Annotated in this window: 86 protein-coding genes (2 of these 86 only partly in view); 56 read left to right on the top strand and 30 right to left on the bottom strand. The window is 73.4% G+C overall.

Translation table 11 applies throughout. The features are described 5' to 3' along the window. Positions 1–101 carry the beginning of a hypothetical protein gene (locus ACXET9_RS03690; protein ID WP_457884918.1) on the bottom strand. 1,141 nt of this gene lie to the left of the window's left edge, so the window shows 101 of its 1,242 coding nt (coding positions 1–101); it begins with the start codon at positions 99–101; its stop codon lies beyond the left edge, outside the window. A gap of 206 nt (positions 102–307) precedes the next feature. Between ACXET9_RS03690 and ACXET9_RS03685 the strand changes: the two genes are divergently transcribed. From ACXET9_RS03685 to ACXET9_RS03595, 19 genes are all read left to right on the top strand, one after another. Then, positions 308–2,248: a family 43 glycosylhydrolase gene (locus ACXET9_RS03685; RefSeq protein WP_457884916.1), complete on the top strand. Its 1,941-nt coding sequence runs from the start codon at positions 308–310 to the stop codon at positions 2,246–2,248. A gap of 245 nt (positions 2,249–2,493) precedes the next feature. Next, entirely contained in the window at positions 2,494–3,768 is a 1,275-nt protein-coding gene (locus ACXET9_RS03680; RefSeq protein ID WP_457884914.1) for an ABC transporter substrate-binding protein, read from the top strand. Further along, on the top strand, positions 3,765–4,727 hold the full coding sequence (locus ACXET9_RS03675) for a carbohydrate ABC transporter permease (RefSeq protein WP_457884912.1): 963 nt from the start codon (positions 3,765–3,767) through the stop codon (positions 4,725–4,727). The genes ACXET9_RS03680 and ACXET9_RS03675 overlap by 4 nt, the downstream gene beginning before the upstream one ends. A gap of 5 nt (positions 4,728–4,732) precedes the next feature. Next, positions 4,733–5,599: a carbohydrate ABC transporter permease gene (locus ACXET9_RS03670; RefSeq protein WP_457884911.1), complete on the top strand. Its 867-nt coding sequence runs from the start codon at positions 4,733–4,735 to the stop codon at positions 5,597–5,599. Between the two features lie 4 nt (positions 5,600–5,603). After that, positions 5,604–6,119: a hypothetical protein gene (locus tag ACXET9_RS03665; protein WP_457884909.1), complete on the top strand. Its 516-nt coding sequence runs from the start codon at positions 5,604–5,606 to the stop codon at positions 6,117–6,119. A 51-nt stretch (positions 6,120–6,170) separates the two neighbouring features. Next, complete coding sequence (locus tag ACXET9_RS03660) at positions 6,171–7,295, top strand: LacI family DNA-binding transcriptional regulator (RefSeq protein WP_457884907.1); 1,125 nt, start codon at positions 6,171–6,173, stop codon at positions 7,293–7,295. A 51-nt stretch (positions 7,296–7,346) separates the two neighbouring features. After that, entirely contained in the window at positions 7,347–7,913 is a 567-nt protein-coding gene (locus ACXET9_RS03655; RefSeq protein ID WP_457884906.1) for a type IV toxin-antitoxin system AbiEi family antitoxin domain-containing protein, read from the top strand. Between the two features lie 106 nt (positions 7,914–8,019). Next, positions 8,020–11,394, top strand: a complete 3,375-nt coding sequence (locus ACXET9_RS03650) for a DEAD/DEAH box helicase (protein ID WP_457884904.1) — start codon at positions 8,020–8,022, stop codon at positions 11,392–11,394. A gap of 25 nt (positions 11,395–11,419) precedes the next feature. Beyond that, positions 11,420–11,914 carry a fluoride efflux transporter FluC gene (locus tag ACXET9_RS03645; protein WP_457884903.1) on the top strand — a complete coding sequence of 165 codons (495 nt, stop codon included), beginning with the start codon at positions 11,420–11,422 and terminating at the stop codon, positions 11,912–11,914. 1 nt (position 11,915) lies between these two features. Beyond that, positions 11,916–12,293 carry a fluoride efflux transporter CrcB gene (gene crcB, locus ACXET9_RS03640; RefSeq protein WP_457884901.1) on the top strand — a complete coding sequence of 126 codons (378 nt, stop codon included), beginning with the start codon at positions 11,916–11,918 and terminating at the stop codon, positions 12,291–12,293. A gap of 88 nt (positions 12,294–12,381) precedes the next feature. Continuing rightward, entirely contained in the window at positions 12,382–12,813 is a 432-nt protein-coding gene (locus tag ACXET9_RS03635; protein WP_457884900.1) for a hypothetical protein, read from the top strand. Between the two features lie 139 nt (positions 12,814–12,952). Beyond that, positions 12,953–14,587: a homing endonuclease associated repeat-containing protein gene (locus ACXET9_RS03630; RefSeq protein WP_457884898.1), complete on the top strand. Its 1,635-nt coding sequence runs from the start codon at positions 12,953–12,955 to the stop codon at positions 14,585–14,587. 359 nt (positions 14,588–14,946) lie between these two features. Further along, positions 14,947–18,120: an alpha-mannosidase gene (locus tag ACXET9_RS03625; RefSeq protein WP_457884897.1), complete on the top strand. Its 3,174-nt coding sequence runs from the start codon at positions 14,947–14,949 to the stop codon at positions 18,118–18,120. A gap of 100 nt (positions 18,121–18,220) precedes the next feature. Next, on the top strand, positions 18,221–19,522 hold the full coding sequence (locus ACXET9_RS03620; RefSeq protein ID WP_457884895.1) for an extracellular solute-binding protein: 1,302 nt from the start codon (positions 18,221–18,223) through the stop codon (positions 19,520–19,522). A gap of 81 nt (positions 19,523–19,603) precedes the next feature. Further along, a complete protein-coding gene (locus ACXET9_RS03615) occupies positions 19,604–20,542 on the top strand; it encodes a carbohydrate ABC transporter permease (RefSeq protein ID WP_457884894.1) in 939 nt (312 codons plus the stop codon). Then, positions 20,539–21,477, top strand: coding sequence for a carbohydrate ABC transporter permease (locus ACXET9_RS03610; protein ID WP_457884892.1), 939 nt, complete (start codon positions 20,539–20,541; stop codon positions 21,475–21,477). The genes ACXET9_RS03615 and ACXET9_RS03610 overlap by 4 nt, the downstream gene beginning before the upstream one ends. Then, the gene (locus tag ACXET9_RS03605) at positions 21,474–22,799 is read left to right on the top strand and encodes a glycoside hydrolase 5 family protein (RefSeq protein WP_457884890.1); all 1,326 of its coding nucleotides are present in this window, start codon (positions 21,474–21,476) and stop codon (positions 22,797–22,799) included. Before ACXET9_RS03610 ends, ACXET9_RS03605 begins: the two co-directional genes overlap by 4 nt. Continuing rightward, complete coding sequence (locus ACXET9_RS03600; protein WP_457884889.1) at positions 22,796–25,252, top strand: glycoside hydrolase family 3 protein; 2,457 nt, start codon at positions 22,796–22,798, stop codon at positions 25,250–25,252. Before ACXET9_RS03605 ends, ACXET9_RS03600 begins: the two co-directional genes overlap by 4 nt. A 169-nt stretch (positions 25,253–25,421) precedes the next feature. After that, positions 25,422–28,328, top strand: a complete 2,907-nt coding sequence (locus ACXET9_RS03595; RefSeq protein ID WP_457884887.1) for an endo-beta-N-acetylglucosaminidase — start codon at positions 25,422–25,424, stop codon at positions 28,326–28,328. A 60-nt stretch (positions 28,329–28,388) separates the two neighbouring features. Here the strand turns inward: ACXET9_RS03595 and ACXET9_RS03590 are convergent, their stop codons facing one another. From ACXET9_RS03590 to ACXET9_RS03575, 4 genes are all read right to left on the bottom strand, one after another. Then, positions 28,389–28,967, bottom strand: a complete 579-nt coding sequence (locus tag ACXET9_RS03590) for a hypothetical protein (RefSeq protein ID WP_457884885.1) — start codon at positions 28,965–28,967, stop codon at positions 28,389–28,391. A gap of 71 nt (positions 28,968–29,038) precedes the next feature. Further along, a complete protein-coding gene (locus tag ACXET9_RS03585) occupies positions 29,039–30,625 on the bottom strand; it encodes an ABC transporter substrate-binding protein (protein ID WP_457884884.1) in 1,587 nt (528 codons plus the stop codon). A gap of 324 nt (positions 30,626–30,949) precedes the next feature. Continuing rightward, positions 30,950–31,543 carry a hypothetical protein gene (locus ACXET9_RS03580; RefSeq protein ID WP_457884882.1) on the bottom strand — a complete coding sequence of 198 codons (594 nt, stop codon included), beginning with the start codon at positions 31,541–31,543 and terminating at the stop codon, positions 30,950–30,952. Then, the gene (locus tag ACXET9_RS03575; RefSeq protein WP_457884880.1) at positions 31,540–32,169 is read right to left on the bottom strand and encodes a hypothetical protein; all 630 of its coding nucleotides are present in this window, start codon (positions 32,167–32,169) and stop codon (positions 31,540–31,542) included. The genes ACXET9_RS03580 and ACXET9_RS03575 overlap by 4 nt, the downstream gene beginning before the upstream one ends. A 386-nt stretch (positions 32,170–32,555) precedes the next feature. Here ACXET9_RS03575 and ACXET9_RS03570 point away from each other — a divergent pair, with 386 nt between their 5' ends. After that, complete coding sequence (locus ACXET9_RS03570) at positions 32,556–33,671, top strand: 3-deoxy-7-phosphoheptulonate synthase (protein WP_457884878.1); 1,116 nt, start codon at positions 32,556–32,558, stop codon at positions 33,669–33,671. 10 nt (positions 33,672–33,681) lie between these two features. Here the strand turns inward: ACXET9_RS03570 and ACXET9_RS03565 are convergent, their stop codons facing one another. Beyond that, positions 33,682–34,134: a hypothetical protein gene (locus ACXET9_RS03565; protein WP_457884876.1), complete on the bottom strand. Its 453-nt coding sequence runs from the start codon at positions 34,132–34,134 to the stop codon at positions 33,682–33,684. A 277-nt stretch (positions 34,135–34,411) separates the two neighbouring features. Here ACXET9_RS03565 and ACXET9_RS03560 point away from each other — a divergent pair, with 277 nt between their 5' ends. Then, positions 34,412–35,455, top strand: a complete 1,044-nt coding sequence (locus ACXET9_RS03560; RefSeq protein WP_457884874.1) for a CorA family divalent cation transporter — start codon at positions 34,412–34,414, stop codon at positions 35,453–35,455. On the opposite strand, the gene ACXET9_RS03555 is transcribed toward ACXET9_RS03560, so the two are convergent. Further along, the gene (locus ACXET9_RS03555; RefSeq protein WP_457884873.1) at positions 35,439–36,245 is read right to left on the bottom strand and encodes an SDR family oxidoreductase; all 807 of its coding nucleotides are present in this window, start codon (positions 36,243–36,245) and stop codon (positions 35,439–35,441) included. The genes ACXET9_RS03560 and ACXET9_RS03555 overlap by 17 nt on opposite strands. A gap of 196 nt (positions 36,246–36,441) precedes the next feature. On the opposite strand from ACXET9_RS03555, the gene ACXET9_RS03550 reads away from it, so the two are divergent. After that, positions 36,442–37,542 (top strand): DUF6226 family protein, encoded by a 1,101-nt coding sequence (locus ACXET9_RS03550; protein ID WP_457884871.1) that lies wholly within the window; start codon positions 36,442–36,444, stop codon positions 37,540–37,542. A 19-nt stretch (positions 37,543–37,561) separates the two neighbouring features. Here the strand turns inward: ACXET9_RS03550 and ACXET9_RS03545 are convergent, their stop codons facing one another. Beyond that, a complete protein-coding gene (locus ACXET9_RS03545) occupies positions 37,562–38,341 on the bottom strand; it encodes a response regulator (protein WP_457884869.1) in 780 nt (259 codons plus the stop codon). Further along, positions 38,338–39,699 carry a sensor histidine kinase gene (locus tag ACXET9_RS03540; protein ID WP_457884867.1) on the bottom strand — a complete coding sequence of 454 codons (1,362 nt, stop codon included), beginning with the start codon at positions 39,697–39,699 and terminating at the stop codon, positions 38,338–38,340. Before ACXET9_RS03540 ends, ACXET9_RS03545 begins: the two co-directional genes overlap by 4 nt. Before the next feature lie 177 nt (positions 39,700–39,876). Here ACXET9_RS03540 and ACXET9_RS03535 point away from each other — a divergent pair, with 177 nt between their 5' ends. The 3 genes from ACXET9_RS03535 to ACXET9_RS03525 all read left to right on the top strand — a co-directional run bounded on the left by ACXET9_RS03535 (position 39,877) and on the right by ACXET9_RS03525 (position 44,385). Beyond that, the gene (locus ACXET9_RS03535) at positions 39,877–40,620 is read left to right on the top strand and encodes a GAP family protein (protein ID WP_457884866.1); all 744 of its coding nucleotides are present in this window, start codon (positions 39,877–39,879) and stop codon (positions 40,618–40,620) included. Between the two features lie 88 nt (positions 40,621–40,708). Continuing rightward, the gene (locus tag ACXET9_RS03530) at positions 40,709–42,931 is read left to right on the top strand and encodes a potassium transporter Kup (protein WP_457884864.1); all 2,223 of its coding nucleotides are present in this window, start codon (positions 40,709–40,711) and stop codon (positions 42,929–42,931) included. 44 nt (positions 42,932–42,975) lie between these two features. Beyond that, positions 42,976–44,385 carry an alpha/beta fold hydrolase gene (locus ACXET9_RS03525; RefSeq protein WP_457884862.1) on the top strand — a complete coding sequence of 470 codons (1,410 nt, stop codon included), beginning with the start codon at positions 42,976–42,978 and terminating at the stop codon, positions 44,383–44,385. A gap of 75 nt (positions 44,386–44,460) precedes the next feature. On the opposite strand, the gene ACXET9_RS03520 is transcribed toward ACXET9_RS03525, so the two are convergent. Further along, the gene (locus ACXET9_RS03520; RefSeq protein ID WP_457884860.1) at positions 44,461–45,735 is read right to left on the bottom strand and encodes an ATP-binding protein; all 1,275 of its coding nucleotides are present in this window, start codon (positions 45,733–45,735) and stop codon (positions 44,461–44,463) included. Positions 45,736–45,902: 167 nt separating this feature from the next. Next, positions 45,903–46,991 carry a formylglycine-generating enzyme family protein gene (locus tag ACXET9_RS03515; RefSeq protein ID WP_457884858.1) on the bottom strand — a complete coding sequence of 363 codons (1,089 nt, stop codon included), beginning with the start codon at positions 46,989–46,991 and terminating at the stop codon, positions 45,903–45,905. Between the two features lie 485 nt (positions 46,992–47,476). On the opposite strand from ACXET9_RS03515, the gene ACXET9_RS03510 reads away from it, so the two are divergent. Together ACXET9_RS03510 and ACXET9_RS03505 are read left to right on the top strand one after the other, a co-directional pair. Next, a complete protein-coding gene (locus tag ACXET9_RS03510; protein ID WP_457884857.1) occupies positions 47,477–48,364 on the top strand; it encodes an aldo/keto reductase in 888 nt (295 codons plus the stop codon). Positions 48,365–48,825: 461 nt separating this feature from the next. After that, on the top strand, positions 48,826–49,317 hold the full coding sequence (locus ACXET9_RS03505) for an FBP domain-containing protein (protein WP_457884856.1): 492 nt from the start codon (positions 48,826–48,828) through the stop codon (positions 49,315–49,317). Between the two features lie 135 nt (positions 49,318–49,452). Here the strand turns inward: ACXET9_RS03505 and ACXET9_RS03500 are convergent, their stop codons facing one another. From ACXET9_RS03500 to ACXET9_RS03465, 8 genes are all read right to left on the bottom strand, one after another. Continuing rightward, positions 49,453–50,109 carry a nucleoside/nucleotide kinase family protein gene (locus tag ACXET9_RS03500; protein WP_457884854.1) on the bottom strand — a complete coding sequence of 219 codons (657 nt, stop codon included), beginning with the start codon at positions 50,107–50,109 and terminating at the stop codon, positions 49,453–49,455. Continuing rightward, positions 50,102–53,572, bottom strand: a complete 3,471-nt coding sequence (locus ACXET9_RS03495) for a UvrD-helicase domain-containing protein (protein ID WP_457884852.1) — start codon at positions 53,570–53,572, stop codon at positions 50,102–50,104. The genes ACXET9_RS03500 and ACXET9_RS03495 overlap by 8 nt, the downstream gene beginning before the upstream one ends. Then, complete coding sequence (locus tag ACXET9_RS03490) at positions 53,569–56,793, bottom strand: PD-(D/E)XK nuclease family protein (protein WP_457884850.1); 3,225 nt, start codon at positions 56,791–56,793, stop codon at positions 53,569–53,571. The genes ACXET9_RS03495 and ACXET9_RS03490 overlap by 4 nt, the downstream gene beginning before the upstream one ends. Positions 56,794–57,533: 740 nt before the next feature. After that, on the bottom strand, positions 57,534–59,258 hold the full coding sequence (locus ACXET9_RS03485) for a CotH kinase family protein (RefSeq protein ID WP_457884848.1): 1,725 nt from the start codon (positions 59,256–59,258) through the stop codon (positions 57,534–57,536). A gap of 209 nt (positions 59,259–59,467) precedes the next feature. Further along, positions 59,468–60,070 (bottom strand): nitroreductase family protein, encoded by a 603-nt coding sequence (locus ACXET9_RS03480; protein WP_457884846.1) that lies wholly within the window; start codon positions 60,068–60,070, stop codon positions 59,468–59,470. Positions 60,071–60,510: 440 nt separating this feature from the next. Continuing rightward, a complete protein-coding gene (locus ACXET9_RS03475) occupies positions 60,511–61,647 on the bottom strand; it encodes an SPFH domain-containing protein (protein ID WP_457884845.1) in 1,137 nt (378 codons plus the stop codon). Between the two features lie 112 nt (positions 61,648–61,759). After that, positions 61,760–62,302, bottom strand: coding sequence for a glutathione peroxidase (locus ACXET9_RS03470; RefSeq protein WP_457884844.1), 543 nt, complete (start codon positions 62,300–62,302; stop codon positions 61,760–61,762). 289 nt (positions 62,303–62,591) lie between these two features. Further along, positions 62,592–63,503: a PfkB family carbohydrate kinase gene (locus ACXET9_RS03465; protein ID WP_457884842.1), complete on the bottom strand. Its 912-nt coding sequence runs from the start codon at positions 63,501–63,503 to the stop codon at positions 62,592–62,594. A gap of 136 nt (positions 63,504–63,639) precedes the next feature. Here ACXET9_RS03465 and ACXET9_RS03460 point away from each other — a divergent pair, with 136 nt between their 5' ends. Continuing rightward, positions 63,640–65,811 (top strand): penicillin-binding transpeptidase domain-containing protein, encoded by a 2,172-nt coding sequence (locus tag ACXET9_RS03460; protein WP_457884840.1) that lies wholly within the window; start codon positions 63,640–63,642, stop codon positions 65,809–65,811. Positions 65,812–66,348: 537 nt separating this feature from the next. On the opposite strand, the gene ACXET9_RS03455 is transcribed toward ACXET9_RS03460, so the two are convergent. After that, complete coding sequence (locus ACXET9_RS03455; protein ID WP_457884839.1) at positions 66,349–68,577, bottom strand: oxidoreductase; 2,229 nt, start codon at positions 68,575–68,577, stop codon at positions 66,349–66,351. A gap of 205 nt (positions 68,578–68,782) precedes the next feature. Here ACXET9_RS03455 and ACXET9_RS03450 point away from each other — a divergent pair, with 205 nt between their 5' ends. The 4 genes from ACXET9_RS03450 to ACXET9_RS03435 all read left to right on the top strand — a co-directional run bounded on the left by ACXET9_RS03450 (position 68,783) and on the right by ACXET9_RS03435 (position 73,088). Then, on the top strand, positions 68,783–69,604 hold the full coding sequence (locus tag ACXET9_RS03450; protein ID WP_457884837.1) for an isochorismatase family protein: 822 nt from the start codon (positions 68,783–68,785) through the stop codon (positions 69,602–69,604). A 130-nt stretch (positions 69,605–69,734) separates the two neighbouring features. Next, positions 69,735–70,937, top strand: a complete 1,203-nt coding sequence (locus ACXET9_RS03445; protein ID WP_457884835.1) for an AAA family ATPase — start codon at positions 69,735–69,737, stop codon at positions 70,935–70,937. A gap of 68 nt (positions 70,938–71,005) precedes the next feature. Then, positions 71,006–72,574, top strand: a complete 1,569-nt coding sequence (locus ACXET9_RS03440) for a GNAT family N-acetyltransferase (RefSeq protein WP_457884834.1) — start codon at positions 71,006–71,008, stop codon at positions 72,572–72,574. A 16-nt stretch (positions 72,575–72,590) separates the two neighbouring features. Then, complete coding sequence (locus ACXET9_RS03435; RefSeq protein ID WP_457884832.1) at positions 72,591–73,088, top strand: DnaJ family domain-containing protein; 498 nt, start codon at positions 72,591–72,593, stop codon at positions 73,086–73,088. A gap of 30 nt (positions 73,089–73,118) precedes the next feature. Here the strand turns inward: ACXET9_RS03435 and ACXET9_RS03430 are convergent, their stop codons facing one another. Then, complete coding sequence (locus ACXET9_RS03430; protein WP_457884992.1) at positions 73,119–74,582, bottom strand: MFS transporter; 1,464 nt, start codon at positions 74,580–74,582, stop codon at positions 73,119–73,121. Between the two features lie 286 nt (positions 74,583–74,868). Here ACXET9_RS03430 and ACXET9_RS03425 point away from each other — a divergent pair, with 286 nt between their 5' ends. Together ACXET9_RS03425 and ACXET9_RS03420 are read left to right on the top strand one after the other, a co-directional pair. After that, positions 74,869–75,405 (top strand): TetR/AcrR family transcriptional regulator, encoded by a 537-nt coding sequence (locus ACXET9_RS03425; protein WP_457884831.1) that lies wholly within the window; start codon positions 74,869–74,871, stop codon positions 75,403–75,405. A 60-nt stretch (positions 75,406–75,465) separates the two neighbouring features. After that, positions 75,466–76,212, top strand: a complete 747-nt coding sequence (locus ACXET9_RS03420; RefSeq protein WP_457884829.1) for a VOC family protein — start codon at positions 75,466–75,468, stop codon at positions 76,210–76,212. A gap of 88 nt (positions 76,213–76,300) precedes the next feature. Here ACXET9_RS03420 and ACXET9_RS03415 read toward each other — a convergent pair whose 3' ends face one another. The 4 genes from ACXET9_RS03415 to ACXET9_RS03400 form a co-directional block, all read right to left on the bottom strand. Beyond that, a complete protein-coding gene (locus ACXET9_RS03415; RefSeq protein ID WP_457884827.1) occupies positions 76,301–78,310 on the bottom strand; it encodes a heavy metal translocating P-type ATPase in 2,010 nt (669 codons plus the stop codon). After that, positions 78,307–78,780, bottom strand: coding sequence for an ArsR/SmtB family transcription factor (locus ACXET9_RS03410; protein ID WP_457884825.1), 474 nt, complete (start codon positions 78,778–78,780; stop codon positions 78,307–78,309). Before ACXET9_RS03410 ends, ACXET9_RS03415 begins: the two co-directional genes overlap by 4 nt. A 91-nt stretch (positions 78,781–78,871) precedes the next feature. After that, positions 78,872–79,846: a serine protein kinase RIO gene (locus tag ACXET9_RS03405; protein WP_457884824.1), complete on the bottom strand. Its 975-nt coding sequence runs from the start codon at positions 79,844–79,846 to the stop codon at positions 78,872–78,874. A gap of 795 nt (positions 79,847–80,641) precedes the next feature. Continuing rightward, entirely contained in the window at positions 80,642–82,360 is a 1,719-nt protein-coding gene (locus ACXET9_RS03400) for an amidohydrolase (RefSeq protein WP_457884822.1), read from the bottom strand. 199 nt (positions 82,361–82,559) lie between these two features. Between ACXET9_RS03400 and ACXET9_RS03395 the strand changes: the two genes are divergently transcribed. From ACXET9_RS03395 to ACXET9_RS03350, 10 genes are all read left to right on the top strand, one after another. Further along, positions 82,560–83,576 (top strand): ATP-binding cassette domain-containing protein, encoded by a 1,017-nt coding sequence (locus ACXET9_RS03395; RefSeq protein WP_457884821.1) that lies wholly within the window; start codon positions 82,560–82,562, stop codon positions 83,574–83,576. An 89-nt stretch (positions 83,577–83,665) separates the two neighbouring features. After that, positions 83,666–84,511, top strand: coding sequence for an ABC transporter permease (locus tag ACXET9_RS03390; RefSeq protein ID WP_457884820.1), 846 nt, complete (start codon positions 83,666–83,668; stop codon positions 84,509–84,511). 240 nt (positions 84,512–84,751) lie between these two features. Beyond that, on the top strand, positions 84,752–85,987 hold the full coding sequence (locus tag ACXET9_RS03385) for a sensor histidine kinase (RefSeq protein WP_457884818.1): 1,236 nt from the start codon (positions 84,752–84,754) through the stop codon (positions 85,985–85,987). Beyond that, positions 85,984–86,628, top strand: a complete 645-nt coding sequence (locus ACXET9_RS03380) for a response regulator (RefSeq protein WP_457884816.1) — start codon at positions 85,984–85,986, stop codon at positions 86,626–86,628. The genes ACXET9_RS03385 and ACXET9_RS03380 overlap by 4 nt, the downstream gene beginning before the upstream one ends. Positions 86,629–86,707: 79 nt before the next feature. Next, a complete protein-coding gene (locus ACXET9_RS03375; RefSeq protein WP_457884814.1) occupies positions 86,708–87,634 on the top strand; it encodes a Na+-dependent transporter in 927 nt (308 codons plus the stop codon). A gap of 160 nt (positions 87,635–87,794) precedes the next feature. Continuing rightward, the gene (locus ACXET9_RS03370) at positions 87,795–88,184 is read left to right on the top strand and encodes an Imm10 family immunity protein (protein ID WP_457884812.1); all 390 of its coding nucleotides are present in this window, start codon (positions 87,795–87,797) and stop codon (positions 88,182–88,184) included. A gap of 108 nt (positions 88,185–88,292) precedes the next feature. Further along, positions 88,293–90,758 carry a heavy metal translocating P-type ATPase gene (locus tag ACXET9_RS03365; RefSeq protein ID WP_457884990.1) on the top strand — a complete coding sequence of 822 codons (2,466 nt, stop codon included), beginning with the start codon at positions 88,293–88,295 and terminating at the stop codon, positions 90,756–90,758. A 191-nt stretch (positions 90,759–90,949) separates the two neighbouring features. Then, complete coding sequence (locus tag ACXET9_RS03360; RefSeq protein WP_457884811.1) at positions 90,950–92,164, top strand: SHOCT domain-containing protein; 1,215 nt, start codon at positions 90,950–90,952, stop codon at positions 92,162–92,164. Positions 92,165–92,239: 75 nt separating this feature from the next. Further along, positions 92,240–93,658: a TFIIB-type zinc ribbon-containing protein gene (locus ACXET9_RS03355; protein WP_457884809.1), complete on the top strand. Its 1,419-nt coding sequence runs from the start codon at positions 92,240–92,242 to the stop codon at positions 93,656–93,658. 30 nt (positions 93,659–93,688) lie between these two features. Continuing rightward, on the top strand, positions 93,689–94,009 hold the full coding sequence (locus ACXET9_RS03350; protein WP_457884807.1) for a hypothetical protein: 321 nt from the start codon (positions 93,689–93,691) through the stop codon (positions 94,007–94,009). Between the two features lie 74 nt (positions 94,010–94,083). Here the strand turns inward: ACXET9_RS03350 and ACXET9_RS03345 are convergent, their stop codons facing one another. Beyond that, complete coding sequence (locus ACXET9_RS03345; RefSeq protein WP_457884805.1) at positions 94,084–94,704, bottom strand: M23 family metallopeptidase; 621 nt, start codon at positions 94,702–94,704, stop codon at positions 94,084–94,086. A 168-nt stretch (positions 94,705–94,872) separates the two neighbouring features. On the opposite strand from ACXET9_RS03345, the gene ACXET9_RS03340 reads away from it, so the two are divergent. Both ACXET9_RS03340 and ACXET9_RS03335 read left to right on the top strand, forming a co-directional pair. Continuing rightward, on the top strand, positions 94,873–96,102 hold the full coding sequence (locus ACXET9_RS03340) for an endonuclease/exonuclease/phosphatase family protein (RefSeq protein WP_457884803.1): 1,230 nt from the start codon (positions 94,873–94,875) through the stop codon (positions 96,100–96,102). A 126-nt stretch (positions 96,103–96,228) separates the two neighbouring features. Then, positions 96,229–97,248, top strand: coding sequence for a sulfurtransferase (locus tag ACXET9_RS03335; protein ID WP_457884801.1), 1,020 nt, complete (start codon positions 96,229–96,231; stop codon positions 97,246–97,248). Positions 97,249–97,850: 602 nt separating this feature from the next. On the opposite strand, the gene ACXET9_RS03330 is transcribed toward ACXET9_RS03335, so the two are convergent. Continuing rightward, the gene (locus tag ACXET9_RS03330; RefSeq protein WP_457884800.1) at positions 97,851–99,653 is read right to left on the bottom strand and encodes an alpha/beta hydrolase; all 1,803 of its coding nucleotides are present in this window, start codon (positions 99,651–99,653) and stop codon (positions 97,851–97,853) included. A gap of 149 nt (positions 99,654–99,802) precedes the next feature. Between ACXET9_RS03330 and ACXET9_RS03325 the strand changes: the two genes are divergently transcribed. Beyond that, on the top strand, positions 99,803–100,744 hold the full coding sequence (locus ACXET9_RS03325) for a phosphoglycerate dehydrogenase (protein WP_457884798.1): 942 nt from the start codon (positions 99,803–99,805) through the stop codon (positions 100,742–100,744). 47 nt (positions 100,745–100,791) lie between these two features. Here the strand turns inward: ACXET9_RS03325 and ACXET9_RS03320 are convergent, their stop codons facing one another. Beyond that, positions 100,792–101,589: a 5'-methylthioadenosine/S-adenosylhomocysteine nucleosidase family protein gene (locus ACXET9_RS03320; protein ID WP_457884796.1), complete on the bottom strand. Its 798-nt coding sequence runs from the start codon at positions 101,587–101,589 to the stop codon at positions 100,792–100,794. Between the two features lie 126 nt (positions 101,590–101,715). On the opposite strand from ACXET9_RS03320, the gene ACXET9_RS03315 reads away from it, so the two are divergent. Then, positions 101,716–102,570 (top strand): alpha/beta hydrolase fold domain-containing protein, encoded by an 855-nt coding sequence (locus ACXET9_RS03315; protein ID WP_457884794.1) that lies wholly within the window; start codon positions 101,716–101,718, stop codon positions 102,568–102,570. A gap of 33 nt (positions 102,571–102,603) precedes the next feature. Here the strand turns inward: ACXET9_RS03315 and ACXET9_RS03310 are convergent, their stop codons facing one another. Further along, a complete protein-coding gene (locus tag ACXET9_RS03310) occupies positions 102,604–103,314 on the bottom strand; it encodes a lysoplasmalogenase family protein (RefSeq protein ID WP_457884793.1) in 711 nt (236 codons plus the stop codon). Positions 103,315–103,582: 268 nt separating this feature from the next. Beyond that, positions 103,583–105,355, bottom strand: coding sequence for an arginine--tRNA ligase (argS, locus tag ACXET9_RS03305; RefSeq protein WP_457884791.1), 1,773 nt, complete (start codon positions 105,353–105,355; stop codon positions 103,583–103,585). A gap of 178 nt (positions 105,356–105,533) precedes the next feature. On the opposite strand from argS, the gene ACXET9_RS03300 reads away from it, so the two are divergent. The 8 genes from ACXET9_RS03300 to ACXET9_RS03265 form a co-directional block, all read left to right on the top strand. Continuing rightward, positions 105,534–105,953: a YccF domain-containing protein gene (locus tag ACXET9_RS03300; protein WP_457884789.1), complete on the top strand. Its 420-nt coding sequence runs from the start codon at positions 105,534–105,536 to the stop codon at positions 105,951–105,953. Positions 105,954–106,063: 110 nt separating this feature from the next. Further along, a complete protein-coding gene (locus ACXET9_RS03295) occupies positions 106,064–106,996 on the top strand; it encodes an alpha/beta hydrolase (protein WP_457884787.1) in 933 nt (310 codons plus the stop codon). Continuing rightward, a complete protein-coding gene (locus tag ACXET9_RS03290) occupies positions 106,996–109,377 on the top strand; it encodes a DUF6320 domain-containing protein (protein ID WP_457884785.1) in 2,382 nt (793 codons plus the stop codon). Before ACXET9_RS03295 ends, ACXET9_RS03290 begins: the two co-directional genes overlap by 1 nt. A gap of 219 nt (positions 109,378–109,596) precedes the next feature. After that, positions 109,597–111,546, top strand: coding sequence for a DUF7937 domain-containing protein (locus tag ACXET9_RS03285; protein WP_457884784.1), 1,950 nt, complete (start codon positions 109,597–109,599; stop codon positions 111,544–111,546). A 207-nt stretch (positions 111,547–111,753) separates the two neighbouring features. Next, positions 111,754–113,061, top strand: coding sequence for a uracil-xanthine permease family protein (locus ACXET9_RS03280; protein WP_457884782.1), 1,308 nt, complete (start codon positions 111,754–111,756; stop codon positions 113,059–113,061). Positions 113,062–113,197: 136 nt separating this feature from the next. Continuing rightward, positions 113,198–113,641: a hypothetical protein gene (locus ACXET9_RS03275; protein WP_457884780.1), complete on the top strand. Its 444-nt coding sequence runs from the start codon at positions 113,198–113,200 to the stop codon at positions 113,639–113,641. A gap of 130 nt (positions 113,642–113,771) precedes the next feature. Next, positions 113,772–114,743 carry an ABC transporter ATP-binding protein gene (locus ACXET9_RS03270; RefSeq protein WP_457884988.1) on the top strand — a complete coding sequence of 324 codons (972 nt, stop codon included), beginning with the start codon at positions 113,772–113,774 and terminating at the stop codon, positions 114,741–114,743. A gap of 102 nt (positions 114,744–114,845) precedes the next feature. Continuing rightward, positions 114,846–115,343, top strand: the start of a protein-coding gene (locus ACXET9_RS03265) for an iron-siderophore ABC transporter substrate-binding protein (protein ID WP_457884778.1). 564 nt of this gene lie beyond the right edge of the window; the window shows 498 of its 1,062 coding nt (coding positions 1–498); it begins with the start codon at positions 114,846–114,848; its stop codon lies off the right edge, out of view.

Below are 115,343 nucleotides of genomic sequence, written 5' to 3'. Positions count from 1 at the left end.
TCATCCGGTCCGTAGTACGCGCGCGGCCAGTTCACACGAATGAGTTGGTAGAGTCCGATCGTGAGCAATGCTCCGATGGCTCCGTGGATGAGCATCACCATGATGAGAACCTCCGGTTCGTCAGACCTGTTTTGAGTAGTGCAAGCCCTGTGACCATTGTGCCGTTCAGGTGTGTCAGTCAGATGAGCGGGGGAGCGGTCACGGCGCATGAAGATGCAGCGCCCGCCCCCTCGATCTCGGAGAGCTCGACTGCTACCGTGCGCACCGAGTACAACGTTGTTCCCTTCGCACCCTTCCGAGGATCCCGATGACCCGCATCCTGGCCTACACGGTCCACGGCGCCGAGCACTACACGAATCCCGCGATCACGCACACCCGCGGGCTCCTCACGGACCTCGACGAGTCCGTCCACTTCGCCCTCAGCACCGACGGCGGACCCTTCGAGCCCCTCCGTCACGGCACCGGCGTCGTCTTCGCGACCGCGGACTTCACGAGCGACCGGCCCGACGGCACCACCCGCACCGTCGTCGACCCGTGGCTGCTCGAGGACGGAGACGGCGGCTATGCGCTGCTCGCCGTCCGTCGGCCGCACGGCACCCCCGGCCGGCCCGACGGCGGCGAGCTCGTCGTCTACCGCTCGAGCGACCTCGTCACGTGGAGCGACGAGACCGTGGTCGAGGTCCCGCTGCAGGCGGGGGAGGGGATCCGCCGCCCGCGCGCCCGCTGGTCCGCGAGCGTGGGCGCCTTCCTCTGCACCTGGGACGTCGTCCCCGTCGGCGGCGGCGCGACCGGCGACTCGCCCGGCGCCGAGCCCGGCGACGCGGCCGCGAGCATCGCGCCCCGCCGGATGCATTGCGTCAGCCGCACCCTCGCGACGTGCGCGGACGCCGCTGCGGCCGTCGGCCCGGATCTCATCGGCTCCGACCTCCTGGACCCGGAGCTCGTCGACCCGGCGATCCCCGGCGCCGTCCCCGGCAACGCGCTCGCGATCACCGCCGCGCAGGCGCGGCTCCTGCGCGACCGGCTCGGCACGATCGTGCACACCGGCCACGTGGCCCCGCAGCTCGCCGTCCACCACGGCGCGCGCCTCACCGCGACCGACCTCCCCGCGCACGTGACCTGCACCTACAGCGACGGGTCGACGCACGAGAAGCGCGTGGACTGGGACGCCGCCGCGCTCGCCGCGGTCGACACGAGCATCCCCGGCGCGCACCGGGTCGAGGGTCGGATCCGTCGGCAGGACTACCCCTTCCCGTTCCGCGAGGAGCCGCTGTCGGACCCGTGCATCGCCGAGGTCGGCGGACGCCTGCTGCTCACGGGGAGCGACGACACGGGCGTGCGGATCCGCGCGGCCCGCACCCTCGAGGGGCTGCGCGACGCCGAGGCGGTCGAGGTGCTGCGGGTCGCGCGCGAGGGCGAGACCCACGTGAACATCTGGGCGCAGGAGATCCACGTCGTCGGCGGCTCGCCCTGGGTGTTCACGACGGTCGGCCGCGAGGGCTGGACGAGCGTGCAGTGCGTCGTCGCCCGCTGCACCGGCGACCCGCTCGACCCGGCCGCCTGGGAGGAGCCGCACCGCGTGGTCCGCGCCGACGGCAGTGCGCTCTCGCCCACCGGCATCAGCCTCGACATGACCTATTTCGAGGACGCGGGCCGGCACTACGTCATGTGGTCGGACCGCGAGATGCTCGACCGCAACCCCGAGAACGCGGTCGCGGGATCGGCCGACGTGCTCATCGCGACCATCGATCCGGCGGAGCCCTGGCGTCTGACCAGCGATCCCGTCACGATCCTGCGCCCCCGCCACGGCTGGGACCGCTGCGAGACCTCCGTCGACGAGGGCCCGTACCTCCTGCGCCGCGGCGAGGACCTGTGGGTGACGATCTCCGGGTCCAGCACCGGCCTGCCGGACCTCTACGCCGTCGGCCTGCTGCGCGCCACGACCGGCGCCGACCTCCTCGATCCCGCCGTCTGGGACTGGCAGGGCTATCCGGCGCTGACCAAGGAGTCCGTCCCCGGCGAGTTCGGCCCCGGCCACAACGCCTTCTGGCGCGACCCCGCCACCGGCGACGACCTGATGATCTACCACGCGGTCCCGCACGACGAGGCGGGCCGTTCGCTCGGCCGACGCATGGGCGTGCGCCGCGTCCACTGGGCGGCCGACGGCCGGCCGTGCCTCGAGATGAGCGCCGAGCGCGACCTCGACCCGGCCCGCGAGCAGGTCGAGCTGACGATCACCGTCCGCTGACCCCGCCCGCCCGTCGGGCGCTCCGCTCCCAGCATTCACAACGTTGCAGAAGTGCATTGCGCGCACCCCGGGAGCGGGTGTACGTTACCCGCACTGCCGTGAGTACAACGTTGGACCATCGGGCCGGAACCGGCCTCGGGATCCTCCGTCGGACGGGCCTCGACCGGTCCGGCTCGCCGCACCTCGCTCGGCCCGCGCCCCCGCGCGGACCAGCCCACGAGCAACGACGCCAGGGAAGAGACACGATGAGAGAAGGACCCATCCGCCCCGCTCGCCGCAGCGTCCTGAAGGCGATGGCGGCAGGCACCGCCGCCGTCGGCGCCGCGACCGGTCTGAGCAGCTGCTCCAGCGGCACGGACGACGGCAAGCTGTACTTCTGGAACGGGCTCGTCGGCGACGACGGCCCCTACATGCAGAAGATCATCGACGCCTACAACGCCACGGACCCCGACTTCCCGGTCGTGTTCCAGCCGATGAACGGCAACGACCTCAACACGAAGATCTACAGCGTCCTGCAGACCGGGAAGAACATCCCCGATCTCGTCATCCAGGACCAGTTCGGCATGGCCACACTGCAGATGCAGGACACGCTGAACACTATGGAGGAGTACATCCGCCTCCAGCCGAACCTCGGTGAGGACGCCTTCCTCCCGACGTCCTGGGACGCCGTCCTCATCGACGGCAAGCCCTACGGCATCCCGCTCTACCTGTTCTCCGAGGTCCTCTACTACAACAAGGACCTCATCGCCGAGTACGGCCTCGAATCCATCCTCGAGGACGGCTTCGTGACCATCGACGACATCCGCTCGATGGCCGGGAAGCTGCCCGAGGGCATGTACGCGCTCGCGCAGCAGAACCTGCCGTGGGCGATCATGTCGCTGTTCTACGGCGCCGGCGGCGATCTCGAGACCGGCGTGAAGGACATGACCGCGAAGCCCTGGCGGGACGCGATCCAGGCCCTCAAGGACCTCTACGACGAGGGCCTCATGGCCCCGCTCGACTCCGACGCCGAGCAGCTGTTCGGCTCCGGCAGCTGCGTCTTCGCGATCATCGGCACCTGGGCGCAGGGCAACATGAAGGAGACCCTCGGCGAGGAGAAGCTGGGGCTCACCAACGCCCTCCAGTTCAGCGCCGAGAGCCCCGCGAACTTCTTCTACCAGTCCAACTGGGTGCAGCTGAAGGACGAGAACCGCTCGCCGGAGCGCACCGCCGCGTCGGCCGCCTTCATCGAGTTCGTCCGCGAGAACTGGATGATGTGGGTCGAGACCGGCTCCCTGTCGCCGAACATCGACGACATCGAATCCGCGGAGTACGCCGAGTACCTGCAGTCGCTCTACACGCGCGACGAGACCGAGATGTCGTACATCCGCTCCTCGAACTACGTCTACGGCGGCTATGCGACCACCGGCTGGGGCACCTTCAACGACATCATCTTCGGCAACGTGACGATGGAGGAGGGGCTCGCGCTCCTCGACCAGCAGACGCAGGCGCAGATCCAGATCCAGGAGCAGTCCGCATGAGCACCCTCGCCACGCCGCGCCCCGCGACCGATCCCGCGGACTCCGCCTCCGCTGCCCGTCGGCCTGCCGACGGACCCCGCCGCCCCATCAGGAAGGGCGGCCTGCTGAAGGCCATCCCGTACATCGCCCCGCACTTCATCGTGTTCGCGGTGTTCGGCGCCATCCCGATCGTCTTCGGCATCTACCTCGCCTTCACGCGCTGGAACCTGATGGGGACGCCCGAGTTCATCGGCCTGGAGAACTTCCGGCTGATCTTCGACCCGGACTCCTACTTCCATCTCGTGTTCTTCCGCAGCCTGCGCAACACCCTGCTGTTCGTCGTCCTCTCGGTGGCGCTGTGCATCAGCGTCCCGCTGCTGCTCGCGACCGCCCTGCAGACGAAGGACCTGAAGCTCGCGGGCCTGTTCCAGGCGATCTTCTACATCCCGGGCCTGATCTCGATCGCCGCCGCGGCGCTCGTGTGGAAGCTCGTCTTCAACTCGCAGTTCGGCCTGATCAACTCGATGTTCGGCCTGGACGTCAGCTGGCTGGGGACCCAGCCGTGGGCGTGGGTGACGATCTTCGTGCTCACCGTGTGGGGAGGCATCGGCGGCAATCTGATCATCTACCGCTCGGCCCTCTCCGGCGTCGACCAGAACCTCTACGAGGCCGCCTCCATGGACGGTGCGGGAGCGGTGCGGACGTTCTTCTCCGTGACCCTCCCGGGGATCCGCCTGCCGCTGTTCTACACGCTGATCATGACCACCGTCGGCGCCTTCAACGTGTGGGGCCAGCCGCTGATGCTGACCCAGGGCGGACCGGCCAGCTCCACCCGCGTCATCCTCATGGAGATCAAGGACCTCGCCTTCCCGGCCGGACCCGCCGCCGCGGGCATGGCCTCGGCGATGGCCCTCCTGCTCGGCGTGATCCTCATGCTGATCTCCGTCGTCCAGATCATCTTCATGAACCGGGAGGACTGAATCCCATGTCGAGCACGACCCTGCACGCGAAGAGCCCGCTGCGCCCCTCCCTGATCGCGATCTACGTCGTCCTCATCGCCCTCGCGGCGATCTGGATCATCCCCGTGCTGTTCACCGTGTTCACCTCGTTCAAGTCCGTCGAGGACTTCGCGATGAACGCGTTCAGCTTCCTGCCCGCCCACTGGGTCACCACCAACTACATGACCCTCATCGAATCCGCCGCGAGCTACCCCGTGCTCGCCTGGATGAAGAACTCGCTGATCATCTCGATCGGCCACGCGGTCCTGTCGGTCACGGTCGTCGCCCTCGCCGGCTTCGGCTACTCCCGCCTCACCTTCCGCGGACGCGACACCCTCTTCTTCACCCTGCTGCTGATCTCGCTGTTCCCCTCGGTCGTCAACATCATCCCGCAGTACCGGATCGTGACGGCGCTCGGCTGGGTCAACAGCTACTGGGCCGTGATCATCCCGGGCCTCGGCAACGTCGCGAACATCTTCCTCGTCCGCAACTTCATGAAGACGATCCCCAAGGAGCTCGACGAGGCCGCCGAGATCGACGGCGCGAGCAGCTTCCAGATCTTCTGGCGGATCATCCTGCCCGCGATCAAGCCGATCCTCATCGTCATCTTCCTGTTCTCCTTCACCGGAGCCTGGAACGACTTCCTGTGGCCGACGATCGTCTTCAACGACATCACCAAGATGCCCGTCACCGCAGGCCTGCAGCTGCTGAGCAGCCAGATGGGCCAGTACAACCAGATGGGCACGCTCATGGCCGCGACCTGCCTCGCGATCATCCCGACCCTGCTGCTGTTCCTCTTCGCCCAGCGCTACTTCCTGCAGTCGCTGAACATCAGCTCCGGACTGAAGGGCTGAGGCCATGACCGCGCAGATCCAGACCCAGCAGACCCCGCAGACGCACGCCGCGCAGGCGGGCGCCCCGCAGGCGCGCACCCCGTTCGCGGGCCGACGGGCGCGCACCGCGCCCGTCGGCTCCGGCCGCGCCCCGCGGGCCGAGCGGATCCTCATGATGGTCGCCGGCGGCTACCACGTGCTGCTCGCCTCGGTGACGCTGTTCCTCTACTCCGGCTGGTTCCTCGAGACCGGGTACACGACCCTCGAGGACGCCGGCGAGATCTCCTCGGCCTCCGTGGTCAACCAGGTCTCCGGCGTGATCGACGTGTACGGCGCGGCGGTCCTGCTGATGGGCCTGGTGACGCTGCTGGTCGCGACCGTCGGCCTGCGCAACGCCCCGGGCTCCCGGAAGATCACGGGGTGGCTCGTCGTGTGCGCGATCCTCTCGCTGGTGACCGCGGACTTCCTCGGCGTGCTGCTGCTCTCCGTGGTCCTCGCCGTCCGCTGCGCCCGCCTGCGGGCGCTCCGCCTGGCATCCTGAACGGAACGTGAGCGGAGGATCGTGAACGGATCGGCGGGCGGAGGAGGAGCGATGACGCAGCAGGATCCCGAGGGATCGGCGGGCCCGTCGGCCGCCGAGACGGCCCCGCCGTCGGCCCCGCCGTCGGCGCCGCGCCGACGGGTGACGATCAAGGACGTCGCCGCGGAGGCCGGGGTGTCGTTCAAGACGGTCTCCAACGTCCTGAACCGCACCGGCAGCATGCGGCCCGAGACCCGTGACCGGGTCCTCGCGGCGATGGCCGAGCTCGGATTCTCCGTCAACGCCTCCGCCCGCTCCCTCAAGCGCGGGTCCTCGGGCCTCATCGGACTCGCCGTCATCGGCTTCACCCAGCCGTTCATCCCGATGCTGTCGCAGCGGATCATCGACGAGGCCCGCGCCCGCGGTTACAACGTCATCATCGACAGCTACGACGGCGACATGGAGGAGTTCCAGCGCACCGTCGGCGAGATGAACATGCTGCCCGCCGACGGCTGGATCCTCTTCGCGGGCTCCCCGCTCGGCGCCCGCCTCGACGCCCTGAACCAGCAGCTGCCGTACGTGGTCGCCGGCGACTGGCTCGCCCACGGGCGGGCCGACCATGTCACCGTCCCCAACGCCGACGCCGTCCGCGTCGCCACCGGGCGGCTCCTCGACCGCGGGCACCGGCGCATCGCCCTCCTCGGCGGACCGCCCCTCGGGGAGCTCGACCTCGCGCTCCTGCGCTCCGCGATCGAGGGCACCGGGGGCCTGCGCGCCAAGGGCTTCGCCCAGGCCTTCACCGACCGCGGCCTCGACATCCCCTGGGAGCTGCTGCTGCCGGTCGAGGACGTCACCTACGAGAACGGCGTCGACGGGGTCCGGCGCCTGCTCGCGCTGGAGACGGGGGAGCGGCCCGACGCGATCCTCTGCCTCAACGACGCCGTCGGCCTCGGCGCCCTGCGCGAGCTCGCCCGGCAGGGGATCCGCGTGCCCGAGGACGTGGCCGTCGTCGGCTTCGACAACGTCACCGAGTCCGCCTACTCCACCCCCAGCCTCAGCACGATCGACACCGACCTCGAGGACTTCGCGCGCGCCGCCGTCAGCATGCTCGTCGAGCGGATCGGCGGCCACGACGGCCCCGCCCGCCGCTACACGACCGCGTTCACCCTGGTGGAACGGGAGTCGGCGAGGTTCTGAGGAGCGCCAAAACCGTACCGAAAATGGTACGGTTTTAGCGGAGGTGGGGAGATGGGGTATCGCCAGGATCTGTGGGAGATCGCCTCGGCCCGGCATGCCGTCGTCACGGTGGTCGAGGCGGAGGAAGCGGGCGTCCCAGCCGTCGAGGTGCGCAAGCTGGCATCGCGCGGTGCGCTGCGCGGCTACGGTCAGGGTGTCTACGTCCATCTCGGGGTGCCGCCGACGTCTCTGACGCAGCCCGCGGTGGCCGTCGCGCTCGCCGGGGACGGGGCGTTCCTCCACCGCGAGGCGGTGCTCGACCTGCTCGGCCTCGGCCAGTTCAACCCCCGCCGGATCCGGGTCGGAACCCGCCGGCGGGTCCGACGCATGCTGCCTGACTGGATGGACCTGGAACCGCGGGGCGATGTTCCGGACTCCGACCTGACCGAGCACTCGGGCATCTCGTCGACGACTGTGCGGCGGGCGATCGCCGACATGCGCGGCCGTATGCCCGCGGAACGCTGGACGGCCCTCGTCGAGGAGGCGCGGCGGAAGGAGCTGCTCGACGGCGGCTTCGGCGACGATCGTGCCCAGGATCCCGACCTTGGACTCGACGCTCAGCCCGCGTCCTCATCCTGAGTGCTGATTGCCGCAGGCCAGCGACCCGTGGTGGGGTGACGAGGGCGGGCACGGATTCGCCGCGGCGCGCGGGGGCGCGCCCGAGGAACGAGAGCGAGAGGCCCGGATGGCAGCCACGAGCACGGTGATGGAGCACTTCGCGCAGGTCCTGCGCCGCGGTCAGCTCGAGGCGGTGACCTTCGGCGGCGGAGACCCGTTCATCGCGACCGCCCGGGAGCAGATCGCCGGCGGCACGCTCGCCGAGGACCCCACCGCGGAGCTGTTCGACCACCACGACCGCCAGGCGCGCCAGCGCGCCGCGAAGACGGGATCGAAGACGGGATCGAAGTCGGGGTCGAAGGCGGCGTCGAAGAAGGGGTCGGAGGCCGGTGCGACGGAGACGGAGGACGCGTCGATCAGCGTCGTCCTCTCCCTCGCCTCGATCCCGGAGGACGGAGGGTCCACCCATCAGGGGCTCCTGCTGCTGCCCGCCGTCCTCCACCGCGACGGGCGCCTCGAGCCGGACCTCGAGGGGCTCACCGCTCCGTGGATCCCCATCGAGCGCCTCACCGTCCCCGGGGTCAGCGACCGCGAGGTCATGGTCGGCACGCAGCGCACGTTCTGGCGCTTCGCGACCGCCGAGCTCGCCGCCCGGATCTCCCGGACCGAGACCCTCGCCCAGGCCATCGACCTCGCCGAGGACATGTTCCGCCGCGTCGCCGGCAAGGGTCTGGCGGAGTTCGCCGCGGATGCCGCGGCCGACGGAACCGTCGGCGCGACCGTCGAGCACGAGCTCTGCTACATCCAGGAGCACACGCGGATGTTCCCCGCCCGCACCCTCGTCGACCTCTATGAAGGACTGCAGCGCGAGAGCAGCCCGGGCCCGCTGATCGAGCGGGTCGTCGCCGGGCATCAGGGGCCGCGCACGCCCGAGGACCGGATCCACGCGGACGGCGGGCTCCTCGCCGCCGCCCGCCTCGCCCGCGGCTCGATGAGCGACGAGCACCCACTGACGCCCTCGCAGCGGCGCGCCGTGCACGCCTATCTCGTCGACGGGCCCGGCACGATCGCCGCCGTCAGCGGACCGCCCGGCACCGGCAAGACGACCATGCTGCAGGCCGTCGTCGCCTCCGAGATCACCCGCTGCGCGCTCGAGCGCGAGGATGCGCCGGTCATCGTCGGCACCTCGACCAACAACCAGGCCGTCACCAACATCATCAGCTCCTTCGCCTCCGTCGCGAAGGCGAACCCGGGGACCCTGGACCTGCGCTGGATCCCGCAGGCCGACGCCGACGCCGACGGCGCGTCCGGCAGCTCGTCCGACGGCGGGTCCGATGCCGCCGACGACGGCGCCGCGGCCGCCTCCGATGTGCCCCTGCGCTCGCTCGCGGTCTACTGCCCCTCGAAGGCGAAGCTCGATCAGGCGCGCAAGGACGGGCATCTCGTCGAGCAGTCCGACCGCAGCGGTGCCTACGCGACCTACAGCGACGAGGACTACCTCGCCACCGCGCGCGACCGCTTCCTGCGGCGCATGCACGCCCACCTCGGGAGCATCGACGAGCCCGCCCGCGTGCAGGACCGCCTCCATGAGGCGCTCGCCGAGGTCGACGACCTGCGCCTCGCGCTCCTGCAGGCCATGCACGAGAACGGCCCGTCGGACGCGTATCTGCGGCTGTGCGCGCAGGCGGAGGCGTCCCCGCATCTGCGCGGGAACCCGAAGGTCGCCGAGCTGCGCACGCGCGAGGACCTCGCGGCGCTCGACCGGACCCTCGACGTGACCCTCCGCTATGCGGAATTCTGGCTGGCCGTGCACTACTACGAGGCGCAGTGGATCTGGACCGGGGTGCGGAAGGGCGAGGCGTTCCTCGACGCCGACAAGGAGCGCTGGAAGAGCACCGCGGAGATCAACGACCGCTACTGGGCGCAGGCCGCGGCCCTCACGCCCTGCTTCGTCATGACCGTCTACCAGCTGCCCAAGTACTTCCAGACGTACAAGGCACCCGACGGGAGCCGACCCGACAGGGGCCACATCGACCTGCTGATCGTCGACGAGGCCGGCCAGGTCGACACGCCCCTCGCCCTGCCCCTGCTGGGGCTCGCGCAGCGCGCGCTGATCGTCGGCGACGAGCAGCAGCTCGCGCCGATCTGGTCGCTCGACGACGAGACCGACCGCGAGATCGCCCTCGCCGAGGGCCTCGCCCCCGCGGAATGGACCGACGGTCCGCAGACGCGCGATCACCAGGGGCGGAGCCTGCCCGCGCGCGGACTGCAGGAGCGCGGCCTGACCGCCTCCACCCCCTCGAGCCTCATGCGCGCCGCCAGCCACGCCTCCCGCTGGAGCTACGGCGAGGACCAGCCCGGCCTGCTGCTGCGCGAGCACTTCCGCTGCCACCCGGAGATCATCGGGTACTGCAACGACCTCCTCTACGGCGGCCAGCTGGAGCCGATGCGCCCGGCGAAGTCCTCGCTCCTGCACGGGCGGATCCCCGCCTTCGCCTGGATCGACGTGCCCGAATCGCAGGACCGCCGCCAGGGCTCCAGCCGCGTCAACCCGGTCGAGGCGGCCGTCATCGCCGACTGGATCGTCGCGCACTTCGCCGAGCTCTTCGCGACCTACCACGACCGCGTCGAGAACCCCGAGAAGCGCGTCGAGCCCAAGGACCTCATCGGTGTCGTCACCCCCTTCGCCGCCCAGGCGTCGCTGATCACCGCCGAGATCCGGCGCGCCGCCGGCGAGGCCCGCGCCGCCGACCCCGGCTCCGCCGTGCCCGCGGACCTCGCCTCCCTCGTCGCCGTCGGCACCGCGCATCGCCTCCAGGGCGCTGAACGGCCCGTCGTGCTGTTCTCCGCCGTCTACGGCACGGACAGCGGCCAGTCCTCCTTCATCGACGCGACGCCCCCGCTCATGAACGTCGCCGTCTCCCGTGCGAAGGACCTCTTCCTCGTCGTCGCCGCCCCGAACCGCTGGGCCAACGGCCCCGTCTTCGAGGTCATGGCCCGCCACGCCCAGCGCATCGACCCGCACGTCCTGCTCGCCGGGGCCGACGAGCCCGCGATGCAGGTCGATGGGCCGACGAGCGCGCCGGCCGAGCCGACGGCCGAGTGGACGGTCGTGTCTGCTGAGCCGACGAGCGAGCCTGAGGAGCCGACGGCCGAGCCGACGACTGAGCCGGCGACGGCGACGGCGGAGCCTGCCGGAGCATCGGCCGACGCCGACCCCGCGGTCCAGGGTGCGCTGTCGGCCGTGCTGCGACGCTGGGAGCGGATCGGCGCGATCCGCGCGGAGGACGCCCCGCTCGGGGCCGCCGCGCTGAACCGTCGGCTGGCGGAGGCCGGGGTGCTCGAGGGCGAGCCCGGGCAGTGGACGCCGAGCCGCCTCGCCGCGGTCCTCGGCGTGCTCGAGGTCGAGAAGACCGGGAGCAACGGCGACTACACGTCCATCGAGTACACGCCCGCGGCGCAGGAGCTGCTGCTGGGGCTGTACCGTGAGGGCCGGCTCTGAGGCCTGCGCCGGGAAGGAGCGTCCGATGAACGACCGACCGACGCAGCCCGACCGTCCGACGCGACCCGACCATCCGACGCAGCCCGACCGTCCCGCGCATCGCAGACCCGGCATCCTCGCGCTCGTCCTCGTCGGCGGAGCGGCCGGCACCGCGGCCCGCGCCCTGATCGGTGAGGCCCTCCCGCCGCAGGGCGGCATCCCCGTCGCGGTCCTCGCGGTCAACGTGCTCGGCGCGTTCCTGCTCGGCCTGCTCCTCGACGGCCTCGCCCGGCGCGGCCCCGACCAGGGACGTCGTCGGCATCTGCGCCTTCTGCTCGGCACCGGGTTCATGGGCGGCTTCACCACCTACAGCGCCCTCGCCGCCGACAGCGCCCGCCTGATCGGCGAAGGACGGGCCGGCGCCGGGATCGGCTATGCGCTCACCACGGTGCTCGTCGGCGCGGTCGCGACCGTCGCTGGCATCGCCCTCTCGACGGCGCTGAGCGCCCGCCGCCCCGCCTCGACCGAGGAGGGGGAGTGACATGGCGCCGCTGATGCTGCTCGCGCTCGCCGTCGCCGGAGGGGTCGGGGCCGTGGCGCGGTTCGTGCTGGACTCCGAGATCCGCTCCCGCACGCGCGGCGCCCTGCCGTGGGGGACGATCGCGATCAACCTCTCCGGCTCGTTCCTGCTCGGGCTCCTCACCGGGCTCGTGACCTCCCGCATCGCCCCCGAGTCCTGGCAGGTCGTCCTCGGCACCGGCTTCCTCGGCGGCTACACGACCTTCTCGACCGCGAGCTACGAGACCGTCCGCCTGCTCCAGGAGCGTCGCACCGTCTACGCCGCGTTCAACGCGCTGGGCACCCTCGTCGGCGCGACCCTCGCCGCCGGGCTCGGGCTCTGGGCGGGGATCATGCTGTGAACCCAGCCCGCGACCTCGATCCAGCCCGCGACCCCGATCCCGGCGCTCCGGCCCGGCGGAACCCCCACCCTGCGACGGAGGACGACGCATGAACCCGACGACCACCCAGATCACGCCCGAGCGCACGCGGCTCGCGATCGGCGACGTCGTCGCAGGGACGCGCTGGTGGGCGGCCGACAGCGGCAGCCGGCCGGTGGCCTTCATGCAGGTCGTCCGGTTCACCCCGAAGCAGGTCAAGCTCGTCGAGCTCCCGCATGTCGTCGTCGCCGAGTTCGCGGGCGGGACCCGGCGCAGCCAGGACGGCTACGACCGCGTGATGGCTGAGCCCCTCACCGGCGAGGAGCTCGAGCGCGCCCTCGCCGACCGCGGCCGCCACCGCACCGGTCGCCTCTTCGTCGAGCACCCCGCGGGCACCGAGCCGCCGGCGATGGCCGACGCCGCCGGCGTCACGATCATCGTCAACCATCTCCGCGACACGACGCTGCGCCTCTGGGACGGGGAGCCGCTGCTGCGGACCTGAGGCGGGCCCTGAGGAGCTGAGACGTGACCTGAGGTTCTGAGCCGGGATGGCTCGTCCGTCGGACCCCCGGAGCATGCTCGTGCTCACGCGCTGCACGACGGCGGAGAGCGCCGCGAGACAGCGAGGGAAAGGGAATCCGATGTCTGCTCAGCCGCTCGCCCCCTCCGCTCCGACCGCCCCCGCGCAGCGGGCGGAGCCGACGCTGGCCGCCGTCCGGCTCACCGGCTCGGCGGTCCGGCGCTCCCTCGACCTCGCGCAGCAGGGCTTCCTCGCGCAGGAGATCGCCGATCTCCTCGAGACGGAGCCGGCCGACGTCGACGCCGCGATCTCGGCTCTCGTCCCCGGAGGCGTCCCTGCGATCCACATCGCGCTGTGCCGCCGGCTGCGCGCATGGCGCCGGGATCTCGCGCATTCCGCCTGGGGCGATGCCGAGATCGAGCTCGGCATCCCGCACGCCCACGTGCTGCGCCTGGCCCGAGTGCCCCGGGACCAGGAGGCGGGGATCGTCGAGCTCGGCGAACCGGGGTTCCTCGACACCGTCCTGTCCGGCACCGGATGCCGCGACGAGCGCGCGGCCCGCAGCGCTCGCCTCTACGCCTTCGGCGCGACCCTCCAGGAGATCGGGGACCTCTACGGCGTCAGCCGTGAGCGCATCCGCCAGATCCTGGCCCGGTCCACGCCCTGGTCCAGCACCGCGCTGCAGGCCGCGGCGAAGTCGATGGGCGCCGCCCGGGCGACGGAGCAGGCGGCCGCCGTCGGCGCATGGTCGGCCGCGCACCCTGCGGCGCCGATCGCCGCCGCGGTCGCCGAGCTCGGCCTGTCGGGCGAGCAGATCCGCGAGATCCTCGGCCGTCGCCGGTCGCGCCATGAGGCGGCCTCGGCCGACACTCCGCGGACCTCCCACGGGCACTCCGACCAGGCGATCATCGCGGACCTGCGCGCCTTCCACGCGGAGACCGGGAAGACCACCTGCGCGGCGTTCACCGCCTGGGCCCGCACGCACGGGGTCCCGGGCCATCAGACGGCGTCGATCCGCTTCGGGACCTGGAACGACGCCCTGAACGCGGCGGGAGTCGTCGACGTCGTCGGCACCACGCGCAGCGCCTTCTCCGACGAGGACCTGTGGGCCGCTGTCGTCGCCGCCGTCCGCGCCGACGACGGCGGCACGACCTATCGCGCCGTCGAGGACTGGCTCGCGCGGCACCCTGCCGCCCCGTCGGGCGTCCTCGTGCGCCAGCGGCTCAGCAGGCGGGACGGGCATTCGTGGCCGGAGATCGCGACGATCGCGCTGGCCGTGATCAACGATCCCGGCTCGCTCCTCGCACGGGAGGGCACGCCGACGATCGATGCGGCCTGGATCGACGCCGTCGCGGCCGAGCGGGACTGGGACACCCCGGTCGAGGAGCCGAGCCCTCTCGAGCACATCAGAGCCGCGATCGCCGTGCTCGGTCCGACGCTCACCACCGCGCAGTATCGCGTCTGGGCCCGCGCCGAGAACCGACCCACCATGCAGACCCTGCAGCGCCGCACCGGGAAGCTGTGGTCCGTGCTCCTCGAGGAGGCCGGAGGCAACGCGAACGCGGCGAAGGCCAAGGGGCGCACGCGCGAGCAGGTCGGTGCGTTCCTGGTCCGCTTTCTCGTCGAGCATCCCGAGGGGACGACGTCGGCCTACGCGCGCTGGGCGCCGACGAACGCGGCGCCGTCGCTGTCGACCGTGGCGGATCGCTTCGGTGCCTGGTCCGAGGCCATGGACTGGGCCCGGCAGCAGGGGTGACCCGCGGTGTGCCGAGGACCGTCAGGAGCGGGGAGCCCGCTTCCGATAGACGGTTCTGCGGGCGCCCTGACCGCCGTCCATGACCGCGAGGTCGGCCCGCGATCCTCCCCGCCCCGCCCTCGATCGCGCACGATCATGGGTGTTGACGCCCTCGCCGCCGCGGCGTAAGGTTCCGCAACTAAAGGGCTTAAGTGCCTCCGGGGAGATCCTCCCCGCAGGCGCCCCGGCGGAGGCTTCCGAGCGACCGTCGGAGCCCGCGCACCGACTGCTCGCGCTCACGTCGGTCGATCGGCGGCCGACGAGGGCCGACGGATCGGACCGCGTCGGGCGCGTCCCGACGCCGCACCTGACGGAGGATCATGCACACCCATCCGCAGTTCACCCGAGAGCGCCTCGAGCGCGTCCTGCGCGACCGCATCGCGCCCGCCGTCCACACGGAGATCGCGCCGGTCGAGATCGCGTCCTGGCTGGTCGACGGCGACGGCGAGCCCGTCCCCGCCGCCCACGCGCTGGGCCTCGCGCCGCTGCCGGATCGTCCGGCCCCGCAGTTCACGCCCTTCGCGATCGGCTCGACCTGGGGCCCGGCCTGGTCGACCACCTGGTTCCGCGTGAGCGGGCAGGTCCCCGCCGACGCCCCCGCGATCGTCGAGCTGACGATCGACCTGGGCTGGGAGGCGCACTCCGTCGGCGGCCACGGCGAGGCCCTCGCGCACACGCCCGCCGGCCGCGTCGTCAAGGCCCTGCATCCGCGCCACGGCTACCTGCGTCTGCGCGGGCCCGGCGCCGCCCCCGACCTGCTGGCCGACGACGGCTCCTTCACCCTCTACCTCGAGGCCGCGGCGAACCCGCTGGCGCTGGGGCTGCCGCCCTTCATCGTCACCGACGTCGGCGAGAAGGAGACCGCGCAGAGCTTCCGGCCCTACGAGCTGCGCTCGGCGGCGGTCTCCGCCTTCGACCCGGTCGTCTGGGACCTCGTGCGGGACCTCGAGGTCGCCGGCGGGCTGCTCGCCGAGGTCACCGACGGGACCACCCGCTACTGGCGGCTGCTGGACGCGATCGCCGCGGCCCTCGACGCCTTCGACGACGCCGATCCGTCGACCGCCGCCGACGCCCGGGCCGCCCTCGCCGGCGTCCTCGCCGCCCCCGCGAACGCCTCGGCGCACCAGGTCAGCGCCGTCGGCCACGCGCACATCGACTCGGCGTGGCTGTGGCCGCTGCGCGAGACCCGCCGCAAGGTCGCCCGCACCGTCTCCAACGTGCTCGCCCTGATGGACGAGGATCCCGAGTTCGTCTACGCCATGTCCTCGGCCCAGCAGTTCGCCTGGCTCGAGGAGGACCAGCCGGAGCTGTTCGCCCGGGTCCGCGAGCGCGTCGCCGAGGGCCGCTTCCAGCCCGTCGGCGGCATGTGGGTCGAGTCCGATGCGGTGATGCCGACGGGCGAGTCGATCGTCCGCCAGTTCCTGCGCGGCATGACGTACTTCCGCGACCGCTTCGGCGTCGAGCCCGACGGCGTGTGGCTGCCCGACAGCTTCGGCTACTCCGGCGCGCTCCCGCAGATCGCCCGACGGGCCGGCTTCGACTGGTTCCTGACGCAGAAGATCTCCTGGAACGACACCAACACCTTCCCCCACCACAGCTTCGACTGGGAGGGCATCGACGGGACCCGCATCTTCACGCACTTCCCGCCGGCGGAGACCTATGCCGCCGAGGTCAGCCAGGCCGAGCTCGCGCACGCCGAGCGCACCTTCCGCGACAAGATGCGCTCCTCGCACTCGCTGATGCTGTTCGGCTACGGCGACGGCGGCGGCGGACCCACCCGCGAGATGCTCGGCCGCGCCCACCGCGCCGCCAGCCTCGAGGACTCCCCGGCGGTCACCCTGCGCGACCCCTCAGCCTTCTTCGAGCTCGCCGAGACGGAGTACGCCGACAACGGCGGCGCCCCCGTCTGGGCGGGGGAGCTGTACCTCGAGCTGCACCGCGGCACCTTCACCTCGCAGCTGGCGATGAAGCAGGGCAACCGTCGCACCGAGGCCCTGCTGCGCGCCGTCGAGGAGCTGTGGGCCCTCGCCGCGGTCCGCGCGGGCGCCGCCGTCCCGACGGACGAGCTCACCGCGATCTGGGAGACCCTGCTGCTCCACCAGTTCCACGACATCCTCCCGGGCTCCTCGATCGCCTGGGTGCACCGCGAGGCCCGCGCGACCTTCGCCGACCTCGAGCAGCGCCTCCGCGACCTCGCCGAACGCGCCGCCGCGGCCCTCGCCCCGGCGTCGGCCGACGGTGCGCTCGTCCCCGTCCGCCTCGCGCCGACGAGCACCGGCGGCCGCCTCCTCGAGGAGACCCCGGCGGAGCCGACGTCGGCCGACGGGACGGCTGCGACCTCGCGCCTCGCCGCCGGGGCGACCGTCGTGCTGGAGAACGCGAGCCTGCGCGCGGAGATCGACGACCAGGGCCATGTGGTCTCGCTGCGCGACCTGGTCGCCGACCGCGAGCTGGTGCCCGCGGGCGAGCGCCTCGCCGCCCTCGAGCTGTTCCGCGATCAGCCGGTGCGCTGGGACGCCTGGGACGTGGACCGCCACGTCCTCGAGCTGCCCGTCGAGGTCTCCGCGACCGCCGAGGTCACCGTCCACCGCGCCGGCGCCGGCAGCTCCGACGCCGTCGACCGGGTGACCGTGGTGCGGCGTCGGGGAGCGTCGACCTTCACCGTCGAGCTCCGCCTCCCCTCCGATGCCGCGCGGCTCGAGATCGCCGTCGACGTCGACTGGCATGAGCGCGAGCACCTGCTCAAGCTCGCGCTCCCGCTGGACCTGCATGCGCGCACCGCCCGCTACGAGACCCAGTACGGGTGGATCGAGCGCTCGGTCACCGCGAACACCAGCTGGGACGAGGCGCAGTTCGAGGTCAGCCAGCACCGCTACGCGCACCTGTCCGAGGCCGGCTACGGGATCGGCGTCGTCAACGACTCCTCCTACGGCCTGGACGTGCGCTCGATCGCCGGCGGCACCGTCGTGCGGCCCTCGCTCCTGCGCGGCGCCCGCTTCCCCGATCCCGGCGCTGACCTCGGGCATCATCGCCTGCGCTTCGCGATCGTCCCCGGCGGTCTCGCCGAGACGATCGACGCGGCCTACGCGCTGAACGCCCCCGTGCTGGAGCTCCCGACGAGCACGGCCCTCGCCCCGCTGCTCGAGCTCGCGCTCGACGAGGGCACTGCCGCGATCGACTGGGTGACCCTCGCCGAGGACGGTTCGGGCGATGTCATCGTCCGCATCGCCGAGCTCGCCGGCGGTCGCGCCGCCGGCCGGATCCTCGCCGGTCCGGGCCTCGAGGGAGCGCAGGTCCTCGAGACCGACCTCCTCGAGCGCCCCGTCGGCGCGGCCCCGGACGCGGCCGTCGGAGATCCCGCCGGCGCGACCCCCGCCGTCGGACGCGACCGGCCCGCGCCCCCGCGCGGACTCGCGGCCGACGGGCCCCTGGACGGAGCGCGTCTCGCGCTGCGCCCCTTCCATCTGCTCACCCTGCGCATCGCGCGCCCCTGAACCGTCCGCCCGGCGCCCCGACGACGCCGCCCCCGGACCGCACCACCGCCGTACCGCACCACCGCCCCACCATCCCCACCTCGACAGGAGTAGTTCGACGATGAACCACCAGATCGCCCGCCGCACCGCCCTCACCGGATCCGCCGCGGCCCTCGCCGCCCTCGGCCTCGCCTCGTGCGGGATCGGCGGCGGGACCACCGAGACCGACACCGGCTCCGGGGAGGTCACCGGCTCGATCCGCTTCCAGACCTGGAACCTCAAGGGCGGCTACGAGGAGTACTTCACCGCCCTCATCGCCGCCTTCGAGAAGGAGTACCCGGGCACCTCGGTCGAGTGGATCGACCAGCCGCCGGAGGGCTACCAGGACAGCCTCTCCGCCGACGCCGCCGCCGGGAACCTCCCCGACGTCGTCGACATGGGCCCCGAGGCCGCGTACTCGCTCGCCTCCGCGGGCATGCTCGTGGACCTCGCCGCCGAGGACCCCTCCCTGAAGGACGGCTTCCTGCCCGCGGCCTGGGAGGCCATGACCTTCGCCGGCCTCGGCGGCGGCACCTACGGCTTCCCCTGGTACCTCAACACCGGTCCCTCGTTCTTCAACACGGCCCTGTTCGAGGCCGCGGGCCTGGACCCCGAGAACCTCCCGGCGACCTACGACGAGCTGTTCGAGCAGGCCGCCGTGATGGGCGAGGCCTCGGACGCGTCGATGATCGGGCGCCTCCCGGCGATCGAGACCTTCGGGACCTACGGCGTCCAGCTCATGAACGACGAGGGCACCGCCTTCACCTTCAACGAGGACCGCGGCGTCCAGCTGCTGCAGCACTACATCGACCTCTACCAGGGCGAGGGCTTCACCGAGGAGTCCCTGAACGCGCTGCAGACCGGTGAGCTCGACGCCTTCAAGGCCGGGGAGCTGGGCTGGCTGCCCGGCAGCTCGTACACGATGAAGGAGCTGCGGGAGACCGCCCCCGACATCGCCGAGACCGTCGCCGTCGCGCCCGCGATCGCCGACTCCGCGCCGAACATGTACATCGAGTCCCTCACCGTGTCCTCGCAGTCGACGAACCTCGCCACGGCGCTCGCCTTCGCGGCCTTCGCGACGAACCCCGAGAACCAGATGGAGTTCGCGACCCAGGCGTCGGTCTTCCCCTCGAACGACGGCGCCCTCGAGGACGCCCGCTTCACGGAGGACGACGGCACCGACGACGGCGCGATCCGCGTCCAGTCCGCCGCCCAGGTGAAGGAGGCCGTCGTGTGGTGGCCGCCGGCGTTCTCGGGCGAGAGCTCGGCCGTCTACCTGCAGGAGCAGATCGGTCAGGCGCTGCTCGGCCAGAAGACCGCGCAGGAGGCCCTCGACGCCGCCGTCTCCTACGCCGACGACCGGATCGTCACCGCCGACAGCTGACCGCCGACGGCCGGTCGGCTGACCGCCGACCGGCTGCGCGTCCGTCCGTCGTCGCCCGTCCCATCCTCGAAGGAGGTCCCCGTGCCCTCAGCAACCACCGCCGCCCCCGGGACGGCGCGGCGACGGCGCTCGCGCCATTGGGCGCAGTCGCCCTGGTTCGTCCCCGCGCTGTTCGTCGGCGGCGCGCTCGCCGTCGTCCTCGTGATGACGATCTTCCCGTTCTTCAACACCCTGGCCCTGGCCTTCACCGACGCGACCATGCTGCGCGGCGGGTCGTTCATCGGCCTGGACAACTTCCGCGAGCTTCTCGGCGACGAGCGCTTCGGGACCGCCCTGCTGAACTCCTCGCTGTACGTCGTGATCGTCGTGCCGCTGATGATGGTGCTGCCGCTGATCCTCGCGACCCTGGTCGCGGGGGAGGGGCGCCTGCTGGGCTTCTTCCGCACCGCGTTCTACATGCCGGTGGTCATGTCGGCGGTCGTCGTCGGCCTGATCTGGACGAACCTGCTGGACTCCAAGGGCCTGGTGAACCAGACCCTCGCCTGGCTCCATGCGATCGCCGAGCCGGTCCCCTTCCTCACCGACCGCTGGCTGCTGCTGTTCAGCGCCATGTTCGTGACGGTGTGGATGGGCCTGGGGTACTACATGGTCATCTACCTGGCGGCCCTCGCCTCGATCGACCCCTCCCTCTACGACGCCGCCGCGGTCGACGGGGCGGGCGCCGTGCGCTCCTTCCTCTCGGTCACGATGCCGGGGGTGCGCAACACGATGATGCTCGTCGGCATGTTCTCCTCGGTCGCCGCGTTCCGCGTGTTCGGCGAGGTCTACGTCCTCACCGGCGGCACCGGCGGGCCCGGCGGCGGCGTCGTCACCATGACGATGCTGATCCAGCGCGAGGGCACCGGCCTGCAGGCCCGCACCGGCTATGCGGGAGCGATCAGCCTGGTCATGTTCGTGATCCTCGCGGTGCTGCTGATGGCGCAGATCATCCTGCAGAACCGAGAGGGGAGGAAGGCATGAGCGCCGACCTCCGCGTCCCCGCCGTCGGCGATCCTGCGCCGGTCCCCGGCACGGGTGCCAGCGCCGGCTCCGGCCACGCCCCGACCCCGGCGCTCCCGCGGCCCGCGCGGCGCCGCCGCCGGTCCGGGACGATCACCCGCTATGTCGTGCTCGTGGTCATGCTGGTCGTGCTGGCCGGCCCTCTGCTGTGGCAGCTGTCGCTGTCGCTCAAGGGCCCCGGGGACGACCTCTACGCGCAGCCCCCGCAGCTGCTGCCCACCGACCCGACCCTCAGCAACTTCACCGACGTGATCGCCCGGATCCCCGTGCTCGCGTTCGTGCTGAACTCGTTCGTCGTCGCGGCCATCGTGATCATCGGGAACCTGGTGCTGGCGACCGCGGCGGGCTTCGCCCTCGCCCGCCTGCGCTGGCGGCTGCGGCCCGTGGCGACCGGCGTGTTCGTCGCCGCGATGCTCGTGCCGCTGGAGGCGATCATCATCGCCCAGTTCCTGCTGGTGCGCTCGATGGGGCTGACGGACACGCTGCTGGGCGTCGCCCTGCCGATGCTGGTGACGCCGCTGAACGTGCTGCTGATGCGCAACGCCTTCCTCGGGATCCCCGAGGAGATCGAGGAGGCCGCCGTCGTCGACGGCGCGAACGCCTGGCAGCGCTTCCTGCGGATCTGCATGCCGCAGGTCAAGGGCGTCATGTCGGTCGTCGCGATCTTCGCCTTCGTCGGCTCCTGGAACGACTTCCTGTGGCCGCTGATCATCCTCACCAGCGAGGACAACTACACCCTGACCGTCGGACTCAACTACCTGCGCGGCACGTTCTACGACGACCCCCGTCTCATCGCCGCCGGCACCATCATCGCGCTCGTCCCGATCATCGCCCTCTTCGTGGCGATGCAGCGGTACTTCATGCGCGGACTCGAACAAGGAGGGATCAAGGGATGACCCCCGCCCCGCACCCCGCTTCCGGAGCGACGGAGCTCCTGCGCTTCGGCGTCAACTACGTGCCGCGCGACGGCTGGTTCCACTCGTGGCTGGCGCCGCAGTGGGACGAGATCCGCCGGGACCTCGACACGATCGCGTCGCTGGGCCTGGACCATGTGCGGATCTTCCCCTTCTGGCCGATCCTGCAGCCCAACCGCACCCTCGTGCGGGAGGAGGCCCTCGCCGACGTGCGGCGGATGGCCGAGATCGCCGGCGAGGCCGGCCTCGATGTCGCGGTCGACGTCATCCAGGGGCACATGTCGAGCTTCGACTTCGTGCCCGCCTGGCTGACCTCCTGGCATGCGCGCAGCATGTTCGCCGAGCCCGACGTCGTCCAGGCGCAGGTCGACCTCACCGCGAAGCTCCACGGGGCGCTCGCCGACCTGCCCCAGTACATCGCCCTGACCCTCGGCAACGAGGTCAACCAGTTCTCCGGCGACCCGCATCCCACGCCCATGCGCGCCACCCCGGAGGAGGCCGGCGACTGGATCCGCGCGCTCCTCGGCGCCGTCCCCGAGGGGGCGCCGCAGCTGCGCCTGCACGCCGAGTACGACGCCGTCTGGTACCTCGACGAGCATCCCTTCGAGCCCGCGCACGCCTCCCGCCTCGGCGACATCACCGCCATCCACTCGTGGATCTTCAACGGCACCGCCCAGACCTACGGCGGCATGTCCTCGCAGAGCCTCCGCCACGGCGAGTACCTGTGCGAGCTCTCCACCGCCTTCGCCGAGCCCGGCCGCGGGGTCTGGCTGCAGGAGATCGGCGCGCCCCTGAACGTCCTGGACGCCGACGACGCCGCGGACTTCTGCACCCGCTCCGTCCGCCACGCGGCCGACGTGCCCGGCCTGTGGGGCGTGACCTGGTGGTGCTCGCACGACGTGGACCGCTCCCTCGCGGACTTCCCGCCGCTGGAGTACTCCCTCGGCCTGATCGACGCCGACGGCGCCGTCAAGCCCATCGGCCGCGCCTTCGCCGAGATCGCCGCCGAGCTCCGCGCCCGCCCCGCCCCGGCGCCCGTGCGCAGCGAGGCCGTGGTGATCGACGTGGACGCCGACGACGTCCCGCTGCGGCGCGCCGACTGCGCGCCCGGCGGCACCGTCTTCGCCGCCTGGAACGAGCTCGCCGCGGCCGGCCGCCGCCCCGCGCTCGTGACCTCGAGGATCGCCGGCGACCCCGCCGCGCTCGCCGCCCGCGGCATCACCGCCGTGCACCGCGTCGCCGCGGGCACCGGCGGCGGCTACTCGGCGATCTCCGACCCCGAGGCCCTGGGCGTGACCGCATGACCGCCGCAAGCGCCGGCGCCGCGACCTTCGGCGCCACGGGTGCCGCGGCGAGCCCCGCGAGCGCCGCGGACCGCGTCGAGGCGCTGCTCGCGGGCATGACGACCCGCCAGAAGGTCGGCCAGCTCAACCAGCGTCTGCTCGGCTGGACCGCGCTGCGGCGCAGCGGTGACGGCTTCGCCGTCACCGACGAGGGCCTCGCCGAGATCGAGCGCTGGCAGGGCATGGGCGCGCTGTACGCGCCGCTGCGGGCCGACGCCTGGTCCGGGCGCTCCTGGACCACCGGCGGCATCCGCCCCGAGGAGCGGGCCGAGGCCCTCGCCGTGCTGCAGGACGCCGTCGCCGCGGCCTCCCCGCAGGGCGTGGGCGTGCTGATCTCCGAGGAGGCCCCGCACGGGCACCAGGCCCTCGGCGGGACCGTGCTGCCCGTGAACCTGGCCGCCGGCGCGGCCTTCGACCCGGATGCCGTGGAGGAGGCCGCCCGCGGCGTCGCCGCCGAGCTCGCCGCCTCCGGCGTCCACCTCGCGCTCGTCTCCGCGCTCGACGTGCTGCGCGACCCCCGCTGGGGCCGCGCCGAGGAGACCTTCGGCGAGGACCCGCTGCTGGCCGCCGAGCTCACCCGTGCGCTCGTCGTCGGCCTCCAGGGCGAGGACCGCTCCGCGATCGGCGGCGCCGACGGGAGCGCTGCCGGTGCCGGCGTCGGCGCTGCCGGGGCTGGCACCGGCGTCGGCGCGGTGCTCAAGCATCTGGCCGCGCAGGGCGAGGCCATCGGCGGACGCAACGGCCAGTCCGCCCAGCTCGGCCCCCACGACCTCGCCGAGATCCATCTGCCGCCCGTCCTGGCCGGCCTCGACGCCGGGGCGGTCTCCTTCATGGCCGCCTACAACGACATCGACGGCGTGCCCTGCTGCGGCAGCCGCGAGCTGCTCACGGGCCTGCTCCGCGAGCGCCACGGCTTCGACGGCGTCGTCATGGCGGACATGTTCGCCGTGGACCGGCTCGCGACGATGACCGGGGACCTGCGCTCCGCCGGCCGCACCGGACTCCTCGCCGGCGTCGACCTCTCGCTGTGCGACGAGGGCTTCACGACCCTCGACGAGCTCGCCGAGGCCGATGAGCGGGTCGCCGCCCAGATCGACGTGGCCGCCCGCCGCGTGCTCGCCCTCAAGGCCCGCTTCGGCCTGCTCGGCGGCGCCCGGAGCACCGCGGCGGCATCGGCCGCCGAGACCGGGCAGGCGTCGGAGCCGACGCGGCGCCCGCGGCTCGAGCTCGCCCGGGAGCAGACCCGCACCGCCTCCCGCCGGCTCGCCGCCGAGTCCCTCGTGCTGCTCGCCGACGACCGCGGCGCGCTCCCGCTCGAGGCGTCCTCGCTGCGCCGCCTCGCCGTCGTCGGCCCCTACGCCGATGACGTGCCGTGCATGCTCGGCGACTACGTCGCGCCCCAGCAGGAGGGGACGGCCCTGTCGATCGCCGGGGGCCTGCGGGCCGCCCTCCCGGCGACCGAGGTGCGCGTCGCCGACTGGGCCGAGCCCGCCGACGTGCGGGCTGCGCTGCTCGTCGGCGCCGACGACGCGACAGACCACGACGACGCAACCGGCGCCGACGACGCGACCGGCGCCGTGGACGCGGTGGTCGTCGTCCTCGGCGGCACCAGCCATCGCTCCTACGACGACGACTTCGCCGAGAACGGGGCGATCGCCGGCCGCGCCGGCGCCGCCACCGGCGGCGAGGGCGTGGACCGCGCCGACGTGTCGCTCCCCGGGGCGCAGGACGCCCTGGTCGCGGAGCTCTGTGCGACGCTGCCGGCCGACGTGCCGCTGATCGCCGTGGTCGTCGCGGGTCGTCCGCACGTCCTCACCGGCGTCGTCGGGCACTGCGATGCGACCGTATGGGCCGGCTATCCCGGACCCTCCGGCGGCGCGGTCGTCGCCGACCTGCTCCTCGGCCGCGCCGAGGCGACCGGACGCCTGCCCTTCACGCTGCCGGCCCACCCGGCCGTCCTGCCCGTGCGCTACAACGACCGCCAGGACGTCGAGGGCCACTACCAGGACGCCCCGCAGGCGGTGCTGTTCCCCTTCGGCCACGGCCTGCTGCGCACGGGGCTCGAGATCGCGGACGCCGAGGCGATCGTCGGCGGCCCGACGGAACCCGTGCGCCTGCGCATCAGGGCGACCCTCCGCGCTGATGGTCCGGACGGCTCCGACAGCGCGGACGGATCCGGCGCCGTCGGCTCCCGATCACGCACGGTGCTGGTCTTCGGCCATCGCCGCGGCGGCGTCCGCATCCCGCGGCGCCGGGAGCTGCTGGCCTTCGCCCGCATCGAGGGCGTGCCTGGGCAGGCCCGCGAGCTCGAGCTCGCGATCCCCGCCGCACGCTTCTTCGCCGACCCGCACGACCCCGCCTGCCGCACCGAGGTCGACATCGAGGGCACCGCCCTCACCGTCCCGGCGCCCTGACCCCCGTCCCACCGTCCCTCGTCCCACCGGTCCTCGTCCCTCCGCCGCCTATCCCGCCCGTCCCTCCGATCCCTGCTCCTGCGACCCCGCTGTCCGACCTGCCGTTCGTCCTCGCTGTTCCCCGCTCCGCGGCGCCCCGGCGCCGCCGTCTCGAAGGAGAGACCCCCGCGTGACCTCGACCGACCGCACCGCATCGTCCGCCCGCACCGCCTACTCCGGCTCCGCCGCCTCCGCCGTCTCCGCTGGCACCGGCGGCCCCGGCGCCGCCGCCCGCCGTTCGTCGGCGCTCGCGCTCCCGCGGCTCCCGCTCTCGCGCCGCAGCCTGCTGCTCGGGGCGGGGGCGGCGACCGCCGCGCTCGCCGGCGGGGTCCTCGCCGCGCCCGACGCCGAGGCCACCGACACGCTCCCCTGGGAGGGGGACCGGGAGGCCGGACCCCACCGGCCCGCGCAGCGCGGCTACAACCCCGACCAGGTCCTGGCCTGGTCCGCGGACACCGATCCCGATGCCTGGCTGCTGAGGGCACGGATCCCGCTGCAGGGCCGGGCGGAGGCGCTCCCGGCGGCGCAGCGTCGTCCCGAGCTGCCCGCGGCCACGCAGTCGCTCATGCTCGCCGGCGACTACGGCAACGCGTTCTTCGAGAGCTGGCACTCCGCCGACATCTTCGCCCAGCACCTCTTCGAGTACTGGCAGCACGTGGACGTCATGGCGTCCTGGCACGGCATGGCGTCCGTCGGCGCCCCCGAGTCGCTCTACCACCCGGAGGAGGAGTGGACCCAGCGCTGGTTCGAGTTCGGCGCCGTGAACCTTCCGAACCCCGGCTACACCGACGCCGCGCACCGCAACGGCGTGCTCTCCCTCGGGACGATCTTCTTCTCCGACAACGACCGCGGGTCCCAGCACTTCGCCGAGCTCCTCGTGCGCGCCGACGACGGCTCCTTCCCGGCGGCCGCGCAGCTCATCGCGATGGCCGAGCACTTCGGCTTCGACGGCTACTTCGTGAACCAGGAGCAGGTCTCCGTCGCGATGACCGCCGACGAGCGCACCGCCTACCGCGAGTTCATGGTGCAGCTGCGCGAGGGCGGGATGTACGTCCAGTGGTACGACTCCGTGACCGACGCCGGCCGCATCTCGTACCAGAACGAGTTCAACGCCGCGAACAGCCCCTGGGTCGAGAACGGCGAGCAGGGCCGCGTCTCGGACTCGATCTTCCTGAACTACTGGTGGAACCGATCGAAGCTCACCGCCTCGGCCGCGCACGCCTCCGAGCTGGGGCTGGACCCCCTCTCGACGGTCTTCACGGGCGTCGAGGCCGGGATGTACCAGTTCTCCCAGCCGTACGACCTCGACCAGAACCTCGACGACGACGGCGTCCCGATGACCGCCATCGCGACCCTCGGCGCCGACTTCGTCCATGCCGACATGGACGGCAAGACCGACAACGCCCTCCAGCATGCGGCCTTCGACCGCGCCCGCCGCTGGTGGACCGGCAGCTCGACCGGCACCGGCACTCCAGCCGACGAGGGCGGCCGCTGGCAGGGCATCGCGACCTACATCGCCGAGCGCACCGCCATCACCGGCGATGCCTTCCACACCTCCTTCAGCACCGGCCACGGGCTCGGCTGGTGGCAGGACGGCGTCCGCACGGGCGAGCGCGAATGGGGCGCCATCGGCGTCCAGGACATCCCTGTCACCTGGCAGTGGTGGTTCAGCACCGACGAGTCCGACGCCGACGACGGGTCCGACAGCTCCGCCGCGGCGGGCTCGCTGCAGGCCGACATCGCCTACGGCCCCGACTTCGTCTCCGCCGACCGCTTCTCCTACACGCCCGTCGAGCCCTACGAGGGCGGCAGCACCCTGGTCGTCTCCGGCACCCTCGCCGCGAGCACGACCCTGCGCCTGTTCCGCACCGACCTCGAGGTCGGCAAGGACACCGAGCTGAGCATGACGGTCCAGGTCAGCGCCGGATCACCCGTGCTCTCGGCGGTCATCGCGCTCGCCGACGACCCGACCGCGCTGATCCGCCTCCCGCTCGCCCTCGACGGCGACACGGGCGGCTGGAGCACCGCGACCGTCGACCTCTCCGCCCACGCCGGCGCCCGGATCGCCGTCATCGGCCTCGGCCTCGGCCTCGACCTCCCGGATGCCGACGGCACGGACAGCACCGACGGCGCTGACGGGACCGACGGGACGGGCACCGCCGACGGAGCCGAGCCGCAGGACGTGCAGGTCGACCTCGGCGCGCTCACTGTCGCCTCCTCCCGGGCGAAGGCGCCGGCGCGTCCGCACGGGCTGCGGATCGAGCGGGCCCTGCCGGGAACCCAGGAGCTGCTGGTGGCCTGGGATCTCGCGGACTTCTCCGAGGTCTCGCGCTACGAGCTCAGCGTCGACGGCGTCCACCTCGGCGCGGTCTACGGCGACGTCCTCTACGTCGAGGACTTCACGGAGACGACGGGGACCCTCGAGCTCGTCGCCGTCGGGCACGACGGCCGACGCAGCCGCGCCGCCACGCTGGACGTCGACCTGACGGCCCTCGGCGCCGTGCAGGTCGACGCCGCAACCCGGCCCGGCGAGGTCACGGTGTCGTGGGATCAGCCCTGCCATGCCAGCACCCGCGTGAGCATCACCGCGCTCGATGCCGGGCCGGCGCCCTTCACCACCACGGTGAAGGCATCGAAGGGCGCGACCTCGCTGGTCATCACCGGCGTCCCCACCGACGGCTCCCGCTTCCTCGCCGTCGTCGACGACCGGCGCACCACGGCCGTCGGCGCGGTCGGCGCCTTCGCCGACACGGAGCTCGCGCCCTACCCGGCCGAGGCCGCGACGATCGACGGCAGGAGCCTCGTGCTCACGCGTCCGACGCCCGACGACTGGTCGACCCTGACCATCCTCGAGGACGACGAGCCGCTCCCGTTCGCCACGACCTACAGCCAGGGCGAGCGCGACCACTGGACCTGCGGCCGCGCGACCCGCGCCTCGCTGAGCAAGACCCTCGCCTCGGCCGAGAGCCGCGTGGTCGCGGTGCTCACCGACTACGCGGGCAACAGCGTCGAGACGGTCCTGCGCGAAGGCGCCTGACCGGCGGAACCGGATCGAGGGCGACGGCCTGGCGCCAGCCGCCGGCCGTCGCCCGCCCGATCAGTCCTCGTCGCCCGACGAGCAGCGGATGCTGCCGTCGACGACGGCCTCGCCGATGACGGCGTCGTCGAACGTGACGACGCCGTCCTCGGCGGTGATCCCCTCGGTCGAGGAGTCGTTCTTCTCGGGCTCCCCGGAGTCGTCGAGCTGCACCAGGGCGAACTCGCCTGGGACCGCCTTGATCAGCGGCAGCCCGCCCTCATCCATCGACAGCAGCACGAGGGTGACCTCGCCGCCGCTGGTCTCGCACTGCGCGACCGACGGCGCGAACTCGATCGACTCCTCGCCGTGGGTGATGGTGAGCGTCGTGCCCACGGCGTCCCCGGCCTCCGCCTCGTCGGACGCGGCGTCGGCCCCGTCGGCCGTTGCCGGCCAGTCGGACGGGGCGGAGTCCGCGGCGTCGGAGGTCCCGGCCGCGCTCGTGCTGGCGGCATCGCCCCCGGCGTCGCTCGCGGCGGAGCCGTCGTCGGCCCCGCCGGAGCAGGCGCTCAGGGACAGCGCGAGCGCGGCGAGGAGCAGCGCCGGACGGGCGGAGGAGCGGAGGGCGAGGCGGCCGCGGGAGCGGGACGTGAGCGTCATGCCCTTCTTCTAGCAGGGCGTCCCGTCCCGGACCGCGGTCGGACGGCGCAGTGAGACGTGCGCCACTCGCCTCAGGACTCGACCATGCCGTTGATCTCGTCGAGCGTCGTCTGCGCGGCCTCGGCAGGGGTGGAGGTCCCGAAGCGCACCTCGTCGAGCATGCGGGTGAGGGTGTTCTGCGAATCGGCCGTGCCCATGGGCTGCACGGCGGGCGCGCCGGTGATCTCGGCGGTGACCGCGTCGAGGAACGCGACGACCTCCTGGTCGGTCGCGGTGAGCGCATCGCCCATCGCCTCGACCGCCGCGGGATCGGAGGGGACGCCGCGGTTCAGCAGCTGGATCTTCTGCGCGCCCGGATCGTTGACCAGGAAGTCCACGAGCTGCGCGGCCTGGTCCTGGCGGGTGCTCGTCGCGGAGATCGACCAGAACATGGTCGCCTTCTTGAACAGTCCGTTCTCGGTGGCGGCGCCGGCGAGCGACGGCGGACGCAGCATGACCGCGCCGTCCTCGCCGACGGCGTCGCGCAGGGACTGCAGCTGGTTCGTCCAGGTCCAGGTCATCGCCGCATCGCCGGTCGAGAAGGCCTGCTGCTCGAGGGCCACGGACGCGTCCTCGACGGCGGCGTCGGCCGCGAGGGTCGCCCCGGACTCCTGCAGGTCGAGGTAGAGCTGGTACCACTCGGTGAGGGACTCGACCGTGCAGCCCATGGCGTCCTCGGCCCACATATCCTCGCCCTTCTGGCGCAGGAAGATGGTGAGGTCCGCGTAGCTGCCGCCGCCGGTCACACCGGTCGCGACGCCCGAGTCGCTGATGGCCTTCGCGATGGCCTGGAAGTCGTCCCAGGTCCAGGTGGTGTCGTCGGGCATGTCGACACCGGCGGCCGCGAAGACCGTCGGGTTCGCGGCGATCACCCAGGCGTTCGAGCCGGTGGACAGGCCCGTGAGGACCCCGTCGACGCGGCCCGCGTCGAGATCCGCCGCGGCGATCCCCGAGAGGTCCAGGTCCGCGAGGGACTCGAGGTCGGCGAGGACCCCGCGGCCCGAGTACTCGGCGATGTACTTGCCGTCCATGTTGATGACATCGGGCGGGGTGCCGCCGGCGACCTGCGTCGCGAGCCGATCCCAGTAGCCGTCCCATTCCGAGGGCTGGAGGTCGACGGTGATCTCCGAGTTCGCGGCGAGGAACGCGTCGACCATCTCGGCGGTGAAGTCCTGGTAGAACGTGGGACCCCAGAACGTGAAGCTGACCTCGTTGGAGGTCTCCGCGGTGCGGGCCGACGGGCCGCAGCCGGCCAGCAGCAGCGAGCCCGCCACCGAGCCGACCATGCCCGCCGTCAGCAGCGTGCGCCGCGCGGGGCCGACGCCCCGGAGTCCCGCGCCCGCCCCCGCGCCCGAGCGCAGGAACGGCGAGGCCGAGAACGCGGAGCCCGCCCGGGAGACGCAGGTCGCGGTCACCGGGCGCGCGGCGATGCGCGGACGGCGCCGCGCGGCGGCGTGCGCCGATCCGTGCATCGGCCGGGGCGGGGCGAGTGGGCGCCGATGGGTCCCGGAGGGTGCGCCGGAGCGCGCGGTCCGGTCGGCGGCGATCGGGCCGGCGGCGATCGGGCCGGCGGAGCGCAGCGCGGCGGTGGGGGCGGGGGAGAGCGATGCGGTGAGCATGGTGGTGTCCTCGGAACGTCGTCGGTCGCGGAAGATGCACGGTGCGGGGGACGACCGGGGTCCTCTCCCGCGCACGCCGCGCTGAGCGCGGTGTGGCCGGAGGATAGGACGAGCGGGCAAGCGCTGTCCATCGGTTCCGCGAAGGTGCCCACCGGCCGGCCCTCGTCCTGCGGAAACGCTCGTGTTTGCAGGGCTTTTGCAGCGGAGTTGCCTGTGGGGGCCGGCGGATGCGGCATCCGGGCCGCCGTCCGAGGCACCGTTCGAGGCGCCGTTCGAGGCGCTGTCGGATACGGCGTCGATGTCAGTTACTAACTGACATCGACGCTATATCGCGCGCCCCGAGCTCACCAGATCCCGCACGGGCACCCAGCCGGTGCCGTCCCGTCCGCGGGCGGGACGATCGGTGCCGGCCGCGCGCAGCCACATGACGGTGCGGTGCAGCACCTGCGTCGCGGCCGGGGCGCGGCCCGCGCCGTGCAGGCAGGAGGCCTCGAGGCCGGAGACGACGAGCTCGGCGGGGAACGTGCCGGGGTCGTAGCGCATGAGGCTCTCCTCGTCGGGGAGGTCCAGCTGCGGCAGCCACTGCTCGGGCCGGTTCCCGCCGTCGACGACCATCCGGCCGCCGGGCCGGTCGAGGACCTCGAGCAGCATCGGGGCGATGTAGGTCAGGACCGCCGGATGCAGGCGCGCGGCGACGTAGACCGCGTCGAACGGATCGAGGTCCCAGCCCTCCAGCTCCGGCGCATACATGTCCTCGAGCCCCAGGGCCCGCAGGACGGGATCCTCGAGGACCGCCAGATGGGAGGGGCTGCCGGTGTGGACGAAGGCGATCCGGCACTCGTGGCGCAGGCGCCGCGGTCGAAGGCTCGCGCCGGCCGTGCTCGTCGTGCGCGTGTCCACCGCGTCGTCGGCGCTCATGGCGTCACCGTCTGCAGCGCGGGGGCGAGCTCGAGATGATCGAGGATCCGCTCGGCGATCTCCTCGGCCGCCGTCGGGTCGCCCGCGAGCTCGGCGAAGGCCAGCAGGTCGGCGGCGGGCCGGCCGGGATGGGCGGGGTCCAGGAGATCGCCGCCGCCGTGGACGACGACCTCGCCCGCGCCCAGCGGATAGGAGACGTCCACCGGCAGGCGACCGAGGCCGATGCCGGTGATGACCTGCGCATCCGTCGGGAGGTCCGCCAGATAGGAGCAGCCGCAGGAGGTCGAGGAGCGGTCCGCGCCCTCCCAGATCGGATGCCGCTCGAGGGCGCTCAGGCGCAGATCCTCCTCCGTGCGGAACTCCATCTGCCGGGGGAGCGGGAGGCGCTCGACGAAGACCGTCTGCGGATGACCGGAGACCAACAGGCGCCCGCCCGAGCGCACCCAGTCCGACAGGCGATCGCGATGGCGGGCGAGGAAGCGCTGGTCGACGTCCCGGGCGAGGATGATCCCCGTGAAGGCGTCGAGATCCAGCCGATCGAGGTCGTAGACGTCGCGCACCGCGATGCGCGCGGTGTCCTCGGCGGCGGAGGCGGGGCGCTGGACGAGATGGAGCGTGGTGGGCATCGGCTCTCCTCGGTCGATCGGGGAGTCTCCGGGCGGAGCCTCCGGCGGGTGCTCACGGAAGCAATGGAGGGAAAGGGGCGCTTCCGTAATTCGTGAAGGTAAGCCTAAGTGATGGTGGGCGTCGAGGGGCGTCCGCGTGACGGAGCGTGACCTGCTGTCCGACGGCGGTCGCTCCCCGCGGACAGGGGTTGGCCTCCGCCGGGGCGTGCTGTACGGTGCCGCTCATGACGAACCGATGGTTTACCTATGCGAAGTCGGCCCTGGAGGGGCCGGCGGCGGCATAGCGTCACCATCCCTTCAGAGCCGACAGGGCAGAGCGGAAGCTCTGCCCTTCGCCGTTTCCCGGCGGGCTCTGCATGGGTCCGCCCCGTCCCAGGACAGGACCCATGACCTCGACACTCGTCTCCCCGGCCGACGCTCCCACCAGCAGTGCCACCATCCCCGACCGTCGTATCGCGAGCTTCACGCCGCTGCCGACCCCGGCCGACCTCCTCGCGGAGCTGCCGCTGACCGCCGCCCATGAGGAGACCGTCGCCCGCTCCCGCGAGCAGGTCCGCGCGGTCCTCGCCGGTGAGGACGACCGCCTGCTGGTCGTCGTCGGCCCCTGCTCCATCCACGATCCCGAGGCCGGGCTCGACTACGCCCGCCTGCTCGCCGGCATCCAGGACGAGGTCGGCGACGACCTGCTGCTGGTCATGCGCACCTACTTCGAGAAGCCCCGCACCACCGTCGGCTGGAAGGGTCTGATCAACGACCCGCACCTGAACGGCTTGCACGACATCGCCACCGGCCTGCGCCGCGCCCGCGCCTTCCTCGGCGAGGTCACGGCGCTGGGGATCCCCTGCGCGACCGAGTTCCTCGAGCCCATCAGCCCCCAGTACATCTCCGACCTGATCAGCTGGGGCGCGATCGGCGCCCGCACCACCGAGTCCCAGATCCACCGCCAGCTCGCCTCGGGCCTGTCCATGCCGATCGGCTTCAAGAACGGCACCGACGGCGGCATCCAGGTCGCCCTCGATGCGATCGGCGCGGCCTCGGCCCCGCAGGCCTTCCTCGGGATCGGGGCCGACGGGCGCGCGAGCCTCGTCTCCACCCTCGGCAACCCCGACGTGAACCTGATCCTCCGCGGCGGCGCCGACGGCCCCAACTTCGGCGCCGAGCACGTGCGCGCCTCCGCCGACCGCCTCGCCGGCTCCGGCCTGCCCGCCCGTCTCGTGATCGACGCGAGCCACGGCAACAGCGGCAAGGACCACGTCCGCCAGGCCGAGGTCGGCCGGCTCCTCGCCGAGCAGGTCGCGACCGACGGCGCCGCCATCGCCGGCATCATGCTCGAGTCCAACCTCGTCGCCGGCGCGCAGAAGCTCGACGTCGCCGTCGGCCCGCAGGACCTCGTGCGCGGGCAGTCCGTGACCGACGCCTGCATGGGCTGGGAGGCGACCGCCGAGGTGCTGCGCGCGCTCGCCGGAGGCGTCCGCCGCCGACGGGAGGCGGCGGCCGCCTGAGAGCGAGCGGTCAGATCTTCTCCACGCCGCTCTCCGTCGACCGCATGGCCGTGCCGCCCAGCTCGTCCTGGACGGCCTCGGCGAAGGAGTAGTCCTCGCGGTCGGTGCCGTCGATCAGGACGACCCATCCGCCGGACTGCACGGCATACCCCTCGAAGCCCTCGGCGTTCATGGCCTCGAGGAACTCCTTGCCCTTCACGTCGTGCGGGACGACGGCGGCGACCGAGACCTCGTCGTCGCCCAGCTGGCAGTAGCCCTCGACCGTGTCGAACGCCGGGAAGTCGTCCGTGACCTCGCCCTCCATGTAGGAGGTGAAGTCGCTGGAGTCCACGGTGTCGCAGCCGATCTTCACGCGCATCTCCTCGTACACGTCGCGGGAGTCGTCGTAGGAGCCGCCGCAGCCGGAGAGGACGAGGACGGTGCCGGCGGCCAGGGCGGTGCAGAGGGCGGGGCGGATTCTCATGGGGATTCTCCTGTGGGGGTGGAAGGGATCGGGATGGTGCGCCGGCAGCGGACTGACCTGCTGGCACCTATGAGTCGCAGCGGATCGCGCCGAAGTTGCATCCGGATCCGATCGATGTCGCGGAGTTTCCTCCCGTGCGGCGCGAGAGGCGCTCGGCATGCGCTGCTCGGCGCAGCCCGGCACCGTCCGGCGTGCCGCGGTGGACGCGGGAGCGCCGGTGCGCGACAGTGTCGGCACGAGGCGCGGCGAGGGCCGACGCCGGTGAGGAGCAGGGCCGATGCGCATCGTGAGCACCATCGACGAGCTGGCGGAGCACCGTCGGCGGACCGCCGACAGCGCCGCCCACGCCGCTGGATCCGCTGACGCCGCCGATGCCGCCGATGCCGCCGATCCCGTCGGCCCGGTCTGCGTCCTCGCGGACTCGCTCGACTCCGTGCTCGCCCGGGAGGCGGCCGCGCTGCTGGACCTGCGCCTGCCGCTGCGACCGGGCATGGCGCGCCGCCCGTCGGCCGTCGTCGACGGCGACCGGCTGGAGCTGGTCCTGTTCACCCTCGAGGAGGACCGCAGCCAGCATCGGGTCGAGGTGCTCGCGGGCCCGTCGGGCCTGCTGCTCGCCGCCCCGGACGCTGTCGTCGCCTCGTTGCGCGAGCACCTCGCGGCGGAGCTCCCGCAGCGGGCGCCGCAGGGCGCCGACGAGACGCCTCAGGATCTCCCGCAGGGCCGCCCGCACGATCTCCCGCACGATCTCCCGCATGCTCTGCCGCACGACGTCCGAACCGCGTTCGTGCTGGTCGTGCTGGGGATCGCGCGGCGCAGCGAGCAGGTGCTCGACGTCCTCGAGGACGACTGCCAGGAGATCGCCGAGCGGCTCACCGGCTACACCTCCTCGCCGCAGCGGAGGGAGATCGCGCGCCTGCGCACCGACCTGTTCCGCATCCAGGAGCTGCAGGCCGCGCAGCAGGCGCTGCTCGCGGCCGATGAGGAGGTCGCCCAGCATCTCGCGCACGTCGGCGCCGCGCGTCGGCTGCTGAAGCGCTCGGCCGCGGCCTTCGGGGCGAACCGCTCGCTCGCGGAGCGGCTCTACGCGATGCTCGGCGACGTCCTCGCCGAGCAGGACGCCGTCGTCAACGAGCGCCTCACGCTCGTCGCGACGATCTTCCTGCCGCTCACCCTCGCGACCGGGTTCTTCGGCATGAACTTCACGTGGATGCAGGACCAGATCGGCTCGCCGCAGGCGTTCGCGCTGCTGGGCGTCGCGGCGCCCGTCGCGATCACCCTGCTGACGCTGCTGGTGGTCCGGAGGATCACGCGGTCGGCGTGACGACCGTCCACCGGCTCTGCGCGGCGGCCCAGGCTCCGGGCGTCGGGCCCAGCAGCTCGGCGCCCGTCGGCGCGAGCAGCACGCCGCTCTCGAGCTCGGGGACCGGCGGATGCGTGCGCTCGATCGGGCGTGCATCGCCCACGGCCTCGAGGTGCAGCGCGGTCAGGTCCGGCAGACGGATCGGCTCCGGGCCCGCGACCTGGCGATCCCGGGCGGCCAGCGGATCGCTCGCGGCGGCCGGATCCGCGACCGCGCGGACCGCGCACTCGACGAGGACCTCGGCGACGGACTGCACGGCGACCGGCTGGATCAGCCAGTCCTGCACCTCGATGCGGTCCTCGTGCTCGGTGACCGCGGCGGGGTTCATCGCGAACTCCATCCACTGCGCCGAGCGGACGATCGTGTGCGGCAGCGACGAGTCCTTCAGCGCCTGCTCCTGGGCGCGCTTGGCCAGGTAGTAGGGGAAGGCGTCGAAGGCCGGGGCGCCGATCCCGCAGATCGACAGGTGCACCAGATGGGCGACGCCCGCCTCTTCGGCAGCGACGATGACCAGCTCGGTCGCCGAGCGGAAGGTCTCCACCACGTCCGCCGCGGGATCGGTCGGGTAGGCGTTGGACGCGTCGATCACGACGTCGGCCCCCGTGAGCCCCTCGACCAGGCCCTCGCCGGTGTGCAGGTCGACCCCGGTCGCGCGGGACAGCGGGACGGCCTCATGGCCGGCCGCCTCGACAGCGGCGACGACGTGCTGGCCGGCGGTGCCGGTCGCACCGAGGATCGCGAACTTCGACAACAGGGTCTCCTTCGGGCAGGGAATGCGGGGAGCGCAGAGAGCAGGGGAGGGCGCGACGCGCGTGCACGCGACAAGCCCCCTGCGGCACGCGCACGTCCCCCTCCCCCCATTGCATCGTGAGAAACCCGGCGGCGGCACGTCCGACGCGCAGTCTTTGCCGGATTGCGACAAGACTTTTCCCGGTAGCGTTCCGGATATGTCCGCTACCGATGCCGCCGCGCCGAGCTGGTGGGACGAGGACCGTCGCCTCGCCCTCGAGAATCCCGACGGCGAGGAGACCCCGCTCTCCGAGGAGATCATCGCGCTCCTCGACGAGGTCGACGCCCTGTTCCGGGCCTCCTGCATCTCCGCGGAACTCGACCCGCAGGGCTGGCCGGACCCGCATCTGGACCTCCACGGCCGCTATCGCGACAGCACCGACGACGAGTACAGCCGCTGCCTCGACCCCGAGAAGTTCCGGCTCCTCCACGTCCGCGCCGACGCCTGGCGGCAGGTCCTGCTCGGCCGCGGCTGGGCCGACGAGGAGACCGCGAAGGCGGAGGCAGGGGAGGACGTGGAGGAGCATGCGGGAGCCGTGTCGCCCGTGGCCTGGGCGGGCTCGCACTCCGACCGGCCGGCGGACACGGTCCTCCTGCGCCCGCGCCGCGCCGGCGCGCGGACGCTCGTGCTAACGTCCGTCGGAGGCTCGAGGGACGCGGCCCGGACGCGCCGGGAGCCGGCGGACCTCAGCTCCAGCGACGAGGTCCTCCCTGCGCTGATCGTCGGCGTCGGTGCTGGCGGCCCGCCGTCGGATGCGCCGATGCCGGCGATCGCGGTCGAGGACCTCCCCGACTGCGGCTGCGACGCCTGCGACAGCGGATCGCGGGACCTGCTCGAGCAGGTCGACCGCGCGATCCTCTCGATCGTCGACGGCTCCCTCGAGGCGGCCGTGGGACCCGACGGCTACCGTCGGCGCACCTCCTTCGGCGCGGAGGCCGGCTCCGGCGGCGAGCCCGACGAGGCCGTCCGTCCACTGGAGATCCTCGCCGGACCCTGGGCACCGGACTGGACCCCGCGCCCGCTGACCGCCCCGATCACCGACCTCGACGGCCCGTCCCTCGAGGACTGGCAGCGCGAGTCCTGGCAGCGCGAGTCTTGGCCGCGCGAGCCGTGGCCGCTGAGAGCGCTCGGCGCGGTCGCCGGGGCGCTGCCCGTGCCGCTCGCCCGACGGCTCGGCGGCCCCTGGCCCGACGGCCTGCGCTCCGGCCCGGGCCGGAGCGGACGTGCGGCGAGCGTCCGCTACCGCGAGCGTCCCTGAGGATCAGCAGCGACCGGTCTCAGCCCCGATGCTGCTGCCACCACAGCGCCGCCTGCACCCGAGAGTCCAGACCGAGCTTCGCCAGCGCATGCGAGAGATGCGTCTTCACGGTGCTGACCTCGACGAACAGGCGCGAGGCGATCTGCTGGTTCGAGAGCCCCTCGGCGACCAGCGCGAGCACCTCCTCCTCGCGGCGGGTGAAGGCGGGGACCGGAACCGTTCCCGAGGCGGGTGCCGTCGGTGTCGTCGGTGCCGACGGTACCGAGGGGGCGGCCGGGGCCGCAGGCGGAGCGGTGGTGCGATCGCGCAGGGCGCCGAGGACGGTGCGGGTCGCGGCGGGGGAGAGGACCGCGTCGCCGCGGTGCACCGCCCGCACGGCCTCGAGGATCCGCGCAGGCTCCTCGGACTTCACGAGATAGCCGTCGGCCCCGGCCGCCAGCGCGCCGAGCACGAACTCGTCGAGGTCGAAACCGGAGATGACCAGCACATCCGCCCCGGTCTCGCGGAGGCGCGGCGTGATCTCGATGCCGGTCGCCCCCGGCATCCGCACATCGGTGAGGACGACATCGGGGCGGTGCGCACGGGCCGCCGCGAGGGCGCTCGGCCCGTCGGACGCCTGCGCCACGACCGTCACGTCGGGCGCGGAATCCAGCAGCGCGACCAGCCCGGAGAGCACGGCGGGATGGTCGTCGGCGACGACGACGCGGATCGGCGCGGCGGGCGCGCCGGCAGGTGCTCCGGTGCGGTCCGGGCCGGGCACATCGGCGGGCGCGCGGTGGGGCAGGGGCGGAACGGTCATCGGGCATCCTCCTGGGCGGACGACGGGACGGCGGGGAGACGGGCGAGCACCTGCCAGGTGCCGGGATCGTCGGCCGACGGGCCCGAGCGGGCCTCGCCGCCGACGGCCCGCGCGCGGTCGGCGATCGCCCGTCGGCCGACCCCGCCCCCGGCCGATGACGCGCCGGCGCGGCGGTTGGTCAGCTCGAGGACGACGACGAGGCCGGATGCGCCGTCCCCCGGTCCTCGGCCGGCGGCGGCCGCCCGGCCATCGGCGCAGGCACGGCCATCGGCGCAGGCACGGCCGTCGGCGTCGGCCCGGCCGTCGGCCGTCTCGACCCGGACGGCGAGCGCGAGCGGTGCCGCGCCGTGGCGGACCGCGTTGGTGACGGCCTCCGCGCCGATCCGCAGCAGCGCCGCCTGCACCGCGGGCGCGACCACTGCGGGATCCGTCGCCCGCGGATCGATCGCGACCCGCGCCGACGGGTCCCTCCCGCGGAGCCGGTCGGTGAGGGAGGACCAGCTCAGCGTGACCGTCGGTTCCCCGCCGGACTCCTCGTCGGCGAGCACGCCGATCATCGAGCGCAGGTCCCGCAGCGCTGCGAGCGAAGAGTCCCGCGCTGTCGCGAGCGAGCGGTCGCGGGCCTCCTGATCGGGCAGCGAGGAGGCGAGGCTCGTGTGCAGGGAGACCGCGCTGAGATGCCCGGCGATCACGTCGTGGAGGTCGTGGGCGATGCGTCGGCGCTCGGTCTCGACGGCGCCTGCGGCCTGGGCCGCGGCGAGCTCCCGCTGCACGTCGACGAGGTGCTCGGCCGCCCGGCGGGCGGCGCGATGGTGGCGCACCTCCCAGCCCCACAGCAGCGGGACCATCACCACGAGCGAGGCGACCATCGCCACCGCCAGCCCGTACGCGGGCTCCACCAGCACGATCGCGGCGAGGATCCCGAGCGCGCTGACCAGGATGCCTAGCCGCGTCGTCCAGCGGGCCAGGCGCGGACCGCCGTGCATGACCGGCTCGAACATCGCCTCGAAGAACAGGAAGTAGGCGCTGATCTGCCCGCCGAGGATCATCTCGAGGAGGGACAGGGGGCCGGCGACCGCGAGCGGCAGCCACGGCAGGCGGCGTCGCCACGCGACCGAGGCCGAGGCGAGCAGCAGCAGGGGGATCGACACGACGAGCGGCAGGCGCGTCCCGTCGACCCCGAAGCCCGAACCGCCGATGCCCGAGAGCGCGAGCACCAGCACCAGGGCCGCATAGCCGGCGGCCGTCGCGAGATCCCGTCCTTCGACCCGCCCGGGCGCTGCGGATGCGGCGGGCTCGTCGACTGCCGGCTCATCGGCCGACGACGGGCGCACCGGGGCGGGATCGGCGGAGGTCATGGCATCGAGGCTAGGCGGCGATCGGCCCGAACTCCTCCCTCCGCGCCCGATCCGGTACCGAAGGAGGAGGCGGAGGGGCCGACGAAGCGCACGGGGAGGAGCGGCCGACGGACGAACGGCCCGGAACCGGCACCTCCGGGGGAGGACGCGGCGCCGCCGCCCGGGAAGCATGGAGGCATGGACATGCTGCCCGACGTCGCCGGCCCGCTGGGGCTGATCCTCCTCGCCCTCGTCGACTCCACCTCGATGGGGACCCTCGTCATCCCCCTGATCCTGCTGGTCACCGCCGACGGCGGGGCCCGCCGCGCCGCCGGTCGCACCCTCCTCTACCTGGCGATCATCGGGCTGTTCTACCTGGCCCTCGGGGTGGGCCTGCTCGCCGGGCTGCTGCCGCTGCTCGAGCGCTACGGGCACCTGCTGAGCTCGGCGCCCGTCACGGTCGGGCTGCTCGTCGCGGGCATCGGCCTCATCGTCTGGTCCTACCGGACCGACCCGGCGACGATCCGCAAGCGCGGCGGCGACCCCGAGAAGTCTGCCGCGCGCTGGTCGGACAGGGCCCGCAGCGCCGCCGGCCGGCCCGGCACCCTGGTGCTGCTCGCGCTCGGCGCGGGGATCGTCGAGGCCGCGTCGATGATCCCGTACCTCGCGGCGATGGGGATCATCGCCGACATGGGCGTCGGGATCGGCGGCGGCGCCCTCGTCCTCGTCGGATACTGCGCCGTGATGATCCTGCCCGGGGTCGTGCTGTGCGGGCTGCGGATCCTCGCCGGGCGCCGCGCCGACGCCGCCCTCGACCGCTTCCACGCCTGGTCGATCCGCAGCGCCGCCTCGGCGTTCTCCTGGGCTGTCGGGATCATCGGCGTGCTCCTCGTGCTGAACACCGCCGGCCCGGTCATCGCGATCGCGCAGGGCGTCGCCTGACGCGCCGTCCGACGGGGCGTGACGCACGGAGCATTCCCGGTGGGCCGACGCGCTAGGTCCGGGGCATCCGCGGTGGCATGATCCTCGCGTGCCCGAGAACATCTCGCGCTCGCCCGGTTCCGACGAGCCCCACGACCATCCCCGCGAACCGCATCCCGTCCCCGCCCCGGCCCCGTCGGCCGCGCAGCCGTCGTCGGCCGAGCCGGCCGAGCTGCCGCCGTCGGTCGAGCCGGCCGAGTTGCCGCCGTCGGTCGAACCGGCCGACCTGCCGCCGTCGACCGCGCAGTCCCCGTCGACCGCGCACCGCCCGTCGGCCGCGGGCCTCCTGCCCCACACCCACGCGCACCCGCACACCCGGCTGGACCATCGCGGCGTGCCGCGCGCGAAGGAGCCGGTGCCGCTGCTGATGCTGGGCGCGCTCGGCGTCGTCTTCGGCGACATCGGCACCAGCCCGCTGTACTCGCTGCAGACCGTGTTCAGCCTCCACCACAACGCCGTCGCCCCCACCCCCTCGGACGTGTACGGGGTGGTGTCGATGGTGACCTGGTGCCTGATCATCATCGTGACCGTCACCTACATCGGCCTGATCATGCGCGCCGACAACCAGGGCGAGGGCGGGATCCTCGCGCTCACCGCGCTGCTGATGCGCAGGCTCGGCATCCGCCGGCACCCGCGGGAGGCGAGCATCGCCCTCGTCCTCGGGGTCCTCGGCGCGGCCCTCTTCTTCGGGGACTCGCTGATCACGCCCGCGATCTCCGTGCTCTCCGCCTTCGAGGGCATCGAGGTGGTCAGCACCGTCCCCAACAGCGTCATCGTGCCGGGCGCGCTCGTCGTGCTCACCGCGCTGTTCGCCGCCCAGCGCTGGGGGACCGCCCGCATCGGCGGCTCCTTCGGCGTCGTGATGGCGGTGTGGTTCCTGGCGCTCGCCGCGATGGGCCTGCCGCACGTGCTCGCGCATCCGGCGATCCTCGGCGCCCTCTCGCCGCATCACGCGATCGCCTTCCTGCTGGACCGTCCGCTGGTCGCGTTCATCGCCATGGGCGCGGTGGTCCTGACCATCACCGGCGCCGAGGCGCTGTATGCCGACATGGGCCACTTCGGGCATCGTCCGATCGCGCTCGCCTGGCTGTGCCTCGTGCTGCCGGCCCTGCTGCTGAACTATCTGGGCCAGGGCGCGCTGATCCTCGCCGACCCGTCCGCCGTCGCGAACCCCTTCTTCTCCATGGTCCCCGACGTCTGGCGGATCCCGCTGGTGGTGCTCGCGACGATCGCGACCGTCATCGCCTCCCAGGCCGTGATCTCTGGGGCGTTCTCCGTGTCCCGGCAGGCCACTCGGCTGACGCTGCTGCCGAAGCTGCGGATCACGCAGACCTCCACGACCCACGACGGGCAGATCTACGTCGCCAGCGTGAACCTCCTGCTGTTCCTCGGCGTGCTCACCCTGGTGCTCGTGTTCCGCAGCTCCGAGGCGCTCGCCGCCGCCTACGGGCTCGCCGTGACCGCCACGATCATCCTGGTGCTCGCGCTGTTCCTGCTGTATGCGCTGAAGGTCCTGCATCGGCCGCTGTGGCAGGTGGTGGGGCTCGCGATCGTCGTCGGCGGGCTCGAGCTGCTGCTGCTCGCCGCCAACGTCGTGAAGATCCCCGACGGCGGCTGGCTGCCGCTGCTGATCGCCGCGGCGCTGACCGTGGTCATGCTGGTGTGGCGGCGCGGCACGCAGCTGCTCGACGCCCGCCGTCGCGACCTCGAGGGTCCGCTGCTGCCCTTCATCACCGGTCCCGCCCGCGCGGTGCCGCGCGTGCCGGGCGTCGCCGTCTACCCGCATCCCGAGCCCAGCACCGTGCCGCTCGCGCTGCGCGCCGCGGTGGAGATGCACCATGTGCTCCACGAGCACGTGGTGATCCTGACGCTCCAGCACCAGGGCGTCCCGCACGTCCACCGCGAAGACCGGGTGCTGGTCGACGACCTCGGGGACCGGGCCGACGGGATCGTCCACGTCACCTACCAGGTCGGGTTCCAGGACTCCCAGGACGTGCCCGCCGCGCTCGCCGCCGCCGTCCGCCGCCACGGCCGCCGCGAGCCCGACTGCACCACCGAGTGCCCCGTCCACGAGCCCGAGCTGGATCTCGACCTCGACGAGGCGATCTACGTGCTCTCCGTGCTGCGGCTCGAACCCGGGCAGGACCGCAGCATGCCGCGCTGGCAGAAGGTGCTGTACCGGGCGCTGCACCGCGCCTCCGCCGAGCGCACCGAGGTGCTCCACCTGCCGACGTCCCGCACGCTCGTGATGGGGGCGGAGACGGAGTTCTGAGGCGAGCGGGGTCCGCCGACCCCCGAGGCTCCTAGGGTGGAGGCATGACCTCCGACGCCACCGCCCCGTCCGCCGCCCCGACCAGCGACCCGGGCCGCACCGCCCGCCCGGTCCCCGCCGCCTCCCGCGCCGCCTGGACGCTCCCGGGGCTGCGGCTGACGGACGTGACCCTCCCCGTCCCGCTGGACCATGCCGACCCGTCGGGCCCGCGCATCGAGGTCTTCGCGCGCATCGTCGAGGCCGACGCCGACGGCAGCGCCGACCTGCCCTACCTGGTGTTCCTCCAGGGCGGTCCGGGCTCCGAGGCGCCGCGGCCGCTGACCGCCGACACCCCCGGATGGCTGACCCGTGCGCTGCGCGAGTACCGCGTCGTGATGCTCGACCAGCGCGGCACCGGCCGCTCCACGCCCGTCGGCCTCGACGTCGTGCTCCCCGAGGGCGCGCTCGCCGGCGCCGGCGGCGCGCTCGGCGGCTCCGGCGACGATCCGCGCACGCTCCGCGAGGCGACCCCGGCGCAGCAGGCCCGCTATCTCACCCGCTTCCGCGCCGACGCGATCGCCCGCGACGCCGAGCTCCTGCGCGAGCATCTCGGGGTCGCGCAGTGGTCGCTGCTCGGGCAGTCCTTCGGCGGCTTCACCGCGCTGCGGTACCTCTCCGCGCACGGCGCCTCGGTCGACACCGTGCTGTTCACGGGCGGGCTGCCGACCGTCGGCCCCCATATGGATGCCGTCTACGGGATCACCTGGGAGGGCATGATCGCCCGCAGCGAGCGCTACTGGGCGCGCTTCCCCGCGGACCGCGACCGCTTCCGCCGCCTCGCCGACCTCGCCGACGGCGGACGCCTGCGCCTGCCCGGCGGCCAGCGCATCGGCGTCGAGCGCCTGCGCCGGCTCGGGCATGTGCTCGGCGGCTCCACCGGTCAGGAGCGGCTGCACTTCCTGCTCGAGCTCGATCCGTCGTCGGCCGCCTTCTCCCACGACCTCGCGAGCCTGCTGCTGTTCGACGGGCGCAACCCGATCTACGCGGTGCTGCATGAGTCCTGCTGGGCCGACGGTCTCGCGACCCGCTGGTCCGCCGACCGCACCATGCCGCTCGCCGTCGCCGAGGATCCGACGCTGCTCGGCGGCGAGCACGTCCACCGCGACCTCTTCGCCGAGGCCGGCGGGGACCCCGAGCTCGCGCCCTGGGCCGAGGCCGCCGACCTCCTCGCCGAGCACGTCTGGCCCCGCCTCTACGACGAGCGCGCCCTGCGGGCCGCGACCGCGCGCGGCGCCGCCGCCGTCTACTTCGACGACGCCTACGTCCCCCGCCAGCACTCGCTGCCGACGGCGGACCTCCTGCAGAACGTCACCCCGTGGGTGACCAGCGAGTTCGAGCACGACGGCCTGCGCACCAGCGGCACCGGCGTCATCGACCACCTGCTGGACCTCGCCGCCGGCCGACGGGCCCGCTGACCCGGCCCACGGGCTCGCTGACCGGCCGACGGGCCCGCTGACCGGCCGACGCTCGCGCTGATCGGCCGGGGCTCCTCAGCCCAGGAGCGCGAGCGGTACGACGATCACGCCGTCGGCCCGGCGGAAGGCATCGGTGCCGGTGGTGATGATGACCTTCGACCGCAGACGATCGCCGAGCTTGTCGCCCAGCCAGTGGAGGTGGCGGACGTCGTGGTCGTCGACCGTGCGGGCGAGCTTGACCTCGAAGGCGACGACGGCGCCGTCGTAGCGCTCGAGGATCAGGTCGACCTCGTGCTCGCCGCCGCGAGTGCGCAGGTGGAAGGTGCTCGCCTCGGCGGCGGCACCGGCCGCGCGGACCGTGAGCGTCGCCAGCGACTCGAGGAGGTTCCCGAAGAGCTCTCCGGAGCCGGTCGCCCCGCTGAGCAGACGATCCTCGGAGACGTTCAGGAGCGTCGCCGCGAGCGCCGGGTCGGCGAGCTGGTGCTTCGGCGCCTGGACGAGACGGGTCAGCGGCGACATCGTGGGCAGCCAGGCGGGGACGGGGTCGAGGATCCAGATCTTCGAGAGGACGTCGCGATAGGCGAGGGTGGTCTTCTTCGACGGCTTGTCCGTGTCGCCCGCCGTCGCCGCATCGAGGATCTTCCCGTATTCGGTCGTGGTGGACGAGGCGGCCGCGTAGGCGGCCATCCAGGCGCGCAGGGTCGCGGGCTTGCGCACGGCGAGGCCCTGATCCGGGATGTCGCGATCGATGACGTTCTGCACGTAGCTCTCGAGCGCGTAGCGCCGCGCGCGAGGCGAGAGACGGGTGACCTCCGGGAGCCCCGAGGCGCAGATCTCCCGCGCATAGTCCGCGATCCCGACGGCGGTGGAGCCGATGATGTCGACGCCCGGGGTGAAGAGGTCGGCGATGCGCACGGAGGGGGCGGCCCCCTGACGCTCGGCGAGGCTCAGGGGACGCATGCGCAGGGAGATGATCCGTCCCGCCCCGGTGTGGGTGTCCACTCCGTCCTGCGGCGTGGCGCTCCCGGTGAGGAGGTACCTGCGCGGGTTCCCCGCGTCCACCTCCCGCCGGACCACGTCCCAGACCTCCGGGAGGTGCTGCCACTCGTCGACCAGGACGGTGCTCCCTCGCGAGAGCTGCTCCCGAGGGCCGGCGGCGACGAGCTGACGGACCGAGGGATCATCGAGGTGCAGGACGGCGTCAGCGCGCCGGGAAGCCGTCGCCGTCTTGCCGACGCCCTTCGGGCCGTCGAGGGCGACCGCGGTCAGCTCGGGCAGCAGTGCATCCAGCTCGTCGTCGATGTATCGGTGCAGATAGGAGCGGTTCTCTGCGGTCGAGGGGCGGGACATCGGGACTCCTTCCTGGAGCAGGGGCGCCACCATCCTAGATCGCAGTTCGTTCCTACTCCACCTCCTGCCGAGCTTTTACTCCACCTCCTGCCGAACTTCTACTCCACCTCCTGCCGGACGTCTACTCCACCTCTTGCCGGCTTCCTACTCCACCTCCTGCCGGACCCTCAGGCGTCGGCGGCGAGCCGGAAGCCCTTGTTGCCGCTCGAGTCCTCGGCCGCGGTGGAGCTGCGGGCGGCGACCCGGTAGCGGTTGCAGTAGGAGTCGTGGCAGAGGTAGGAGCCGCCGCGCATGACCCGCACGTCGCCGTCCAGCGAGGGGGCCGGGCCCGTGGCCCAGACATCGGAGCACCACTCCCACACGTTCCCGGCCATGTCGTGCAGACCGAAGTCGTTGGCCGGGTAGGAGCCGACGGGCGCGGTCCCGAGATACCCGTCGGCGAGGTCGTTGCGGGTCGGGAAGACGCCCTGCCAGATGTTGCACATGTGCTGCCCGCCCGGCGTGAGCTCATCGCCCCAGGCGTAGCGGGCCTGGTCGAGGCCCCCGCGAGCGGCCTTCTCCCACTCCGCCTCCCGCGGCAGACGCATCCCGCACCACTGCGCGAACGCCTCCGCATCGCGCAGGGCGATGTGCACGACCGGATGGTCTGGCGCCTCCGCGGCGTCGGACCCGGGACCCGTCGGATGCTCCCAGGTCGCGCCCTCGACCGCCCGCCACCAGGGCGTCCCCGGGGGCTTGGGAGAGGCGCGGCGGATCTCCGGGGCGAGCAGCCCGCCGAAGACGTACGACCAGCCGAAGTCCTCCGCCACGGTGACGTACCCGGTGGCGTCGACGAAGGCCGCGAACTCGGCGTTCGTGACCGCGAACGGGTCGATCCGGAACGCCGCCACGTCGACCTCGCGGATCGGGGACTCCCCGTCCTGCGGATTGCGGTCCGCATCCTCGGTGCCCATCCGGAAGCTGCCCGCCGCGACCAGCACCGCCCGCTCCGCGCGGGCGCGGACCTCGGAGGCGGGAGCGGCCCAAGGGCGGGTCGCCGGGGCAGCCGACGCCAGTGCGGACGATGATGCGGCCGACGATGCGGCCGACGACCGGTCCGGCTCGTCGGCTGCGGTCGCCGCCGGGCGCGCTCCGATGCTGATCCGCACGTCGGCGCGCGAGCCGCCGCCGCAGGTGCAGGTGCCGGGCGCGCAGCCGGCGCCGGGGGCGGAACCGGCGTCGGAGCCGGGAGCGGGATCGAGTGCGTCGTCGGACATGGGCTCCATCGTAGGGACCCGAGATCGTAGGGCCCGAGATCGTAGGGACCCGAGATCGTAGGGACCCGAGCCGGAGGCCGGATCGGGCGCGGCCAGCGGAGTCTGGGTCCCGGGACCGCCGATCACGGAAGAGTCACGGCGCCCGCCCCGCGCGAGGGAAGCGGGGCGGCGTTCGTAGGGTTCCAGGGCCCGGAAGGAATGTGCCGGTGCCCTGCGAAGGCCGGTCCCGGACCGGCAGCCGGCGACGTCGCGCATTCCCCGGTCATCGGCACCGCCTCCGGGCGGGACCGGTGTCCGCCGATCGCGCCGTTCCCATCCGGCAGGTCGGAACAGCCGACGCGCCCCCTCCGGGCGACACGAACCGGGGTCGGCGGGCGGGACGATCCAGGGCGTCCCGTCCGTCGGCTCCCGTGCGGGGCCTCCTGCCCGTCGGCTCCCGTGGAACGCTTTCCGACTCGCCGCCGCGGCCGACGTAGGCTCGATCCATGACTGCTCTCACCCGACGCATCGGCTCCTTCACCGTCTCCGCGATCGGCTACGGCGCGATGCCGCTGTCGATGGGCCGCACGCCCGAGATCGCGCACGACGATGCCATCGCCACCCTCCACGCCGCCCTCGACGCCGGCGTCACCCTCCTCGACACCGCCGACATCTACGCCCCCACCTGGGACTCCGTCGGACACAACGAGCAGCTGGTCGCCGAGGCCCTGCGCACCTACAGCGGCGACACCTCGGACGTCGTCGTCGCGACCAAGGGCGGCATCACCCGCGCCGAGGGCGAGACCTGGGGCCGCTCGGCGGACCCCGCCCACCTCCGCGCCGCCCTCGAGGGCTCCCTCGAGCGCCTCGGCGTCGACCGGATCGACGTCTACTACTGGCACCGTCCCGACCGCTCCCGCCGCTACGCCGACGGCGCCGAGTTCCTCGCATCCGTCCGCGAGGAGGGCCTGGTGACGGAGGTGGCGATCTCCAACGCGACCATCGACGAGATCGACGTGGCCCGCGACGTCCTCGGTGAGGGCGTCCTCGCGGCCGTCCAGAACCAGTTCTCGCCCACCTACTTCCACGCGAGCCTCGGGGAGCTGCGCCACTGCGCCGCCCACGACATCGCCTTCGTGCCGTGGTCCCCGCTCGGCGGCATCGGCTCCGGCGACCGCCTCCAGAAGCGGTTCCCCGAGATCGCCGCCGTCGCCGAGGCCCATGGCGTCAGCGCCCAGCAGGTCGTCCTCGCCTGGGAGCTCGCCCTCGACGAGCACGTGCTGCCGATCCCCGGCGCCGGCCGACCCGCCTCGATCATCGACTCCGCGGCCGCCGCCTCCCTCGTGCTCACCGCCGAGGAGATCGCGACCCTCGACGCCGCGATCCTCGGCTGACCCGACGGCCGCGGGCGGCCGGCGGCTGAACCGCCGGTGGCCGGCGCCTGATCCGGCGCCTGATCCGGCGGCGGTCCGCGGATGTTCCGCGGGCCACCGTCAGCGGGAACCTCCTTGTCGGTCGGCAGGGGCGGGCGTATCGTGACGGCCGTCGTCCCCCGGCGCAGTGCCGGGCCGACGACGATCGCGACGTCCGAGGAGATGAGCATGACCAGCAGTCGTGCAGGAAGCGAGGCGGCCCGACGGGCCTCCTCGGTGTGACCTCGGCGTGCCCAGGGCACGCCGCCTCCGTCACACCCCCATCTCCGCATGCCCCGGCCCGTGCACGGCTCGTCCGACGGCCCGTCCATCGGCCCCGTTCGTCGAACTGACCGGTGGTCCGTCCGTCGGTCCGTCCGTCGGCTCGGCCGACGACGCCTCCGTGCCGCGCGCCTCGGCATGCCCTCCTGCGAGGACATCTCATGAACACCCTGACCGAAGCCCAGATCCGCAGCGCCTTCGTCAACGCCAGCAAGGGCGAAGCGAAGCGCGCCACCCTGCCCGATCTCGACCAGATCGCCTTCGAGGACATCGACTATCTCGGCTGGCAGGACGCCAAGCGGCCCCGCCAGCACTACGTCGCCCTCGAGGTCGACGGCGAGCTCGCCGTCCTCCAGCTGCGCGGCACCGAGACCGGGCCCGGACGCAAGGTCATGTGCGCGTGGTGCGAGGACGGCGTCTCCGGCGCCTCCTTCGTCGCCCCGCTCGCCGGTGAGGCAGGACGTCGAGGCAACACCATCGGCACCCTGATCTGCGCGGATTTCGCCTGCTCGGCGAACGTCCGTCGGCCCCCGGCGCCCTACGAGCTGCGGACCGAGGACCCGGCGCTGCTGGAGTACCACCGGCAGATGCGCATCGAGGGCCTGCGCGAGCGCTCCGCCGCCTTCGTGCGCACCGTCGTGACCCGCGGCTGAGGGACCGGTCGGGCGTGGGCCCGGCGCCCGACCCCTCCGGTCCGGTCGGCCCCGCGGCCGACGGTCGGCCGGGCCGCGCCGGGCCGCGCCGGACCCGCGGACGACGGACGACGGCCGACGCCCGACGCCCGGCCGTCAGCCGAGGCGGATGATCGCGTCGGCGCGGGGGCGGGTGGCGGCGACGAGGCGGGCGTTCGCCTCGTCGGGCCCGAGCGACCAGGAGCGGGCCGCCGCGGGCGACTTCCCGAAGCGCTCGTGGCGGGCGATCAGCCGCTCGTGCCGCTGGTCCTCCGGCGCCTCGACGAACCAGCGGGCGTCCAACATGCCCCTGACCTGCGCGAAGCCGTGATCGTCGGCGAGGAGATAGTTGCCCTCGGTGATCACCAGCGGCACGTCGGAGGGCACCTCGATCGCGCCCGCGAGGGGCTGCTCGAGGTCCCGCTCGAACATCGGCGCCCACACCGGCGGATCCTGCGGACGGGCCGTCCGGATCCGCTGCAGCAGCGCCGTGTAGCCGGCGGCGTCGAAGGTGTCGGGCGCGCCCTTGCGGTCGAGCCGGCCCAGGCGCTCGAGGGCGACGTCGGCGAGGTGGTAGCCGTCCATCGGCACGACGATGCACGAGCCCGCCGGCAGCTCCTCCGCCATCATCTGCGTGAGCGTGGACTTCCCGGCCCCGGGTGCGCCGGCGACGCCGAGCAGGCGCCGGGAGCCGGAGCGGAGCGCCTCGTCCAGCAGCGCGCCGGCGGCGGCGAGGACCGGGGCGCGGCCCTCGAGGATCGTCGGATCAGGCATCGGCGGAGGTGTCCTCGTGCTCGTTCTGGTGCAGGGCCTGGCGGGCGAGGCGGACCTCGAGCACCTCGCCGCGCAGCGGGAGGTGCATGAGGATCAGGTCGGGCGCCCGGCCGGCGGCGGCGAGGGCCTGCGCATAGGTGTCCATCTGGCCGAGGTAGTGCTCGCGCACATGCGCGACCGGGTCCTCGCCGGGGAAGGACTTGTGGTCGACGAGGACGACGCGGTCGTCAGGCAGGCGCAGCAGGGCATCGATCCACCCCTCCATGACCTGCGCATCCTCGTTCCACCAGGTGATCGGCTGCTCGGTCAGCTGAACGGCGCCGGGGAAGCGGTCGTCGAGATGCGCATGCCAGGCGCGGCCCGCCTCGACGAGGCGCTCGGCGCCGAGGGATCGCTCCACGCTCCACCGGCGGACGAGTCTGCGCGCGGCGAGCAGACGCTGCTCCTCGTCGAGATCGCGCAGGGGAAGGGCCAGATAGCCGTGGACCGCCTCCCCGACCCGCTCCCAGCCCTGCCCGCCGCGCTCGACGAGCGCCGGGCCGATCCGCACCGGCTCCAGGACGCTCCCGAGGGCGTCGTCCGACGCGACCCCGGACGCCTGGAAGCGGGTGCCGACCCGCCCGTCGGCCGGGGCCCGTCCGTCGGCCGACGACGCCGCCGTGGCGGCGAGGCCGCGCGGCGGGAGATCGGTGGCGGCGAGGGGGCTGCGGCCGGAGGAGCGGACGGGGGCATCGTCGTCGAGCTCGACGGCGGTGCGGCGGATCGTCGCCGGCAGGTCGATGGGCGTGATCGTGCCGTCCGCGGCGAGGGACTGCACGCGAATGGCGGTGCCGTCGGCCTCCCAGCGGAGCACCGGCTCCGGCGTCGCCGCGTCCGCCTCCGGGCCCTCCTGGGCGACGAGGAGGGCGTCGAGGACGGGGGAGGTGCCGTCGCCGGAGAGGATCGTGACGTCGGCGGCGCGCGTCAGGGCGACGTACTGCAGGCGCCCGGACTCCTCGCGCTCGGAGCGGGCGCGGCGGAGCGCATGCGCGGAGGCGCTCAGACCGTCCTGGAGCGGGGCGAAGCGCGGGAGCAGATCGGGCCAGTAGCGCAGGGAGCGGCCGTCGAGCGGACGCATCACGTCGAGCTCCGCGGCGGGGACCACGAAGGTGCCCGAGGCGGTGCGCGGCGCCTTCGCGTCCTGCTGCATGACGACCGCGCGGGACCATTCCAGGCCCTTCGCCGCATGCACCGTGCCGACCCAGACGGTGCCGGGGGCGCCCGTGAGATCGGGGCCGCGATCGGTGGCGTCGAGGGCGGTGCGCAGACCCGTCAGGGTGATCGGCGCGGACGCGGAACGGGCCTGCTCGGCGTAGTCGCCGGCGACGCGGCGCAGCGCGTCGAGAGTGCGCAGACGCTGGTCGGGGACGGACCAGGCGCGGATCCGCTCGGGCAGGTCGAGGGCGTCGGAGAGCGCCGTGATCATCTCGACCGGGGTGAGGGAGATGCACTCCTCGCGCAGGACCCGCAGGCCGGCGAGGACGTCGGCCTGCCACCAGGAGGCGAAGACCTCGGCGCGGCCCTCACGATCGGGCGCGGCGGCGAGCTGCGCGAACCAGTGGGCATGCGCGGGATGGTCGGCGAGGAGGTCGACGAGCTCGGTGAGCGCGAGGGTGTCGGCGCCGTCGAGGGTCACGGCGAGGGCGGCGCGCAGGATGCGGCCCTCGCGGGTCGTGAGGATCGGGGTGCCCTCGCCCGACGCCGGGATCCCGCGGTCCGCGAGGGCGTCGACCACCTGCTGCGCCTGCGTGTTGGTGCGGACCAGCACCGCCACGTCCTCGGGGCCGACGCCGTGCGCGGCGTCCTCCTCCAGCAGGGCGAGGACCCCGTCGGCGATCGCGAGGGCGTGCTTCGGCTGGGACTTCCGCTTCCCGTACTGCGGCACCCACGCCTCGATCCGCCCGGGCGCCCGGCCCTCCCGGGCCCGCTTCTCCACCGCCTGCTCGGCGGCCTCGAGGACCACCCGCTCGCGGTCCAGCGTCCGGAAGATGCGCGGGAACAGCGTGTTGACCAGGCCGAGGACAGGATCCTGGGAGCGCCAGGAGCGGTCGAGGATCTCGACGCGGCCCGTTCCGAGAGCGGTGGTGCCGGTGCCGATCGCGTCGAGGATCCCGAGCATCAGCTCCGGGTCGGCGTCGCGGAACCCGTAGATCGCCTGCTTCGGATCGCCCACCCACAGCAGGTCCTCGACCAGGGTCGCGAGCTCGAGGAACAGCGCCAGCTGGATGGGGGAGGTGTCCTGGAACTCGTCGACGGCCAGCAGCCGGAAGCGCGAGCGGACCGCCTGCCGGGCGCGCTCGGACTCGCGCAGCACCCGCAGCGCCAGGACCTCCTGGTCGACGAAGTCCATGAGCCCCAGCTCGTCCTTGTACCGGGCGTAGGCGTCGAGCGACGTCGCCGCGGTCTCCATCACCAGGACGATCAGGGCGCGGGCGTCCTCCTGCAGCGCCGGGATGCGCAGGAGGCCGTCGGCGACCTCCGCGCCCAGCTCGGCGAGGCGCCGGTCGGCCGCCGCGTTGAAGGCGTAGCCGCCGCTGCCGCCGTTGGCCTTGGAGTCCGCGACCGCGGCGAGCTTCGCCCACAGCGACCAGGGCGCCCGCTCGCCGCGCGCGAGGATTCGCCGGATCCGCTCGAGATCCTCGACGCTGCGGCGCACGGTGCTCAGCGAGCGCGCCGCGATCGGCGGCTTTCCGGCGCCCGGCACCGGATCGACGGAGGCCTCGAGATCCGCGCGGAGATCGTCGATCGCCCGGTCGAGGGCGGCGAGCCACTGCGGCCGACGGTCGGCGCCGGGCTCGGCGTCGGGCCCGGCGCCGGCCATCGGCGAGGGCTCCCTCCCCGCGGCCTCCATCACCGCGGCGTCCATCCCCGCGGCCTCCCGATACTCCTCCCAGGCGGTCTCCGCGGCCGCGCGCAGCTGCGCCGCACCGATGCCGTTGGTGCGGGCCTTGATCGCGAGGTCGCGCACGTGGGCGCGCCACGACGGGCTGGTGCCGAAGGAGCGGGCCGGGTCCTCCTCCCCGTCGTGCTCGGTGCGGGCGAGGAGGTCGCTCGCGCGAGCGCCCGCCTCGGCGGCGGCCTCGTCGATCGCCGCCGAGAACGCGGCCTTCTGCCGGTCGTCGTCGAGCTCCTGCACGTCGGGCGAGATGCCGACGTCGAGCGCGAACTCCCGCACGAGCCGCCCCGCGACGGAGTTGACCGTGCCGATGAGCGCGCTGCCCACGCCCTGCGCGTCCTCGAAGCGGCCCGCCTCCAGGAGGGTGCGGTGCACGCGATCGACGAGCTCCGAGGCCGCCTTGCGGGTGAAGGTCGTCGCGATCAGCTGCGAGGGCCGCAGCCCCTGCTCGATCCGGTCGGCGATCTCGTGCGTCAGCGTGTGGGTCTTCCCGGACCCGGCGGACGCGCTGATCAGGGTGAAGGTCATCGTCGGTCTCCGATCAGTCCGCACAGCTGGGCGTAGTCCCCGATGCCGCAGTGGTCCTCGACGAACACCCGCCCCTCGGCGCGGGCGGCCTCGCGGGCCCTCGTCAGCGCGCTCGTGCGCTGCGCATACGTGGAGGCGCCGTCGAGCCCCTGCTCCTCCATCAGGGTGCGGCATCCCAGCGGCACCTCGCCGCCGACGATCCGATCCAGCACTCCCGACGTGGTCGCGATCATCCGCTCCCACGCGTCGACGACGTCGAGCTCCTCCCGACGCCGCGGATCCAGCGCCCGGTCCGCGGCGACGAACTCGCCGTCGCGCAGCAGGAAGTAGCCGACCCGCGCGGGCACGTCGGCCCGGCCGTCGAACCGGGTGGGCGCGTCGGCCCGGGTGGGCGCGTCGGCCCGGGCGGGCTCGTCGGACTGGGCGGCCCCGTCGGCACGGGCGGCCCCGTCGGCCTCCTGGGCGACGGACCAGGCGTAGGAGGCGAGCTGGATGGCGTCGCCGCTGTCGTAGAGGTCGGCGTATCGGCGCAGGCTGGACGTCCATTTCAGGTCGAGGACGAGCGGCGACCCGTCGGCCGCGCGCGCATCGACGTCGCGCGAGCCGACGAACTCCGTCGGCCACGGCTCGGACCCGCCGCCGAGGGGGAGCGTCAGCGGCAGCGCGAAGCGGGACTCGGTGCCGGTGATGCGCCAACCGGCGTCGGCCGTGCGACCGAACAGCTCGGCCAGCGAGCGGATCGCGCGGCCGCGGATCTCCGCGCGCTGCGCGCTGCGACCGGGCAGATCGAGCTCGGAGGCGAGCTGCGGGACGAGCCGGTCGAAGGTCGCGCCGATCCGTGCGGCCGACGGCGGATCCAGCCGGCGCCCGCCGAGCCCCTCGTCCCAGTCCTCGCGGACCAGCTCCTCGACCACTGCATGCACCAGCGTGCCGATCATCCGCGGACCGGTCGGCAGCGAGGCCACCTCCGCCGGCCGCACATCCAGTGCATACTGCAGCGCCCAGCGGTGCGGGCAGGAGATCAGCGTGTCGATCTGGCTGTAGGACAGGCGCGTCGGCAGCAGATGGCGCAGGTCGGCGGGGCCGACGGACGGGGCGGCGGGGCCGTCGGGCCGGGCCGTGGAGCCATCGGACGGGGCGGCGCGTCCGACGAGGCGGACGGTCCCCAGCGGAGGCACCGGCGGCTCCTCGGCGGGCGCGGCGACAGGCAGCGTCCATCCCGCGAGGGACCAGACGCGGCCGTCGATCAGATCCTCGGGGGCGAGACGATCCTTCTCGGAGAGGCCGGCGGCGGTCTCGAGCTGCGCGAGCAGGCTGCTGGGCCGCGCCGCCTCCTCGAGCCGCGTCCCGGGCAGCACCGCGATCACCCGGCGCGCTCCGCGCAGAGCCCGGATCCCGGCCTCGACCTGCAATGATGCGAGATTCTCGGGAGGCAGCAGACGCGCCCCCGAGGCGATCAGCGCGCTCGCCTCCTGCTCGTCCCAGACGACCGGCGCGCTCGCCTCGTCGGCGTCGGGCCCCCACCACAGGACGGTGCCGCCGTCGGCCCCGAGCTGCGCGGGCCGGGTCGTCGTCGTCCACGGTGCGACCTCGCTCCGCGCCAGGGCGGACCTCCCCGCAGGCCCGCACGCGTCGATGACCTGCTGCAGCGTGCGACGGGAGAGCGGCGCCGACGGATCGAGCATCCCGAGCACCTGCTGCACCGTCCGCACCTGCGTGAGGCTCGCCAGGAGGTCGCCGTCGCGGTGCGCGATCGTCCGCAGACGCTCGGCGAGCCAGTCCAGGCGCTCGACGATCGGTCCCGGGCGCAGCGCATCGCCCGGCAGGGCCCCGACGGTCAGCCGGTCGATCTCCCGCGCGACGTCCAGCGCCCGACGAGCCGCCGCAGCGCGTGAAGCATCGGCCGCCTCCATATCCACGGCCGCCGGGGCGGTGGTGTCGTGCGTGGCGGGAGCCGCGGCGTCCTGCGGGGCGGGCGGGGCGGCGTCCTGTGGGGTGGGCTTCGTGCCGGCGCCCTGGTCGACGCTCGCCTTCTCCTCCAGGTGGGCGAAGGCATCGCGCCAGGCCGCGCCGCCGACGCCCGGCTCGCGCGCCAGGGCCTTCAGCAGCGCGCGCCGCACCGACGCGGGCACCAGCCCCACCGGATCCCCTTCGGCGCTGAGGGCCGGCAGCACCCTCAGATCCAGCAGCGCAGCCAGCTGATGGACATCCACCGGAGCGATCGCGACATCGAGGAACAGCCCCAGCACCTGGTGCGATGCTCGATCCGAGGACCGCTCGACGGCGCCGATCGCCGGCAGGCCGCGCCGGTGCAGAGCCCGATCCAGGACCCCGGTGTCCGTCGTGGCGAGGACGTGCAGGGCATCGGTTGCGGCGGAGAGCAGGCGTGCGGCGACGTCGGCCGCGGTCCATTCGTCCCGGCACTGCACGACGACGGTCTCCGGGCCGGCTCCGCTCGTCGGTCGCGTCGCTGCATCGTCGCCGGTCGCGGTCGACGGGCCGGCGGTCGATGGGCCGGTGGCGCTCAGCTGCTCGACCCGGACCCCGGCCGCCACCAGCAGCGCGATCAGCCGAGGCCACATCCCCGGCAGACGCTCCGGCTCCTCGTGGAGGACCAGCGTCGTGATCCCCAGCGGCCAGCGCACGCCGTCGGCCTGCAGACGCTCCAGCTCGCGGACGGTCTCCACGAGGTCGTCGGCCGCGCCGGGGGACAGCGTCGCGGGGCGGCCCTCGAGGTCCGCGGTGCCGAGCATCCCGACGACCGCCCTCTCCTCGACCTGCGCGAGGGCGAGGATGCGCGCGGGCAGATCCTCCGGCCCCGGGTCCTCGCGTCCCGAGTCCTCCGCCTCTGAGCCCTCCGCCTCTGAGCCCTCCGCCTCTGAGCCCTCCGCCACTAGGTTCTGATCGCTGCCGGGACGCCATCCCGCCTCGACCGCGGCATCCCGCCAGCGCAGGAGCTGCCGCGCCGTGCTCCACGGGTCCAGGGCGAACGAACGTGCAGGCCAGAAGTCCGCGCCGACGCTCGCCGCGGTCCGCTCCACGAGCAGCATGTACTGCGTGATCCGCACGGCCTGGTCGACGGCGGGATGCGTCAGACCGAGCCGCGTCTGCAGGAGGCCGACGAAGCCGCGCGGCCCCATCCTCACCTGCCCCGTCGCACCGCCGACCCCGGCATCGGCCCAGGAGGCTCCATCGAGGGACCAGCCGAGTTCGATGCGCATGCCAGCGGCTCCTTCACGACGCTCCACGGTCCGATGACCGCCCTTGCGATCCCGTGACCGTTCGAGCGGTCCGGTGATCGTTCGAGCGGTCCGGTGATCGTTCGAGCGGTCCGGTGATCGCTCGTCCGATCCTGTGACCGTGTCCGCGGCTCCATCGGCCGCGCACGTCCACAGTAGGGGAGCGGGCCGACTCCCGGGCCTCCTGCACCACCGTCCGGACGAGCGCCCGGCCGACGCCTTCGTTCCCTCTCGGGCGTGCTCTTCCTGTCCACCCGTTCGGGCGTACTTCCCGAGGAGTGGCCGCTAGTGCTCGGAAATGGAGCGCTTTAGGGGGAGCTGGTGGCCACTGGACCTGCGAGCGACCCTTTTTGCTGGCTGGGGCGGGTTGAGACGGGCTGGGGTCTGGCTGGGGTCGGCGGGAGCGGGCCGAGGATGGCTGAGGTCGGCGGGAGCGGGCGGGAGTGGGGCTCGCGGTGACAGTGCACGGTGCTGTCGAGCTCGAGTGGCCGCTAGTACTCGGAAATGGAGCGCTTTAGGAGTAGCTGGTGGCCACTGCTCTCGTTCGGAGAGGGCGAGCGAGAGTTCGCTGGCAACGCAGGGCGCGCATGAGCTGAGTCGTGCTGAGCTGAAGTGGGCTGGGCTGAGCTGAGCTGAGTTGAAGTGAGCTGAGCTGCCCTGCCCTGCCCTGCCCTGCCCTGCCCTGACCTGACCTGACCTGACCTGAGCTGAGCTCAGCCCGGTCAGCTCGCGGTCTGGTCGTCGGAGCCGTCGCTGGTGTTGCTGGTGTCGCTGGTGTCGCTGGGAGCCTGCCCGCCGTCTGCGTCGGCCGCGCCGCCCGCATCGCTGGCTCCGGAATCCGTATCGGAACCTGCGCCGGTCCCCGCATCGGAGTCCGAACCGGTCGAGGTGGAGGTGGTGGAGCCGTTCTCGAGGATGTCGGTGATGGTCTCGGCGTCGGAGGTGACGTCGTCGGTGGAGATGAGGTCGCTGGCCTGGTCGGTGAGGACCTGGACGCGTGCGGCGAGGATCTCGGCGGCGCGGCCGGAGTCGACGAGCTCGGTGCGGAGCTGCTCGGAGGCGTCGTCGACGAGGGCGGAGAAGGTCTCGTCGGCGGTGAAGCGGTCGGAGAGGACGTTGCCGGTGGACATGCCGCCGCCTCCGCCCATGCCTCCGCCCCCTCCGCCGCCCATACCGCCGGCCATGCCGCCGGTGCGGCCGGTGTCATCGCCGCCGCCGTCGGAGGCACCGGACGAGCCCGAGCCGTCAGTGCCGTCGGTGGCATCGGTGCTGTCGGTGCCGTCGGGCATCGTGAAGCCGTCGGGCATCTCGCCGTCCGCCGGCATCTCGGCGCCGTCGGGGAGCTCCATGCCGTCGGGCATCTCGCCGTCGGAGGGCATCGTGAAGCCGCCCGCATCGCCGGCCCCGCCGGCGTCGCTCGCACCGTCGCTCGCACCGTCGGTGCCGCCGCCGAAGCCGCCTCCGCCGCCCATGCCCCCGCCCATACCGCCGAAGGCGAGGTTGTGGTCCCAGGCGACGATGGTGATCTCGTCGTCGGTCGTCGAGTAGAAGAGGTAGGAGTTGTTGCCGGGGCCGTCGATGTCGTCGGTGTTGGCGACGAGGTCCTCGAAGGCGAGGTAGCGGGCGAAGAGGTCGACGTCGAGGTAGTCGGCGAGCTGGGCGGCGAACTCCTCGTCGGTGGCTTCGTCGAGGAACTTCAGCAGGGCGATCAGCGGGGTGAAGTCCTCCTCGCCGCCCTCGACGGAGAAGGCCTCCTCGTAGTCGGAGGCCTCGTCGCCGCGGTAGCTGTAGTCGCCGTCGGCGTCGGCCTTGTAGAGGATGCCGTCGGCGGAGAGGGCGGAGGCCATCCAGGCGTCGTCCATGAACTCGAGGACGAGGCGGAGCTGCGGGTCGCCGCCGTTGACGGTGAAGGCGACCGCGACGGAGAGCTCGGAGGCGAGGCCCGCCTCGGCGAGCAGGTCGAGGGCGACGGCCTCGTTGAGGGAGGAGGCGGTGTTGTTGTCGCGCACGACGAGGTCGGCGGCGCCGTCGTAGCTCTGGTCGTCGACGTACTTGTCCAGCCGGATCCGCCAGGGGAGGGTCGCCGGGTCGGAGTCGGTGGAGATGCCCTGCAGCGAGGAGTTGCCCTTGAGCTTGAAGCCGACCTCCTCGAAGGTCTCGCCGTCGACCGTGACGGTGCCGGTGATCCACTCCTTGTCGCCGCTCGAGGTGTAGGTCTCGATCATCGCGGCGAGGTCGGCCTCGTCGATCGTCGCCTCGATCGTGTGCAGCGCGTCCGGGTCCCAGAAGGAGGAGACGTCGGTGCGGGTGATCGCGTCGAGGGATCCGGAGCCGGAGCCGGAGGAGTCCGCATCGGAGGCGCTGCAGGCGGCGACGGTCCCTGCGACGCCCGCCAGCAGGGCGGACGCGAGGACGGCTCGACGGGACAGACGGATGGTGCGCGGCACGAAGACCTCCAAGGACGACGACGGATGCCTCCATCCGACGACGCGAACCTGTCGATCTCCTATGTCTGCGATGTCGCCGGCCTGTCAGCGCCACCTGCTGGACGGATCCGCGCCGTCCGCAGGACGCTTCCGCGCCACCCGCGCGCCGTCCGCCCCGCCTCGTCCGCCCCGCCTCGCGCGCTCAGGCCGACGCGTTCAGGCCGACGCGCTCAGGCGATCGGCGCGAGCAGGATCTCGTCGATGCCGCGGCGGACGCGGGGAGCGGCGTCGCGCGTGCGGATGCCCTCGGGGACGTCCTCCTGCTCGGAGTGGCGGCCGATGCCGATGATCGTCAGGGGCTCCTGCGAGGCGTCGAGGTCGAACAGCTCGGAGATCGCGGCCTTGTCGAAGCCGGCGACCTGGTGGGCCCACAGGCCCAGGTGGACGGCCTGGATGCTGAGGTGCGCGGCGGCCTGGCCGGCGTCGTAGGCGGCGTAAGGGAGGGCGTCGCCCTCGCGCTCGTTCTCCGTGACCAGCACGACGAGCGCCGACGTCCGCGGCATCCAGGCCTGGTTGAAGCCGGCGAGGGTCTCGACGATCCGGTCGAACAGCGCGGTGCCGCGGCGGGCGACGGCCAGGCGCCAGGGCTGCGAGTTCATCCAGGAGGGCGACCAGCGGGCGGCCTCGACGAGGCTCGTGAGCTCCGCGTCGTCGAGCTCGTGGTCGACGGCGAAGCCGCGGGGGCTCCAGCGCTCCGCGAGGAGCGGGGCGATCGGGGTGCTGGTGGCGTTGCGGGCGGCGGTGCTGCGGGCGGCGGTGTCGACGGCCGTCATGGCGGGTCCTCCTGGACGTGGGCGCGGACGCGGTCGGGAGCGCCGTCGCCGGCCTCCCGGCAGTACGTAGCAGACATTAGCAGCGACCAAAGCCCTGCTTTCCAGTGCTGTGACACACGTCGTCATCGTCGGGCCGACGGCGCCTTCGTGCAGAGTCGCTCGTCGCTCGTCGCTCGTCGCTCATCGCTCATCGCTCGTCGCTCGTCGCTCGTCGCTCATCGCTCGTCGCTCGTCGCTCGTCGCTCGTCGTTCGTCGCTGGCCGTTGGTCGCTCGTCGGCCGACGGACGCCCGTCGGCCGCCCGTCGGACGCGCCGCGGGCCCGTCTCCCGGAGGAGACGGGCCCGCGGAACCGCGAGATCCGATCGCCGGCTCCGACGCATCGGTGCCGATGCAACTGCGACGACGGATCAGCAGCTCAGCAGATCAGCAGGTCAGCGCATCAGCCGGCGCTGCCCGGGTGCGCCCACGGCGGCAGCTGCTCGCCGCCGCGGTGGGAGCCGGCCTGCTGCGCGGCCTGCTGGGCCGCCTGCTGGGCGGCGTGCTCGGCCTGGCGGCGGGCCGCCTCGGCGCGGGAGCGGGCCTCCTGCTGACGGCGCTGCGCCTGGGCGCGGGCCTGCTGGTCGTCGGCCTCGTCGGCGACCTGGTCGGCGTCCTGCGAGGCCTGGGCCTGCAGCATGGCGCTGCGGATCTCCTCGCCCATCGAGCCGACGGTGCCGGGGTTCGAGGGCAGGAACAGCACGTTGGAGCGGCCGTTGCGGGCCACGTCCTGCATGGTGTCGAAGTACTGGGTCATCAGCAGCAGCTGCTCGGCGGAGTGCTCGATGCCGACCTTGCGGAGCATCTCGTACTGCTCGGCGATGCCCATGGCGATCGCCTTCCGCTGGGCGGCGACGCCCTCACCCTGGAGGCGCTTGGACTCGGCCTCGGCCTCGGCCTGGGTGACGCGCTTGATCTTGTCGGCCTCGGCGAGGGACTGCGCGGCGACGCGGTCGCGCTGGGCGGCGTTGATGGAGTTCATGGAGTCGCGCACGCGGGCGTCCGGGGAGATGTCCTGGACGAGCGTGTTGACGATGTTGAAGCCGAACTCCTGCATGCGCGCGGAGAGGGTGTTCTCGACGCTGCGGGCGATGTCGTCCTTGGACTCGAAGGCGGCGTCGAGCTCGAGGGCGGAGAGCGCCGAGCGGACCGTGTCGAACACGTAGGAGCGGATCTGGTTCTCCGGGTTCGACAGGCGGTAGTAGGCGTCGACGACCTGCTCCTCCTTGATGACGTACTGCACCGCCACCGGGACGGTCACGAAGACGTTGTCCTTGGTCTTGGACTCGATGTTGACCTCGAGCTGCTGGATGCGCAGCGAGATCGGACGCGTGGTGTTGTCGATGAACGGCGCCTTGAAGTTCAGGCCCGGGCGCGCGACCCGGCGGAACTTCCCGAAGCGCTCGACGATGACGTTCTCCTGCGTGTGCACCGTGAACATGATCGAGGTGCGGAGTCCGCCGAACAGCAGCGCCGCCAGGATGATGATGACGACGATGGCGACGACGGCGAGGACGAGGACGACAGCGATGCCTTCCACGGGGCCCCCTTTCGTGGTGGGTGATCGTTCGCGGACACGCTATCAAGGCGGCTGTGCCGGCGGTCACGTCGGATGGTCTACACCTGCGGGAGCGGGCCGCCGCCGGGCCGGGCTACACCTGTGGGAGCTCCGTGCTGCCGGGCTCGAGCCCGAGCTGCCCCTCGATCATGTAGGCGATGCGCGCGGGCGGCACCGGCGGCGCGAACCGGCGCAGGACCCGCCCGTCGGCGTCGATCAGGAACTTCGTGAAGTTCCAGGCGATGCGTCCGCCGAGGACCCCGCCCTTCTGGCGCCGCATCCACGACCACAGCGGCAGCGCATGCGGACCGTTGACGTCGATCTTCGAGAACAGCGGGAAGCTGACGTCGAAAGGGGTGCACGCCTCGCGGGTGTCCTCGTCGGTGCCGGGATCCTGATGGAACTGGTCCGACGGGAAGCCGAGCACGCTGAAGCCGTGCGGGGAGAATGCCCGGTGCAGCGACTCCAGCCCCCGCAGCTGCGGGGTGAAGGCGCACTGGGTGGCGGTGTTGACCACGAGCACGGGCATGCCGCGGAAGCGGCTCATCTCCAGGATCTCCCCGTCGATCGTCACGGCGGAGAAGCTGTGGAAGGTGCGCTCCGCAGGGGTCTGCGGCGGCGTGCTCGCGGGGCTCATCCGTGCTCCTCCAGACGACGATCGGGGTGACGGATCCGAGGTCGGATCGGTTCCGGCATGCGGTTTCCATCGTAGGAGAACGGCCGACGGAGCGGTGCGGGCGCCCGACGATCCGCACGGAGTCCTCACAACCCTGCCGGACCCGTCGGGCCCGTCGGACCGTCGGACTTGCCGCGCCCGTCGGCCCCGCCTGACCCGTCGGCCCCGCCTGACCCGTCGGCCCCGCCTGACCCGTCGGCCCCGCCTGACCCGCCGGACCTGCCGGGCCCGGCGCGGGCGACCGGGCGGATCAGGCGAGGAAGGCGTCGACCTCGGCGCGGGTCGGGGCGCTCTGCGGGCCGCGGCGGGTGACGGCGATCGCCGCGGCGGCGTTCGCGCGGGTCGCGGCGGACTCCCAGTCGGCGCCGAGCGCCCGCTCGCCCAGCAGCACGCCGGTGTGGGTGTCGCCGGCGCCGTTGGTGTCCACGGCGGTCTGCGGGAAGGCGGGGATGTCGGTGCCGCGGCCGTGATGGAAGACCGTGCAGCCGCGCTCGCCGTCGCGGACGATCACCACGGCGTGCGGACCGATGCGCCGACGCAGCGCCTCCGGGGTGTCCTCGAGGGCATCCAGGCCGGTCAGGGCGCGGGCCTCGTCGGCGTTGGAGGTCCACACGGTGGTCCGCGCGAGCACCCGCTCCTGGATCTCGGCGGGGAAGGAGGCGAAGGGCTCGCCGGGATCGAGCACGACCTCGACGCCCTCGGGGACGGTGTCGAGGAAGGCGAGCAGCGGGTCGCGCGTCGGCTCGAACAGGCTGTATCCGGAGATGCACAGCAGGTCCCCGGGACGCGGTGCGAGGGCGGCGAGGGAGGTGGCGGTGATCTGCCGCTCGGCCCCGTAGATCGTCACGAAGCTGCGCTCCGCCGTCGGCTCCACGAGCACGATGCAGGAGCCGGTGTCGGCGTCGGGTCGCGGGGCGTCCGCGAGGCTGACGCCGTCGGCCGCGAGCACCGAGCGCACCAGGTCGCCGTTCGGGCCGGTGCCGTGGGCGCCGCCGTGGACCGCGTCGGCGCCGGTGCGGGCGGCCGCGACCAGGATCGTCGCCGCGCCGCCGGCGTAGCGGGTCTCGCTGAGAGCATTGGTGTTCCCGCCGCGCGGCGGGAGGGACGGCACCTCGACCACGACGTCGACGAGCGCCTGGGCGGTGTGCAGCACGCGGGGCATGGCCCGAGTCTAGGGGGCTGACCAGGGCGAGGGAGGCCGATCCGGACCATCGGGCGGAAGCGGGCGAGCGGCGGACGCGGGGGAGCGGGCTGATGCGGAGTGGACGTGGACGCCCGGGTCCGTGACGATGGGCGCCATGAGCTCCGAGGCCGCCCGTCCCCGTCGTCGCACGCCCCTGATCGTCGCGATCGCAGCGGTCGCCATCGCCGCGCTGGTCGTCGGCGTCCTGCTGTGGCGCGACCGCTTCGGCGACGGCGCCGACGACGTCGAAGCCCTCGCCGGCGCCCTCGCGAGCGGCGACTTCACCGGCGTCGGCCTCGACGGGATGACCGCCGAGGAGGGCAACTCCGAGCGTGAGCGCGTGCTCGGCGACCTCATCGAGGCGACCGGGCAGGCGCCCGTCGTCGCGGTCGACGACGCCGGCACCGCCGACGACGGCTCCCGCGCCGCGACCCTGCACTGGACCTGGACCCTGACCGGCGGCTCCGCCTCGGCCGACGGCACGGCCGCGTCCGACGCCGGCGGCACCGAGGGTGCGGACGACGCGTCCGACGCCGGCGGCACCGAGGGCGACGGCTCGACGGGCGCCGCCGAGGAGCCCGAGACCTGGGACTACACCACCGAGGTGACCTTCGTGCGCGGCGACGACGGCTGGGACGCGCAGCTCGCGCCGACCGCCTTCGCCCCCGATCTCGCCGCGAGCGAGCACCTCGAGCTGACGACCCTCGCGGCGACCGTCGGCAGCGTCGTCGACAGCGACGGGAACGAGGTCTTCGGGGAGCGCGCGGTGCGGATCCTCGGCCTCGACAAGATCCAGATCGAGGCCGACGACCAGGAGCAGGCCGCCCGCGACCTCGCCGACCTCCTCGGTATCGACGCCGACAACTACGCTGCGAAGGTCGCCGGCTACGGCGCGGAGGCCTTCGTCCCCGCGCTGACGATCCGCGAGGAGGCGGCCGGCGACTACCCCCTCGACCAGGCCGCCGAGATCACCGGCTACCGCGCCCTCGAGGACACGCTGCCGCTCGCGGCCTCCCGCACCTATGCGCCCGGCGTGCTCGGCACCCTCAGCACGGCCACCGCCGAGGACGTCGAGGGCTCCGACGGCGCCATCCAGGAGGGCGACCTCGTGGCCAGCGGCGGCGTCGTCGCCGCCCGCTACGACGAGCTCGTCGGCGCCGACGGCCTCGACGTCCGCGCGGTCGACGACGAGGCCGGCACCGAGCGCTCCCTCCACCGCGTCGAGCCGACCGACGGCACCGAGGTCGCCATCACCCTCGACTCCGACATCCAGGAGCTCGCGACCGCCGCCATCGCCGACGAGGACTCCGCATCGGCCGTGATCGTGCTGCAGCCCTCCACCGGCGACGTCCTCGCCACCGCCCTCGGGCCGACGGGCCAGTCTTATCCCGTCGGCCTCGTCGGCCAGTACGCGCCCGGCTCCACCTTCAAGGCCGTCACCGCCCTCGCCCTCCTCCGCGCCGGCCTCACTCCCGAGAGCAGCGTCCAGTGCCCCGAGACCGCGACCGTCGAGGGCCGCAGCTTCAAGAACGCCGACTCGCTCTCCTCCTCGCTCTTCGGCGAGATGACCCTCGCCGAGGCCATCGCCCACTCCTGCAACACGGCGATGGTCCTCCAGTCCGACACCGTCGACCAGCAGTCCCTCGCCGACGCCGCCACCGCCCTCGGCCTCGGCCAGGACGCCCCCGACGGCCTCGACGCCTTCATGGGCTCCGTCGACCCCGACGACGAGGGCACCGAGCACGCCGCCGCCATGATCGGCCAGGGCCGCGTCCTCGCCTCCCCGCTCGCGATGGCCGTCGTCCTCGCCAGCATCCAGCAGGGCCAGACCGTCCAGCCCCGCATCCTCGCCGACGACACCGCCTCCGAGTCCGCTGACTCCGCTGACTCCTCCGGCTCCGACGGTGCCGCCGCCTCTGATGGCGCCGCCTCCGACGACACCTCATCCGACTCCGCTGATTCCTCCGGCTCGTCCGACGGTGCCGCCTCCCTCGACGTCTCCGATCCGCTCACCGAGGACGAGGCCGCTCAGATGCAGGAGCTGCTGCGCGGCGTCGTCACCGACGGCAGCCTCGACGACTTCGCCGACCTCCCCGGCGATCCCGTCATCGGCAAGACCGGCACGGCCGAATGGACCGACGCGAACGGCGACATCGCCCTCCACTCCTGGGTGATGGTCGCCCAGGGCGACCTCGTCGTCGTGGCCTTCGTCGAGGACGGCAGCTACGGCTCCGTCACCGCCGGCCCCATCGCCCGCGACGTCCTCGAAGGCATCGCCGCCCTCTGACCCGGGGCTCTGGCACGGGGTTCTGGCCCGGGGTTCTGGCCTGGGGTTCTGGCTTGGGGTTCTGACCTGAGCTCTGGCTAGCGTCCCTTCTCCTAGCCTCTGGCCTGGGGTTCTGCTCTGCGTCCCTCGCTCCTTCGCCTCAACCCTCCGCCCTCCGCCCTCCGCCCTCCGCGAGCAGTGGCCGGAAACCTCCGGAAATGGAGCGCTTTAGCTACTGCTGATGGCCACTCGGGCCGGCTGAGGAGCGTAGGCGTCAGCTGAGGGCCACTCGGGCCAGTTGAGGGGCGTATGCGTCAGTTGAGGGACACCCTGGCCAGCTCAAGCGCGCGAGGGAGCCTCTTCGGCCTCCCCTAGGGCGAGCAGTGGCCGGAAACCCCCGGAAATGGAGCGCTTCAGCTACTGCTGAGGGCCACTCGGGCCAGCTGAGGGGCGTATCTGTCAGCTGAGGGCCGCTCAAGCCAGCTGAGGGGCGCCCGGGGCCGTCCCGGGGCCGTCCCGGGGTCGTCCGGGGTCGCCCCGACCTATCCCCGGACCACCTCAGAGCGCGGCGGCGGTCTCGACGGCCTGGCGGATGGCGCGCTCGGCGTCGAGCTCGGAGGCGACATCGGCCCCGCCGACCACGTGGACGCGCGGCGAGCGTCCGGACCGACCGGAGCGTGCGGCGCGGACCTCGTCGGCCAGAGCGTTCACACTGACCTGACCTGCGCAGACGACGACGGTGTCGACGTCGAGGACCCGCGGCTCACCGTTCTCGACGATGTGCAGACCGTCCTCGTCGATGCGTTCGTAGACGACGCCGCGGTGCTCGATGACCCCGGCGCGGCGGAGCTCGGCGCGGTGCACCCAGCCGGTGGTGCGTCCGAGGCCGGCGCCGATCTTCGTGTCCTTGCGCTGGAGGATGTGGACCTCGCGGGATCGTCGGCCGTCCGAGGGGACCGTGACCTCGGACGTTGCGCCGGGCGCAGATCCGGGCGCAGATCCGGAAACAGAGCCGGGCACAGCGCCGGACCCCGCCCCGGCCTCCTCGGCGCCCCGTCTCACGAGGCCGCCCGGGCCGGCGTCGGGGTCCGTCGGGAGGGCGACGCCCCAGTGCTTCCGCCAGGCGGGGAGGTCGAGGGTGGGGGAGGGGATCGCGGAGGTCAGGTATTCGGCGACGTCGACGCCGATGCCGCCGGCGCCGATGATCGCGACCTTCTCGCCGGCGATCGCGCGCTCCTCGAGGAGGTCCTGGTAGCTGATCACCTGCGGCCCGCCGCCCGAACCGGAGTCCGCCTCGGCGGCCCCCGCCGCCCCCGCGGTCGCGAAGCCGGGGAGGTCGAGCTCGCGCGGGGCGACGCCGGTGGCGATGATGACGTCGTGGTAGCCGCGGAGGTCGCGGCCCGTCGGGCGGACGCCGAGGCGGATCCCGACGCCGGCGGCCGCGAGCCGCATCCGCCAGGAGCGGAGGGCCTGGCCGTAGTCCTCCTTGCCGGGGATGCGGGCGGCGAGGCGGAGCTGGCCGCCGATCTCCTCGGTGGCCTCGAAGAGGGTGACGATGTGGCCGCGCTCGGAGGCGGCGAGGGCGGCCTCGATGCCGGCGGGGCCGGCGCCGACGACGGCGACGCGGCGCGCACGGCGCTGGACGACCGGGGTCAGGACGAGCTCGGTCTCGTGGGCGGCGCGGGGGTTGACCAGGCAGCTCGCGCGCTGGCCGTCGAAGATGCGGTCGAGGCAGGCCTGGTTGCAGGAGATGCAGGAGACGATCTGCGGGGCGCGGCCGTCGGCGAGCTTGGCGGGGAGGTGGGGGTCGGCGAGGAGCGGACGGGCCATGGAGACGAGGTCGGCCTGGCCGGAGGCGACGACCTGCTCGGCGAGGAGCGGGTAGTGGATCCGGTTGGAGGCGATGACGGGGATCGGGACCTCGGCCTTCAGCAGGGCGGTGACCTCGGTGAACGCTCCGCGCGGGACGGAGGTGACGATGGTGGGGACGCGAGCTTCGTGCCAGCCGATGCCGGTGGAGAGGACGTCGATGCCGCGGCCGGCGAGGTCCATCGCGAGGGCGAGGGTCTCCTCCCAGTCCTGTCCGCCGGGGACGAGGTCCTGGAGGGAGATGCGGTAGGTGAGGAGGCGGTCGTCGCCGATGGCCGCGCGGACGGCGGAGGCGACGGCGAGGGGGAGCGCCCGTCGGCCGTGGTCGCCGCGGGCCCAGCGGTCGCGGCGCCGGTTCGTCGGCGCGGCGAGGAACTGGTTGAGCAGGTAGCCCTCGGAGCCCATGATCTCGATGCCGTCGTAGCCGGCGGCGACGGCCCGACGGGCGGCCTGCGCGAAGTGCTCGACGGTGCGGGCGACGCCGCGGCGGGTCAGCCGTCGGATCCGGAACGGGGACAGCGGCGAGCGGCCCGACGAGGCCGACGCGGCGAGCGGATGCACGGCGTACCGGCCGGCATGCAGGAGCTGGAGGACGATCCGTCCGTCGGCCTCGTGGACCTCGCGCGTCACCTTCCGGTGGCGGGCCATGGTCGCGGCGTCGGCCTGCGCGCCGTGGCGGGTGAGGCGTCCGGTCCGGTCGGGCGAGTAGCCGCCGGTGACGATCAGGCCGACGCCGCCGCGGGCGCGCTCGCCGAGATAGGCCGCGAGCCGGCCGACGTCGGCGGGGCGATCCTCGAGGCCGGTGTGCATGGACCCCATGACGAGCCGGTTGCGGACCGTGAACGGGCCGAGGTCCAGCGGCGACAGCAGGGCGGGGAAGGCCGACGGCGTCGTCGGTCCGGTCGTCGATCGGAGCATGCCTGCGATTGTGCCAGGCGTTGGTGACGCGCGAGTAGCCTTCGGCGCCGACGGACCCGGCCCGCCTCGGCCCCGGCCCCGATGCGGCCCGGCTGCGGATCGCCCCGTCACCTCCGAGCAGTCTGGGTGCGCCGCCGCGGAGACCGGGGCAGGATGGGAGCCGTCGGGTGCAGCGGACCTGCGATGGAGCGAGGGGGCACAGGGCATGGACGCATGGGCGGGAACGGATGCCGGCGGCACGATGCTGATGATCGTCGACGTGCAGAACGACTTCTGCGAGGGCGGGGCGCTGGCCGTCGCGGGCGGACGGCGCGTCGCCGCGGCCCTCGCGCAGTTCGTGCGCGACCGCGGCGAGGAGTATGACCGGATCCTGGTGACGCAGGACTGGCATCGTCCGGGGTCCGACAACGGCGGGCACATCGCGCTGCCGCCCGAGGAGCCCGATTACGTCGACTCCTGGCCGGTGCACTGCATCGCGGGGACGACGGGCGCGCTGCTGCACCCGCAGCTCCGCGATCTCGTGCGGGAGCTGGGGGAGCGCATCGAGGTGGTGCACAAGGGGTACGGCGAGCCCGCGTACGGCGCACTCGAGGGCGCGATCGTCGGCCGCGGGCTCGCGGCGACGGGCGAGCGCCTGCCGGCCCGCGCCGCCGGCGATCTGCCGGCCGACGCCGCCGAGCTGGCGGCCGCGGTGCCCGTCGGGCCGGAGGCGGCGGTGCGCGTCGGCAGGAGGTCGACGGTGTCCGTCGGCTCCTCGACGGTCCAGCGGGTCCGGCCGACGGCGGTCGCTGAGGCCGACGGGCGAGGCGAGAGCGTGGACCGCCTCGTCGAGACCGGCGGGTTCGCGCGCATCGACGTCGCGGGTCTCGCCTTCGACTACTGCGTGCGGGCGACGGCGCTCGGCTGCGCGTCGGCGGGCGTGCCCGTGCGGGTGCTGCGGGAGCTGACCGCCTCGGTGCATCCCGAGCACGACGGGGTGCTCGAGCGGGAGCTGCGCGCCGCGGGCGTCGAGCTCGCCCGGTCCTGAGCCGGCCGACGGGCGAGCGGAGCGCTCCGGCACGATGAGCGACCTGCGTCCTTCGAGCGGCCCGCGAGCCGGCGGCCGAGGCCGCGGGCGGGGTCGCGGGCGAGGGGTCGCGTCCCCTACGGTTCCTCCCATGCCCACCCCGCAGCTGAGCGCGCCGCGACGCCACGACAACCCGTTCACGCCCGGCTTCGGGCTGACCCCGAGCATCCTCGCGGGGCGCGCCGAGGCGATCGAGGAGTTCACCGCGGCGCTGTCGGGGCAGGTGCCGGAGGCGCGCGCGATCCTGATCTCCGGGGCCCGCGGCGCAGGCAAGACCGTGCTGCTCACCGAGTTCTCCGATCTCGCGACCGATGCCGGCTGGATCGACCTGCGGCTGCACACCTCGTCGTCGTCTCTGGTGGAGGAGCTGCGGGCGAGCGCGATCGGCCTGCTGCGGAGCATGGATCCGGAGGCCGAGACCTCGCGCCTGACCAGCGCCGGGATCTCCTCGTTCTCCGCCTCCCGCGTGGTCGTGGACCGGTACGGGAAGGAGGCGGAGACCCTCGCGGCGGTGCTCGACCGCCTCGCCTCCCTCGCCGATCTCGACGGCGGCGGGCTGCTGATCTCCGTCGACGAGCTGCAGTCGGTCGAGCGCGACCAGCTGCATGCCGTCACCCAGCATGTCCAGGACCTCGTCGGGGCGGGCCATGCGATCGCCTTCGTCGCGGCGGGGGTCCGCACGGGCGTGGACGCGCTGCTGGACCATGAGCGCACGACCTTCCTGCGCCGGGCGCACCGGATCGAGGTGGGCAGCGTCGACGTCGGGACCGCGGCCGAGGCGATCCGGATGACCGTCGCCGACACCGACCGCTCGATCACTCCGGAGGCCGCGGTCCTCGCGGGCGAGATCTCCCAGGGGTATCCGTATCTCATCCAGCTGATCGGCTCGAAGGCCTGGCAGAGCTCCGAGGGCGCGGACACGATCGAGATCGAGGACGTCCGCTCGGGCCGCGAGTCGACGATCGCCTCGATGATCAAGAACGTCCACGGTCCGGCGCTGCGCGGGCTCAGCGCCCGCAAGCGCGAGTACCTGCGGGCGATGCTCGCCGACGACGGGCCCTCGAACGTCGGCGACATCGCCGAGCGGATGAGCATCGATCCCCGCAACCAGTCGACCTACCGCGAGCGCCTCATCGACGACGACCTCATCCAGCCCGCCGGCCGCGGCTTCGTCGAGTACTCCCTGCCGTACCTGCGCGAGGCCCTCGAGCATGAGCTCGACAGCGGCGCGGGGACCGAGCCCGGCAAGGGTCTGACCCGGTCCCTGCGCTCGCGCCGCCGTCCCGGGCGCTGAGCCCCGGGTCGCCCGACGTCGCCCGAAATCGGTCGACGCCAGCCCTCGCGCCGTGGTCGACTGGGCGCATGCATGCGAGCATCCGCGCCCTGGACCCCCTCTCCGCCGTCGACGTCGAGCAGCTGATCGCGCTCGAGAGGGCGGTGCAGGAGGAGGCCCTCGGCGGCAGCTTCCCGATGTCGGCCGAGCAGCGGCGGGCGTCGCTCGAGGACACGCCCTACCGGCGGGTCCGCACCTGGGTCGCGCTCGCCGAGCCGATGGACGGCGCCGAGGCGATCGTCGGCTCGGCCTCCCTCTACTTCGCGCTGCAGGAGAACCAGGATGCCGCGAGCATGAGCCTCGAGGTGCATCCGGCGTTCCGCGATCAGGGGATCGCGACGGCGCTCGTCGAGGAGGCCGTGATGCCGGCCTTCCGCGAGTCGGGCCGCTCGCTGCTGGAGGCCTGGGCCGACATCCCGGCCGAGGGCGAGGTCGACGATGCCGAGCTGCCGGCGAACCGCCTGGCGACGCGGATGGGCATCTCGCGCAGGAACGTCGGCGTGTGCCGTGCGCTCGACCTGCCGATCGATCCCGCGCACCTGGATGCGCTGCAGGCGGAGGCCGACGAGCATCTCGGCGGCTATCGGATCGAGCTGTGGGACGACGGCGTGCCCGCCGAGCACCTGCTCTCCTACGGGCGCCTGCTCACGCAGCTCGACCTCGACGAGCCCGACGAGGACATCGAGCATGAGGCCCCCGTCTACGACGAGGAGCGGCTCCGGCACGCGGCCGAGCGCCTCGAGCGGCTGGGGATCGAGCGGATCCTCGCCGTCGCGATCGCGCCCGACGGCACCGTCGCCGGGAACTCCGAGATCCACATGCGCGCGGGAGCGTCCCTCGCGTTCCAGGAGAACACCCTGGTCATGCCCGATCATCGCGGGCATCGCCTGGGCCTGGCGATGAAGATCGCGACCCATCGGGTGCTCGCCGAGCGGGCCCCTCGGGTGCGCAGCCTGGTCACCTTCAACTCCCATGTGAACCCGTGGATGATCGGGATCAACGAGCGGCTCGGCTACCGGGTGCGCCAGCGCGAGCTGGGCCTGCAGGGCCGTCCCGGCGAGGACGAGCGCGTGGTGATCGCCGAGGAGATCGTCGACGCGCCGGCCGCGGAGATCTTCGAGCTGATCGCCGATCCTGCCCGGCAGATCGCCTGGGACGGCAACGACAACCTCGCCGAGTCCGCGCCCGGGCACCGCGTGCGCGGCGCGGGCGAGTCGTTCCTGACGACGCTCACCAAGGGGGCGGTCCGCGAGAACCATGTCGTGCGCTTCATCGAGGGCCGGTCGATCGCCTGGCAGCCCTCCGAGCAGGGCGGACGCCCCTTCGGGCAGCTGTGGCGCTGGGACCTCGAGCCCCTCGAGGACGGTCGCACCCGGGTCACCCACACCTACGACTGGACCGGCCTGCGCGACCCCCGGCGCCTCAGCCGCGCCCGCGGCATGACCGAGGACAACCTGCGCGCCTCGATCCTGCGCCTGAAGGCCCTCGCCGAGGCGGAGGCGGGGACGGTGGCGGACGCCGCGTCCGACGCAGGGTCCACGTCGGGCGGCGGCTTCTCGCCCGACGGCGGTTCCGCGTCCGACGGCGGGGCCGTCTGACGGGACGGGGCGCGCCATGTCCATGCGGGACGACCGCTGGGTCGACACGGAGATCGAGCAGGCGATCGCCCGCGGGGACTTCGACGACCTCCCCGGCGCCGGGAAGCCGCTGAGGCTGCCGGACACGCACGACCCGGACTGGTGGATCCGTCAGCGGCTCGACGAGGACGACGTCGATCGCGATGCCCTGCTGCCCGTCGTCGTGCTCCTGCGCCGCGAGCACGACCGGCGCGACGAGACCCTCGCGGCGCTGCTTGACGAGCAGGCCGTGCGCGAGTACGCCGAGGACTTCACCGCCCGCGTCCGGGAGGACCGGGCCGCGAATCCGCTGGCGCGGATGCTCGCGCCCGAGCTCGATCCGGAGGTCGCCGTCGAGCGCTGGCGCACGCTGCGCGCCGAGCGCGACCGTGCCGACGAGAGCGTCGGACCGGCCGCGTCGGCGTTGTCGGAGACGTCGGCCGCGGAGCATCGGCCCGGGTTCTGGCGCCGCCTGCTGGGACGCGGCCGACGGTAGCCCGCGCCGTCGGCCCGCGCGGCCGCACCGTCAGACGGTCGCGGGACGCTCCCGCATGCCGCGCAGCACCAGGATCGCCGCCGCGACCATCAGCACGAGGCCGACGGCGGAGGTGATGCCGACGCCCGAGTCGAAGGCGTGCCGGGCCGAGTCCAGGAGCGCCTGCCCGGTGGTGAGGTCGAGGGCGTCGGCGACGTCGGTCGCCCCGCCGAGGGTCTCCCCGGCGGCGGTGCGCTGGGCAGCGGTGAGGCCGTCGGGCAGCTCGAGGTGCAGGCGGTAGGCGGCGTTGAGGATGGAGCCGAGGACGGCGGTGCCGAGCACGGCCCCGGTCTCGTAGGCGGTCTCGGAGATCGCCGAGGCGGCGCCCGCGCGCTCGGCGGGCACGGCCGAGAGGATCAGATCGTTGGAGATCGTCTCGGCGCTGCCGACGCCCGCGCCGAGGATCGCGAAGGCGATCACGAGCGCGAGATCGCTGCCCGCGGTGCCGGTGAGCATGATGACGCCGTAGCCGACGGCGTTCAGCAGCAGGCCGAAGGCCATCGCATGGGCGGGGCGGACCCGCTCGACGACCCGCACCACCACGAGCCCGGCGATGATCGTGACGGCCATGCCCGGGATCAGCAGCAGCCCGGCCTCCATCGGCGTGCGCCCGGAGACCAGCTGCAGATGCTGCGAGACGAAGTACAGGAAGCCGACCAGCGAGAACACGCTCAGCAGGTTCGCCGCCACGGAGATCGAGAAGGCGGGCACGCGGAACAGGCGCACGTCGAGCATGGGGGAGGTGCGCGCCAGCTGGCGGCGCACGAACCAGATCCCGGCGAGGACGCCGACGGCGAGGGCGATCGCGACGGCGTAGGTGAAGCCGTCGGAGGAGAACGTCTTGATGGCCCACACGATCGGGGTCATCGTCGCCATCGCGAGCACGATGCTGACGGGGTCCACGGGGCCCGGACGCGGGTCGCGGGACTCGGGCACGAGCGTCGGCGCGAGGACCAGCAGCGGGATCAGGACGGGCACGCTGAGCAGGAACACGGAGCCCCACCAGAAGTGCTCGAGCAGGAATCCTCCGACGACCGGGCCGAGCGCGGCGCCGCCGGAGAAGCCGGCCGCCCAGATCGCGATCGCCGTGCGGCGCTCGCGAGCGTCGGTGAAGATGTTGCGGATCAGCGAGAGCGTCGAGGGCATGAGCATGGCCCCGAACAGGCCCATCGCCGCACGCGCCGCGATCAGCGCACCGGCCGTCGGCGCGAAGGCCGCGATCGCGGAGATGATCGCGAAGCCGGCCGAGCCGATCAGCAGCAGGCGGCGTCGGCCGATGCGGTCGCCGAGGCTGCCCATCGGCACGAGCAGGCCGGCGAGCATGAGCGGGTAGATGTCCACGATCCACAGCTGCTGGGTCCCCGTCGGCTGCAGCGACGTCGCGATCGAGGGGATCGCGAAGGACAGCACCGTGTTGTCGACGGAGATGAGCAGCACCGGGAGCATGAGCACCATGAGCGCGGCCCAGCGGCGGCGCGCGGAGGGGCCGGCTGCGCCGGACGGGCCCGTCGGGCCGGCCGGCGAGGTCGCCGTCGCGACGGCCGACGACGCGGTCGCAGGGGCCGACGGCGCGGTCGTCGTGGTCTCGGTGGGGGCGGCCGCAGTGCGGAGGTCGGTCGACTGGTCGATGTCCGGGGTCCGTGCGGTCACGGTCTCGTCCTTCTCACGAGGCGGGGTGGAACGCGATCACACTAAACCGTCCAGACGGTACAGTCCATGGCTGGCGCTTATGGTGTGTGCCATGTCCGCGCGCGAAGACCTCCTCGACGCCCTCGAGCGTCTGCTCATCCATGACGGCGAACGGGCGGCGACGCTCGACGCGGTCGCCGCCGCGGCCGGCGTCTCCAAGGGCGGGCTGCTCTACCACTTCGGATCGAAGAAGGCCCTCATGGAGGGCCTCGCCGAGCGGGCGCGCGAGCGCGGACGGGCCGACGTCGCCGCCATGGCCGCCGCCGAGGAGGGCCCCTCCCTCTACTACGTGCGCACCTCGGTCTACGAGGACAGCCCCTTCGACCGCACCCTCGTGGCGATCTCGCGGCTCTCGCGCACCTACGACTCCTCCGCCCGCGCGGTCTTCGACGAGATCCAGGGGCAGTGGCTCGCGCAGATCCGCGAGGAGGTCGGCGACGACGCCGTCGCCCAGGCGATCATGCTGATCGGCGATGGCCTCTACTTCAACGCCATGCTCGACCCCGAGGCGCCGTCGGGCGTCGGACGGAGCGACGGGGCGCTGGAGGCGCTGCTGGGAGTGGTCGCGCGCCTGCGCGACGGGGCGTAGGCGCGGCGCAGTGCGGCGGCGCGCAGCGACAGCGCGCACCCCGGCGCGTACGCTCGGCGCATGTTCCTCGAGAACCTGGTCCTCGATGCCGTCGACCCCCAGCGGGCGGGCCGCTTCTGGTGCGCGGCCCTCGGCGCGCGCGTGCTGGCCGACGGGCCCGACGGCTTCGAGATGCGCCTGCCGCTCGCCGACGGCGCCTCTCCCGAGGCCGATGACGACGCCTATCTCGACCTCTGCATCCAGCCGGTCCCCGCACCGCCCGCGGAGCCGCTGCGTCTGCACCTGGACCTGCTCGGCGGCGGCCGACAGAGTGAGGTCGCCGAGCGCCTGCGCGCCCTGGGTGCCCGCGACCTCGACATCGGTCAGGGGGATGTGCCGTGGATCGTCCTGGCGGACGTCGAGGGCAATCCCTTCTGCGTGATGGAGGCGCGCGACGCCTACGTCGCGACCGGCCCGATCGCCGCCCTCCCGCTGGACTCCGCCGACCCCGCCCGCGATCGCGCGTTCTGGCAGGCGATCACCGGATGGGAGCCGATAGGCGGCGTCGGCGGGAACGCCCTGCGCCACCCCTCCGGGACCGGGCCCCTGCTCGAGATCTGCCCCGAGGAGGCGCCCAAGGGGCCGGCGAAGAACCGCCTCCACCTGGACATCCGCCTCGAGGCGGAGGACGACCCCGACGTCGTCGCCGCGGGGATCATCGCGCGCGGCGGCGAGGAGTTCGACGGCGGCTGGGGCCCGCTGCCCTGGCGCACCTACCGCGACCCCTCGGGCAACGAGTTCTGCGTGCTGCCCGCACCGCGCAGCTGACCCCGCGGCGGCATCCGCCCGCGGCGGTGCCCCGTGGCGCCGGCCCGCGGCGGTGACCCGCGGCGCCGGCCCGCGGCGGCGACCCGGCCTAGCGGCGCCCGGTCCGACGGCCGGGGATCAGCCGTGCGGAGTTGAGGATGAACGCCGTCTCGCTGCCGACATGCACGAGCGCGGCGGCGATGGGGCTGAGGAGCCCCGCGCCGGCGAGCCCGATGCCGACGAGGTCGACGACGATCGTCCCGACGAAGTTCACCATCACGATCCGTCGGGCGCGGCGCGCGATCCGCAGCGTCCGCACCAGATCCTCCGGGTCGGAGCTGATGAGCACGACGTCGGCGGACTCCTGGGCGATGACGGTGCCGCTGCCCATCGCGATCCCGACGTCGGCGCGGCCCAGGGCGGGCGCATCGTTCACGCCGTCGCCGACCATCGCGACCCGGTGCCCGGCGGCGCGCTCGGCGTCGATCGCCTCGAGCTTCTGCGCTGGCAGGAGGCCCGCACGGACCTCGGAGATCCCCAGCTCGGACGCCATCGCGCGGGCAGGACCCTCGGTATCCCCGGTCAGCATGACCACGCGCAGGCCGTCGGCCCGCAGCGCGGCGACGGCGTCGGAGGCCCCGTCGCGGGCCGTGTCGGCGAGGGTGATCGCTCCGAGGCGCCGCCCGTCGACGCTCACGTGCACCGTCGTCCCGCCGTCGGTGTCCGACGGGCCGGCCGTCGCCGTCGGACCGTCGGCCGTCGTCGCACCGATGTGCGCGGCGGTCCCGACCCGCACCAGGCGGCCGTCGATGCGCGCCTCGACCCCGCGACCCGGGGCGTAGACGAAGTCCTCGGGCGCGCCGAGCGCGAGAGCGTCGGCGCGGGCGCGGCGCACGATCGCCTGCCCGACGGGATGCTCCGAGTACAGCTCCGCGGCCGCCGCGAGCGCCAGCAGCTCGGTGGCGTCCGACCCGTCGGCCGGGGCGATCTCGACCGTCTCGAGCTCTCCGCGCGTCAGGGTGCCGGTCTTGTCGAGCACGACGGTGTCGATCGCGGAGAGCGCCTCGAGATGGGCGCCGCCCTTGATGAGCGCACCGGTCCGCGCCGCCCGCGCGATCGCCGCGAGCACGGCGAGCGGGGTGCCGGCGGCGACGCCGCAGGCCCCGGCGACGATCACCACGGAGATCGTCGCGGTCACGTCGCGGGTCAGGAGGAAGGTGATCGCCGCGCCGGCCAGCGCGATGACGACCAGCCAGGTCGCGAGGCGGTCGGCGAGCCGCTGGACGGGGGCCTCGCTCTCCTGCGCCTCGCGGACGGCCTCGACGATGCGCCCGTAGGCGGACTCGGCGCCGACGCGCTCGGCCCGCACCTCGATCGCCCCGAGACTGTTCACCGACCCCGCATGGACCGCGTCGCCGGGGCCGACGTCGACCGGCAGGGACTCGCCCGTGATGCGGGAGGCGTCCAGCGAGCTCGCGCCGGTGACGACGGTCCCGTCCACCGGGACCCGGCCACCCGGGGCGATCAGGACGATCTGTCCGGGGGAGACCTCGGCGAGGGGGACCTCGACGAAGCGGGCGCCGGCGTCGTCGGCCCGCACCCGGACGGTGTCGGGCAGGAAGGACATCAGGTCGGTCAGAGCGTCCCGCCCGCGGTCCATCGACAGATCCTCGAGGATCTCCGCCGCGAGCACGAAAGCGGTGATGACCAGCGCGGTCACCCATTCCCCGATGGCGGCCGCGGCCGCGATCGCGAGCAGCATGGACAGCTCCATGCTCATCCGACGGTGCCTCACGTCCTCGAGCGCCTCGCCGAGGATCGGCCACAGCCCGACCACCAGCCCCGCGAGCGCGAGCAGAGGCAGCGCCTCCGACGGCCAGGCGGGCAGCACCGCGACCAGCACGGCGACGAGGGCGACGCCGAGCGTGCGGGCGAGGTCGGCGCGATCGATGCGGCGCCACAGGCTCCCGCCGTCGGCCGTGTCCGCCTGGTCGGGTGCGGAGCTGGGCGTGGAGTCGGGTGCGGAGTCGGGGGCGGCGCCGGGCGCGGCGTCGGGGGCGACGGCGGGCTGGGCGGCGGTGACGGGCGAACCGACCGGCGGGCCCGCAGGAGCGCTCATCGGGTGCCCGCCGCGGGGCAGGAGCCGCCGGTGCTGGAGTTCGTGCCAGCGTTGGTGCCGGCGCTCGTGCCGACGCTCGTGCCGGAGGCCGGGGCCGACGCGGCCGGCCCGGTCCCCTCCAGATCCGCAGCGGTGTGCTGGGGCATGCCGCCGACGACCTCCTGCGCCTGCAGCACGGCGATCGCGACGAGGCGCCGCGCATGCTCGTCGATCAGGCTGTAGAGGGCCCGGTTCCCGTCCTGGCGGGACTGCACGATCTTGGCCCAGCGCAGCTTCGCGAGATGCTGCGAGACCCCGGCAGGGTTCTTGCCGACCCGCTCGGCGAGCTCGTTGACCGAGAGCTCGCCGCCGCGCAGCGCGAGCACGATCCGCACCCGGGTCGGGTCGCCGAGCAGGGAGAACACCTCCGCGGCGAGATCGGCGTACTGGCTGTGCTCGTCGAAGCTGCATCTCTTCGTATCTGCATCCATGCGCAGATAGTAGCGGATGGCGGCGGGGCCGTGAGCGAGGTCGCGGGTGGGGTCGTCGCCGCGGCGGTGGGCGGGGACGCCAGTGCGGCCGTCAGTGCGGGGCGGCGACCGCCTCCTCGAACCAGCGTCCGGGATCGACGAGCTCCGCCGGGGCACCGTGGGCGCGCAGCCAGGTGCACACGTTCTCGCAGTCGCGGCGCAGGAACCGCTCGCCGGAGGGGTTCGCGATCAGGTCGATGACCTGCGGGACGTCGATCACGACGAGCCGCTCGTCGGCCTCCCGCGTATCCACGAGGACGTTGTAGGCCGAGAGATCCCCGTGCACGAGACCGAGTGCGGCGAGATCCATGACCACACCGTGGAGCTGCCGCGCCCACTGCTCAGCGCGCTCGGGCGTCGGCCGACGTTCGTGCAGCCGCGGTGCGGCGACGGGCGTGCTGTCGACGGTGCTGTGGGTGGTGCTGTCGACGGCGGTGCTCGCGGACCCGCCGACGGTGCCGATGAACTCCATGAGCACCTCGGTGCCGACGATCTGCACCGGATACGGCACCGGCAGCCCCGCGGACCACAGCCGCGAGAGAACGTCGAACTCGGTGCGGGCCCAGCGGTCGGCGGCCGCCTCCCGGCCGAACGCGGATCCGCGGGCGATCGCGCGCGCCTCGCGGGAGTCCTTCACGCGCCGCCCCTCGGTGTACTGGGCGGAACGATGGAAGGAGGAGTGCTGGTCGGAGCGGTAGCGCTTGGCGACCATGGGGGCGCTCTCGCCCTCGGCCCCGGTGCGCAGGGTCGGCGGGAGGGCGCGCTCGATGAGGAACGCGTCGGCCTCCTTGCCGGTCTTGAGGACGCCCAGCTCGGTGTCGAAGGCGCCGTCGTGCGCGACGACCCAGGCGGGTCGGGGATGGGGCCCGCGGTCGAGCGTGCGCGCAGTCTCCGGCCAGGTCGACCAGCGCTGGTCCGGTCCCGGCTCCTCGTAGAGAGCGTGCGGGTCATCGGGGTCGGCGTCGGCGAGGCCGGTGGGCACGAGCGAGGTCGAGTAGAAGCTGTCCCAGTCGAAGGACGAGGTCATGGCGAGGGTCTCCTGAAGGAGGGGACCTGCGGGCGCGGGGCGGCGGGGACGCGGGCGGCGGGGCCGTCGGGCGGTGCCGAGGGCGGCGGAGCCGGGGGGCGATGCCGTGAGTGGCGGTGCCGTGAGAGAGGGGGCGCCTCAGCAGGTCGGAGCGGACGGGAGGAGGGCAGGGGTCAGGACGGTGACAGCCATGGGGTCCTCCTTCGCTCGGGGTCGCTCGGGTCGGGTGTGCGGGGCGGTGCGGCTCCTGCGCGGGGTGGTGCGCGACCGATGGGCATGAGGCTATTCGCCGGTCCGCGCGCGGGTCCAGCGAATATTCGCCGTGGTGATGCTCCCGGGGTGCCCGTGGTCGCGGTCGTGACCCGGGTGGTCGATGCGCCACGGCGTCACCCAAGCATCCAGCCACGTCGCCATCCCGGTGGATGAGTCGACGGCGAGCGCTGCGCATCATCATGCGGAGGGCTTATGCCGAGGGCTTATACGGAGGGATCCACTGGCCCTCAACTGGTGCTGAAGCGCTCCATTTCCGGGGGTTTCTGCCCACTCGGCTGAGCCTGCTCTGGGTCTGCTCTGGGGTGCAGGCAAGCGGCGATCAGGTGCGCGTGATCCGTGGGGTCGTGCGGACGAGTGCTGGGCGAGGCGCTCGCCGAGGGGCAGTGCTGGGGCGAAGCACGGCAGTGGCCCTCAGCAGTAGCTGAAGCGCTTCATTTCCGGGGACTCCTGCCCACTGCTCAAGGAAGCTGGGCAGGAGTCCCCAGCGCCTTCCCTGCCCCGCCCGGCTCTACCTGCCCGCCCTCACCGCTCCGCGGCCAGGTGACCGGCGACGAAGGTGGCGAGGACCTGGGTCGAGCGGAGGCGGTCGGCCGCTTCGCGGGCGGCGCTCTCGAGCATGAGACCGTCGACGCCGACCGGGACGTCGGCGAACGGACCCGAGATATCTCCGGAGCCCGAGGCATCTCCGGAGCCCAAGGTTCTCACGAAGCCGGGTCCGCTCACGACGTCTGGTCCGCTCACGACGTCTGGCCCGCTCACGAAGCCGGACCCGCCCACGGCGCCCGACGCGCCCCCGCCCAGGAGCACCACGTCGGCGGGGCCGCCGACGGCGAGGTCGGCGATCCCGTTCGTGGAGGCGGCGAGGGCTTCGCGGGGCTGGAGCTGCTGGGAAGGGAACCAGGCCGGACGGTCGTCGGCGCTGCGGTGGACGGCGGCGGCCATCGCAAGCCACGGGTCGATCGGCGCGACGGGGGAGTCGGAGCCCATGAGCAGCGGGACTCCGGCGTCGACGAGGTCGCGGAAGCGGTAGCAGAGGCGTGCGAGGTCGGGCCACACCTCCGTCGTCGGATCCCGGTCGTCGAGGAGATGGGCGGGCTGGACGGAGGCGGTCATGCCGAGGGCGGCCATCCGGGCGACGTCGACGTCCTCGAGCATCTGCGCGTGCTCGATGCGTCCGCGCAGGCCGCGGGCGGCGAAGGCGTCGAGCACGACCTCGGCGGCGGCGTCGCCGATGGCGTGGACGGCGGCCTCGAGGCCCAGCTCCTGGGCGCGGCCGAGGTAGGCGTCCAGCTGCCCCGCGTACTCGCTGAGGACGCCGTAGCCCGCGTGCCCGCCGTCGGCCCCGCCGTAGCCCGCGTGCCCGCCGTCGGCCTCGCCGTCAGCCCCGCGCCCGCCGTCGGCCTCAGTGTCGGCGACGAAGGCGTAGGGGTGGCGGCAGTAGGCGGAGCGGGAGCCGAGGGAGCCGTCGGCGATCACCTTCAGCGGGCCCATCGTCACCAGGCCCGATGCGTCGACGATCGTGCCCGTCGGCCCCGGGACCTGCTCCATCGTCGAGACGTAGGCGGCGGTGCGGACGCGCATGCGCACCGGGCGGCGCCGCCACAGGTCCCAGTTCGGGCCCCATTCCATGTCGGTGAGGCCGACGATGCCGCGGGAGAGGGCGTCGGCCTGCAGCTGCTCGACGCCGGCGGCGAGGGAGGCGGCGACGCCGGGGAGGTCGTCGAGGTGGGCGACGGCGTCGAACCATTCGTCCTCGGCGACGATCCCGCGGTGCGGCGGGAGGCCGAGACCGACGAGCGCCGCCGAGCTCATCCAGGCGTGGTGCGCGTCCCCGCCGATCAGGACGATGGGGGTGGTGTCGCCGCCGACGGCGTCGAGGGCTGCGACCGTCGGCTCGCCCGCCATGTCGACGAGGCGGTGGCCGAAGCCGACGAGCGCCTCGCGCCGACGTCCGTCGCCGCGCTCGAGGGTCCGGGCGGCGAGGGCCTGCTCGACGGTGCGCAGCATGGCGTCGACCGAGGCGAGACCGGAGGTGTCCAGGCGCGAGTAGCCCTGGGCGGTCTGCCCGACGTGGACATGGTGGTCCCACAGGCCGGGGATCGCGAGCGCCCCGTGGGCATCGTGGACCTCCTCGCCGGTCTGCGGGGCGAGGTCGGGGCCGATCGCGGTGATCGTGCCGTCGAGGGCGCGCAGGGAGACCGGGCGGGCTGAGGGGGAGAGGCGGATGTCGCGGAGGAGCACGCTCCGAGCGTAGCCAGCGGACTCCGCCCCCGGCATCCCGCACACACTTCCCGCGCCGTGCACCCCGTGGCGTGCGCCCCGTGGCGACCCCTCGCAATGACAGCTGTCACCGCCGTGGCCCGCGTCATGACAGCTGTCACCGCGCACTCGTGACGGCGGGGGATCGCGACCAAGGGGGCCCGGAACGGAGGGTGGAGCCATGAACCCCGCCGACGCCCCCGCCGTCCCCGCCGCTCCCGCCGTCCCCGCCGCCGCAGCGACTCCCACCGCTGCCGCATCGTCCACCGCCGCGTCCCCCGCCGCCCCGCCCCCGGCCATCGCCCTGCAGGGTCTGACCAAGCGCTACGGCGAGGTCACCGCTGTCGACGGCCTCGACCTGACGATCCCGCGCGGGCAGATCCTCGCGCTGCTCGGCCCCAACGGCGCCGGGAAGTCCACCACCACGGAGCTGATCCTGGGCCTGGCGACGCCCGATGCCGGCAGCGTGGAGGTCCTCGGCACGACGCCGGCGGATGCGGCCCGGCGGGGTCTCGTCGGCGCCATGCTCCAGAACGGCGCCCTGCTCGAGGACGTGCCCGTCCGGGCGATGCTCTCCCTGGTCGCGGGCGTGTGCTCGCATCCGCAGCCATTGGACAGCGTCATCGAGCAGGCGGACATCGCGCCGCTGCTGCGGCGCAACACCTCCAAGCTCTCCGGCGGCGAGGCGCAGCGGGTCCGCTTCGCGCTCGCGCTGCTGCCCGACCCCGAGGTGCTGCTGCTGGACGAGCCGACGGTCGCGATGGACGTCGAGACCCGTCGCCGCTTCTGGGAGCGGATGCGCCGGGTCGCTGCCGATGGCCGCACCATCGTCTTCGCCACCCATTACCTGGAGGAGGCCGATCAGCAGGCCGGTCGCGTCGTCGTGATCGACCGCGGCCGCGTCGTCGCCGACGGGACCGGCAGCGAGATCAAGGCGCGCATCGGCGGACGCGTCATCACCCTCTCGCCCGTCGCCCCGTCCGGGGCGGAGCGCTGCGAGATGCTCGGGCGCCTCGCCGGGGTGTCCTCCGTCGACGTCCTCGAGGGCGGGCGCCTGCGCCTGGCGACCTCCGACTCCGACGCCACCCTCGCCGAGCTCTTCGCGCCCGGCGGTCCCGTCGCGGGCGGCCTCGTCCAGGACATCGCCGTCTCCACGCCGAGCCTCGAGGACGCCTTCGTCCAGCTCACGAGCCACTGACCCGCGCCCCGAACGCACCCCGCACGCTCGCCCCACGCACTCCGTAAGCACCCCGCACGCTCGCCCCGCCTCTCCCTCAGGAGCACGCCATGACCACTGCCAGCCCGACCTCCGTCCCCGCGCGCGCCGCCTCCGCGGTCGCCGCCCCGTCCCGTCCGGCGCTCGCCGGCGCGCCGACGGTCTCGCAGCTGCGCCGCACGGTGCGCTTCAGCGCCGACTCGACGCTGCTGACGCTGCGCAACGGCCTCTTCCTCTTCTTCACGATCGCGCTGCCGGTGATCATGTTCCTGATGTTCAACTCGCTCTTCGGCGGGTTCGAGCAGGGCACGACGACCGTCGGCACCGTGATGATGGTCCGCATGGCCGCCTACGGCGGGCTCGGCGCCGCGATCAACGCGGGCGCGATGGTCCAGCTCGAGCGGGCCAACGGCTGGCTGCGCCAGCTGATGGTCGCGGGACTGTCCCCGCGCTCCTTCGTGATCGGGAAGATGGTCGCGGCGATGGCTGTCGCCCTGCCGGCGCTGATCGGCGTCTACATCGCGGGGCTGACCATCGGCGACGTGCATCTGAGCGTCGGCGAGATCGTCTCCTCGCTGCTGGTGCTGTGGGCCAGCATGCTCCCGCTCGCGGTCCTCGGTCTCGCGCTCGGCCTCGCCCTGAAGCCCAGCGCCGTGGGCGCCGCCGCCACGATCGGCATGATGCTGCTGGCCGTCGCCGGCGGCCTCTGGTTCCCCTACGAGATGTTCCCGGAGTGGATGCAGACGCTCTCCCGCTACACCCCGACCTTCTGGATGGGCGACCTGGGCACCTGGGCGATCACCGGCGAGGGCCTGCCGGTGCGCGGCGTGATCACGCTCGCCGCATGGACGGCCGTGCTGGGTGTCGCCTCCGCGCTGCTGATGGGACGCGCGACCCGCGCCTCCTCCCGCCGCTGAGCCGCCGACGCCGCCGCTGAGTTGCCGGCGCCGCCGCTGAGCCGGCGGCGCCCGGCGCGACCCGCACCGTCCGGCGCCGGGTCGCGAACCCCGCCACCCGGTGGGGGAGCGGGAAGGACGAGAGCTGGAAGAATCGGTCCGTCCGGGACAGGGTCCCCGGGCGGGCCGACGAACAGGCCCAGCGAACAGGCCCGACGAGCAGGCCAGACGAGCAGGCCCGACGAACGGACGGAGGCGCCCATGGACCGGATCGGCGCGGCGCGGCGGCTGGCCGCGGCGGAAGGGGCGGCGGCGTCCTGCAGCGAGGATCGCCGTGCGCTGAGCCCGCGCGGGCTGACGCAGGCGCTGATCTCCTCCGGCGCGGTCTGGTACACGGCGCCGTCGCTGCTGTTCCTGCTGCTGGTGATCATCCCGGCGTTCTGGTTCGACAACCCGCTGCAGAGCGCCGCGATCATCCTCGTCGCCCTCGCCTACGGGACGATGTTCCTCTACACGCCGGGCATCCGCTCCTACCGGCCCCGCGTCGCGGTCGGCTGGCTGGCGGTCATGTGGGTGCTGCTGGCGCTGCTGGCCCTGCTGATCCGCGAGAACGTCGTCTACATGGTGATGTATGCGGTGATCAGCCATGCGGTCGCGCTGCCGTGGCGGATCGGGCGGCTGTGCGTGCTGCCGGTCGCCGTGCTCTTCTCCGTGCCCGCGCTGCTGCTCGATCAGCCGACGGCGATCGTCCTCGCCGTCGTCGGCGTGGTCATGTCCCTCGGGATCGGCTATTCGATCGACCAGGAGATCCTGCGGGAGCGCCTCGCGGCCGCCGAGCAGCGCAACGCGGTGCTCGCCGTCGCTGCCGAGCGCGAGCGGATCGGCCGCGACCTCCATGACATCCTCGGCCATTCGCTGACGACGATCACGGTCTCCGCGCAGCTCGCGCGGCGCCTGCTCGACGCCGACCCCGAGGCCGCCCGCGCGCAGATCGAGGAGATCGAGCGCCTGTCCCGCCAGTCCCTCGCCGACGTCCGGGCGACCGCGAGCGGCATGCAGCAGGTGCGGGCGGCGTCCGAGATCGCCTCGGCGCGCAGCGTCCTCGCCGCCGCCGGCATCGAGGCCGACGTCCCTGCCGCGCTCCCCGAGCTCGACGACGAGTGCGCCGAGCTGCTCGGCTATGTCATCCGCGAGGGCGTCACCAACGCCGTGCGCCATTCGCGCGCGACCCGCTGCACGATCCGCCTCGAGGCAGACCGGGTGGTCATCGCCGACGACGGGGTCGGCTTCCGCGCCGACCGCGCCCGCACCGGTCTCGCAGGCCTCGAGGCGCGCCTCGCCGAGCACGGCGGCGAGCTGCGCATCGCCTCCGGCCCCGAGGGCACCTCCCTCACCGCGATCCTCCCCGCCGCCGACGGGACGGCCCGCCCGTCGGCCGCGGCATCCGCCGCCCCGTCGGCCGACGACGGCCCCGCCTCCGAAGGAGTCCTCCGATGACCGCCGCGATCCGCATCGCCCTCGCCGACGACCAGGCGCTCCTGCGCAGCGGACTGGTCGCCCTGCTGCGTCTCGAGCAGGGGATCGACGTCGTCGGCGAGGCCGCCACCTGCGCCGATGCGCTCGCCGTGGTCGAGCGGGAACGGCCCGACGTGCTCCTGCTCGACGTGCAGATGCCCGCGGGCATCCTCCCGGACGGCACGCCGGGGCCCGCTGACGGCATCGCGGTCGCGGAGCGGCTGCGCGCCTCCGGGGCCGACGTGCGGGTGATCGTCCTGACGACCTTCGGGCGCGCCGGCTACCTGCGGCGGACCCTCGAGGCCGGTGCGCAGGGCTTCATGGTCAAGGACGCGCCGGTGGAGCGGCTCGTCGACGGCATCCGCCGGGTTCGCGATGGTCTGCGGGTCGTCGACCCCGAGCTCGCCGCGCAGTCGCTCGCCGTCGGACCGGACCCGTTGTCGGCGAAGGAGGCGGAGGTGCTGCGTGCGGCCGCGCTCGGCGGCAGCACCACCGAGATCGCCGCCCGCGTGCACCTGTCGGAGGGGACCGTGCGGAACCACATCTCCTCCGCCATCGGGAAGCTCGGCGTCACCAACCGCGCGGAGGCGGTCCGCGCGGCGACCGACGGCGGCTGGCTGTGAGGCGGGAGGCAGCGTGACGCCGGCTGCGAGGCGACCGGCTGTGAGGCCGACGGCGGGGCCGGACGCGTAGTCTTCTGCGGTGAGCGAGCTCGAGTCCCTGCTGGTGTCCCTGATCCACGTCAGCGTCCCCGGCTTCGCGATCGCCTCGATGCTCTCCATGGGCCTGCGCACCCCGGTGCGCGCCTTCGCCGCCCAGCTGCGGGACCGGCGCACGGTCTTCGCGCTCGTGGGCGCCAACTTCGTGGTGATCCCCGCGGTGGGGACGCTGCTGCTGTGGATCCTCAGCCCGTTGATGCCGCATCAGGCATCCGAGGGCTTCATCATCGCCCTGTGCGCGGCCGGCGCTCCCTTCGTGCTGCAGCTCGGCGCGATGGCGCGGATCCCCTTCGAGGAGACCGCGGGGCCGATGGCGGTGATGCTGCTCGGCTCCATCGTCTTCATGCCGCTGGTCGTGCCGTTCCTGCTGCAGGACATCGCGGTCGACGGCTGGGCCGTCGCCCGCCTGCTGCTGGGCACGATGCTCTCGCCGATGCTCGCCGGCATCGTCCTCGGGCGCGTGTTCCGCACCCGCGCCGACCAGCTCGCGCGCTATGCGGGCGCCGCCGCCGCGGTCTTCGCCGTGCTCATGTTCCTCTCCGGCTTCGGCTCCAACGCCGACGTCCTCATCGACCTCGTGCTCTCCCCGGCGCTCCTCGTCGCCGCGGGCCTGGTCGCGCTGGCCTTCGCCTGCGGACGCATCGCCGGAGACCTCGCCGGCGACACCCTCACCGTCTCCGACGGGCCCGCGATCCTCTCCAGCCAGCGCAACATCGCCGCGGCCCTGCTGGTCGCCCGCGCCGACGGCACGAACGAGTCGCTGATCGTCGCGATCCTGCTGCTGTCCGCCGTCGGCTTCGTGATGCTCGTGCCGTACGCCGTGGTCACGGGCGTCATCCGCCGACGCCGCGCGGGGGAGCGGACCAGCCTCGGGGTCATGCTCGGCATCGTCGGCCCGCGCGCCGACTGACGCGCCACCGGACCCGGACGCGCAGCACCCGCAGACCCCGCCCCGACGCGCAGTGCCCGCTGATCCCGCCCGGACGCGCAGTACCTGCTGACCCCGCCCGGACGCGCGCTTCCGGTCCGGGTCCTGGTGCGAGAGCGGTTCCGGTGGCAGAGTCTCGCGTGTGATCAGGGCAGGATTCATCCGCAGCACCGAGGACGGCTACGAGGCGATCGTGCTGCTGGACGAGGAGTCCGGCGACACGATCGAGGTCCAGCGCTCCCTCGCCCCCGACCCGCAGGACGCGGAGCTCGGGATGGACACCTACGCGATCGTGCGCGGCGGGGCCGCCGTGCACTACGGCGGTCTGGACCGGTTCGCGCTCGAGGGCGGCAGCCTCGTGCTCGACCTCGATGCCGGGGCCGCCGGAGCGCTCGACCTGCCCCAGCAGGTCGAGCTCGTCCTGGACGCCGAGGCGGCCGCCGTCGTCGCCGAGCACCTGCCGCGGATCGTGTCGCCGACGGAGCGGACGGAGCGGACGGAGCCGATGGAGCCGGCGGATCCGACGGACTGAACGGGACGGAGCGTCCTCCCGGCGTACCCCTCGGGGGTCTACAGTCGAGGCGTCCGCCCGAACCGGCAGGAGGCCGCCGTGACCAGCCCGTCCCCGTCACCGTCCCCGATGCCCGCGGCGGCGGGCTCGTCGACCGCAGCGTCGTCGAGCGCGTCGTCGTCGAGCGCCTCGTCGCCGATCCCCTCGACGACGCTCCAGGTCATCGATCTCGAGGTCGGCGGGATGACCTGCGCGAGCTGCGCCGCCCGCATCGAGAAGAAGCTCAACCGGCTCGAGGGAGTCAGCGCCGCCGTCAACTACGCGACCGAGAAGGCCAGCGTGCACGTGCCCGAGGGCACCACCGCTGCGGACCTCATCGCCGTCGTCGAGCGCACCGGCTACACCGCGCAGGTCCCGGCTCCGCCGGCCCCGGCCCCGTCGTCGGCCGACGAGAGGACCGGCACCTCCGGCGACGGAACCGGCGCAACCGACGCGACCAGCGGGACCGACGCATCCGCCGCGACCGACGGGGCGGGCGGGCCCGGCGGCGAGCGGGAGGACCCCGAGCTCGCCGCGCTCCGTCAGCGGCTGATCGGCGCCGCGATCCTCTCCGTGCCGGTGATCGTGCTCGCGATGGTCCCGGCCCTGCAGTTCGACCACTGGGGCTTCGCCTCGCTCGTGCTCGCGGCGCCCGTCGTGGTCTGGGCCGGCTGGCCCTTCCATCGCGCCGCCGCGATCAACGCCCGGCACGGCGCGGCGACCATGGACACCCTGGTCTCGATCGGCACCTCGGCCGCGTTCCTGTGGTCGATCCTCGCGCTGTTCGTCGGCACCGCCGGCGAGCCCGGGATGCACCACTCCTTCTCCTTCGCGCTCGAGCGCTCCGACGGTATGGACAGCATCTACCTCGAGGTCGCCGCCGGGGTGATCACCTTCGTGCTTCTCGGCCGCTACCTCGAGAAGCGGTCCAAGCGGCAGGCCGGCGCGGCCCTGCGGGCGCTGCTGCGGATGGGCGCGAAAGAGGTGTCCGTCCTGCGCGGCGGAGAGCACGGCGGGGGCGGCGACGGAGAGCATGGTGGGCAGGAGGAGCGGATCCCCGTCGGCCGGCTCGTCGTCGGCGACCGGTTCGTGGTCCGGCCCGGCGAGACCATCGCGACCGACGGCACAGTTCTCTCCGGCACCTCCGCCGTGGACCGCTCGCTGCTGACCGGGGAGTCCGTCCCCGTGGAGGTCGGCGAGGGCGATGCGGTGACCGGCGCGACCGTCAACGTCGGCGGACGCCTCGTCGTGCGCGCGACCGGCGTCGGCGCCGACACGCAGCTCGCACGGATGGCGCGGCTCGTCGAGGACGCGCAGTCCGGCAAGGCCGAGATCCAGCGCCTCGCCGACCGCGTCGCCGGCGTCTTCGTGCCGATCGTGCTCGTGATCGCCGCCCTCACCGTGGCCGGCTGGCTGATCGCCGGCGGCGGCCCGATCATGGCCGGCACCGCCGCGGTCGCCGTGCTGATCATCGCCTGCCCCTGCGCGCTCGGCCTCGCGACGCCGACGGCGCTCCTCGTCGGCACCGGCCGCGGCGCCCAGCTCGGCGTCCTCATCAAGGGGCCCGAGGTGCTGGAGTCCACGCGCCGCGCCGACACCGTCGTGCTCGACAAGACCGGCACCGTCACCAGCGGCACGATGACCCTGCAGGAGGTCCTTCCCGCCGCCGGCGTCGACCGCGCCGAGCTTCTGCGCCGCGCGGGCGCCGTCGAGGCCGCGAGCGAGCATCCCCTCGCCCGCGCGATCGCCGACGCCGCCCGCGCCGAGCTCGGGACGCTCCCGGTCGTCGAGGGCTTCGCGAGCGTCGCCGGCCGCGGCGTGCGCGGCACGGTCGACGGCACGGAGGTGCGCGTCGGGCGCGGGCTGCTCGCAGCCGACGGCGCCGGTCCATCGGGCGCGGCCGACGGGATGGACGCCGGGCTCGTCGCCGCGCGGGATGCGGCGCGCGAGGCGGGCCGCACCACGATCCCGGTGATCTGGGACGGGCGCGTGCAGGGCCTGCTCGCCGTCGCCGACCGGGTGCGGCCGACGAGCGCCGAGGCCGTGCGCGAGCTGCGGGCGCTGGGCCTCGAGCCGATCCTCCTCACCGGCGACCACGAGGCCGTCGCCCGCGCCGTCGCCGCCGAGGTCGGCATCGACCGCGTCATCGCCGGGGTCCTGCCCGAGGACAAGGTCGCCGTCGTCGAGGGCCTCCAGCGCGAGGGGAAGGTCGTCGCGATGGTCGGCGACGGCGTCAACGACGCCCCTGCCCTGGCCACCGCGGACCTGGGCCTGGCGATGGGCACCGGCACCGACGTCGCCATCGAGGCCGCCGACATCACCCTCGTGCGCGGCGACCTGCGCGCGGCCGTCGACGCCGTCCGCCTGTCCCGGCGGACCCTCCGCACCATCCGGGGCAACCTGTTCTGGGCCTTCGCCTACAACGCGGCGGCCATCCCGATCGCCGCCCTCGGCCTGCTGAACCCGATGCTCGCGGGCGCCGCCATGGCCTTCTCGAGCGTCTTCGTGGTCACCAACAGCCTGCGCCTGCGCCGCTTCCGCAGCGTCGGCCGCTGAGCGGGCGGGCGCGGATCGGACGACCGCCGGCTGGCCGGGCGCGACCGGGCGGGCGCCGACCGGGCGGTCGCCGGCTGGCCGGGCGCTGCTGGGATAGTCGACTATCCCATTTGCGGCGCTTCCGGACGGGGTCCAGGAACCTCCGGCTACGATGGGCCGCGTCACATCATGGGGATCAATGAGGAGGCGACATGGGATTCATCCAGGCATTCAAGGGCGCTGTCGGCGGCATGCTCGCGGACCAGTGGAAGGACTTCCTGACCATCCCGAACGGGCTGCCGCAGACGGCCGCCCTGTTCCCCGCGGTCCCGCAGGGCACGAACGCCGGGCGCGGCTCGAACACCCGCGGCTCCGAGAACGTCATCACCAACGGCTCCAAGATCCTCGTGCCCCAGGGCTACGGCCTGATCACCGTCGTCGACGGCCGCGCCACCGGCCTGGTCACCGAGGCCGGCGGCTACGAGTTCAACGACTCCTCGCCCGACGCGAAGTCGGTCTTCGCGGGCGACAGCATCCTCGCCTCGACCGTCGGGATGTCCTGGGAGCGCTTCAAGTTCGGCGGCCGCCCCGGCTCCCAGCAGCTCGCGTTCTACGTGAGCCTCAAGGAGCTGCCGGACAACCGCTTCGGCACCCAGTCGGAGATCTACTGGGATGACGCGTACCTGAACACGCAGGTCGGCGCCGTCTGCCGCGGCTCGTACACGATGCGGATCGTGGACCCGCTGCTGTTCGTGCACAACTTCGTGCCCGCCTCCTTCATCTCCGCGAACGCCCCGGTCTTCGACTTCGCCGACCAGGACAACGCGGCCGGCGCGCAGCTCTTCACCGAGGTCGTCGGCTCCCTCGCCGCCGCCTTCTCGCGCTACACGAACGATCCCGACAAGGGCAACCGCATCTCCCGCATCCAGGGCGACTCGGTCGGCTTCGCGCAGTCGCTCTCCGCCGCCGTCGAGGAGGGCTACCGCTGGTCCACCGACCGCGGCCTCGCCATCGTGAAGACGGCCATCGCCTCGATCGAGTACGACCAGCGCACCCGCGAGCTCCTCGTCGACGTGCAGAAGGCCGACGCCCTCTCCGGCGCCCGCTCGCAGTCCTTCATCAACCAGGCCGTCGCGCGCGGCGTGCAGGGCGCCGGCGAGAACGGCGGCGGTGCGGGCCTCGCGATGTTCGGCATGGGCGCGGGCGCCGCGGGCGGCCTCGTCAACCCGGTCCAGCAGGGCTTCCCGCAGCAGGGCGTTCCGCAGCAGGCAGCGCCCCAGGCCGCCCCCCAGCAGGCGGCGCCGCAGGCCGCTCCCGCGGCGGAGGACCCGGTCGCGAAGCTCGCCCAGTACAAGCAGATGCTCGACCAGGGCCTGATCACCGCGGAGGACTATGAGGCGGCGAAGAAGAGCGCGCTCGGGCTCTGACCCGAGCCCGAGCCTGAGCCTCAGCCAGCCCCGAACGAGACCCGAGACGAGACCCGAGACGAGACCCGAGACGAGATGAGCGTTCCTCCGCAGAGCCCCGCGCCCGGGTACGGCGACGGGCGGGACCCGCGTCAGCAGGTCCCGTCCGCCCCGCCGGTGGGAGCGTCTCCCGTCGGGCCGACGGGCGGGCAGCAGCCTGGGCAGCCCCCGCAGCAGCAGCCTGCACCGTCGGCCGCGCAGCAGCCTGCCGGGCAGCAGCCTGCGTCGTCGGCCGGGCAGCAGCCGCCGGTCCCTCCGCAGGGCGACGGCAACCGGATCATCGACACCAGCGTCCAGCGCGACGACGGTCTCGACAAGTGCCCGCGATGCGGCAGCACGGATATCCGGTATGACATCAACGCCAAGGCGCTGACCTGCACGTACTGCCGGTATCAGTGGAACGAGGACAACGCCGAGCAGACCTTCGGCCTGGACTCCGCGATCCACGAGCTGCGCGGCCACACGATGGCCTCGGGCACCGCCGACGTGCGGGAGGACGTCTCGATCGTCACCCTGAAATGCCAGGGCTGCGGCGCCGAGGTCGTCATCAACGCCGACGAGTCCCTCCAGGCCCGCTGCCACTGGTGCCGTCAGACGCTGTCGATCAACACGCAGATCCCCAACGGCTCCGTGCCGGACGCGATCCTGCCCTTCTCCCTCACCCGGGAGCAGGCGATGGCGAAGATCCAGGAGTTCGTCGACGCGCGCCGCACCTTCGCCGCCTCGAAGTTCAAGGAGGAGTTCGTCGCCGACAACGTCATGGGCGTGTACATCCCGTACATGATCGTCGACGGCAATCTGCATGCACAGCTGCGCGGCACCGGCGAGGTCACCACCCGCCAGTACACGGTGCGACGGAAGGTCAGCGAGGACAACTACGTCACCGAGACGTACTACGACGCCGACGTGTACGCGGTCCAGCGGTCCTTCGACATCCTCGTCGACGACCTCGCCGTGGAGTCCGCCGCACGCTTCACCGCGCAGGACAACTCGCAGGCCACGAACAACATCCTCAACGCGGTCCAGCCGTACGACACGCGCAACGCCGTCGCCTACAACTCCAACTACCTCAAGGGGTTCACCTCCGAGCGGCGCGACCTGAACATCCGCGACGTCGACTCCGACGTCGAGGACAAGTTCCTCGCGATCGCCCGGGCGAAGGCGCAGCCCACCGTCTCCCGGTACGACCGCGGCGTGCGCTGGGAGCAGGAGGGCGTCGCCGTGCGCGGCACCCGCTGGGTCGCCGTCTACGTCCCCGTGTGGCTCTACAGCTATGCGGAGTCCGCGACCGGGAACTCCCTGACCCACTACATCGCCGTCAACGCCCGCAACGGCAACACGATGGGCTCCGTGCCCGTCTCCCATCCGAAGATCTTCGCGCTGTCCTGCGCCCTGGGCACGGTCGCCGCGGTCGTCGCCGGGGTCATCGGGTTCGGCTGGTTCCTCGCCGGCTGACGCCGGCCCATCCCTGAGAGGAGGAGCTCGATGCTCCCGCTGCTCGCCGAGATCATGGCGGACCCCGCCGCGCCCGCGCTCCTGGCCGACAACAGCGACGGCGCCGTCGGCATCGCCTTCCCGTTCCTCGCCGGCCCCGGCGTCTTCCTGGCCGTCTACCTGGGCATCTACCGGCACTACCGCAACACCGACAAGCGCTTCACCTTCGAGAAGAAGACCGATGTCGCCGTCGGCAACCTCAAGAGCGCCGACGGCCGACGCGGCACCAACAACCGTCAGCGCTCGCGCCGGATGAGCGGCGCCAACGAGAGTTCCCACCTCGAGCGGGTGCGCCGCATCCGCGTCGAGTGAGGTGGAGCGAGGTCGCGTGAGGTCGAGCGACGTAGCGTGAGGCAGCGAGGGGTCGAGCGCGACGGTGGACGTCGCTACTCGCCGACGTCGATGACCTCCCCGTTGCGCGGGAGGGCTCCCCGGAAGGTGAGGGGCACTGCTGCGGCGTGCTCGACGGCGAGTGCGGTCATCGCCTGGATGTGAACGTGCGGCTCGGTGCTGTTGCCGGAGTTCCCGCACTGCGCGAGCACGCCGCCTCGCTGAACGTGCTGTCCCGTCCGGACGTGCAGGCTGCCTCGTCGGAGATGGCAGAGGGCGACCACGATGCCTCGGGACTCGATGAGCACATGGTTCCCGGCCAGGGCGGTCCACCCGGCCCGAAGCCGCCGCCGCTGGGTGAGGGCGTAGCCGAGGGACGGTAGTCCGCGGTGCGCGGGATGGTCGGGTTCGGTGTCGTGCGCGGCGACGACGATGCCCTCGACAGGTGACAGGAGCACGCGTCCGAAGCCCGGGAACCTCTCCGCAGGTTCGGGGCGCATGAACGTGCTGAACGTGATGGGCGCGGTGCGTCCGGCGTCATCGGTGGGAACGAAGTCGATGGCGCAGGAGGTGGCGAGCAGCGCCGTGCCGTGGCTGGGCACGCGGTCGGCGGGGCTGTTCTGCACGAGCCATCTGCCCGTGAACGGGTACTCCAGATCGATGGAAGAGACAGCCACTCGGATCCTTCCCGTCGTCCGGCGTCGATCCCGCGCGCGGGACGCGCTCCCGCTTCGCTGCGCGCACGCCCCCTCCCATCTCCTCTCCTCCCGTCGTCGGCGCCGCGGCGGTCCACACGCCGTCGGACGTCCTGGCGGGTGCCCCCGGAGGCGTGCACAATGGATGCCATGCCTTCGACGATCAGCCGACGTGGAGCACTCACCGCCGCCGCAGCCGCGACCCTCGGGATCCCCGTGCTCAGGGGGATCGAGCAGCCCGCCGCGGCGGAGGCCTTCGGGGCCCGGGGCGCGAACGTCCGCTTCGCGACCTACAACGCCGCGCTGAACAGGGCGACCGAGGGCGGGCTGATCGCCGACCTGAAGAACGGCACCAACACCCAGGCGAAGGCGATCGCGCAGGTCATCCAGATCAACAATCCCGACGTCCTGCTGCTCAACGAGTTCGACCACGACGACGACGGCGAAGCGCTCGAGCTCTTCCGCAGCAAGTACCTGCAGGTCGGGCAGAGCGGCTGCACCCCGGTCTACTACCCGTACTCGTACTCGGCGCCCGTGAACACCGGCGTCCAGAGCGGACTGGACCTCAACGGCGACGGCTCCGCCTCGGGCCCCGACGACGCCTGGGGCTACGGCGACTTCCCCGGCCAGTACGGGATGGTGGTCCTCTCCCGCTACCCGATCCTCACCGAGCAGGTGCGCACCTTCCAGAAGCTCCTGTGGTCGGCGATGCCCAGCAGCCTCCTGCCCGTCGAGCACTACGGCGCGGAGATCGCCGCGAAGCTCCGCCTGAGCTCCAAGTCCCATTGGGACGTGCCCGTCCAGCTCGGCAACGACACCGTCCACGTCCTCGCCGCGCACCCCACCCCGCCCGGCTTCGACGGCGACGAGAAGCGCAACAAGCGCCGCAACTACGACGAGATCCGCCTGTGGGCGGACTACATCACCGGCGGCGGCAGCGCGTCATGGATCGTCGACGACGAAGGCACCGGCGGCGGCCTCGAATCCGGTGCCTCCTTCGTCGTCATGGGTGATATGAACTCCGACCCGGCCGACGGCGACTCCTGGCCCGGCGCGATCACCCAGCTCACCCGTCATCCGCGCATCCGCGACACGAAGCCGGCCAGCGAGGGCGGTGCCGAGGCGGCGACGACCCAGGGCGGCATCAACGCCGAGCACACGACCGACCCCCGCTACGACACCGCAGACTTCGCCGAGGACGGCGGCCCGGGCAACCTCCGCGTCGACTACGTCCTCCCCTCGAAGGACCTCCACCACGTCAGCTCCGGCGTCTACTGGCCTGCCTCCGGGCAGCCCGGCAGCGAGCTCACCGGCGTCCACCCCTTCCCCACCTCCGACCATCGCCTGGTCCGCGTCGACATCCGCATGACGCGCCTCTGAGCGCGAGCGGCCCTCCCACCGCACTCGGCTCTGCGCCCTTCCGTCGTTCCGCGCCCTTCCGTCGTTCTGCGGCGCGACCGGCGCGAGCCGCTCTCTTCGCCGGTCGGTGCGCCGTACGCTGAGCGCATGCCGACCTCCGACGCTCTGCCTCCGATCATCGACGTCGATCAGCTGTCCGCGCTGATCGCGGCCCCCGTCGCCTCCCACCCGCTCCGACCGCTCCGCCTGCTCGACGTGCGCTGGGCGCTCGACGGCTCCAAGGGCCGTGACACCTACCTGGCCGGGCATCTTCCGGGCGCCGTCTACATCGACCTCGACACCGAGCTCGCCGCCCCCGCCCGGCCCGAGGCCGGACGCCATCCGCTGCCCTCCCCGGACGACTTCGCCGTGAGCCTCCGCCGCGCGGGCATCGACGAGGGCGACCGGATCGTCGCCTACGATGACTCCGACGGCGGCCCCGCCGGACGCCTCGTCTGGATGCTCCGCGCCCTCGGCCACGACGCCGCGCTCCTCTCCGGCGGCCTCACGGCCTGGACCGCTGGACGGACCGATGGGCGGAACGCGGCCTCCGACACCACCAGCGCCCCGGGCGCTCTCGAGACCGGAGAGCCTGACCCGGCGCCCGCCCCGGGGAACGTCCGTGCGCGGGAGTGGTCCTCCGACGTCATCGTGACGATCGACGACGTCGCCTCGGCGTCCGCGTCCGCGTCCGCGTCCGCGGCCTCGGCCTCGGCGTCCGCGACATCGGCGTCTGCGACATCGGCTGCCGCGGCTTCGACTGCCGCGAGCGGCTCAGCCTCGCCGCTGATCATCGACGCGCGCGCCGCCGCTCGCTACAACGGGGACACCGAGCCCGTCGACCCGCGCGCCGGACACATCCCCGGTGCCGTGAACCTCCCCTACGCCGGGAACCTCGATGCCGACGGACGTTTCCTCTCCCCGGAGCAGCTGCGCGACCGCTTCGCCGCAGCAGGGGCCGACGTCGATCGCGAGGTCATCGTCTACTGCGGCTCCGGCGTCACCGCCAGCCACGACGTCCTCGCCCTCGAGCATGCGGGCTTCACGAAGGTGCGCCTGTTCCCCGGCTCATGGTCCCAGTGGAGCGCAGACCCCTCGCGCCCCGCCGCCACCGGCCCGACTCCCTGACCTCGACGCCCTGACGCCCGGACCTCGATGCCCCGGCTCCCTGACGCCTTGACGCCTTGACGCACTGACCCCGACTCCCTGACGCCCTGACGCCCTGACGCCCCGCAAGTTCGGACGTGATGCCCTGGTGATTCGGGCACGATGCCCCGGGGGAAGCGGCATGGGGCTCGAAAGCTTGTGCTGCAGCGCGCCCAGTGGGCATGAGCGATCTGATTAAGCGCTTAAAACCTGTAGCTGATGGACACTCGGCGGGAGGGAGGCGCGGCGGGCGTGCTCGGGAGCTGTGGGAGTCTCCGGGCTGCCTCTTGGGCCCTTCTGAGGTCATCGGGAGGTCCGCGCTCCGCACGAGGGTGGCCCGCTTTCGTCGAGTGGGCATGAGTGACCTGATGAAGCGCTTAATAAGTGGTGCTGGTGGACACTCGGCGGCTGGCGTGAGCCGAGCCGAGCTGAGCCGAGCCGAGCTGAGCCGAGCTGAGCCGAGCTGAGCCGAGCCGAGCTGAACTGACCTGAGCCGAGCCGAGGCCAGGCGAGCTGAGGAGAGGCCAGGCGAGCCGAGCCGAGCCGTCCAGCCGCGCCCGCCCGCCCGCCAGCCCCTCGCCCCCTCACACCCCGCTGTGCTCGCGGATCGCGCGGATGATGGCCTGGTGGCGGCGTCGTCGGGCGTGGGGGTCGAGGGTCTCGCCGCGGGGGCCGCCGTCCTGCTCGAGGACGGCGGCCCAGATGGGGACCATCTCCTGGTGGTAGCTGTGGCCGTGCCCGCCGGGGGACTTGACGGAGAGGGGCATGTCGGAGGCGATCTGCCAGAAGCTGATCCAGGGGAACCAGCGGACCGAGCGGCTGACGTCGTGGCCGGAGCGCTCGCGGAGCCAGGCGGGCTCCTCCCAGAGCAGGGAGGGCTGCCACCAGACGACGGGGTCGGAGGGGTGCTGGGCGTAGACGATGCGGGGCGAGGTCCAGTCGGTGTAGAGGCCGCCCCAGTAGTTGCGCTCGAGGTTGCGGGGACGGGTGACCACGCGAATGTGCTCGCCGTCGGCGAAGACGGGGGCGACGGCGGGTGAGCCGGGGCGGGCGTGCTCGGCGAGGTGCTTCCACAGGGGCGTGAACGAGGGGGTGCCGGTCCAGACGGCGCCGTCGACCTTGCGGAGCATCTCGGGGACGTCGCGGAAGGCGGCCTGGCCGCCGAAGGAGCCGAGGGACTCGCCGGCGACGAAGAAGCGGGGGCGGCGGTCGCGGGGGAGGGCGTCGAGGCGTCGTCGGACGGCGGCGAACAAGAGGCGCCCGGCCTCCTGCGGGGTCCGACGGTCCAGGACGTAGCTGAGCCCGGAGGTGTAGACCGAGTACTGCAGGGAGGCGGTCGCGCAGTCGCCGCCGGTGAGGAACTCGATCGCCGATAGCGACCATTCCTGGAGCCAGCCGGTGCCGGTGCCGGTGAAGAGCACGAGCGTCCCGCGGTCCCAGGCGCCGGTGCGGTCGAGCTCGGCGATGACGGCCTCGACGGTCTCCTCGAGGGTGCGGGAGGTGGACTTCCCGGCGTAGACGCGGATCGGCTCCATCGCCGGATGCTCGACGGTCTCGGCGATGACGTCGGCCGTGGCGCCGCCGGAGACGATCTTGCGGCCGGGCGCGCCGAGCGACGTCCAGGACTCGTGGGAGGCGGGGCTGCCGGAGCGCAGCGGGGAGGCGGGCCGGGGCACGTCGGGCGATATGCGCCGGTTCGCGGCCTCGGCCCGCTCGATCATCTGCTCGAGGACGCGCCCGCGCAGGAGCCGGTCGAGGACGATCGCGACGGTCGCCGCCGTCAGGGCGAGGGAGACGATGCCGACGGTGCGGGTGGGCAGGTAGGGCCGCAGCAGCGCCCGGTACATAGACGCCGTGGCGCGGACCCCGCGCACCACGACCAGTGCGGCGAGGGAGGCGGAGAAGCCGCCGGCGGTGCCGACGACATGGGTGGCGAGGTTCTTGGGCTTCTGCTGCACGAGATGGCTGATCTCGCGCTGGCGGAGGACGCCGCGCACCCACGAGTAGGCGGAGATCCCGATCAGGGCGGCGGCGCCGACGAGGCGGGCGCGGTCGCGATGGTCCTCGGCGATGTCGAGCCGGAGGCCGATCGCGCGGGCGCCGCGCAGGGCGAGCTTCTCGGCGACCACGCCGGTCGTGTAGCCGTAGATCTGCGAGAGGCCGATGTTCAGGGACCACATCCACGCGGTGCGCGGGAGCAGGCTGGGGGAGGTGGAGATCCACCCGGTCGCCGCGGCGCCGAGGAATCCGCCGGTCGAGAGCGGACGGGTGATCGCGGTGCGCCGCACGCGGGCCCGGGTCGCGCGGGTGACCGACCGGGTGATCCGGGCGGCGCCGACCAGTGCTCGGGCGAGGCTCTTGGCAGGGGATCCGGAGCCGGGAAGCATGCGCGCAGGCTATCCGACCGCATCGTCGTGCGCATCGACCGGACGGTGAACGCTCGACCCCCGTCTGTCCGCCCCGTCGGTCCGACGGACGCCCGGCTGGGCCGACGGACGCCCCAGCGGGCTCGTCGGACGGGTCGTAGCCTGGAGGAATGAAGATCCTCCTCCCCGACACCATCGCCCTCGCCCCCGAGCTGCCCGAGGGGTGGGAGTCCGCGGTCGTCGACGCCCGCGCCGAGATCCCCGCCGAGCACCATGACGCCGACGTCCTCGTGCTGTGGGGCCCGTCCCGTCGTCATCTCGCCTCCGCCGCCTCCGACCTGCCGCGACTGCGGTTCGTGCAGTCCTTGTCGGCCGGGGTGGAGGCGATCCTCGCCGCGGGCTTCGCGGATGACGTGGTCATCGCGAACGGTGCGGGTCTGCACTCGGCGACGGTCACGGAGCACACGACGGCGCTGCTGCTGACGCTCGTCCGTCGGATCCCCGAGGTGCTCGAGGCGCAGGAGCGCCGCGAGTGGTCCTCGGAGCTCGGCGGTCTGCAGCCCCTGCATCCGGAAGGCCGTCTGACGACGCTGATCGGCGCCGAGGTGCTGATCTGGGGCTTCGGGCAGATCGGGCAGATGCTCGCCCCGGTCCTGCAGGGGCTGGGCGCGACCGTGCGCGGCGTCGCCCGCAGCGCGGGGGAGCGCAGCGGCTTCCCCGTGATCGCCGAGTCGGAGGTGCGCGCGGCGCTCCCGACGACGGACGTGCTGATCAACATCCTCCCGGCGACCGATGCGACCCGCGGGATCGTCGGCGCCGAGGTCCTCGCGGCGCTGCCGGACCATGCGCTGCTGGTGAACGTCGGCCGCGGCGCGACCGTCGACCAGACCGCACTGCGCGCGGCGCTCGAAGCCGGCACCCTCGGCGGCGCCGCCCTCGACGTCACGGACCCGGAGCCGCTTCCGGCCGACGACCCGCTGTGGGGAGCGCCGAACCTGGTGGTCACCCCGCATGCCGCGGGCGGGCGTCCGGTCGGGGCCGACGAGCGGGTCACGCGCAACCTGCGGGCCTTCGTCGACGGCACCGAGATCTACTCCGTCGCCGCCCGCTGACACGCGCCGACGGCCGGCGGCCCGCCCCGTCAGCCGATGACGCGCCGTCAGCCGGCGAGGGAGCGGGCGAGCTCCTCGACGGCGCGGGCGGAGGTCTCGGCGACGAGGTCGAGCTCGAGGTGGAACTGCTGGCCGGCGGCGGGCCCGCACAGGTCCGAGACGGCACGCAGCGCCGTGAAGGGCACGCCGAGGACCTCGGCGGTGCGGGCGATCGCGGTCGTCTCCATGTCCGCGGACAGGGCCGCCGGGAAGCGCTCGCGCATCGGGTCGGCGAGCTCGGAGGTCACGAAGGCGTCGCCCGAGAGCATCAGCCCGCGCCGCGCCCCCGCTCCCTGCGCGCCGCCGGCTCCGCCCGTGGCATCGGCAGCGCCCGTGCTGCCGGCGGCGTCCGCGCTGCTCGCGCCGCCGGCGGTCGCCGTGGCGGCGGCCTCGGCCTGGGCGGTGAGGGCGGCGTCGGCGAGATGGCGCTCGGGGCCGCCGGGGACCTGGCCGGGCGCGTAGCCGAAGGCGGTGGCGTCGGCGATGGACCAGGTGAAGGACTCGCCGACGATCAGGGTGCCGACCTCGACGTCGGCCGCGAGGCCGCCGCAGGAGCCGGCGGAGACCGCTGCCCTCGGGGCGACCTCGAGGATCGCCCAGGTCGCCGCGGCGGTCGCGGCGGCGACGCCGATGCCGGTGGTGACGACGACCGCGTCCGTGCCGGCGAGGGTCCCGCGCACCGCGGAGACCCCGCGCTGGAAGGGGACGGGCAGGTCCGTGGGGCTCTCCAGGCGGGAGAGGATCGGGGCGGCCTCCTCGGGCATCGCCGCGAGCACCAGGAGGGGGCCGGTCGCATTCGTCGTCATGCTCGCAGGCTATCCGGTGCTGGGGTTCGTTAGGCTGGACCGGTCAGGACGACGCGGCCCGCGGGCCGCAGGATGGAGGAGATCATGGGACGGATCCGGGACGCCGTGGTAGTGGGAGCGCGGACCGTGAGCAGGATCCCGATCCCCTCGGTGCTGACGCATCAGGCGCTGCGCGAGGCGCGCCGCCCGCTGCCGCCGTCGGGCGTCCTCAAGGCCCATGCGGTCGAAGGCGAGATGCTCGGGCGCACCCGCAGCGTCTGGCTGGATCGGCATCGGGCCTCGGAGGGCATCATCGTGCACCTGCACGGCGGCGCCTATGTCTCGGGACCCTATGCGAGCGACTGGGCGTGGCTGTCCCGGCAGGTCGACGCCTACGGCTGCGCGGGCCTGCTGGTGGACTACCGCACCGCCCCCGACCATGTGCACCCGATCGCCATCGACGACACCGAGGCCGTGATCGCGGCCCTCGTCGAGCAGGGACTGCTCGACGGGACGCCCTGGATCCTCAGCGGCCAGCACTCCGGCGGCGGGGCGGCCTTCTCCGTCGCGCGCCGGCTCCAGGGCCGCGAGGGCGCGCCGGTGCCCGCGGGCGTCATCGCGACCTCCCCGTGGCTCGACCTCGAGCTCGCCAACGCCGGCATCACCGAGACCGGCCAGAGCGATCCGGTGCACGAGCGTCGGCTGCTGCGCGACGCCGCGAAGATCTACGCGGGGCGCACTCCGCTCGACGACCCCGAGCTCTCCCCGCTGAACGCGACCTTCGATGGTCTGCCGCCGGTGCACCTGAGCGTCGGCCTGAAGGACCTGTTCCTCTCCGACGTCCGCGTCGCGAAGCTGCAGCTCGAGGAGCACGGCGTCGACCTCTCCTACCGCGAGGTGAGCGGCCGGCTGGGCCTGCAGCTGATGGTCCGCCGCGGCGAGGACATGGACCGTCTGCACCGCGAGCAGGCCGACTTCATCGCCGCCCGCCTGCGCGGCTGACCGCAGGCCGCGCCGACGCCGCTCCGCGCCGGTTCAGCCCTCGACGATGACGAGGGAGGAGACCGGCCGGTGCGCGCTCCAGCGGTGCCGGGGCATGGCGCGCACCATCCCGGCGATCAGCAGCGCCTGCGCCGAGACGTAGGTGATCATGACCAGCAGCGCGCTGAAGGACAGGGCGGCGCCGGGCAGGAACCACTCGATCGCCAGCACCGAGCTCGAGAGCAGGAACAGGGTCCCGCCCGTCCAGGTCAGCGTGTTGATGCCGGCGGCGAGGAAGGCCGCGGATGCGAGCACCACGGCGTACAGGGCGACGAGCGGGAGCATCCCCGCGGCGCCGTCGCGGCAGGCGACGAAGAGCCCGATGACGACCGCCCCGTAGGGGATCGCGAGGGCCATCCGCATCGGGTCGCGGCGGCGGAGCCAGACCGGGAGCATTGCCGCCGCGTAGCAGGCGAGGGTCACCAGGAAGCTGAGCACGGTGACCGCCTGGGCCCCGTTGGCGCCGGTGATCTGCCCGGCGGTGTCGCCGATGAACGAGCAGACCAGGCCCGCGGACAGCAGGGCCACGCTGCGGGTGATCCGCGGCGCGGCGGTCAGGAGGATCCCCAGCAGCAGCGGGGCGAAGAGGGTCTGGCTGCTGTTCCGGAGCAGGTCCGCGCCGCCGACGATCGCCCCCACATGGATGAGGGCGGTCAGGGCGTAGGCCACCCAGAGGGTGGTGTGGACGGTCCGGGACGAAGGCACACCTCCAGGCTAGGGAGGCGCCGACGGGTGCGACAGGCCGAGGCGGGCCTGGAGCGGGCACGGTTCCGTAACGTCTTCGACGGGTGTGACCTGCATGTCGGAAACCCGGCGACCTGGCTCACAGATGCCGCCGGATGCGGCGCAGACGGCCGGAAGGACGGCCGGCGCCCGCGGCGGGCCCCGCATCTGCGGGACCACATCACGGGCGCCGGGAGGACCGTCGGCGGCGGCCGACGAGCGCCGACGGGCGGGCTCGTCGGCTGTCGGCTCACATCTGCTGCGGCGCGCGGACCCCGAGGGCGTCGAGGCCCTCGACGAGGACCTGCTCGGTGAGGGCGGCGAGCGCGAGACGTCCGGCGCGGACCTCCTCGTCGGCCTCCTTGAGGATCGGCGAGGCCTCGTAGAAGCCGGTGAAGGCCTGCGCGAGGGCGAAGAGGTAGGCGCACAGGCGGTGCGGCTCGTACTGCGCGCCGACGATCTCGAGGGTGGGCGCGAAGTCCAGCAGTTGCAGGGCGAGGGCGCGCTCGGCGTCGTTCTCGACGCGGGGGGCGTCGGCGGCGGCGATGCCCTGCGCCTCGGCCTTGCGACGGATGGAGCGGATGCGGGCGACCGCGTACTGGAGGTACGGGGCGGTGTTGCCGGTGAGGGCGAGCATCCGGTCGAGGTCGAAGGTGTAGTCGGAGTCGTGCGCGGTCGAGAGGTCCGCGTACTTCACGCCGCCGATGCCGATGTCGTGGGCGATCGAGGCGCGCTCCTCCTCGGAGAGGTCGGGGCGCAGCTCGTCGATGACGGTGCGGGCCTTGGCGACGGCCTCCTCGAGCAGCGCCATGAGGCGCAGGGAGGAGCCGGAGCGGGTGCGCAGGATCTTGCCGTCCTCGCCGAGCACGGAGCCGATCTTGACGTGGGTCGCGGCGACCTCCGCGGGCAGCCAGCCGGCCTCCGCCGCGGTCGAGAAGACCATCTGGAAGTGCAGCTCCTGCGCGGTGCCGACGACATAGGCGACGCGGTCGGCCTGCAGGTCGCGGACGCGATGGCGGATCGCCGCGAGGTCCGTCGTGGCGTAGCCGTAGCCGCCGTCGGACTTGCGGATGATCAGCGGCAGCGGCTGCTCGTCGCGGCCGATGAAGCCCTCGGGGAAGACGCACAGGGCGCCGTCGGAGAGGCGGGCGATGCCGGCGGCCTCGAGGTCCGCGCACACGGCCTCGAGCTGGTCGTTGTAGGTCGACTCGCCGGCGAGGTCGGCGTCCGTGAGGGTCACGTCGAGCATGTCGTAGATGCGGTGGAAGTACAGCTTCGAGAGCCCCACCAGGTTGGTCCAGATCCGCAGGGACTCGGCGTCGCCGGACTGCAGGGTCGCCACGCGCCGACGGGCGCGGGAGGCGAAGTCGGATCCCTCAGGAGCGGCGGCGGGGCCGGCGGCCTCGGCGGCGTCGAACTTCGCGCGCGCGGCCTGGTAGAACGCGTTGGGGTCGGACTTCAGCAGGTCCGCCTCGGCGCTGTCCTCGCCGACCTCCAGCAGGTGCTCGATGAGCATGCCGAAGGGGGTGCCCCAGTCGCCGATGTGGTTCTGCCGCACGACCGTGCGGCCGAGCTTCTCGAGCGTGCGCGCGAGGGCGTCGCCGACGACCGTCGTGCGCAGGTGGCCGACGTGCATCTCCTTGGCGACGTTGGGCGCCGAGTAGTCGATGACGACGGTCTCGGGGTCGGCGGCGGGCACGACGCCGAGGGCGGCGTCGGGGCCGGCCAGCTCGGCGGTCTGCGCGGCGATCCACTCGGTGCGCAGGCGGATGTTCAGGAAGCCCGGCCCGGCGACCTCGAGCGGCTCGGCGATGTCGTCGAGCTCGACGGCCGCGAGGATCTCGGCGGCGATGTCCCGGGGCTTCCGACCCAGGCGCTTCGCGAGTCCCATCGCGGCGTTGCACTGGAAGTCCGCGAACTGCGAGGGGCGGATGATCGGGTCCGCGTCGGCGTACTCGGGCCCGAAGGCGGTGACGAAGGCGGACTGGAAGCGCTGGGTCAGCGCGATCTCGGGAGCAGGCATGGGTCCCAGGGTAGTCGGCGCGCCGCCGCCGGTCCCGCGCGCGGGACGTGATGCTCGGCGGATCCGGCCGACGGGCGGGCCGACAGGCAGGCCGAGAGCGGGCCCGGTGGGCGAGCCGGGTCCCGCAGCGGGGGCTGTCCCCCTGGCCCGCGTCCGGACGGGTGCCTAGGGTGACGGCATGCGCTCGCTCATCGCCCTCATCCTGAACATCATCTGGCTGCTCACCGCCGGCTGGGCCCTCTTCCTCGGCTACCTGCTCGCCGGGCTCCTGGCCTGCATCTTCATCGTCACGATCCCCTTCGGCATCGCGTCCTTCCGGATCGCCTGGTTCGTGATCTGGCCCTTCGGCCGCGAGGTCGTGGACACGGGCCGCACCGGCGCCGTCGGCGCGGTCGGGAACGTCATCTGGTTCCTCATCGCCGGCTGGTGGCTGGCCCTCGGCCACATCGGCACCGCGCTCGCGCAGGCCGTCACGATCATCGGCATCCCGCTGGCCTGGGCGAACATCAAGCTGATCCCGGTCACCTGCTTCCCCTTCGGCAAGGAGGTCGTCGACTCCGACGACGCCCGCGCCCGCATGCTCCCGACCGCCCGCTGAGCGGTCCGTCGTCGGCCGTCGCACGGGCGCGGACGGCCCACCGGCCGGGCCGCCCGCGGACCCTATGCTGGAGCGATGCGAGCCCCTGCCTCCGCCTGCCCCGTCGGCCCATGAACCCGCTGATGAGGGCGGTGCTGCGGCTGTTCGCCGCGCCGAGGGTCAACATGCTCGAGGACTATGCGCGGGTCCGTCGGACGCAGCGGCAGCTGGCGGCGATCCAGCGCCCCCGCTACCGCTCCGCCTCCTGGCGGACCGTCGAGGCCGAGGAGACCAGCAACATCCCGGTGCGCGTGTTCTCGCCGCCCGAGCGGCGGCGCGAGGACCTGCTGCTGTTCTTCCACGGCGGCGGCTGGGTCACCGGCGACATCGAGAGCTACACCCCGGCCTGCGCGGCGATGGCGGAGGTGACCGGCGCCGAGGTGGTGTCGGTCGACTACCGGCTCGCGCCCGAGCATCCGTTCCCCGCGGGCCTCGAGGACTGCTACCGGATCGCGCACCGGCTGCTGGAGGATCCGGCGATCGCCGGCGTGACCGATCCCGACCGGATCGTGCTGGTGGGCGACTCCGCCGGGGGCAACCTCGCCGCCGTCGTCTCCCTGCTGCTGCGGGACCGGGGCGCGCGCGTCCCCTCGCGCCAGATCCTGCTGTATCCCGTCACGTACTGGGACCACGACTGGCGGACCTCGCCCTACGCCTCGGTCCGCCGTCACGGGGCGGACTACCGTCTGACCAGCACCGAGGTCCAGGACTACATGCAGCTCTACGTCCCGGACCCGGAGGACAGGCAGGATCCGCGGGTCGCGCCCCTCATGGCCGAGGACCTCTCCTCCCAGCCCCGCACCCTCGTGATCACGGCCGAGCTGGACCTGCTGTGCGACGAGGGCGAGGCCTATGCGGCCGCCCTCGCCGCCGCCGGCAACGACGCCCGCTCGCACCGCGTGGAGGGGGCGCTGCACGGCTTCATCACCCTGCCGCGGTTCTCGCGCTCGCTGCGCGAGGCCTACGAGCAGATCGGTGCGTTCCTCGACGAGGACCTGCGCTGATGCGCCTGCGCTGGCCCCGCCGAGGCCGGACGCAGCGCGGCCCGGTCCGTCGGCCCTGGATCCGACGCCGCTGGGTGCGGCTCGACAACGCCTCGACGATGCTGCTGGCCGCGCGCAGCGACGCCGATCCGAAGGTGTTCCGGCTCGGCGCCGAGCTCGACCACGACGTCGACCCGGTCCTCCTGCAGGCGGCCCTGGAGGCGACCTTCGCCCGGTTCCCCCTGTACCGGGCGGTGCTGCGGCGCGGCGTGTTCTGGTACTACCTGCAGGACAGCGATCTGGTGCCGCAGGTCGCCCCCGAGTCCGAGGCCCCCTGCGCGCCGATCTACCAGGCGGACCGGCGCACCCTCCTGTTCCGCGTGGTGCATCACCGTCGACGGATCTCCCTCGAGGTCTTCCACGCGCTCTCCGACGGCACCGGTGCGCTGTGGTTCCTCGACGACCTCGTCGCGCAGTACCTGCGTCTGCGGCGCTCCGGCGACTGCGATGCCGCGGCCCCGCCGACGCACGAGCTCGCCGCGGACTCCTTCGCCCACTACTTCCGCCGACGACGGCGCGCCGGGCGCGGCGCCGTGCCCGCGGACTTCGCGCAGGAGATCGCCGCGGGGGAGACCCTCGCCGCGGGGCAGCCGCCGGGCGGGCCCGTCGGCCGCCTCGGCGCCGCATCGGGCGGGGCATCGGCACCGACGTCGACGTCGACGCCGACGTCGGCGCGACGCGAGCCCGCGATCGCGAGGCGCCGTGCTCACCGGGTCCGCGGCACCCGCACCCCGGACGGGCGCATGCGCGCCGTCGAGCTGACCATGCCCGTGGACCAGGTGCTCGCCCTCGCCCGCTCCGAGGGGACGGCGATGACGATGTACCTCACGGCGGTCTTCTTCGAGGCGATCCGACGCACGGCTGCCCCGGCAACGGCGGGGCGTGCGGGCCGCGCGGGGGAGGAGGGGCTGCGGCTGACCGCCTCGGTGCCGGTGAACCTGCGCCAGTACTTCCCGTCGACGTCGGCCCGGAACTTCTTCGCCACGACCCGTGTCGAGCACGTGTATCCGGCGGCGGGGGAGCCTGAGAGCGTCGGCGAGGTCGCCCGTTCTCTCGAGCGCGCCTTCCGCGCCGAGGCCGACCCCGCCGCCCTCGAGGAGCGGGTCCGCGGCTTCCTCCGCTTCGAGCGCCATCCGCTGCTGCGCGTGGTCCCGCGCCCGATGAAGGACGTGCTCCTGCGGGCGATCAACGGGTTGAGCAACCGCGGGCTCAGCGTCGCCGTCTCCAACCTCGGGCGCACCGCCCTGCCGGAGGACGTCGACGCGCAGGTGCGGCGCCTGGTCTTCTCGGTGTCCGCCGTGCGCCCGCAGTTCTGCGCGATCTCCCACGGCGGTCTGCTGACCGTCACCTTCACCTCGCCCTTCGTCGAGACCGATCACGTGCGGGAGTTCGCGCGGGTGCTGACCTCCGCGGGCGTCGACGTGTCGCTCGCCGCCGGACGGGTCACTGAGGAGGAGCTCTGCGGCACCGGCACCGGCACCGGCTCCGACGCCGACGCCGACGTCGGCTCCGATTCCGGCTCCGGCCGCGATCCCGGGGCCGATCCCGGTGCCGAGTCCGGGCAGGGGGGCGGCGGCATGAGCGGGACCGCGGACGTCGGCGCGACCGCAGAGGAGACCCCGGGCCTGCCGTCGTGCGCCGACTGCGGAGTGCGCATCGAGGGGGACTGGCGGACCTGCCCGCTGTGCGGCGCCGCCATCACCGTCCCTGCCGTCGTCCCCGCCGCCGACGCTGCCGACCCTGCCGCCGAGCCCGCCCCGGCGGCGGCGAGTCCGTTCCCCGCGGTGCCGCTGCGCTACTCCCGACGCCGCTTGGTGCGGACGCTGATGCTCGTCTCCGTCGGCATGGTGCTGGTGTCCTTCGCGGTGCAGCTGCTGCTCGGCCCCGAGCCCGTCGGCCTCGGCGTCGGACGCACCGTGTGGCTCGCGATCATGTCGCTGTGGCTGGTGGTGCTCGCGGCCGTGCGCAAGCGCCGCAACATCGCCAAGTCGACGCTCTACCTCGTGGTGCTCGTCGGACTGGTCGCCACGGCCTGGGACTATCTGCTGGGCTGGACCGGCTGGTCGGTCGACTTCGCGATCCCGATCCTGTGCTCCTCCTCGCTGATCGCGCTGATCGTGCTGGTGCGGGCGATGCGGATCGAGGTCGGCGAGCACATCGTCTACAGCGGGCTGATCGTCCTGCTGGGCCTCGTGCCGCTGGGGTTCCTCGCGCTGGGCTGGGTCGCCGTGCCGCTGCCGTCCGTGGTCTGCGGCGCGCTGTGCCTGGTCGCGCTGTCCGCGCAGCGCCTGTCCCTCGGCGGCGTGGTCCGCCACGAGCTCGCCAAGCGCCTGCACCTGTGACCGGCCGACGGGAGCGGGGCGCGGCGTCGGCCGTCGAGGGCGAGGCGGGGCGTGCGAGGCACGGCGTGTGAGCCACGGAGCGCGGATGTCCGCGGCGCGTCGCCCGGGGAACGCGCCGACGACGTCCCTATGATCGGAACCGGGCAGGACGGCGGTCCGGGGATCCGGCCCGGGGATCCATCCTCCGGTCGCCCTCGCAGAACCAGGGAGTGAGGGCTGATGAACAGGGATCGACGTGACGACGGGCCGCAGGACGCGGACTGGATCTTCGCCACCGACGACCCGCGCAGCCTCCCGACCGAGCGTCTGCCCTCCCGCGCCGAGTTCGACCGCTACGCCGCGCCGCTGCTCGCGCACCGCACCTCCCCGGCCCTGCCGCAGGGGGACAACGAGACCGTCGACCTCTCCGACATCGATCCCGAGGCGCTCGCCGCCGGCGCGCCCGACGCCGCCCGCGGAGACGGTGCCGACGCCGCCCGCGGAGCCGGTGCGGGGAACGGCGCCAGTGCCGGGCGGAGCCCCGCCCGGCCGGTCCGCTCGCGCGATGCGATCTCCCCGTACAGCGTGGTCGTCCCGAGCCCGCTCGGCGCCCCCGCCGCGGAGCCCGACGCCGACACCGGCGCGATCCCGATCGTCGGCGACGGTGCTGCCGACGGCGCGGACGGTGGAGCCGACGGGGCAGGCGGTGCAGGCGGTGCCGATAGCGCCGACGGGGCCGCAGCATCCGCGGCGGGAGCGCCGAGCGCGCCCTCGCCCTCGACCTACGCCCGCTCCGGGACCACCCCCAACGAGCCCGACCGCGTCGAGGGGACCATCGGCGGGATCGTGCTGCCGGACCGCTTCCGCGAGCTCGGCGTGTTCGACGCCCTGCGGGACGTGCTCGCCCTGATCTGCCTGGTCTCCGCGCTGACGACGACCTTCACCCTCGGCGACCTGCCGCTGCTCAGCTCGCTGACGAAGACCTCCATCGGCATCTCGCTGGGTGCGCTCGTCGTCGTGCATCTGCTGCGCTGGATCCCGAAGAAGCCGCCGCTGGGCGCGGTGCGGGCGATCCGCATCGTCGGCCTGCTGCCGGCGCTCGCGGCCGCGCTGATCGTCATGGGCGCGGACCTCGTCGCCTCGCTGCCCGTGCTGTTCGCGTCCCTGCCCGAGGGGCCGCCCGTCGGCATCGGCATCGGCGTGCCCCTGCTGCTGCTCGGAGCGATCGTCGGCATGGAGCCGCGCGCCCACGAGGGCTACCTGCCCACGAAGGTCGCCCGCGGGCGCGCCCGCGCGGCGCTCGCCGGGGTGGGGATCGCCGCGGCGGCCGCGCTGCTGCTCGCACTCGTGATGATCGTCGGGCGCGTGTTCACCACCGGCTGGGGCTATTCGATGATGACGCTGGCCAACACCCTCATCTCGATGGTGCTGCTGACGCTCGTCATCGCGTCCTCGCTGCGCCGGGACCGCTACTGGTTCGTGTTCTCGGCGGGCGCCGTCGCCGGCCTCGTGATCGCGGGCCTCGCCGACAACACGCTCCGCCTGCAGTTCGCGGCCCCGATGAGCTTCGCGACCGGCTTCGTGTACCTGCCGTTCCTGTTCGCGGCCTTCGGGCTGATGATCTCCCGCTCCTTCGTGCGGACGATGCCGATCTCCTTCGCCCGCCCCGACTGGCTGGTCTACACCGTGCGGGCCTTCGAGTTCAGCGCCGTCATGCATGCGGCCGCGGTGCTCTGGCACCTGCTCGCCGCGGTCGCCGGCACCACCGGGATCTCCCCGGGCGGCCCCGTGCTGCACCTGCTGGACGCGCTCGTCTGCGCGGTCTTCGGGATCGTGTCGCTGTCGGCGCGGACGGCGCTGCTGAACCGTCCGGCGGACCGGGCCCGCGCCTCGGGCGTCGTCTCGGCGCTCGTGCTGATCGTCGTCGGCTTCCTCGCGATCATCGTGAACTCCCTCGCCACCGGCTACGGCGCGGGTCTCGTGACCGGGGGAGCGGCGCTCGCGATCGGCATCGCCGCCGCGCTCATGCTGACGGTCCCCGCGCCCGTCCGCGACGAGTTCGGCGCCCCCGACCTCGCGCAGATGTTCGCCGACTTCCGCTCCCGCGACGGCGGCCGCGCCTCCCTCCTCGAGCGCGTCCCCGACGTCACCGCCGAGCGCTCCCGCAAGAAGACCTTCCCCGGCCGCTGAGGTTCTGGGGTTCGGCCGACGGTCGCGCCTGCGCCGAGAACCGAGTGCGCCCGCGCTGAGAACCGAGCGCACCTGCTCTGAGATCCGCCTCGCGCGCGGGACCTCCCGGTCCTCGGGGCCGGTTTCCTGCGCGGTATTCTGCCCTCGGCGCCGCGCCCCGAAGCTGTCCGCGGCCCGTCCCACCCCCGCTGATCCCCTGGGAGAGCCATGCCCGTCTGGTCCCTGCACGGCAACGGCCGCACCGTCGCCCCCGATGCCATCGTTTTGCCCGAGGAGCGCCTCGCCTGGCCCGTGACGATCGGCATCGGCGCCCAGCACGTCGTCGCCATGTTCGGCGCGACCTTCCTGGTGCCGCTGCTGACGGGCTTCCCGCCCTCCACGACGCTGCTGTTCTCCGGCATCGGCACCCTGCTGTTCCTCACGATCACGCGCAACAGGGTGCCCAGCTACCTCGGCTCCTCCTTCGCGTTCATCGCCCCGATCACCGCGGCGACCGCCTCGGACTCGATGGGCGCGGCGCTCGGCGGAGTCATGGTCACCGGCGCCCTGCTCGCACTGCTGGGCCTGCTGGTCACGCGCGTCGGGACCGCCTGGATCGGGGCGCTCATGCCGCCGGTCGTGATGGGTTCGATCGTCGCGCTGATCGGCTTCAACCTCGCCCCCACCGCGTACGCGAACTTCCAGGAGTCCGCGGTCACCGCCGTGGTCACGCTGGTCGCGGTGGTGCTGTGCACGGCACTGTTCAAGGGCCTGCTCGGGCGGATCTCGGTGCTGCTCGGCGTGATCGTCGGCTACGTCTTCGCGGTGATCCGCGGCGAGGTCGACTTCACCGGCGTCAAGGAGGCCGACTGGCTCGGCCTGCCCCAGTTCCACCACCCCGAGTTCTCCCTCGGCCTGCTGCCGATGTTCCTCCCGGTCGTCGTCGTGCTGCTGGCCGAGAACGTCGGCCACGTCTCGAGCGTCGGCCTCATGACGGGGCGCAACCTCGACCACATGGTCGGCCGCACCCTCGCCTCCGACGGTCTCGCCACGATGCTCTCGGCCGGCTTCGGCGGCTCCCCGACCACCACCTACGGCGAGAACATCGGCGTCATGAGCGCCACCCGCGTCTACTCGACCGCCGCCTACTGGGTCGCCGGCATCGTCGCGGTGCTGCTCTCGCTCTCGCCGAAGGTCGGCGAGGCGATCTTCACGATCCCGCCGGGCGTCCTCGGCGGGGTGACCTTCGTGCTCTACGGCCTGATCGGCATCGTCGGCGTGCGCATGTGGGTCGACGCCCGCGTCGACTTCTCCCGGCCCAAGAACCAGATCACCGCGGGCGTCGCCCTCGTCGTCGGCATCGCGAACGTGACCTGGACCTTCGACGGCATCACCCTGACCGGCATCACGCTGGGCACCGTCGCGGCGCTCGTGATCTACCACGTGATGGACCGGCTCGGCCGGGTCACCGGGACCGAGGCGGCCGACGAGCCCGCCGAGGCCGTCGCGCCGGCGAACTCCGAGCAGCAGGGCTGAGGGCGGAAACCCGGGCCGACGGGACGGCGAGGCCCGTCGACCGAGGGCGCGCTCCGGTTGCAGGGGGGGGCGGCGGATGCTTGACAATCGCGACGAGGGCTCACGCCCGCCTGCTCATCCGCGCGAGGAGATCGCCATGGTGCTCGTCCTTCCCCGACCGCGTCGCCGCGCCCTCGCCGGCCTAGCGTTCGCTCTCCTCGCCACGGGCTGCGCCTGGCAGCCGCCGGGCGGCTCGACGGTGTTCGACGTCCCCACCTTCGCGTGGGAGGGCGGCGTCGGCGACAGCGCCGAGGTGAGCGGCACCCTCGTCATCGACGACGAGGGCTGCACCTTCCTCGACCAGGAGATGACGACAGGCATCCTCTTCCCCGACGCGATCGGGGTCGCTCTCGAGGACGGCGCGCGCCACGTCGTCCTCGAGAGCACCGGCGAGGTCTTCGCGACCGAGGGCGGCGACCTCAGCTACGCGGGCGGCTACGGCGAGGTGCCGGACGAGTGGAGCGACACCTGCAGCGCGACGCCTGCCGAGGTCGCGCGGGTCCAGGACAGCCCGGCGGGCGATCCGCTCCAACGGACCTGAGCCGTTCCGCATTCGGGCGGACCGGCCGGTGGGCCGTCGGTCCCTGCCGCACTCCGGTGACGGAGTGATCTCGACATCACATCAGCATCGACGCGCGCAATCAGGTAAGGCTAGGCTTCCCCTCGTGCCTATCGACCCTGACGTCCCCGACGACGACGTCGCCGCCCGCGCAGCCTCCGTCTCCGGGCCGCGCGCGGCCGCGAACGGCCCGGCCCTGACCGGGGAGGACCTCCACCTGCGCTACGGCCGCACGCCGGTCGTCCACGGCGTCTCGCTCGCGCTCTCGCCCGGTACGGTCACCGCCCTGCTCGGCCCCAACGGCAGCGGCAAGTCCACGGTGCTGCGCTCCCTCGCGCGGCTGCACCCGCTCGCCAAGGGCGAGGTGCGCATCGCCGACGGCCAGGGCGGGGAGCCTGGCCTGCGCAGCGCCGCGCTCCTCAGCGCGAAGGACCTCGCCCGCGCCCTCACGCTGTTCTCGCAGTCCCGGACCAGCCCGCAGGGCCTGTCCGTGCGGGACGTCGTCGCCTTCGGACGCCATCCGCACCGCCGCCGCTTCTCCGGCCTCGCCGACGCCGACCGCGCCGCGATCGACCACGCCATGGAGCTCACCGGCATCGCCCCCTTCGCGGGCCGCGGCGTCGGCGAGCTCTCGGGCGGTGAGATGCAGCGCGTCTGGCTCGCCTCCTGCCTCGCGCAGGACACCGGCATCGTGCTCCTCGACGAGCCGACGAACCACCTCGACCTGCGCTACCAGATCGAGACCCTCGACCTCGTGCGGGACCTCGCCGAGCTGCACGGCACGGCCGTCGGCATCGTCCTGCACGACCTCGATCATGCGGCCCGCATCGCCGACCAGGTGATCCTGCTGCGCTCCGGCCGCGTCCACGCCGCCGGCACCGCCCTCGAGGTGCTCACCTCGGAGAACCTCAGCGCGGTCTACGACATCCCCATCGACGCCGAGGTCGACCCGTTCAGCGGGCGGCTGCGGATCGAGGTCCGCGGACGCCACGGCGCCCGCGACCTGCGCACCCCTCGCGACCAGCGCGCCGGCAGCGACCAGCGCGCCGGCCGCGACCTGCGCGCCGCCGCGTCGGCGGTCTGAGCCCGCCGTCCCCGCCGTCCCCGTCACAGCCGTTCCCGTCCCCGCCGCTCCCTTCCCCGTCGGGCCCGTTCCTCGGCCCGACGCCCATCCCCAGGAGAACCCATGATCCGTCGTCCCCGCCGCGCTCGCGCCGGCGTCACCGCCCTCGCCGCCCTCACCGCGCTCGCGGCGTCCGCCGCCCTCGCCGCCTGCGGCACCACCGAGGTCGATGAGACCGCCGCGTCCGGCACCGCCGCGGCCGACGCGATCAGCGCGTCCTGCGCCGAGGACACCACGACCACCTCCACGGATCCGGTCACCCTCACCGACGACCTCGGCCGCACCGTCACCCTCGAGAAGCCCGCCGAGCGCGTCGCCGTGCTCGAGTGGCAGCAGACCGAGGACCTGCTGACGCTGTGCATCGCACCCGTCGCCGTCGCCGACGTCGAGGGCTTCAGCACCTGGGACAGCGCCGAGGTCCTGCCCGAGGGCACGACCGACGTCGGCTCCCGCGGCGAGCCGAGCATGGATGCCCTCGCCGCCGCGGACCCCGATCTGATCATCGTCGAGGTCACCGGGGAGGACGATCCGGTGATCGAGCAGCTGGAGGCGCTGGACGTG

The organism is Brachybacterium netajii (SeqCode) (assembly GCF_054114245.1).
This window is presented reverse-complemented; position numbering and strand designations above follow the sequence as displayed.

Excerpts from the sequence above, each read along its gene's own strand:
- ACXET9_RS03685 (WP_457884916.1), top strand. The coding sequence starts at position 308 with ATGACCCGCATCCTGGCCTACACGGTCCACGGCGCCGAGCACTACACG.
- ACXET9_RS03680 (WP_457884914.1), top strand. The coding sequence starts at position 2,494 with ATGAGAGAAGGACCCATCCGCCCCGCTCGCCGCAGCGTCCTGAAGGCG.
- ACXET9_RS03675 (WP_457884912.1), top strand. The coding sequence starts at position 3,765 with ATGAGCACCCTCGCCACGCCGCGCCCCGCGACCGATCCCGCGGACTCC.
- ACXET9_RS03670 (WP_457884911.1), top strand. The coding sequence starts at position 4,733 with ATGTCGAGCACGACCCTGCACGCGAAGAGCCCGCTGCGCCCCTCCCTG.
- ACXET9_RS03665 (WP_457884909.1), top strand. The coding sequence starts at position 5,604 with ATGACCGCGCAGATCCAGACCCAGCAGACCCCGCAGACGCACGCCGCG.
- ACXET9_RS03660 (WP_457884907.1), top strand. The coding sequence starts at position 6,171 with ATGACGCAGCAGGATCCCGAGGGATCGGCGGGCCCGTCGGCCGCCGAG.
- ACXET9_RS03655 (WP_457884906.1), top strand. The coding sequence starts at position 7,347 with ATGGGGTATCGCCAGGATCTGTGGGAGATCGCCTCGGCCCGGCATGCC.
- ACXET9_RS03650 (WP_457884904.1), top strand. The coding sequence starts at position 8,020 with ATGGCAGCCACGAGCACGGTGATGGAGCACTTCGCGCAGGTCCTGCGC.
- ACXET9_RS03645 (WP_457884903.1), top strand. The coding sequence starts at position 11,420 with ATGAACGACCGACCGACGCAGCCCGACCGTCCGACGCGACCCGACCAT.
- crcB (WP_457884901.1), top strand. The coding sequence starts at position 11,916 with ATGGCGCCGCTGATGCTGCTCGCGCTCGCCGTCGCCGGAGGGGTCGGG.
- ACXET9_RS03635 (WP_457884900.1), top strand. The coding sequence starts at position 12,382 with ATGAACCCGACGACCACCCAGATCACGCCCGAGCGCACGCGGCTCGCG.
- ACXET9_RS03630 (WP_457884898.1), top strand. The coding sequence starts at position 12,953 with ATGTCTGCTCAGCCGCTCGCCCCCTCCGCTCCGACCGCCCCCGCGCAG.
- ACXET9_RS03625 (WP_457884897.1), top strand. The coding sequence starts at position 14,947 with ATGCACACCCATCCGCAGTTCACCCGAGAGCGCCTCGAGCGCGTCCTG.
- ACXET9_RS03620 (WP_457884895.1), top strand. The coding sequence starts at position 18,221 with ATGAACCACCAGATCGCCCGCCGCACCGCCCTCACCGGATCCGCCGCG.
- ACXET9_RS03610 (WP_457884892.1), top strand. The coding sequence starts at position 20,539 with ATGAGCGCCGACCTCCGCGTCCCCGCCGTCGGCGATCCTGCGCCGGTC.
- ACXET9_RS03605 (WP_457884890.1), top strand. The coding sequence starts at position 21,474 with ATGACCCCCGCCCCGCACCCCGCTTCCGGAGCGACGGAGCTCCTGCGC.
- ACXET9_RS03600 (WP_457884889.1), top strand. The coding sequence starts at position 22,796 with ATGACCGCCGCAAGCGCCGGCGCCGCGACCTTCGGCGCCACGGGTGCC.
- ACXET9_RS03590 (WP_457884885.1), bottom strand. The coding sequence starts at position 28,967 with ATGACGCTCACGTCCCGCTCCCGCGGCCGCCTCGCCCTCCGCTCCTCC.
- ACXET9_RS03585 (WP_457884884.1), bottom strand. The coding sequence starts at position 30,625 with ATGCTCACCGCATCGCTCTCCCCCGCCCCCACCGCCGCGCTGCGCTCC.
- ACXET9_RS03580 (WP_457884882.1), bottom strand. The coding sequence starts at position 31,543 with ATGAGCGCCGACGACGCGGTGGACACGCGCACGACGAGCACGGCCGGC.
- ACXET9_RS03575 (WP_457884880.1), bottom strand. The coding sequence starts at position 32,169 with ATGCCCACCACGCTCCATCTCGTCCAGCGCCCCGCCTCCGCCGCCGAG.
- ACXET9_RS03570 (WP_457884878.1), top strand. The coding sequence starts at position 32,556 with ATGACCTCGACACTCGTCTCCCCGGCCGACGCTCCCACCAGCAGTGCC.
- ACXET9_RS03565 (WP_457884876.1), bottom strand. The coding sequence starts at position 34,134 with ATGAGAATCCGCCCCGCCCTCTGCACCGCCCTGGCCGCCGGCACCGTC.
- ACXET9_RS03560 (WP_457884874.1), top strand. The coding sequence starts at position 34,412 with ATGCGCATCGTGAGCACCATCGACGAGCTGGCGGAGCACCGTCGGCGG.
- ACXET9_RS03550 (WP_457884871.1), top strand. The coding sequence starts at position 36,442 with ATGTCCGCTACCGATGCCGCCGCGCCGAGCTGGTGGGACGAGGACCGT.
- ACXET9_RS03545 (WP_457884869.1), bottom strand. The coding sequence starts at position 38,341 with ATGACCGTTCCGCCCCTGCCCCACCGCGCGCCCGCCGATGTGCCCGGC.
- ACXET9_RS03540 (WP_457884867.1), bottom strand. The coding sequence starts at position 39,699 with ATGACCTCCGCCGATCCCGCCCCGGTGCGCCCGTCGTCGGCCGATGAG.
- ACXET9_RS03535 (WP_457884866.1), top strand. The coding sequence starts at position 39,877 with ATGGACATGCTGCCCGACGTCGCCGGCCCGCTGGGGCTGATCCTCCTC.
- ACXET9_RS03525 (WP_457884862.1), top strand. The coding sequence starts at position 42,976 with ATGACCTCCGACGCCACCGCCCCGTCCGCCGCCCCGACCAGCGACCCG.
- ACXET9_RS03520 (WP_457884860.1), bottom strand. The coding sequence starts at position 45,735 with ATGTCCCGCCCCTCGACCGCAGAGAACCGCTCCTATCTGCACCGATAC.
- ACXET9_RS03515 (WP_457884858.1), bottom strand. The coding sequence starts at position 46,991 with ATGTCCGACGACGCACTCGATCCCGCTCCCGGCTCCGACGCCGGTTCC.
- ACXET9_RS03510 (WP_457884857.1), top strand. The coding sequence starts at position 47,477 with ATGACTGCTCTCACCCGACGCATCGGCTCCTTCACCGTCTCCGCGATC.
- ACXET9_RS03505 (WP_457884856.1), top strand. The coding sequence starts at position 48,826 with ATGAACACCCTGACCGAAGCCCAGATCCGCAGCGCCTTCGTCAACGCC.
- ACXET9_RS03500 (WP_457884854.1), bottom strand. The coding sequence starts at position 50,109 with ATGCCTGATCCGACGATCCTCGAGGGCCGCGCCCCGGTCCTCGCCGCC.
- ACXET9_RS03495 (WP_457884852.1), bottom strand. The coding sequence starts at position 53,572 with ATGACCTTCACCCTGATCAGCGCGTCCGCCGGGTCCGGGAAGACCCAC.
- ACXET9_RS03490 (WP_457884850.1), bottom strand. The coding sequence starts at position 56,793 with ATGCGCATCGAACTCGGCTGGTCCCTCGATGGAGCCTCCTGGGCCGAT.
- ACXET9_RS03480 (WP_457884846.1), bottom strand. The coding sequence starts at position 60,070 with ATGACGGCCGTCGACACCGCCGCCCGCAGCACCGCCGCCCGCAACGCC.
- ACXET9_RS03470 (WP_457884844.1), bottom strand. The coding sequence starts at position 62,302 with ATGAGCCCCGCGAGCACGCCGCCGCAGACCCCTGCGGAGCGCACCTTC.
- ACXET9_RS03465 (WP_457884842.1), bottom strand. The coding sequence starts at position 63,503 with ATGCCCCGCGTGCTGCACACCGCCCAGGCGCTCGTCGACGTCGTGGTC.
- ACXET9_RS03460 (WP_457884840.1), top strand. The coding sequence starts at position 63,640 with ATGAGCTCCGAGGCCGCCCGTCCCCGTCGTCGCACGCCCCTGATCGTC.
- ACXET9_RS03455 (WP_457884839.1), bottom strand. The coding sequence starts at position 68,577 with ATGCTCCGATCGACGACCGGACCGACGACGCCGTCGGCCTTCCCCGCC.
- ACXET9_RS03450 (WP_457884837.1), top strand. The coding sequence starts at position 68,783 with ATGGACGCATGGGCGGGAACGGATGCCGGCGGCACGATGCTGATGATC.
- ACXET9_RS03445 (WP_457884835.1), top strand. The coding sequence starts at position 69,735 with ATGCCCACCCCGCAGCTGAGCGCGCCGCGACGCCACGACAACCCGTTC.
- ACXET9_RS03440 (WP_457884834.1), top strand. The coding sequence starts at position 71,006 with ATGCATGCGAGCATCCGCGCCCTGGACCCCCTCTCCGCCGTCGACGTC.
- ACXET9_RS03435 (WP_457884832.1), top strand. The coding sequence starts at position 72,591 with ATGTCCATGCGGGACGACCGCTGGGTCGACACGGAGATCGAGCAGGCG.
- ACXET9_RS03430 (WP_457884992.1), bottom strand. The coding sequence starts at position 74,582 with ATGGTGCTCATGCTCCCGGTGCTGCTCATCTCCGTCGACAACACGGTG.
- ACXET9_RS03425 (WP_457884831.1), top strand. The coding sequence starts at position 74,869 with ATGTCCGCGCGCGAAGACCTCCTCGACGCCCTCGAGCGTCTGCTCATC.
- ACXET9_RS03420 (WP_457884829.1), top strand. The coding sequence starts at position 75,466 with ATGTTCCTCGAGAACCTGGTCCTCGATGCCGTCGACCCCCAGCGGGCG.
- ACXET9_RS03415 (WP_457884827.1), bottom strand. The coding sequence starts at position 78,310 with ATGAGCGCTCCTGCGGGCCCGCCGGTCGGTTCGCCCGTCACCGCCGCC.
- ACXET9_RS03410 (WP_457884825.1), bottom strand. The coding sequence starts at position 78,780 with ATGGATGCAGATACGAAGAGATGCAGCTTCGACGAGCACAGCCAGTAC.
- ACXET9_RS03405 (WP_457884824.1), bottom strand. The coding sequence starts at position 79,846 with ATGACCTCGTCCTTCGACTGGGACAGCTTCTACTCGACCTCGCTCGTG.
- ACXET9_RS03395 (WP_457884821.1), top strand. The coding sequence starts at position 82,560 with ATGAACCCCGCCGACGCCCCCGCCGTCCCCGCCGCTCCCGCCGTCCCC.
- ACXET9_RS03390 (WP_457884820.1), top strand. The coding sequence starts at position 83,666 with ATGACCACTGCCAGCCCGACCTCCGTCCCCGCGCGCGCCGCCTCCGCG.
- ACXET9_RS03385 (WP_457884818.1), top strand. The coding sequence starts at position 84,752 with ATGGACCGGATCGGCGCGGCGCGGCGGCTGGCCGCGGCGGAAGGGGCG.
- ACXET9_RS03380 (WP_457884816.1), top strand. The coding sequence starts at position 85,984 with ATGACCGCCGCGATCCGCATCGCCCTCGCCGACGACCAGGCGCTCCTG.
- ACXET9_RS03365 (WP_457884990.1), top strand. The coding sequence starts at position 88,293 with ATGCCCGCGGCGGCGGGCTCGTCGACCGCAGCGTCGTCGAGCGCGTCG.
- ACXET9_RS03360 (WP_457884811.1), top strand. The coding sequence starts at position 90,950 with ATGGGATTCATCCAGGCATTCAAGGGCGCTGTCGGCGGCATGCTCGCG.
- ACXET9_RS03355 (WP_457884809.1), top strand. The coding sequence starts at position 92,240 with ATGAGCGTTCCTCCGCAGAGCCCCGCGCCCGGGTACGGCGACGGGCGG.
- ACXET9_RS03350 (WP_457884807.1), top strand. The coding sequence starts at position 93,689 with ATGCTCCCGCTGCTCGCCGAGATCATGGCGGACCCCGCCGCGCCCGCG.
- ACXET9_RS03340 (WP_457884803.1), top strand. The coding sequence starts at position 94,873 with ATGCCTTCGACGATCAGCCGACGTGGAGCACTCACCGCCGCCGCAGCC.
- ACXET9_RS03335 (WP_457884801.1), top strand. The coding sequence starts at position 96,229 with ATGCCGACCTCCGACGCTCTGCCTCCGATCATCGACGTCGATCAGCTG.
- ACXET9_RS03330 (WP_457884800.1), bottom strand. The coding sequence starts at position 99,653 with ATGCTTCCCGGCTCCGGATCCCCTGCCAAGAGCCTCGCCCGAGCACTG.
- ACXET9_RS03325 (WP_457884798.1), top strand. The coding sequence starts at position 99,803 with ATGAAGATCCTCCTCCCCGACACCATCGCCCTCGCCCCCGAGCTGCCC.
- ACXET9_RS03320 (WP_457884796.1), bottom strand. The coding sequence starts at position 101,589 with ATGACGACGAATGCGACCGGCCCCCTCCTGGTGCTCGCGGCGATGCCC.
- argS (WP_457884791.1), bottom strand. The coding sequence starts at position 105,355 with ATGCCTGCTCCCGAGATCGCGCTGACCCAGCGCTTCCAGTCCGCCTTC.
- ACXET9_RS03300 (WP_457884789.1), top strand. The coding sequence starts at position 105,534 with ATGCGCTCGCTCATCGCCCTCATCCTGAACATCATCTGGCTGCTCACC.
- ACXET9_RS03295 (WP_457884787.1), top strand. The coding sequence starts at position 106,064 with ATGAACCCGCTGATGAGGGCGGTGCTGCGGCTGTTCGCCGCGCCGAGG.
- ACXET9_RS03290 (WP_457884785.1), top strand. The coding sequence starts at position 106,996 with ATGCGCCTGCGCTGGCCCCGCCGAGGCCGGACGCAGCGCGGCCCGGTC.
- ACXET9_RS03285 (WP_457884784.1), top strand. The coding sequence starts at position 109,597 with ATGAACAGGGATCGACGTGACGACGGGCCGCAGGACGCGGACTGGATC.
- ACXET9_RS03280 (WP_457884782.1), top strand. The coding sequence starts at position 111,754 with ATGCCCGTCTGGTCCCTGCACGGCAACGGCCGCACCGTCGCCCCCGAT.
- ACXET9_RS03275 (WP_457884780.1), top strand. The coding sequence starts at position 113,198 with ATGGTGCTCGTCCTTCCCCGACCGCGTCGCCGCGCCCTCGCCGGCCTA.